This window comes from Chitinophaga sp. Hz27 (assembly GCF_042263525.1).
Lineage (GTDB): Bacteria > Bacteroidota > Bacteroidia > Chitinophagales > Chitinophagaceae > Chitinophaga.
The window spans coordinates 230,687-346,029 of record NZ_JBHKFJ010000002.1 but is presented as its reverse complement, the minus strand read 5'-3'; the positions used below and the strand labels follow the sequence as shown (position 1 = coordinate 346,029).

The following is a 115,343-nucleotide window of genomic DNA, read 5'->3' as shown; positions in this document are numbered from 1 at the left end:
TATAGATATCACCACATTTTTCCGCGATGAATAAAATAGAAGAACTACAATCGAAGATAGCAGAAGCCATGTTAGGTGGCGGTGAAGTAAGAATCGCCTCTCAGCACAAAAAAGGTAAACTGACCGCACGCGAAAGATTACAACTCCTGCTGGATGAAGGTTCCTTCGAGGAACTGGACATGCTGGTAACAAATAAAAACCGTGGCCTCACCTTCGACCAGGAGCAGTTCCTCGGCGATGGCGTTGTAACGGGGTATGGCACTATTAATGGCCGACTGGTATATGTTTTTTCCCAGGACTTCACCGTTTATGGTGGTAGCTTGTCTGAACCGCATGCGCGCAAAATATGTAAGATAATGGACCTCGCCATGGATAACGGAGCTCCGCTGATCGGCCTGAACGACAGTGGCGGCGCGCGTATCCAGGAAGGGGTAGTGAGCCTGGGGGGCTATGCAGATATCTTCTATCGCAATACCCGTGCTTCCGGCGTTATCCCACAGATCAGCGCGATTATGGGCCCCTGTGCCGGCGGTGCCGTATACTCCCCTGCCATCACGGATTTTATCATGATGGTAGAACAAACTTCCTACATGTTCGTAACCGGGCCTAACGTCGTGAAAACCGTTACCCACGAAGAAGTAACTTCTGAAGAACTTGGTGGTGCTCAAACCCATGCCAGCAAAAGCGGTGTTACTCACTTTGCCTGCGCCAACGAAGTAGAATGTATCCAAAATATTAAACAACTCCTTAGCTATATTCCGCAAAACTGCGAGCAAACTGCACCCGTATACCCATATACGTTAGGTAACGAGGTTAGGGAAAAACTGGATACCCTGATCCCAGCAAACCCTAACCAGCCTTATGATATGAAAGAAGTGATCGCGGAACTTACAGATCCGGAAAGCTTCTTTGAAGTACATAAAGATTTTGCAGAGAATATCATTGTCGGCTTTGCCCGCATCGCCGGCAGAAGCATAGGTATTGTAGCCAATCAACCTGCCCACCTGGCAGGAGTTTTGGACATCCATGCCTCTGTTAAGGGCGCACGTTTCACCCGCTTCTGCGATGCCTTTAATGTACCATTGCTGGTTTTGGTAGATGTTCCTGGCTTCCTGCCTGGCACCGACCAGGAATGGAACGGCATCATTACCAACGGCGCCAAACTCCTGTATGCTCTCAGCGAAGCGACTGTTCCCAAACTGACAGTAACCACCCGCAAGGCCTATGGAGGCGCTTATTGCGTAATGAACTCCAAACATATCGGCGCCGACCTAAATTTTGCATTCCCTCAGGCAGAAATTGCTGTGATGGGCGCAAAAGGAGCAGTGGAAATCATCTTCAAAAAAGAAATTGATGCCGCAGCAGAACCTGAAACCCGTATGAACGAACTGGTAAACGACTACACCGAGCGTTTTGCAAATCCTTACCTGGCAGCCGAAAAAGGCTATATAGATGAGGTAATTGTACCAGCTCAGACCAGAGTCAAACTCATCAAAGGTTTCAAAATGCTGGAAAATAAAGTGGTAAACATGCCAAGAAAGAAACACGGCAACATACCTTTGTAGTAAGTTTAAGGGGTTGCTCCCGTAGCAACCCCCACGACTATACTAAATGCTGGTGCTTACATGGTAAAGAAGTTTCTGAATTTTTTTGTTTATACATCTGTTTATATCACCCTCTGTGCGCTGATGATGATCTGGCAAACCAATCGCCTGCTTGACCTTCATTATGCTCAACATACCTTTTATCTTTTCGTCGCCTGTTCCACCATCTGTAGCTATAACTTTCACTGGTACCTTACTCCTGACAACCCCGAATCCAGCTCTGAACGCCTACATTGGGGCGCACGTAACCGCTGGATCATGATGGGCTTGTGCATTGTTGGCGGTATAGGCGCATTATATTACCTTTGGCAGCTCCGCGAACATTGGCTGGTACTAAGTGGCGCCGCCTTCCTCACTTTTCTTTATTCAGCACCTAAAGTGCCACATAAATCGCTCAGTTGGTTGAGCAGGATCGCTGTAGGGAAAACATTATTCCTGACCTTCGTCTGGACTTACGTAACTACCCTCCTTCCAGCCCTGATGGCAGACCATGCAACCACCACTCCGGTAGTATTGTTCACCATCCATCGTTTTGCACTGGTATACGCCATCTGTATATTATTTGATTTGCGCGACCTCGATGATGATAAGAAAGCAGGCATACGCAGCCTGATCACTTATCTGCCCCCCAAACAGCTGGATATCGTGTATTTTTCTTCCCTGGGATTGGCAGCTATCACCGCGCTTTTCTTATATCCTTATACAGACATGCCGGCCATTATCTCCATGCTCCTGGCGGTTTTAGCCACCGCAGCGATCACCAGACGCGCACAACGCGACAAAGCCGATTACATTTTTTATGTACTGCTGGATGGGTTTATGATGCTCTCTGCAGTATTACAGTTTATTTACATCCTTTTTTAGTTTTTCTCACAACGATTAGGCCTGCGGCCATTGTTGCGCCTTCGGCGAGCTCGCAAAGCAGCATAAGGTGCAAAGCAGCAAAGACCTACATTTACTTTTACCAATATATTTTAAAACGACAAAACACAATCCTTTGCTGCTTTGCACCTTATGCTGCTCTGCGTGAAAAGCGCCAAAGGCGCACTTCTGCTGGTGCTATGGCTCTTTGCATCTCTGCGAGAAAAAAAAGTTTACATTTGTTTCATCACTAAGAGGTTAACATATGTCTAAGAAACAGAAATCCATACTCACCAAGGAATCCCTCGCATTCCTGAAAGACTACCTGAACAATCCATCTCCCACCGGCTTTGAGAAAGAAGGACAGAAAATGTGGCTGAAATATATCACCCCATATATCGATGAGCATATGGTTGATCCATATGGTTCCGTAGTGGGAGTGATCAACCCTAAAGCTCCTTTCAAAGTAGTGATTGAAGCGCATGCAGATGAAATTTCCTGGTTTGTGAACTATATCTCTCCAGAAGGATTGATCTATGTAATCCGCAATGGTGGCTCAGATCAACAGATCGCACCATCCAAACGCGTAAATATCCATACAGAAAAAGGTATCGTAAAAGCAGTATTCGGATGGCCTGCTATCCATACACGCCTGCGCGGTGCTGAAGGAAAAGAACCACAACCTAAAGTAGAAAACATCTTCCTGGATTGTGGCGCACGTTCCCGCAAAGAAGTAGAAGACCTGGGTATACACGTTGGTTGTGTATGTACTTTCGAAGATGGTTTCGAAGAACTGGCTTATGATAACTTCATCTGCCGTGCTATCGATAACCGCATTGGTGGCTTCATGATCGCAGAAGTAGCCAGACTCCTGAAAGAAAAGAAACAGGAACTGCCTTTCGGTTTGTATATCGTAAATGCAGTACAGGAAGAAGTAGGATTGCGCGGTGCAGAGATGATCGCTAAACGCATTAAACCTAATGTAGCCATCATCACCGACGTTACCCACGATACCACTACGCCGATGATCAACAAAAACATCGAAGGTGAAATCAAATGCGGTGGCGGTCCTAGCATCACTTACGGTCCTGCTGTTCATAATATCCTCCGCGACCTGATCATCAAAACCGCTAAGAAAAACGATATCCCTTACCAGCTGCATGCAGTTAGCCGCAGCACCGGTACCGATACAGACGCTTTTGCGTATTCTAACGATGGTACACCATCTGCGCTGATCAGCTTACCGCTGCGCTACATGCACACTACCGTTGAAATGGTGAAGAGAGATGATATCGAAAATACTATTCAGCTGATTTATCAAACCCTGCTGAATATCACACCAAAAACAAACTTCAACTACCTGAAAGACTAATTTTTCAAGATAGCAGAAAAGGCCAGGACATCCTGGCCTTTTTTATTTACCGACGATCGGCCAGAAAATACATCCTTTTTACAATACCCAAACAATAAAGCCTCCACTGGCAACAGTATTATTCCCTAATTTTATGCTATGAGCAGGAAGGAATCAATAACAGGGTTTTATGACCGCCATGGCCAACCGTTTACAGGAGAAGGAAATTTTTTTATTTACCGCAGGGAAGAATTTGCCTGCGATATAACGCCGCTGCCCTCCAACAGACGCGACTTCTACAAGATATCTCTCATGACTTCCGGCGAAGGCACCGTAGGTTATGCAGATAAAACTATTTATATCGACAGGCCAGGCATTATGTTTACCAACCCCTGGATTCCTTACTCCTGGGAGCCTTCTACCACTGATCAAACAGGTTATTTCTGTGTGTTTACGGAAGATTTTGTAACACCGGAATTGCGCAAAGGAAGTTTGGCGGAGTCGCCATTATTCAAGGTCGGCGGCCATCACCTGTTTTACCTCGAACCTTCCAACCTGGCTTTGGTAAAACAGATTTTTGAAAGCATGATGCGAGAAGCCGCTTCCGATTATCTCAATAAAAAAGATATACTCAATAACTATGTACAACTGATCATGCACGAAGCACTTAAAGTGCAGCCTCCTGCAGAACAATACCAGGCCGGCAATGCCGCAGAACGCATCAGCAGCCTGTTTATAAACCTCCTTGATCTTCAGTTCCCCATTGATTCTCCCCAGCAAAGCATACAATTTAAAAACGCCAACGAGTTTGCCGCTCAGCTCAACATTCACACCAATCATCTCAACAGAGCTTTGAGAGAAGCAACAGGCAAAACTACCACAGAGTGGATCGCCGATCGCATTATGCAGGAAGCCAAGACATTGTTGCAACGCAGCAGCTGGGATATCTCTGCAATCGGCTATACACTTGGATTTGAGCATTCTTCCAACTTTAATATCTTCTTTAAAAAACATACCTCACTTACCCCCAACCAGTTTAGAAAAGCCATTGTTGCCAATTAATAACTTTCCGTTTGAATGGCATAATTTCCAGGTTCTTCCCTGATGCACCTTTGTCATAAATAATTGAACTATGACAAACGAATCAATGAAGAACAAAGTAGCCATCATCACTGGTGGCACCACTGGTATAGGATTAGCCACAGCAGCATTATTCCTCGAGCATGGAATGAAAGTGGCGATCGCAGGGCGCAGAGCGGAAGAAGGACAAAAAGCACTGGCACAACTCCAGCAGATTAGCCATGAAGTAGTTTTTATACAAACAGATGTAGCAGTCAGCACGCAGGTAGCACAGCTGATAGATAAGACAGTACAGCAGTTCGGCCGCCTTGATGTGATATTTAACAATGCCGGTATTGAAGGACACTTCGGTCTTATTGGTGATATCAGTGAGGAAAGCTTTGATCAGCTCATGGCTATCAACCTGAAAGGCGCATGGCTAAGCACTAAATATGCAGTAGCGCAATTCAAACGCCAGGGCGGTGGTGGTGCCATTGTGAATACCTCTTCCTGGCTGGCTCGTGGCGCTTTTGCAGGATCTGCCATCTACTCCGCGTCAAAAGCAGCACTGGACGGCATGACCAGGGCACTGGCCATAGAACTGGCACCAGACGGCATCCGCGTCAATAATGTACAACCAGGGTATATTCAGACACCTATGTTTGATAGATTTTTTGGTGGAGAAGATGCGGAACAACAGAAAGATCCACTGCGCAAACATGCACCAGCAGGCCGTTTCGGCAACCCTGAAGAAATTGCTGCCATGGTATTTTGGCTGAGTAGCCCTGCTGCCAGTTTCGTAACCGGCGAAAGCATTGCGGTGGATGGTGGCCTGTCCATCGGTGGACAAAGACTTTAACAGAAAAAGGATGGATCAGCTGTTATTCTTCGCGCGGTAGACTACCGCCTAATAGTCTGATCCATTCTATCTTTATAAAAAATATTCTACTCCCAGCTTATACCCCTTCATACCCAGGCCACAAATAGAGCCCACGCATTTAGGTGCAATCAGCGAAGTGTGTCTGAATTCTTCCCGTGCATAAACGTTACTGATATGCACTTCAATCACAGGCGTTTTAATCCCTGCAATAGCGTCCCGGATCGCCACGGAAGTATGCGTATAGCCTCCGGCGTTCAACAAAATTCCATCAGCAGAAAAGCCCACCTGATGCAGGAAATTAATGATCTCTCCCTCTACATTACTTTGGTAATAGCTAAATTTTACCTGTGGAAAAGCTGCCTTCAGCGTTTCAAAGTACTCCTCGAAAGATTCACTACCATAAATACCTGGCTCACGTTTACCTAAAAGATTAAGATTAGGACCGTTTATGATTACGATTTGCATAGCTAATTTTAAATTGGATCGTGAAGATAATTATTCAGATTAACTATTACTATCCTCACTACCCCAGCGATAGGTTTTGATGTCGATGCCGGCAAGGTCCAGTACCCTGTCTACCACCGTATCGGCTACCTCTTCGATGGTCTTGGGCACGCTGTAGAAAGAAGGCGTAGCCGGGCAGATGATACCACCGGCCAATGTTACCGCTTCCATATTACGTATATGCATCAGGTTATACGGCGTTTCTCTAACTACGCAGATCAGCTTACGGCGCTCCTTCAGTACTACGTCTGCGGCCCTGGTAATCAGATCATTGGAAATACCTGTTGCAATACGCCCTAAGGTGCCCATAGAGCATGGACATAAGATCATGGTATTGAATCGGCCGGAGCCCGATGCAAAAGGTGCGTGAAAATCCTGCTGTGTATAAAATTTAAAACCCAGGTCCCGGTAGTCGGTATTATTCAATTCCGTTTGCCATACAGTTTTGGCATTTTCCGTCATTACTACGGCCACTTCATCCAGTTGTTCACTGGCTGCTTCCAGTTTGCGGAGTAGCTGACGTGCATATATGGAGCCACTGGCGCCTGTAACAGCTACAACTATACGATGCTTCATGCCGCAAAGCTAGGGATTTATCAGATAAGCAGGGCTACAAACAAAAATCCCGGGCAGTGACGCCCGGGACCAATTTCTTAGAGCTGAATATGCTCCGTAATATCATCCATCCTTATGCCGTTGTGGCTATCATCGTATATACACTTACCATTACGGACCATTAGAATCTGAGGAGATTCATGCGGAATACCATATTTATGCTCAATGGCGTTGGAAATATTCCTGTAAGCGATCAGGTCAAGGTAATAGAAGTCAGCCCCTTCCGGTGCCACCGCTCTTTCCAGACGTGATTTGGCCATGGAGCTGATAGAACAGCGGGTACTGTGTTTAAATATTACGATTGTCCGGCTTGCAGAAGCGTCATTAATTTCCTGCAGTTGAGTTTCTGATGTTAATGGTATCCAGTTCATTTTTGAATTAGCAATGCTTAGAATGTTCTGCATTAGGCGCAGCAGCCATGCCTCTCATTGGGCAACCTAATTTCTGATGCGTAGCGCAGGAGGTTAAGAAAGCTGCAAAGATAAATAACAGTGCGGCGCAGCCCAAAATTCTTAAGTATGATTTCATGTTGGGAGATTTATTATACAGTAAAACGAAATTTCACAGGAAATATGATACGATCTCTTTTTTAATCGTCTTTTGTAACGTTATTTTGCAAAGATAAAAAATACATTATAAAAAACAACACTATATATCTGGTAGTGATTTTTATGACTCTATGACAAAAGTACATTTTATTGCGATTGGAGGAAGTGTGATGCACCAGTTAGCCATAGCTTTGAAAACTAAGGGTTATGAGGTGAGTGGAAGTGACGACGAAATCTATGAACCCGCCCTGAGCAATCTGCGTCAGGCCGGCATCCTTCCTGCGTCTATGGGTTGGGACCCCGCCCGGATTACACCAGATATAGATGCTGTTATCCTCGGTATGCATGCCAGGGACAATAACCCTGAGCTGATCCGCGCCAGGGAGCTTAATCTAAAAATTTATTCTTTCCCAGAATATATCTACCAGGAAAGCAAAAATAAAACCCGTGTAGCCGTAGGGGGTAGTCATGGTAAAACCACCACTACCGCCATGATCATGCACGTGCTGCAACATGCCGGTAAAGCGTTCGACTACCTCGTAGGCGCCAAACTGGAAGGGTTTGCACAATCGGTAAATATTACTGACGCGCCTGTAATCGTTTGTGAGGCAGATGAATATCCAGCTTCCGCTATTGAGAAGCGCCCTAAATTCCATTTCCTGCATCCGCAGATCGCAGTACTTACCGGTATTGCCTGGGACCATATCAATGTTTTCCCTACCTACGAAATTTATAAAGAGCAATTTGCCATCTTCATCAGGCAAATGGAAGCCGGTCATCTGCTTATCTACAATAGCAGTGATGAGGAACTGGCCACATTGGTAGCTGCCGAAGGCCGCCACCTGCGCCTCATCCCTTATACCATGCCTATCCATATGATCCGCGACGGCGTAACCAGGGTGTTCTTTGATGAAGGATTCACTGACCTGGAAGTTTTCGGCGGACATAACTTGATGAATATGCACGCCGCTAAACTGGTATGTAATGAACTGGGCATCAGCGACGAAGCGTTCCTGGCAGGTATCGCCACCTTCAAAGGCGCCGCTAAAAGATTAGAGCTCGTAGCCGAAAATGATCGTTCTGTTATATATCGCGACTTCGCCCATGCGCCTTCCAAAGTGAAAGCTACCGTGGAAGCGCTGAAGCAACAATATCCAGAAAGAAAAATGATCGCAGTACTGGAACTGCACACCTATAGCAGTCTCAATGCCGATTTTCTGGCGCAATATGAGGGCGCTATGGACCCTGCGGATATTGCCGGTGTATTTTATAGTAAACATGCCCTGGAAATAAAACGTATGCCCGATCTTGACCCTGAATTGGTAAAAGAACGCTTCGGAAGAAAAGATCTGCATATCTTCACCGACAGGCCCGCTTTTGAAGCATTCCTGGCAGCACAACAGTATGATAATACCAACCTGCTGCTCATGAGCTCCGGCACCTACGACGGTATTGATTTTAACGGCCTCCGTACATTACTGGGCTGATCATCTACCTAATAATAATATTTAAATAATATATAATGTCTTCTTTGACTCTTAAAAGGCCGCTGGCTGTCATAGACCTGGAAACCACCGGTACTAACGTGGCTACGGATCGTATCATTGAAATTGCTATCATTAAAGTATTTCCTGATAAAACAACACAATCAAAAGTAAAGCGTATTAATCCGGGAATGCCTATCCCTGCGGGATCTACAGCAATTCATGGTATCAGCGATGAAGATGTAAAAGATGCACCTACCTTTAAGCAGGCCGCCAATGAGCTGAAAATGTTCATGGATAACTGCGATCTGGCAGGTTATAACTCCAACCGTTTCGACATTCCGTTGTTAGTAGAAGAGTTCCTCCGCGCAGAAATGGAGTTCGATATCTCTAAACGCAAATTTGTAGACGTACAGCGTATTTTCCACCTGATGGAGAAACGTACCCTCAGTGCCGCCTATAAATTCTATTGCGATAAAGACCTGACCAATGCTCATAGCGCAGAAGCGGATGCACTGGCAACTTACGAGATCCTGGAAGCGCAATTAGGTCGCTATGAGCAGCTGAATTCAGACATCGATGCCCTGGCTACCTTTACCAAAGAAGAGGAATATGTGGATTTTGCCCGCCGGATGGTAATGCAGGGAGGACAGGAAGTTTTCAATTTCGGAAAATATAAAGGCAGACCCGTAAGAGAAGTATTAAAGGCTGAGCCTCAATACTACGACTGGATGATGAAAGCCGATTTCCCGCTTAACACCAAACAGAAGCTCTCAGAGATCTATTATAATATGATGTTAAAAAAAATGTAATCTTTCCTGATTACGTTCTAACTTGCGGCCGAATTGAATTATTTTCGCAGTCCAAAAAAACATAATCTGCTGAATTGGAAAAGCTTGTAATTATACCTACGTACAATGAAAAGGATAATATCCACAATATCATTGACGCTGTATTTTCCTTACAGCAGGATTTTCACATCCTGATTGTAGACGATGGCTCCCCGGACGGTACCGGCGCTATCGTAAAATCGCTCCAGGCGCAACATCCAGGGCAGCTCTTCTTAGAAGAACGCTCCGGTAAGCAAGGCTTGGGCACCGCCTATATCCATGGTTTTAAATGGGCGTTAGCCAAAGGCTATCGTTATATTTTCGAAATGGATGCTGACTTCTCGCATAACCCTAAAGACCTTATCCGCCTATACGACGCCTGTGCTAAAGGCGGCGCCGATGTGGCCGTAGGCTCCCGGTATGTGAAAGGCGGCAATACCGAAAACTGGCCATGGGACCGAGCTGTATTGTCCAGAGGCGCCTCCATATATGTAGGCCTCATCACCTGGATGCCAGTAAAAGACCCTACCGCCGGCTTTGTATGCTATAGCAGCGCCGTATTGGAAGCTATCAACCTGGATGAAATCCAGTTCGTAGGCTATGCCTTCCAGATCGAAATGAAGTTTACAGCATGGAAGCTGGGCTTTAAAATTGCGGAAGTTCCTATCACCTTTAAAGATCGTAAAGAAGGCTATTCTAAGATGAGTAAAGGGATCGTGAAAGAAGGTATTCTCGGTGTATTAAAAATACAATGGCAAAGTCTCTTTCGTAAATACAAAAAAAGAGTAAGCAATTAACAACGATACAACTGCAACAGTATAAACCAGAAGTTCCGCCATCGGCGGAACTTCTGGTTTTCAGGCCAAGCCGCTCATTCTGACATCACATGAAAAAAGCATTTTTACACCTACACCTTTCCGTTTTCCTCGCAGGATTCACCGGGATTCTCGGAAAACTCATTTCTCTTAATGAAGGCATGCTGGTATGGTACAGGTTACTCATTACCTGTGTTACCATGTTTTTCCTCTTTCGCCTGAGAGGCTCCCTACAACGTTTGCCCTGGAAAGATATCCTCCCCATCGGTAGCACCGGCGTTATCGTTGCTTTGCACTGGTTATTTTTCTATGGCAGTATCAAATATGCCAACGTATCTATTGGTGTAGTCTGTTTCTCGCTGACCAGCCTCTTCACCGCCATCTTCGATCCGCTGATCAATAAGCGCCGCTTCGATGGCATAGAAATGTTGCTGAGCATGCTCACGCTAGCCGGTATCCTTCTGATCTTCCACTTCGATACGCAATACAGAACAGGTATCATCCTGGGTATCATCTCCGCCATGTTTGCTGCCCTGTTCACCGTTTTCAACAAACGACTGATCAAACGCTTTGATACTATCACCATCACTTATTACGAACTGTGGACAGGCCTCATCGTCATGACCATACTGGCGCCATTCTACGTATATGCATTCCCGGTACCTTCCCTGGTGCCTCCAGCGATCGACTGGCTCTGGCTCTTCATCCTCTCCTGGGCTTGTACCATATGTATGTACTTACTGAGCATGAGCGCCTTAAAGAGGATTTCTCCCTTTACAGTCAATCTTACTTTCAACCTGGAACCAGTATATAGCATCATCCTTGCTTTTATTATCTTCCATGAAAACAAATACCTGAACCCTGCCTTCTATGGCGGACTCGCGTGTATTATTCTTTCTGTGATATTACAGATGATAAGGGTAAATTATCAGCATAAAAAAGGTGAGATGATTGCTACACATTAATCTTCTGAAATTCTTTCTTATAACAAAAAAGCTTCTGCCTGCGGCAGAAGCTTTTTGTTTATTTTTTTAGCTTCCGTTTCTGCCTGCGGCGGGAACGGAAACTGTTAAGAGCAATAGTTGTCAGGTGCTGTTACTATTGGATCTCTACATTTATTTAATCAGCCACATCACGTCATTCTGTGAGTCGGAGCCATTGTATTGCTTCTGTATAGCTGCACGGATGTTCGTTTCATTCACCGTATACTCCACTGTAGGATATTTCCACCTAACAGGGATCTTCTGTGCATTCTTATTGGCAGGGCCAATACTGAACTTAGGGATACCTGTTCGGCGATTGTTGTAGAACGCCTGTCGGCCTGAGTTCTGGAAGAAAGCTACATACTTCTGTTCCAGTATCTGCGTTAGGCCAGCAGCCGTATTACCTGCATATACGTTCCCTGGATTTGCCAGAAACGCATCTTGTGCTGCACCTGCAACATTATAAAACGCCATATTCGCTTTGATTCCTGCTACATAGTAAGCACCAGCATCACCGGAGATCCAGCCAAGATTGATTGCTTCCGCAATGCTGAAGTTTACTTCCGCAGCGCCCAGCTGAATACATGGCCCCCCCGACGGCGTAGCTTCCCAGAAATCATAATTCAACTGAGAAAACTTACCTGCAGAAGCCATTGATTTCAAGTCTGCCATGATCATCCCTACATCGCCCCCTCTGAAAGAAGTGAATTTAGTGGCATACCCCGCATCACCGCTCTTCTTGGCGGAATCGGTAGGCAAAGCCATTACAAACAATCTCGGGTCTTCTGTCCTCTTCAAAATATCTACGATAGTAGCTGCCAGATTATTGTTCAGGTCATTCTTGATGACCACACCATCTGCCGGCCATAATGGATAATTATTATCCCTGGCATTTGCATTGAACAGCAACTGGAAATTATCTGCATTACTCAGTATCAGCGGGTATTTCGCCGGATTGCCAACAATCGTTGCAAATTGCTCTTTGATCTTCAGATCCGCATTATCATCAGCACGCTTGCTTAAACTAACGAGTACGCGTAAACGAAATGAATTCACCAGTTTTTGCCATTTGGCAAGATCTCCTTTATAATAGAAATCACCATCTACTTTTACATTAGCAGTCACTAATGGAGTAAGTGCGGTATTTACGTCTTCCAGCATTTGCAAAACAGTACGATATACTTCTTTCTGATCATCATACTTAGGGGTAAAATTGCCTTCTGATCTACCTTTGATGGCATCGGTCATTGGCACATCGCCATACATTTCTGTATTGCGCACCATAAAATAGGCGGCCAGGAATTTACCTAATTCCGGATAGCCTTTATAGTTATCCGGCGATTTTGCCACTTCCATGTTTAGCTGATTGATATCACGTAAACGGTCATACGCAGAAAAACCTTCATCTGCTGTACTCCAGTCATAAGGCTGCCCATAATAGTATGAGTTATTCTGTGTCGCATATTGGTTATGCCGCTGAACGGAGGTCCATGGCTTGTCGCCAACGTTTAACAATAATCCTGTCAGCAATAATTTCGGACTCGCATCATACACGGCTGCAGGATCTTTTTGCAGCAAACTAGTTTTCTCACAGGCACAGAGATTAGCCAGAAGTGCTGCTCCTAATATATATTTCGTTATTGTAGATTTCATGATTTCAGTTTTTAGAAAGACAGGTTGATGTTGATACCATAGCTTTTTACAGCAGGTGTCTGGAAGCCTGCATCATCAGTTACGTAAGCATCCAGCTCCATATTTTTTGTATGCTCACCGGTGAAGTACAGCAGGTTACGACCTACTAGTGATACGCTGGCATTATTGAAGAAGTGGGTACGTTTCAACATCGCTGCTGGTACATTATACGTCAGGATCAGCTCACGTAGCTTCACGAAAGTAGCGCTATGAACAAGGTTTTTATCTCCAGTATAATAAGAAGTTGCCCAATCTCTCCATAATACAGGAATATCATTTGGTGCATATTTTCTGTCATCAGAAATCACATTTCCATCACGGTCAGCATTCAGCTGACCTGACACTACTTTTTGTCCATTGGTCATCACAGAACCATGCCAGTTGGAATTATCGCGGTTCTGCCAATCGAGGTAGCGGTATTTACTTGCAGATTCAGGTGCTGTACCGGATTTCCATTGGTAGTAATCTGTGAAGTTGTAGATGAGTCCACCGAAACGGCCATCAAACTGTATTCCCAGGCTGAAGTTCTTATAACGGAAAGTGTTATTCAATCCCATCTGAAATTTATTATCTACATAACCAACCTTGCTCGAGTAAGGATTAAATAAAGGCAAACCATCGTCTCCTACTAATATCTGTCCATTGGCATCACGCTGGAAGTCTTGCAGATAATATCCATCCGCACGATCACCCAATTTAATCATATCATTCCTTGTCTGGATACCATCAATTTCTTTAAGCCATTTATGATTGGTAGACCAGGTAGCCATGGCATTCCAGGTGAAATCCTTCTGTTTAATAGGTGCTCCGGTAACGGTGATCTCACCACCTTTACGGATATACGTATATGCATTGCGTTGTACAGTAGACACGCCAGAAGCCTGCGATATGCTTACATCCACGATTCCGGGGCCTTCCAGGTTTCTATAATAAGCCACATCGAAACCTAACCTGTTATTGAAGAAACCAGCTTCTGCACCTACTTCAATAGTTTTTACGCGACTAGGCAGGATATTCGGATTATACATTTTGCTGGTATAAGTTACACCTACATTATTATCCCAACGGGTACCACTGGTTGTATAGGTAGGCAGCAGCTTATAGATATCGTAATTGCTGGATGCCGACACCAGGTCGCTGGCTACGTTAGCATAGGAGCCACGTACTTTCAGCAGGGATACATAGGAAGGCATATGCATCATTTCAGACAGCATCAGGCTGAGTGAAGCAGATGGATAAAAGTAAGTATTGTGCTTCATCGGCATCGTCGAAGATTTATCGAAACGGCCTGTCAGACTGAGAAAGATCATACTACGCCAGTCTAAATCCACGAATCCGTATGCGCTGGATACTTGTCTTTTTCCGTAATCATTGGTAGGAGAATTCTGTTCTTTTGTGTTAGAGAGATCGTAAACCCCAGGTGTGATCAAACCGCCTTTGGTACTACCTGAGAGGCTGCTCACCTTTACGGTACGCAGGTTGGCCATCAATGATCCGGTGAAGCTCAGGTCTTTGGTGAATTTATCTTTGTAGGTCAACGCACCTTCGGTATTGTTTTCCCAGAAGTAGTCATAGCTTTCACTGTAGCCGCCTACTCTGCGGTATGGTTCGTAGAAATCAGCAGAGATAGGATATCTCCAACTTTGTCTGCGGTTCCAGGTACTCACGTTGGTACGGAGTTTAAAGTTCAGTTTAGGGCTGATGGTATAGAGCATTTGCAGATGACCATAGATATCGTCTTTGTTGTAGGAATGCAATGCCTCGTTGGCGATCAGCCATGGATTGTTGTAGATGGTGTATTCGCGGTTATACTGCTGCACATTTTCTTTGCCTGGCTGCCAGTAGTTACGCAGGTCATTGATATCATAATCTACGCCACCCCAAACGGTGATCAGGTAGATCATGCTGCTGGGGCCATATCCCAGGCTAGGATAGTTAGGCGTATATTGTTTGTTATAGTTGATAGCACCTTCGAAACGCAGGTTTTTACCAGCGTTTACACCGCCGCTGAAATTAATATTAGAGCTACCCAATTTGGTGTTGGGCACCTGTCCTCTTTGTCCCATCTGTGAGAAGGAGATACGCATGTCACCATTTTCATTGGCAGTGGAAATAGCCACGTTATTGGTACTGAGCAGGCCATCGCGTAGGTAGTTAGTGAGATTGTTCTTACCTCTTGCCAACCATGGAATTGGTGTCAGCGCTCCCGTTACAGGATCTTTAGGACTGTTGTACTGCGTGATCAGCTGTCCTTCGAAGCGTGGTCCCCAGATGTTATAGTCAGCATCATTAATACCGTTGCCACGCCCGTCTTTGAATGCATACTCGAAATCGTCGCCAGGGCCGTATTCGGTCTGATATTTCACGATAGAGTTATAGCCAGCCTGAAGTTGGGTGCTGGAGTTGATGTCTACGCGGAAGCCTTTAGCACCTGCAGTTCCTCGTTTTGTAGTGATGAGGAGGGCGCCGCTTTGTCCACGCTGGCCATAGAGTGCAGCAGCGTTGGCGCCTTTCAGCACGGAATAAGATTCGATATCATCCGGGCTGAGGTTCCAGGAGTCAGAGCTGATAGGCACGCCATCCACTACTATTAATACGTTGGAAAGGCCGCGGATGCGAATACCTGGGTCGCCAAACAGGTTAGGGCTCGGCGTGATGGTGAGGCCAGCCACTTTCCCAGTAAGACCGCTTACTGCATTAGGTTCGCGGGCTTTTGTCAGGTCGCTGCCTTTCAGTTCTGTAACAGAATATCCCAGGGCTTTCTTTTCTTTTTTGATACCCAATGCAGTAACTACATATTCATTGAGTTTGGCGTCGCTGGTTTTGAGTACTACGTTTATTGGATCGTTTCCACTAACAGATACTTCCTGTGTTTCGAAGCCCAGGAAAGAAACTACCAATACCGCATTAACGGGTGCGGATATATGAAAACTACCATCACCAGCGCTGACAGTGCCTTTGGTGGTACCTTTCACGAGGATGGTAACACCGGGTACCGGCTGACCGCTGGCATCTGTGATTTTACCTTTTATTTCTACCGGAGGCACGGCAGCTAATTTGGTTGCAGCGGTACTAGCGGATTGAAGTTTGATAACGACCGTTTTGTCGAGGATCGTATAGCTCAGTGGCTGATCAGCAAGACATTCAGATAATACAGCAGCCAGTTCGGCTTCTTTCATGTGAATGTTTATTCGCTTTCCTGCAGACAGCACCTTGTTGGTATAAAGGATATCATATCCTGTCTGGCGGCTGATTTCCCGGAATACCTCCTTCAGTGATGCATTATTTTTAGCCAGGGTAACCTTGCTTTGAGAATACCCCACTGCATGCACCTGCAGGGCAAAGGCCAAAATGAAAATGGTGTTCAGTTGCATTACACGGATAATTGTGTTAGGGCAAAGGCTACGCCTACGCATACCTTTGATTAGAGTGCGCAAATACATACTTTTGTAATGGTTTGAAATGTCTAGAATTCGTTCTGTCAGATGTTTTCCGGCATTTTTTCAAGCTGGCGGGGGTGCTCCAACACTCCCGCTATTTGTTATGCCATTGTTCACTTAATTGGTTACCATAAGTTGTTACTGATTTTTGGTTGATAAAATATTCGATTGATTATTTTCCTACGGTTACAGATTTACCATCAATAGTAAAGTTGGCTTCTCCGGTAAGTGTTAATAGTTTCAGCACACCGGATATGTTGACGGTTCTGCTGACAGTTCCATTCAGGCTCATATTGAGCGAATCCTTAAAAGTCACGTTTACATCATACCAGCGTTCCAGTTGCCGCATGGCAGTGTGTATATCAGTATTATTAAAATAGAAGCGATCATTTTTCCAGGCCAGCACCTCTTCAAGGTCAGCTTCCTGTAGTTGTATGTCTGACTGGGAAGCGAAGATATTTGCTTGTTGTCCGGGGTGTAATACCACTTGTTTTCCATTTGACTTCACTGCCAGAGAACCTGTTACCAGTGTGGTTTTCATACACCCCTCCTCCTGGTAAGCCATGATGTTGAAAGACGTTCCTAATACATGTACTTCTGTATTTGCTACCGATACCACAAATGGACGGTTCACATCTGGTGCAATTTCGAAATAGGCTTCTCCTGTGAGTATTACGTGGCGTTCCTTTCCGAAGGCCAGTGGAAAACGAAGTGTGGAGGCGGCATTCAGCCATACTTTGGTACCATCGGTGAGTTCCAGCGCATACTTGCCGGCTTTAGGAATGGTAATAGTATTAAATGTTTCAGCAGCATTGGTACCAGTGCCGTTGTAGGTGAGTTCTCCATTCTGTTGTTTGCGGATGCTGGTATTGCCTTGCTGTGCGAGGAGGCCATTGGCGGCGCTGTCCAGCGAAATGACGGAACCATCGGCGAGTGTGAGCATTGCCCGGTTACCTCCTGGGGCCACGTCATTTGCTACAGCAGCTGGGGTAACATGGATGGACGAATGATGACGAAGCTTCAGATATCCAGTAGTGATGGTTACCAGCAATAATACCGCAGCGGCAGCAGCCAGCCACGGGCGGTAACGTACAATACGTGGTGGCGGAGGAGAAGCCTCTTCTTCCAGTATTTCATTGAAGCGCTGCTCCCAACGAGCGGTATCGTCTTGTACAGACACGCTACTATTGGCTTCCCAATAAATACGCAGCTGTGCAATGAGATGCTCATTGTCAGGATCCTCTTCCACCCACTGCAATAGTTCATGCAGTTCTTCCCTTGTGCAGGTGTTAGACAGATATTTTTCTACAATATATTTCCACTTTGCCTCCGGCATAGTCCTGTTGTTCACTGTTTATTATGTGCGCCTATAGGTATTGACGACAGAAAAAGATGCAATAACTATTCTCTCTGAAAAAAATTTTAGCCGTTATAATCGGGAGATAAGAAAGGCTATAAATACAGTACTACCGAGATCAAGATTTTTAATAAGATATGCTTTGATGAATTGTTGCGAACTCACGATATGGTTGTTGACAGTATTTTTAGAGATATCCAGCATAGCAGCGATCTCGTCGTGGGAGAAACCTTGTTCCCTGCTAAGTACATATACCTGCTTACGTTTAGGTGGTAATAAGTCCATGGCCTCTTTTAGCTTTGCCTGGTAATCACGCAGCAACAAACGCGAATCAGCATAGGTATCGCTTACAGGTTGAATTTCTTCCCAGATGGCTTGTTCCAATGCTGGTGCTCTGGCGGCAGCACGTAAAAAATCGATCGATTTATTATAGGAAACTTTGAACAGGAAACCATTTATGTTCTCCACCCATTGCAGTAATTCCCTGTTTTGCCAGATGCGCATGAATACATCCATCACGATTTCTTCTGCCACCTCTTTAGATTTCACCATATGCAGAATGAATGCATATAACTTACTCCGATGGGTGTCAAAAAAAACCTTGAACGACTTCGCATCACCAGCAGCGATGCCCAACAGCAAATTTTCCTCTGTGTCACCGTATTTCATTTGTTTCGGGTGGCCTTTTTGCCCAAAACTAGCCAAAATACAGCTGCTTTCCATGTGGGGCCGGTACGTTCATCCAATTTTTTCTCTCCGGCAAAATTCTATTTTGTAAATTGATCGCTGCAATCTATACTAGCACTTATGAGAAAATTTGTACTGGGCACCGTCCTTTTAGGGTCAGCCCTTTCCACCTATGCACAGCAACCATCGAAAAAGCCGCTGGACCACAGCGTCTACGATGGATGGGAGTCCGCAGCAGCTAAAATCATCAGCAACGACGGCCAATGGGTAGCGTTTACCATCAATCCGCAGGAAGGTGATGGACGCCTCGTTATCCGGGATCGTAAAACCGGCAAAGACCTCGTGCTTCCTCGTGGCGTTTTACCGGTAATCACAGAAGATTCCAAATTCCTGGTTGCCAGCATCAAAGCGCCATTCAAAGAAACACGCGAAGCCAAAATCAAAAAGAAAAAACCGGCAGAAATGCCTAAAGATTCGCTGGCTGTCATCACTTTGGCCACAGGCGATATCAAAAAATTCGCTAACGTAAAATCATTTAAAACACCTGCAAAAGGTAGCGGCTTACTGGCATTCCTCGCGGAAGCCCCAGCTGCTGATACCTCTCACGGTAAACATAGTAAGCCAGCCAAGAAAGCTGATGATGACCGCGAAGACGATGACAAAGCTGGCGACAAATCTGCTGAGTCCGGTATGCTCGTTATCCGTCAGCTGCTCACCGGCGCACAGGATACCATTAAAAATGCTGGCTCCTATGTGATCAGCAAACCTGGTAATAACATGCTCGTTGCTATCAACAGCGATAAAAAAGATAGCCTTTCCCGCACTGGCTTGCTGTTATGGCATAATGCCACCAGAAAAGCAGATACCCTTAGCCGCGGCTATGGCGATTATAAACAACTGACTTTCGATGAGAAAGGCTTACAGGCTGCCTATTTCGCTACCCGCGACAGCGCTAAATCGCTACAACAGTTCTATGCCTTGTATTACTTTAAGCCAGGTATGGATAGCGCTGTTATCGCCATAGATAAAAACAATAGCGCCGTTCCTGCTAAATGGAGTATCAGTCAGCATAGCAATATTAATTTTAGTAAAGATGATCAGCGCGTATTCTTTGGTACCGCTCCTATCCTGCCTCCAAAAGATACCAACATCGTTGATTTTGAAGTGGCAAAGGTGGATATCTGGAATTATAAAGATGATTATCTGCAACCAATGCAGTTGAAAAATGCAGACAGAGAGCTGAAAAGAAGCTACGCCGCTGTATACTACCCTGCTGCAAAACGTATGGTACAACTAGGCGATAAAGACCTGGAAACTGTACTGACCACAGATAATGGCAACAGCAACTATGCACTGGGCTACACCGACAAAGGTGAACGCGTTCAAATGCAATGGATAGGCCGCACACTTAAAACGGCATATCTCATTAATGTAAACGATGGCAGCAGAAAACTGATCAAAAACAAACTCGATGGCCAGTATATGATTTCTGCCAAAGGAAAATACACTATCTGGTATGATATGCAGGAACGCAACTTGTGGTCATTCAACAATGCTACTGGTGCTGTGGTAAATATCAGCAAAGGTATTCCTGCAAAAGTCTACGACGAAGAAGATGATCATCCGGATGCACCAGATTCCTACGGCATTGCAGGCTGGATGGACCAGGATGCTGCGGTACTTGTGTACGATCGTTATGACATCTGGCAGGTAGATCCTACCGGCGTTAAAGCACCAGTGAACATTACTGCAGGTTATGGCCGTAAAAACGCTATCCGTTTCCGTATGCTGCGCCTCGATGAAGAAGAACGCTTCTTCAAAGCTGATCAAAGCTGTATACTGAGTGCATATGCAGATACAACTAAATACAATGGTTTCTTCTCCTTACAACTCCCTGGTGCAAAAGGAAAAGTAAATGCACCTAAAGAACTGGTGCTGGGCCCTAATTCTTACCTGGACCTGAGCAAGGCCAAAAATGCGGATGTTTACACCTATATTAAAGCCAGCTATGTAGCATCTCCCGATGTTTATGCCGGTCCTCAGATCGCACAGGCAGAGAAAATCAGCAGCACCAACCCTCAGCAACAACAGTACAACTGGGGTACCGCTGAACTGTATAAATGGACTACTTTCTCCGGCAAACCAGCAGAAGGTATTCTCTATAAACCAGAAAACTTCGATGCCAATAAAAAATACCCTGTTATCTTCTACTTCTATGAGAAGCTGACAGATGGCCTGTATAACTACCAGGCGCCTGCTCCAACACCATCCAGACTAAACATTTCTTTCTTTGTTAGTCGTGGTTACCTGGTGTTTGCACCGGATATCAGCTACCAGGATGGTTATCCAGGTAAGAGCGCATACGATTATATCGTGAGTGCCGCAGAAGATCTCGCGAAGAAACCTTGGGCTGATGGTAAACACATGGGCATCCAGGGCCAGAGCTGGGGCGGTTACCAGGTGGCTTACCTTGTAACACAAACCAATCTCTTTGCTGCTGCCTGGGCAGGTGCGCCTGTCGCTAATATGACCAGTGCTTATGGTGGTATCCGTTGGGAAAGTGGTATGAACAGACAGTTCCAGTATGAGCATTCTCAAAGCCGTATCGGTGCTACCCTGTGGGACAAACCTGAATTATATCTGCAAAATTCCCCACTATTCTCACTACCTAAAGTGACTACGCCAATAGCTATTATGGCTAATGACGCCGATGGTGCAGTACCTTGGTACCAGGGTATTGAAATGTTTACCGGCTTACGTCGTTTAGGCAAACCCGTTTGGATGCTGAACTATAATAATGAAGCACATAACCTGATTCAACGTCAGAACCGTAAGGATATCTCTCGTAGAGAACAGCAGTTCTTCGATCATTTCCTGAAAGGGGAAGCAGCACCGGAATGGCTGGAAAGCGGCGTTCCTGCTACAGAAAAAGGAATCAACTGGGGCTGGGACCTCGTGAAATAAGACTTTTTTTGATAACTGAAAGACAAACGGTCTGCCAGCTTAGCTGGTGGGCCGTTTTTTTTATCTGAAACAAAAAAGTAATTTATATTAAAAATTAACATATATTTACAACACCATCATAACCGGTATGATGGCCCTATGCGCGAGAAAAGTATCCTATTAACCTAAGCAATATTGTGCCTATGAACTTCCATATTTTCCAGCCGGAAGACGCTTTGCGTCCATATGTAAAACAGTATTATTATTGGGAAGATAACACCAGAGGACTGATCCAGTTACCACAGAGTTTATTTTGTCTGGGAGATCAGTATATGGTATTTATTCAACAGGGAGAAGCCACGGTGAAGCCTGCTAACCATCCTGCCTATACGTTATCGTCCAATGCAGTAATAGGCCAGTTTACCTGTGCCTGTCAGCTGCAGGTAAAAGGCCCTGTTAAAATGGTGATCGTACAGCTGAATACTTATGGCTGTTACAAACTCGTAGGACTGGACATGCCAGCCTTTGTCAACTACTATCGTAATTTAGAGTCTTGCGACAATAACCGTTGGACGCAGCTGGCAACTAAATTAGCCAGCATTTCACAACCAGATGGTATAATTCCAATATTAAATGCAGCCTATAATAATTGCCTGCAAACAGGTGCCCGTTCACTGCGTCAGGTAGATGAAATGACGGATTATCTGGTGGCACGTAAAGGAAATGTGACCATTTCCGAGCTGGCGCATATTTTCCATCTCTCCCGCCCTACTATGGAGCGTGTATTCACTGCCGTTACCGGCATTCCGCCGCAGTTATATATCCGTATGGTACGTTTCAAAACAGCGCTTCGTTCCCTGCAACAGGTTAGTTTGCCGCAGTGGCAGGCAGCTATGAGCCGGAATACTTTATATAATCAGGCCATGTTTGTAAAAGACTATCTGTTATTTAATGGGGAGATGCCTGACTATTTTGAACCTGTATCTACCACTATTGCACCGATGCATACGGGTAACCGATTACAGGTAGCGGTTGCCAGTTAGGGTGGAGATGTTTATCTTAGGAATCTAAAATAATTCGGTATGACAGTTTATCAGGAAGGAGAATTTTTGATTTCTACGGATAAAGATCGTTTAGACATCGACGTTATTCACAACTGGCTCAGTAAAGAATCATATTGGGCAAAGGATATACCTAGAGACATTGTGGAACGTGCCATTGCAGGCTCCATGTGTTTTGGCATATATCATGGCGATGCCCTGGTGGGTTTTGGCCGCCTGACTACCGACAAGGCTACCTTTGCCTACCTGATGGACGTATTCGTATTGAAAGAGTGGCGTGGCCGCGGGCTATCGAAGATGCTGATGAAAGCCATGCTGGAACATCCTGAATTACAGGGCTTACGCCGTTGGCTGCTGGTAACTTCCGATGCCCACGGACTCTATAGCCAGTTTGGGTTTACGCCTATGCCCGATCCTGGTAAGATCATGACCTTAGCCATGACGGATCCTTACGCGAAAAAATCAGCAGAATAAATATCAATTTCGCTATCTTCAGGTAATAACTGAAGACCCTATGCAATATTCAGCAAACTGGTGGCGGGAGAAACTACAATTACAGTCCCATGTAGAGGGCGGTGCGTTTCGTGAAACCTATCGTTCTGAGTGGATGCTGGACATGAGTACCCTGCCTGCTGGTGTCAAAGGTAACCGTAATGCTTCCACCTGTATTTATTTCCTATTGGAATATGGGGAGTTCTCGGCGTTTCATCGTATAGCCGCAGATGAGATCTGGCATTTTTATGATGGGCAGACGCTCACCATATATGAAATTGAGCCAGGCGGCCATCTGATAACACATAAGCTAGGCCGTGATATCGATAAGGGCGAGCAGTTACAGGTGATTATTACCGCAGGTAACTGGTTTGCATCGCGTACGGAAATTCCGGGCGGCTATGCCTTAACCGGATGTACTGTTGCCCCAGGATTCGACTTCGCCGACTTTGAGCTTGCAGAAAAAGCCCCCTTACAGGCCGCCTATCCCCAGCATGCGCAGCTTATTGACGAACTGACCAAATAATCAGCACTTTCAAGATGCCTTTCATCGTTCCATTGCCGTTATGTTATTGATAACGGTAAGGCATATACGTGACCATAATCCGCAATTTTATTAAATTACAGTATGAAGAAAATTATATATACAGTCATATTGGTACTGTTGGCGGTTTTGATTTTCTGGATAGGGCGCTTCTTTGGTAGCAAAAACGTTAGCCAGCAGGTGATCTCCAATAGCACCATTGTGAAGGAGATCGCAGAACTCAGCAGCCTGGATGTGCAAGGCTCTGCCAGCATCAAGCGCAGCAACCTTACCGATGGTGGCAGCGACTGGACGGACAATCTGAAGAAAACTTTTCTGGAAAATACCATCTGGGTAACCATTCCCTACGAAGCCAAATATGGCGTGGATATAGATGAACACAACTTCAAGGTAAACATAGAACAGAAGAAGATCATTATCGACCTGCCATCTCCAAAACTATTAAGTTATGAGCTGAAGATCGATAAGATGGAAACCGCCAACCGCAAAGGCCTTTTCCTCTTCCAGGATGATGAAACCTATACGGATGTTCAAAAGAAGCTGTACGTGGAAACACGGGCGCAGATGGAGAACAGTCCTGCCTATATTGAGCGTTCCAAAGCGAAGATCATAGGGATTATGAAAGAGTACTACACTCCTTTCCTGAAGGACCATATCCTGGAGGTGCGCTTTGCCGGCGACTCTATACGGATAGTGAATAATATGCAGATCAAGCTTGATTAATATTTTTGCGCTTTAGCCCAAACAAAGATCGCGATGCCATTGGTATCGCGATCTTTGTTTATGAGATCTGCAGTTGCCTAAATTCGCCTGCAAACAATACTAAGCAGCTATGAATTTCACTAAGCTTCGCTTAGCAATAGGCAACAATGTTTCATTGATCGGCATTACCAACCTGGTTTCAACGCTATAAACCGCAGGATTCGGAAGATCCGTAAAACGGCGTAATAGCAATGTTTTCACATATTCGCAGGTATGTAATATATCTTTTTGGTAGGTATCCAGGTAAGTCATGTGGATACCGCGGAACTTTTCGTCATGCCTTTCGAAAATGGTGAGGCGATAGTTGTAAACCAGAATATCGCGATAGGTACCATCGCAGAGGAACATATAACCTTCGCCGGTTTCCAGCGGTACCAGGCCTACGGGCGCTATCCTCAGTTTATCTTCCACGAACTCATATAGTTCCGTTCCTTCCTTAATGGTGTCATTCATCTGGCCCAAGGCATAATCGATGATGCTTTCCAGTTCCTGCATAAGGTCATCGTCAGCGATGATCTGTTCAAAGATCAGCTGCAACTTTTCAAGATTGATGGCGCTGAGACGCTTTGGAAACTGCTGCTGGAGAAACTGTTTGTTTTCCCGGAAGGCAATCAGATTGTTGTAATGGAAGATGATATCCGCGAGCTGAGGATATAGTTTCCGCTGATCAAAATACCGGTTTATGTCCTGTAGGTATGCGAGTAACGTGTATTTTTTTAGCTCAAAGTCAATGTAGCCGTCCGCAAACCATGTTTCACTTAAGGCTCCCATAACAAATAAATTTAATGGATTCTACTATTAAATTACGAAGAATTTCTGTGATTCTCTATACAAATCCCAATTATAACATGCTTTTACAATAATATTTTTAAGTGCCTCAAAATGTTGCTGGCAGGGGATTTGAATAGTCAAAACCGGGTAAAACATCAAGAAAATTCAAATATTTTTCTGGAGTAACTTTTTTATTAGACTAATTTTCCTAACTTCAGTACATTATTTTTCATTTTTTTAATTTCAGTTATCATGAACATTTACGTAGCCAACCTGCACTACAGGTTGAACGATGAAGATCTTCATCAGATTTTCAGAGAATTTGGAGAGGTTACCTCCGCTAAGGTTATCAAAGACCATGAAACAGGTCGTTCACGCGGTTTCGGTTTCGTGGAAATGCCTAATCAAGAAGAAGGCGCTAAGGCTATGGATAGTTTGAATGGAACCGAAATAGAAGGCAAACAGTTAATGGTAAACGAAGCTAGACCAAAACAACCGAATAATAATTTCAGAGGTGGTGGTAACAACCGCGGTGGCGGTGGATACGGTGGCGGTGGCCGCGATCGTCGTTACTAATCACACTTTCCGATATACATTCGGGTAAAGCTGTTAAAAAATTTAAAAAAGAGGCCGTTTCTACTTTGTAGAAACGGCCTCTTTTTTAATGCCATCTTCTTAATAAGTTGATAGCGAAACTCCTGGTCCGACAAATAAACCTTTTGACTAGCTTACCCTTGCCATCGTTCCAAAAAATGGCTAAAATCTACCTAAAACCTGCATTTTAAGTGATTTCTAAAGGCAATCATCGCATTTTTTGCCGACAGAAGGGCGCTGCATGATTACAGCGCCCTTCTGCTTTATCAACCATAAAACAAACATGGTTTCATCCAGGGTTTCACAAAATAATACCTTATGGAGCCGGTTTGTAAATCAGGTTCTTAATCGTCCCAAAGCCTTTCAATACCTTACTGTAAGTAGCACCCATGAAATCACCGGTAGAAGCAATATCAAAGAGATACACCGACCCACCACCAGCATCATTAACACCAACTACCAACCTGCCAGTATTCTTCCCATACATATTTATAGCTGCCACCGTAGTACCCGCAGGAAAAGCAAAGACCTGCCTTGACTTACCCGCAGGCACATCATGCAGGTACAAGATGTTGTCCTTTGCGTAGTAAATATGCGGTAACGCAGCTGAAACCTTGTAAGCGGAAGCGCTGCTCAATCCCGGTGCATTGATGACATTCATTACGTCCAGCGCAGTGGAATACGGGCCGTAAGACTGGAACCTATATACAAATAGGGAATCATCATTATTATTGGCAAACAGGCAATATGCAATCTCAGTTGGCTGTTTATCTGCCCATAATAAACGCTTGTTGACATTATTAAAGTCAAATGCAGCACCATTATCCGGCGGAGGAAGCACGCTCAGCTCCGGTGAATACATATCCATCACATTGAAGTGCTGATGGATAGAATCGTAATAAATGGCGCCCATCATCATAGAAGACAGATCGTAAGGCAACATATAAAAATCATTGTTTTGTGGCGCCAGGCCAAGCTTATAAGGTGCAGGCACCATCAAACTTAACTGGTATGGCTTTCCACTAACGATCATTGACTCATTCATTGAATTAGCCATATACACCTGGCAGTTGCGATCCTTTGCCGGCATCACAAAAAACCAATCGCTCATCGATCCATTCGCTAAAAAGGAAGAAGAATTGATCTGGGTACCACCATCCTTTGCCAAGGCATAAATGTACTGGGTAGCGCCTCGTTTAAACACAGAGATATTCTGCATACTTGGCGACAAAGGCACTAACGGATTCGCTTTTGAATAGATGTTATGAAAGGCAGAATCCCTGGTATCAATCAGCGAAATATCTGAAGATGCAGCACCTTTCTCCAATACGAGCCAACCTTCATTGAATGGACTGACCACCTTTACATTCAATTTAGCCCTGGTAATGATACCGGTGGTAGTATCTTTTGCATACATATCCAGGTAATAAGTGCCTGCCTGCACAGAAATCATCTTTTTCAGATCAACTGTAGAATCCAGCACATACTTATCTAACGAGGTCCCATAAGGGTATAAGACCCAGGAATACTTGACAGCGCCAGCACTCACACCATTGAGTTTAAGATTACTGGCTACACGTAATGTATCGAATTGGTACACCGTAATACTCTGGCCGTTTATATCAGTTGTGGCCTCGTTAACGGGATGTATGTCATTGTTGCTTTTGTCTTTCAGACAGCTGGCGAATAACAGAGCGCCTGTTAATGCCAGCAATATATTTCTTACTTGCATAATTCAGAATTGATGGTCATTAAAAGGTTATCTGCTTGCCATTTTCATCGAGCATAGGGCCATTTTTCTGCTCATATTCGTCCAAAGCCGTCTGGCACATACTCTGGTATACCCCAAAAATTCCATAAGGCAGCGTGGTAGGAAAATCGTATACACCAGTCACCTGGATTACAAAGCGATATTTTACATCACTGTAAGTACCGAAGAAATAAACCAGCAAGTTGTCCCAGTTGGCAGGCTTGGTTACTTTATTATTGATTTTAACAAGAAAGAAAGCAGTACCACCACCAGTACTTCCACCAGGGTAAGAATTGGCAACGCCTGGTGCAAAATCAGTATTGGTGCCTACTGCCAGCTTAATACGTACTTCATTCTTTTTTACGTTGGAAGAACGATGTACGACAATCCCCAATTTGGTGGTATAGCTGTTGGCGGCTACTTTGGTAGGTAGCAGCTCATAATCGTCAGGCGCGAGGGCATTGGTACTATCAGCCATTACATCGATTTTTGCAGTCCTGTCTTGTGTGGTGGACAATCCCATAATACGCATAGGCACCCATACAGTATCCTGTATTAGCGAATCCGGCCTCACTGCAAAAGAATAGGTAATACTATCGAAGTTGATACCACCCATCTGCCGGTAGAAATAAATCCTGGGAGTATCTGTATATGTCTGCAATTCACTTTTCTTACAGGCAGCGAAAGACACCAACAGTCCCAAAAATGTTATATAAAGAAGATTTTTTTTCATGATTGAATCATTAATGGTTACCATATTGAACTTCATCTGCAGGCAGCGGGAAGGTATAGCGGGCATCACTCATCGCAACAGTACTACCATCCACCTTAGCGGCATTGAGTCGCTTGAAGTAGTAGAATAACTGTCCTTCTGCATAAAACTCCTTCTTATACTCCTTGGTGATTTCAGTGGTAAAATTGATCGCAGAGATATTAGCTGGCAATGCGGTCAATCCTCTGTGCGTTCTTACGGCATTGAGGTAATCAACGCCTGCAGGCACTCCCGAACACTCGGCAGCGATATAGTATACTTCGCTTAACCGGATGATAGGAATCTGGTTCTTCATATAATTGCTCACCATATTATCCTGGTAATAACGCGCCGTACAATTGGTGGTAACCACTGGTGCAAACTGATTCAGGTAACGCAGATCAGAACTACCGCCAGCACTGGTTTCGAACAGTGTACCCAATGCTTTTGTGGTAATACTGTAAGTTGGTGTACTACTCACGTTAGCAGATTTGAAATAGGAATCGTTGGTTGTTTTCAGATCATAATCATACAATGCAAACAACAGCTCTCTGGCAAAAATCCTGTCTCTATCATATGTAGTGGTAGCATTTGCCGGGATTACCCATGGAAATAAACTGGTGTTATTGATTACTTCCTGTGCTGCGGCCAAAGCGCCAACCTTATCACCTGCGTATAGTCGTATACGTGCTTCCAGTCCTTTACAAGCCCAGTAGTTCAGGTGATTGCGGGTATAAGTCTGGAACTGATCATCGGCCACATCTTCGCGAATAGTTTTATCCGCAGCCAATAAGGCAGCAGCGTCTGTAAGGTCTGCCAGGCAGAGGTCCAGCACCTGTTTGATGCTGCTCATATCAGTAGCTTGTACCTTAAACTGCTTCACATACGGGATCGCCAGTTTGGATTGATCTACCGCAGGAGAAGAGCCGAACAAACGCAGCAGATCGAAGTGCATCAAAGCGCGCAGCGCAAGCGCTTCTCCCTTCACCTGGTTATAACTGTTTCCATTAAACAATCCTTTTGAAGCATCTATATTGGTGAGGATATTATTTACGTTACCAATAGCACCATACATCTCTGACCAAACAGAAGCCATACTATTAATCACATTAGGATCTGTGAAGTTGTATGTCTGAAACATATACTCTACTGCTGTAGAGGAAGCCACGGTGGTATAACGTTGTCCTAGCAGGTCAACAGGGCCCATGGTCAGTTTCCAGCCATACAAATTACTGCTACCCATAGCCAGGTATACACCTGTGAGCGCATCTTTGTACCCCTGTGAACTACTGAGCATTTCAGATTCCCTGACCTGTGTTTTAGGACTTACGTCCAGCCATTTTTTACAGCTGCTGCCTGTGATTACAACCAGAGATAAAAAGAGGAATACGAGATTATTACGTTTCATAAATTTCTTTTTAAAGGTTAGAAGGAGGCAGATATATTGAAGGAAAAATTACGTGCGAACGGATAATCCAATCCTCTTTCTATTGTAATGGAAGACCAACGTGTAAGCTCATTACCTGTCAATGCCAGTCGAACGTTGCTCATCTTCCAACGCTGTGAAATACCTTCCGGAATGGTGTATCCGAGGGTAGCAGTCGCGAAATTCAGGTAAGAGTTATTTTGCACGAAACGGCTGGTAGCGAAAGTCGCTTCGTTAGAACCAAAGGAGAAACCATTCTCAGAAACAAGGCCACGGAACATTGTAACGTCACCAGGTTTTTTCCATCTGCCATTCAATACTCTCTCATCCAACTGATAGCGCAAGTCAGCATTCTCTATTCTTGTTGCCAGGGTAGAGTTATACATCTGCTGATTCAGCTGGTAGTTGAAACCCAGTATTACAGAGAAACCTTTAATTGTGAAGTTGGCCATGATATTACCAGAGAGATCTGCAAAGCCATCACCAACAATTACCTTGTCTTTAGGACTCCACGTGTACGTAAGTGTTCCATCCTGCTTGATGAATACTTCCTTACCGGAAGCAGGATCGATGCCATTGGAGCGGACTGCCCAGATAGCGGTAGGACTATGTCCCTCAACGAACCTGCTCTGTGGTTGCTTCTGGTCGTTCTTATCATTCTTATCATTCAGTGCTTTGAGGGAATTGGAGATGTGAGAAATAATAGAGCGGTTATGCAGTCCGTTTACCATGACACTCAAATAAGTATTTTTCTTATCATCACGAAATGCGAAGCCTGTTACGCTGAAGTCCAGACCAGTATTACGCAACGCACCAACGTTTTCCTTATAGCTGCTCACACCAGTGGAAGGAGCTGTATTTACGTCCAGGATAAGGCTTTCTGTATTTTCTTTGTAGTAGTTGAAATCAAAGATGAAATAGTTATTGAAGAAAGCACCGTTGATATGATAGTTTGTTTTCAGCGTTTGCTGCCAGCTGATGTTAGGGTTTCCATAGCCCATCAGTGTAGCACCTACCATACCCTGGTAGCTTTGAGTGGTATTATATTTATAGGTAGTGATACCCAGGTTTGGCGGGAAGTTCACACTACCGGTAGAACCATAGGTAAGACCAGCTCTCAGGGCGTTCACCCATTTAAGGTCCTTGAGCAATGATTCTTTTTTGATATTCCAGGCCGCGCCCACGCTCCAGAATGGTGCTACTCTTTTATCAGCACCAAACTGGCTGGAGCCATCCAGGCTATAGGAGAGATCAGCAGAATATTTTCCATCATAGGTATAGTTGAAAGAAGCACCTGCAGAGATCAACCGGGTAATATTGGCAGTACCTCCAGGTTTGGTATTTGGCGCAAAGCCGTTACCAAACTGCAGCTGGTCCAGTCTTTCAGATGGAAAACCTGTTACTACGTAACTAGCGTCATCACTGCTTGTTTGCGCGCCGCTTACACGCGCAGTGGCAAACAGCATGCTTCTTCCTATCAGCTTACTGTAATCCAATGATACAGCTCCCTGGAAAGTGGTAAATTTAGAATTGTCTTTTGTATAGCTACCTTTCAGCGTAGGATCTATCTGGCCGTTAAAAGAACTATGCGTTGCCGGCAGAAACAGATTGGACTCATCTCCCTGACGCATAATATTTGCATTGGCTAATAAATGCAGGCTTTTATCTAATCTCCAATCGATATACAACTGCTCGTTGAAGTTGGAATATTCTGAATTATTAACGGTATGTAAACTGGCGTCATACAATGGGTTGGCAAAGTTGGTAAGTGCAATGCCATCGGTAGAGATGTATTGTTCCAGGAAACGTTTTAAATGGCCGGTACTATCATATGGTGTCCAGTACTGGTTTTGCTTGGTATAGTCCGAGAAGGTGCCATAGTTGGAATTCACGGCCTTGTTATAAGCGATGGACAATACGTTTTTAACGATCAGGTTTTTCTTGTTATAGCTGAGGTTCATTTCCAGGCGATAGTTTTTTCTACCTGAATTTTTCATTACACCAGCATTATCACTGAAAGAACCATTGATACCGTAACGGATATAATCATCGCCACCTTCGAGGTAGAGCGAGTGTGATTGTCCGAAGGCGCTGCGTAAAGGTTTGGACAGCCAGTAGGTATTTACTCCTTTTGCTACTGCCTCTTTGCGCATAGAAAGGATGCCTTGCAGGTTGTAGTAATCTGACTCACGGTTACTATTAAACTGCCCAGTGAGTTCTTCTACTGCCAGTTTATCTTTTGCGTTGAGCAGATGATATACAGATAAGTCAGGCGCTTCGAGGAATGCTGTACCACTGTAAGACAGGCGTGTTTTACCAGGCAATGGCTGTTTCGTTTCCACCACGATTACACCATTTGCAGCCCTGGAACCATACATGGCAGTAGCTGCCGCATCTTTCAATATGGAGATAGAGGCGATTCTGTTGATATCGAGATCGTATATACGTTGCAAGCTCACCTCAAAACCATCCAGTATCAGTAAAGGCTGGCTGGGGTTGGTGCTGTATGTTGCCTTGAAATCCGCACCAGACATAGTAGCACCGGTAGTTCCCTGCACCGGGAAGTTGTTCACGCCCCGGAGGTTAATCTCTGGGAGCTTATTAGGATTGCTACCATTGGCAAGGTTTTCAGGCAGACGTACAGCGGCATCAAACATTCTGATAGCACTAAAAACGTTTGTCATATTCATTTTCCTGAGATCATCCCCTTTGATGGTAGTGGCTACCCCGGTGAAGTTTTCTTTAGGACGTTTGAACATACCTGTAGATACCATGGCACCTTCCAGTTGAATCGGTTTTGGCGACAGTTGAATATCATATTTACCACTATGCGTCACCGTTACGGTGGTTACTTCATAACCGATAAGTTTCGCTACCAGCTTGGCTTTTCCAGAAGGAATCGTCAGCGTATATTCACCACTGACATCACTGGAAGTACCCAGAGAAGTTCCCATTACTGCGATGGAAACACCTGCGAGTGGTAAGCCGGTGCTTTTATCCAGGACAGCACCGTTGATACGAATTTCCTCTGCTATACCAGCATTTCGGAGGCTGGCACCATTATCTATAACACCCGCGGGTGGCCTTTCTCTTACAATAATAGTATTGTAACTGACTTCATACGTCAGTGGTAAATCAGAGAAGCAAGCATCCAGTGCTTCTTTCAGCTTTACTTCATCCAGTTTGAGATCTACAGTACCGGCAGCTTTAATTAATTGAGGGTCATAAACGAACTCAAATCCAGTTTGCTGGCGGATAGATTCAAAAACTTTTTTCAATGTCAGCCTATGGCCGGTAAGTGTAACTGATTGAGAATAGCTGGCAGCACTTACCTGTAGCAGAGCGGCTAACATTAAAACCGCTGTTAGTTTCATAATCAACAACATTTTGGTTGATGGCAACCAGGCCGGACGCCTGACTTGCTTGCATAGCATTTCTTTCATACTTTCGTACTGTTTAGGTAGTTAATTCAGCATTTTGACGGATGCTAGTGTTAATGTAAGTGCCTGAACAATCGCCGGAAGTGCTGGAACACTTCCGGTTTTGTTCATTTAAAGGCATAGCAATATCATCTCCATTAATAATGGTGGTAAATGGTGACAGAGCGATAAGCTATTGTGTTACTGTTGGTTTTTGATAATCAGTCTTTTTTTCTCTTACTTTCTGGTTGATAATTTTTTGCTGACATAAATTTTCTGGTCTCTGATCGTGAAGCGAGCCTTCCCGGCTGCTTCCAGGACGTATAATAAGTCTTCAATGTGTTGCTTTCTTTGAATGGCTCCCGTTAAGGTTATACCCGTCAAATCTTCCTCATAAACGACATCCACGTCATACCAACGGGATATCTGGCGCATAATCATTTTTATATCATTGTCTTCAAACACAAACCAGCCTTTCTTCCAGGCGATTACATTATCTGTATTTACATTGGAAATAGTCATTAATTCATTGTCTGCGCCTGCTGCCTGTTGTCCGGGTTGCAGTACCACGGATTGCTGCTGATGTTGTACTTTCACTGCACCTGTGAGCAGTGTTGTGCTGATTTTATTTTCGTCAGGATATGCGGAGATATTAAAGCTTGTACCCAAAACTGCAATATCCTGGCCGCCTGCTTCCACTTTAAACGGTAGATTGGCGTGTTGTGCTACATCAAAACAGGCTTCACCTTCCAGTATTATTTTTCTCTCTTTAATAAAATTACTTGTAAACCGTAACCTGGATGCTGCGTTTAGCCATACCCGTGAGCCATCTGGTAATATCATCGCAAATTGGCCGCCACGGGGAGTTCTGAGCTCACTGTAACTACTATTGGCATCAACATTTCCCGCATTTTCAATTTTAACCAGGCCACTATCGGCTTTTGCTACCGCCAAGCCTCTACTCGACCATTGGCTACCAGTAGCCATGGTATCCAGTTCCATGAGCCGGCCACCCGCCAGTTGCAATGTGGCTTTGTCTTTCCCTGGCAGAATAGCCACCTGCTTCGTTATAGCCTGACGAGGATATAACCACCACGCACCAGCAGCTATGACGGCTGCTAAACAGGCCGCTGCAGCATATTTCCACCAGGAAATGGTTCGGATGCTGGACTGTGAATCTATCTGCTGATTGATACGTTTGAATAGCGCTTCGTCAGCAGCACCGCTATTGGATTGCACCATGATGGATTCATATTCCAGCATGATGGCATGATACTTTTCCGCAGGTTGTTGCTGCAGCCACTGCTGTAATGTGGCAACATCCTCCGGAGTATGTTGTCCGGCTGCGATTCTTTCCAATATTGGACGATAGTTCATAGCGTGCTATAGTATAAAAACGTTTGGGATAAATGAAAGGGGACGGTTGTCAAAAAATATTTTTTAAGAAAAAATAATACACAGTAAAATGATCAGGGTAATATTGATGTCGCCATACTGCCGAATATAGCTGCGAATGAAGCTACTAGCCAGATGCAGCTGTTTTTTCACTACTGCTACAGAAACATTTTGGTTTTCGGCAATTTCAGCCCAGGACATATCACGTTGGGTACTTAGTTCAAAAATGACCCTTCTTCTTTCCGGCATTTTGCGGATGGCTTCCTGTACAAGGTTGTTATATTCCCGATACTGTTGTTCTAATTCAGGGTGGATGGCACTTTCGGGGATCTCTCCAGGCAATAGCTGTTTCTGCTGCTGGCGGAAGATGTCCAGCAGTCGGTTGCGGCCCATACGATAGAGGTAGTATTCAAACCGCTCCATTCCAACGAAAGTTTCTCTTTTAAGCCAGACCTTTACAAATATATCCTGGGTAATCTCCTCAATTAAATGGATATCTGCAGTAAACGGCAATAGGTAGCGATATAACTTTGGTTGATAATGGTAATATAAACTGGTATAGGCGCTTCTATCCCCCTCCGCTAACTGGCGAAGCAGTCCAACTTCATTGTCCATGCCGTGAATATAGCTGTTTAAGGCAGAATTTTATAATTATAGTATTAACATTTGCTGTTATTTTTCTGTAGAGAGATAGCTAGAGAGATAAGATGTTTGTTGTACACTTTTTTTTAAGAGCATGTGGCAAAAAAAATCCCGGCAGCATTATTTGCTGCCGGGATTATATTTTTCCAATAAACGTAGCTATTAAATTCCGCGTTTAGGATCGAAGTTTTCCAATTCCTGTGCTACTGCCGTTAGGAAGGTAGCACCGAGAGAACCATCTACGATTCTGTGATCGTAAGACATAGACAGGTACATCATATGTCTGATGGCGATAGAATCACCTTGTTCTGTTTCGATAACAACAGGACGTTTTTTGATAGCGCCTACTGCCAGGATAGCCACTTGTGGTTGGTTAATGATAGGTGTTCCCATCAAACTACCGAAAGTACCTACGTTGGTGAGGGTGAAGGTACCACTCTGTGTATCTTCTGGTTTCAGCTTATTGTTACGAGCAGCATTAGCCAGGCTGTTTACCTGTTTGGTGATGCCTACCAGATTGAGCTGGTCTGCACTTTTAATAACAGGAACGATCAGGTTACCGCTAGGTAAAGCGGTGGCCATGCCTACGTTGATGTCTTTTTTGATAATGATTTTATCACCATCGAGGGAGCAGTTGATCAGCGGGAATCGTTTGATACATTTCACGATAGCTTCGATAAACAGTGGAGTGAAAGTTAATTTCTCTCCTTCTCTCTTTTCGAATTCGCCTTTCATGCGATCACGCCATTTCACCATGTTGGTAACATCAGCTTCTGCGAAGCTGGTTACGTGTGGACTTACTTGTTTGCTCATCACCATGTGGTTGGCGATCAGTTTACGCATGCGGTCCATTTCGATGATTTCCACGTTGCCGCTATAGGTAGGAGAAGCAACGGTGGTGGCAACGGCTGTACGTGGGGCTGCAGCAGCGGCTGCGGCGCCTTGTGTAGCGTTGGTGACAACATTAGCCACTACTTTACCTTCTTTGAGGTCGGCAATGTATTGGAGGATGTCTTTTTTGGTGACGCGACCATCTGTACCGGATCCTTGAATTTTTTCCAGTTCTGCCAGGCTTACACCTTCCTGCTGGGCGATATTAAGCACCAGTGGTGAATAAAAGCGGGTACCGCTGCCGGAAGTAACCGGAGCTGCAGATTCATGCTGGGTAGCTACAGCAGGAGCTGCGGCAGCTGTAAATTTCGGTTCAGTAGTTACAGGGGATGCAGGAGTTACGACTGCAGCGGCGTCGGCATTGGTGTTAATGCGTGCAATGACAGTACCTACAGGGACAACATCATTTTCCTGGAATAGCAGTTCAGTGATTTCTCCTTCTGCAATAGAAGGAACTTCACTGTCTACCTTGTCGGTGGCAATTTCCAGCACGGTTTCGTCCACTTTAACGTGGTCGCCCGGCTTTTTATGCCAGCGCAGGATAGTAGCTTCCATGATGCTCTCCCCCATTTTCGGCATTACCAATTCTACAATAGCCATAAGATTGATTTTAGCTTTGATGTTAGCTTAATTAGTGCGGGACAAAAATAAGGGAATTGTATTAATTCAGACCTTCCGGTTCCAGCTCCAGAATGAGCTTCCTTAATTCGTTCATCGCATAAACGGCTGCCATCTGTGTATTTCTTTCCCTGTCGTAGCGCAGGTGATATTTTACGGTGACGCTTTTTTCCTTGCTGCCAACGGCTATCCATACGGTGCCCACGGGCTTTTCTTCTGTGCCGCCGGTAGGGCCCATGATACCAGAAATGGCGATTGCATAGTCTACCTCCAGCACGTCGAGTGCGCCGGCCAGCATTTCTCTTACTGTTTCTTCACTGACAGCTCCATAGGCCTGTAATGTAGCTGGCTTGACGCCTAAAAGCTTCATTTTCATTTCATTGGAATATGTCACTGTACTGCCTTTAAAATAGGCAGAACTACCAGAAATGGCTGTAATCCAGCTACTTATTAATCCGCCGGTGCAGCTTTCTGCAGTGCCAATCGTCTTGTTCCGTTGCAGGAGCAGCTGTCCTAATACTTCACCCATGCTCACATCCGAGTCGGTGACAGCGATATCAGTGAGGCGTTCTTTCAGTTCAGTGAAATAGAGGGCCAGCTCAGTGGCGGTACTGAGTTTGTCTTTGCCCAGGGCGGTGAGGCGCAATTTGAGCAGGCTATAGCTGGGAAGGTAAGCCAGTTTGATATGTGGTGGTAGTTTGGCTTCAAAATCTACCAGTCTTTCCGCAACGAAAGACTCTCCCATGCCTGAAGTGATCAGGGTATGGTGTACTACTGCAGGCGTACGGAAATGAGACTCCAGGCGGGGAAGCACATAATCCTCCATAATGCCTTTCATTTCATGTGGTACGCCCGGCATGGACACATATATTTTTTCGTCTTTCTCGAACCACATGCCTGGAGCGGTGCCACGTAAGTTAGGTATTACGGTGGCGGCTTCCGGCACCAGCGACTGATCTACATTTCGCTGGAGGATAGGCAGGCCGCGGCTTTCGAACATATACAGTACCCGTTGCAGCGTTTCGCGGTCCTGTACCAGACGGGTATTGAAATATTCGCAGAGCGTGGGTTTGGTGATATCATCAGCTGTGGGGCCGAGGCCACCGGTCATTAGCACAATATCGGAGAGGGCAGCTTCAGCAGCCAGTACATCCAGGATATCTTCCCGGATATCTCCAATGGCTACACGACGATGTACCCAAATGCCCATGGCATTCAGTTGCTGGGCCATCCAGGCCGAATTGGTATCGATGGTTTGTCCGATCAGCAGTTCATCGCCAATGGTAACGATACTGACAGTTATCTTATTCACTTGCTTGGGATTTTATTGAAAAAATGGTTCCAGCCGTTCTTTAAGTGCCTGTGGCAGCCCGGATTTTTGTTTGGTAACAGCATCTACAAACACTAAGGTTGTAACACCCACATTCAGCAACTCCCCTTTTTCATTATACAATTCGCTATGGAACTGGATTTTTGAACTCTTAGGAAGCTCTTTTAATATAGTCTTTACCGTTATGAGATTATCATAATAAGCGGGCCTGAAATATTTTATATTCAACTCAGCTACAGGCATCATCACGCCTTGTTCTTCCAGCTCACGGTAGGTAAAGCCCAGTTCGCGGATGGCTTCTGCCCTGCCTACTTCAAAATACAAACCATAATTTCCATAATAGAGGTAGCCCATCTGGTCTGTTTCTCCATATCTTACCCGGATCGTTGTTGTACTGATAAACATGGTCCAATCTGTTTTTATATAAATTTATGCTATCAGGTTATCTATAGATACCCTGCCAGGGCCGATGAAGAGGATAACAGTAAACGCTGCCAGAAACATTACTGGCTGCTCTATCCTTAACAAGGGCTCATGTGCATGCACCACAAAAATACTAACTGCCATGCAAATAATGAGCGGAACTGTTGCCAGCCGGGTCAGTAATCCTACGATAATGAAGATAGCACAGGCTACTTCTGCGAAAATTGTAAGCGCCAGCCAGGTAGTATGTCCGATGTGTAAAGGATCAGGAAAAGCGTTTTGTTTAGCCGCAAAATTGATTAGTAATGGCCATCCATGCAATAAAATCAATCCCCCGAAAATCACCCGCAAAATGAGCATAGAAAAGTGAACAGCACCATTCGTAAAGCTGGCAGAAAACAGTTTTCTCATAGTAGGTAAGGTTTTTGCTAATAAAAATCTTTTTCCAAGATAATGATAACATCCTTGCCGCCTATACGGAGTTATCCACATTGTGTAGAACACAGGCGAAAAAGAACAGATATAACATATATATTTGCTTCCAACCGTTCTGGCAGGCGTTATTAAGCCATAGCACCGGGCCCGAACAGCGGAACAACGAATCATAATCATCTAGTAATCGCCCGGCCGGAAAATAATTCTGCCCGGTATTCGTTTTAATCGCATATTCAAGATAATAGCAAAACATGCAGGTCATAAGAAAAATTATTGTTCCCGGACATCTGTACTTATCCCTATTCGCTTTTGCTGGAGCAGGAGTAGCAGGCATATCTTCCGCCCAGGCACAGCAAACCCGTATTTACACAGACCCGGAAAAAGCCTTTAAAGATGCACAGCAATATTTCCAACACGGAAAATATGCTGTATCCATGCAACTCTTTAAACAGACTATCGACAATATCGATTACTGGCACGAAACCAATCGTGACCTGGTAAAATCAGATGCCTACTACTATTATACTATCTGCGCACTGAAACTACAACAGGCAAACGCGGAATACCTTGCCCAGCAATATCTCAAAAACTTCAATAATAATGCCCGCGAACAAATGGTAAGCTACCAGCTGGCAAAATATTATTTCCATGAGAATAAGCTGAAAGAAGCCATTCCTTACTACGAACACGCTAATATCGATAATCTCTCCAACGAAGAAATCGCAGACGCCAAATTCGAACTGGCTTACTGTTATTTCAACGTGAAAGATTTTAAGAAAGCACAGCCCCTGTTCGCTTCCATCAAGGAAATACAAGGCAAATATTATATTCCGGCTAACTACTATTACGGCTATATCGCTTACAACAACAGGCAATACAACGAGGCACTGAAAAGCTTCCAGAAAGTAGCAGACGATCCTAAATACAGTAACGTCGTTCCTTACTATATTGCCGAAATATATTACTTCCAGGGCAAAGCAGATCAGCTGATCGCCTACGGCGAACCTCTGGTGCAGAAAGGTGGCCAATACTATGAGGCAGAACTCAAACAACTCCTCGGTAAAGCCTATTTCGAGAAGAAAGATTATAAAAAAGCACTCCCTTATCTGCAAGAATTCCAGGATAATTCAGAAGATGTAAGAAATGAGGACATCTACCAACTGTCTTACTCCTACTATCAAACTGGCAACCTGCAAAAAGCAATCAACGGCTTTAAACAACTGAGTAGTGCCAAAGATTCACTGGGACAGAATTCCATGTATCTCCTCGGCGACTGCTACCTCCGTACCGGTCAGAAAACGAATGCTAGAAACGCCTTCGCCTATTGCGCCAACAATAGTTCTAACGCTCAACAGCAGGAAATCTCCAGATTCAACTATGGTAAGCTTTCCTATGAGTTAGGCTATACAGATGTGGCACTCTCTGAGCTGAGCAGCTTCGTTAAAAAATATCCGAATTCAGAATACAATAAAGAGGCTCGCGAAATCATGGTAAACCTCTTCATGAATTCCAACAACTATAAAGAGGGGCTGGCTACCATCGAAATGATTCCTGATAAAAACCAGACCGTACTGAAAGCCTACCAGAAGGTAGCTTTCGGCCGCGCTACACAGCTCATCAACGATGGTCAGCTGGCAGAAGCCGACAGACTGCTGGATATCGCCATCAAGAATCCTTACGACAACCAGATCAAACAACTGGCTTACTTCTGGAAAGGAGAAATAGCACTACGTCAGAACAAAACAGAAGCTGCTATCTCTAACCTCAACACCTATATGGGCAGTACCGCCATCGTTTCTGGCGAAGCAAATGCTCAAACAGCCAGCTATAACCTGGGTTATAGTTTGCTAAAACAGGACCGTTTCAGCGAAGCATTGCCATGGTTCGAAACCGCACAGAAAGCCAGCGGCCCTAATGCGCAACGTATCAGCAACGACGCTACCTTACGTTCTGCCGATTGCTACTATATGCTACGTCAGTTCCCTAAAGCATTATCACTGTACGACAGGGTAATCAGTAATAATGATCCAGGCGCCGATTATGCAACCTATCAAAAAGCGATCATACTCGGATTACAAGGCAAACAAAGTGAGAAATTAGCGCTGCTGAAACAATTAGGAAATAAATTCCCTAGTAGCAATTTCAGCAATGAAACAGATATCGAAATTGCCAATACTTACCTGGCAGCAGAGAAATTCAACGAAGCCATTCCTTACCTGGAAAATGTGCTGCAGAAACAGCCTAACGGCCCTAATGCACCACGCGCATTACTCAAATTAGGCCTGTGCTATTACAATAAAGACAACGAAACCAAAGCCCTGAGCTATTATCGCCAGGTGGTAGAGAAATTCCCAGGATCACCAGAAAGCAATGAAGCACTGCAAAGTGTTAAAGCAATTTATGTAGGCCAGGGAAAAACTGATGACTACCTCGCATTCCTGAAAGCAAATGGTAAATCAGTGAGCGCATCTGCTGAAGACTCCCTTGCTTATGCTGCTGCTGAAACACGCTTTACCAGCAATGACTGCAATGGCGCTATTATCGCGTTTAACAACTACATCCGCAAATATCCTGACGGACAATTTATTCTGCCTGCCAATTTCTATAAAGCAGAATGCAGCTATAACAATAAAGACTATACGACAGCGTTACCAGCATACGAATTCGTATTGTCCCGCAACAATAGCCTCTACGCAGAACGCTCCGCGCTTCAGGCAGCAAATATTAACTATTACCAGGTTAAGAATTATGATAAAGCACGCGGCTATTACCTGCAGTTACAGGACCTGGCTACCAGCAAGGAAAACAGCCTGAATGCCACCCGTGGTTTATTACGTTCTACGTATATGCTGAAACGTTGGGACGAAGTAACCAACTACTCAGAAATGCTGCTGGCAGGAAGTAACAATAGTACCGATGATCAGATCCTCGGACATTTCTACCATGCAAAAGCATTAAAACAAAACAGTCAGTATCCAGCTGCTATCGCTGAATTCAAAACTGTCTGCAACCTGACCAAATCAGAAATCGGTGCAGAAGCACGTTACGATATTGCCGACAGCTACCTGCAACAAAACGACCTGGAAGCCGCTGAGAAAGCAGGTTTCGATGTGATCAAGAATACCGCCTCCTACGAGTACTGGGTAGCAAAAGCCTATATCCTGCTGGGTGATGTTTATTCCAAACAACAGGATTATTTCAATGCCAAAGCCACTTATCAGAGTATCGTCACCAACGCTACCATTCCGGAGCTGAAACAAGAGGCTAAAGATAAACTGGCAAAAGCCGAAGCTGACGAAAAAGCAGCAGGCAAAAAGAAGAAATAACAGATTTTCGGATTTAAGTAAACGATCGCATGAACATTCATAACATATACCGCAAACACTTTTTCTTTTTCGCTGCTATGGGGCTGGGTGCCGGATTTTTCCAACAGGCATCTGCTCAGGATTCGCTGAAACAGGAAACTATCGATATCATTTCTACTTACCAGCCACGTCTGAGAGATGCGGCCAAACTGAATCTTACCGCTTCACTCCCGGCGGTAGATACTGCCCGTCCTTCTTTGAAGTATGCGGTGCCGTCACTGAACCTGAACTTCATGTATCAGGCAGCACCACTGAAGCCACTGGCGCTGGGCAAAGACTCTCTCGACCTGCTCCAAAATAATTTTATTAAACTGGGTTATGGTAATCTCAGTACACCGCTAGTACAAGCCGGCTTCGGTAGCGGACGCCATGAAAACTATAACTACGGCCTCTTTGTAAATTATTCTTCTTCCAAAGGAAAAGATATAAAATACCAGGACTACAGCACGTTAAACGCACTGGCAGCAGGTACCTACCTGCTACCTAAATTCCAGTTCAACGCCAGCTTAGCCTATGATCGCAATACCGTTCACTACTACGGTTACGACCAAACGCTGCCGGTAGAAAAAGGCGATATAGCGCAAACCTTCAACCAGTTTACTGTTAATGTTGGCGCTAACAACAGAACGACCAACGACTGGGCTTTTAGCTTTCAGCCAAAAGTGAAGTTCATTCTCTTTAATGATTCTCATAAGAATACAGAAAATACCTTCGTCTTCAATATCCCTGTTCGTAAACAGATTTTTGAAGACATCTTCATCAAAGCTGAAGGTGTTTTTGACCTGACCACCTTTAAAGCAGATGGCGACCGCTCTTTCAATAATAATATTGTAGCGATCCATCCGGCGGTGGACATCATCAAGCCAGGATTTGTACTCCATGCCGGCGTAAATCCAACTTGGACCAATACACCAGGCATTAATAAATTCTACCTCCTGCCAGACATCGTAAACGAAACACACCTGATTCGTAAAAAATTGATCCTGAGCAGTGGCTGGATTTCTTACATGGAAAAGAATTCCTATCGTAACCTGACCAGCCGCAATCCTTTCTTCACAGGCAGTATGGCAGAAATGCAGAACACCCGTATCGAAGAAAAATATACCGGTATCAAAGGTACCTTAGGCAGTCACTTTAACTACAACACGAAATTTGCATCCGTTACCTGGTATAACCTGCCACTGTTCGTAAATGATACCCTCGACAGCAAGCATTTCATTACGCTGAACGAAGCAGAACTCCGCGCATTCCAGTTACATGCAGAAGTTGGTTATATCCAGGAAGAGAAATTACAGGGAAGAGTGAGTTTCGACTGGTACAACTATAACAAGCAACAATCACAGCCACAGCCATGGGCGCTGCCTGCATTCCAGGGTGATGTATTTGTTTCTTATATCCTCATGAAAAAACTGCACCTGAATGCTGATCTCTTCGCAATGAGCGGCGCTTACTACAGGAGTGCGAATAAAATTGATTTCGGTAAAACTGACGGAGCCTGGGATATGAACCTCGGCGCATCTTTTGATATTACTAAAAACTTCAACATCTGGTTGAACGCCAATAATATTTTCAATACCCAATACCAACGTTATTATCTCTATCCTTCTTATGGTTTTAATATTGTTGGTGGGTTGCTATTTAAATTCTAATTTAGTTGGTAATTAAGAGATTGGAACAAGAAAACCCGTTCTCTGGAAAACACACTACTCTTACGGGCAGTGTGTTTTCCAGGTACTGACCCGAAAGTAAATGGAGCAAAATGCACACCTGATCGGGCGGTTTATCTCTAATTCCATAGTAATTAGTAATAAAGCACTATGATTCTACAGCAATACATTCAGGAAGTACTCTTCAGACAAAGAGTTTGTGTTATCCCCCAGCTAGGCACCTTTACCTTACAGCATTTCCCGGCACAATACAATGTGAAAACACAGACCCTGACACCACCATGGGAACAGGTGTTGTTCAGCCAAACCTATCAGGACGATGGTTCCTGTCTGGAATGGATAGCCTTGAAAGAAAACCTGGTGCCTTCCGTAGCACAAATGAAACTGGACAAGTACCTGGAGGAGATGAAGACGGAACTAAAAACAGGTAAGCCTATGGAACTGCCTGGCATCGGCGTTTTACAGGGGGACTTTGCCGGCAACATTCATTTCTTTGCGGAAAAATTGCCTGTAACACAGGATACTATTGACCTTCAACCTATCAGACACGAAGAAGCACCCCCCGAACCCGTTGCAGCGCAAGCAACAACACCACCGGAAAAGCTGGAACCTATCATGACCGATGAAGTGGAAAACACTTTAGAAGCCATTGAAGCAGAAGGTGGCTTTAAATGGTGGTGGGCAGTAGTGCCAGTAGTTGTGATACTTGGCGGCGTGGCGGCATGGTGGTATATCACGCAGCAGCAACGTTCTGTCACCGTTAATCCAGTACCTCCCGCAGACAGCGTAGCAGCAACGGCGCCGGCAGTACAACACGATAGTACTACGGTTGCAGATTCAACAGCTACAGCAGTAGTACCGGTAACGGATACACTAAAATACGTTGCCGTTTATGCTACCTACAAGGATACGCCTAAAGATAGCACCGTTGCGTACAAAGCCTTTGAAAAACAACAATCATGGGGCAGAACGCAGGTGATCATCTATAAAGATAGCCTGTATAAACTTGCCGTACCTGTTAACAACGCAGATACTACCGGTGAAGCAGAGCGGGTAAGCAAAGAGTTCGGCGCTAAAGCCAGACTCGAAAAACACTAAAAGTTTCGGAAAACAAATAAAAAAGCCGTCTCTACAAAGTAGAAGACGGCTTTCTTTTTAAAGATCTTTTTAGCGGGTAGCAGGAAGTGCTGCCGCAACTATTTCAAGACCTTCCGCAAAAGTATGTGGAGAATAGTCAAATTCTTTTTCTGCTTTTTCGATGATAAGTCCTGTTTTTGCAGGTCTTGCAGCTGGCTGGGCCAAACTTTTTGAGCTGATCTTTTCGATCATATTAGTATCCAGGTTGAAGAAATCAGCCGTTTTAATAGCCATATCATATGGTGTCAGCGTTTCTTTTCCTGATATATTATAGATACCTGTTGCTTTTTTATCTACGATCATCTTACAGCCTTTAGCCAGATCGAGGCAGAGTGTTGGCGTACGCCACTGATCATCTACTACTTTGATCTTTTTATTTTGCTGCAGATTATTTTTCACCCAGGTAATCATGTTGCTACGCTGTGCATCAGCAACGACCCCATATACTAATACGGTGCGCACTATCGACCAGGCCAGTTTACTGTTCTGGACAATTCTTTCTGCTGCAACTTTGCTCGTACCGTAATAATTGATAGGATTTGCCAGATCTTCTTCTGTATATGGACCATTTAATCCATCGAAGATGAAGTCGGTAGAGAGAAATAAAAAGTATGCATTGATTTTTTCTGCAGCCTGCACGAGGTTGCGGGTGGCGCCTACGTTCATATCCCAGCAGGCGTCCTTATTTTTTTCACATTCATCCACTTGCGTCATAGCAGCAGTATGGATGATGATGTCGGGTTTGTATTTATCCAGTAGTTGCTGTGCAGTACCAGGTGCGCGAAGGTTCGCGGCTTCGTATATGTAGTTATCGTGCAGGGGCGATCTGTTGGGGCCCCTTCCGGTGGCTACTACGCTATAGTTCTTATCCTGCAAAAAAATCGGGAGCAAATGCTGCCCCAATAGTCCGTTACTTCCAGTTATAAGTACATTCATAAGCCATATTCATACACTGTTTTTAAAGATAAGCAATTTTCCGTTGCTGGTCATAAAAAAGAAGAGAGCACCTTAAAAGCAGAGATATATAATTAAATACCTTGCTTTTAAGATGCCCTCTCCTGCTTTATTAATTTAGGCAGATGATTAATGCGAATTATTTCATCCCCAGATTAAACATTACAAAAGACCAGATATCCGCTGCTTCATCAATCATCTTTGTAACAGATTTACCTGCGCCATGCCCTGCATTAGTATCAATGCGGATCAATGTAGGATTAGGACCTGCATTGTCGGCCTGTAAGGTAGCTGCAAATTTGAAAGAGTGTGCTGGCACTACGCGGTCGTCATGATCAGCAGTAGTAACCAGTGTTGCAGGGTAAGATACACCTGGTTTCAGGTTATGCAGCGGAGAATATTTGATCAGGTATTTATACTGGTCTGCATTATCGCTGCTACCATATTCAGTAGCCCATGCCCAACCAATGGTAAATTTCTGGAAGCGTAGCATATCCATTACACCTACCTGAGGGATCGCTACTTTAAACAGATCAGGGCGTTGCGTCATGCAGGCGCCTATCAGCAGACCACCGTTAGAACCACCGCGGATAGCCAGTTTCCCAGGATTGGTATATTTTTCTTTTACCAGGAATTCTCCTGCTCCAATCATATCATCGAAAACATTCTGTTTGCGTTCCATCATACCGGCTTTATGCCAAGCCTCCCCATATTCGCTACCACCACGAAGCGAAACAACTGCGTATATGCCTCCCTGTTCCATGAAGTACAGATTAGCCACGCTGAAAGAAGGCGTGATAGGAATATTGAAACCACCATAACCGTATAACAGCACAGGGTTGTTACCATCCAGTTTCCAGCCTTTTTTGCCAGACAGGAAGATAGGCACTTTAGTACCGTCTTTGCTGGTAAAGAAAACCTGTTTGGTTTCATATTCTTCCGGATTGAATTTTACAGCTGCTCTGTCAAAGAGTGTAGACTTACCCGTAGCGATATCATATTTATAGATAGTAGCAGGATCTACGAAAGATGAATAAGAGTAATAGAAAGATCCATCTTTTCTTTCAGCGCCGAAACCGCTGGCAGTACCGATACCTGGTAATTTTACCTGGTGGCCGTTTTTACCATCGTAATCGCATTGATAAATATAGGAAGAAGCATCTTTCAGGTAGCTGAGGAATAATTTACCCCCACCGATGCCAACATGTTGGAGGGCTTCAGGTCTTTCTGCTACAATAGTTTTCCAGTTAGCTGGTTCCGGATGTTTAGGATCGATTTCTACTAATTTATAGTTTGGTGCATCGCGGTTGATCACTACGAGAATTTTATCTCCCACATTATCAACCACATTTGGTTCATAATCGAATCCGGGAACAAGCAGGGAAAAATCTTTCTGGGCAGGGTTTTTCAGGTCTTTCACCCATATTTCACCGCCAGAAGTACCTTCCGTAGTCTGTAGGATGAGGAATCTTTCATCTTCAGTAAGGCCGCAACCAGCGTTACGCAGCGGGTGTTGCTTATCCTGGTAGATGAGTTCATCTTTTTCCTGTGGCTGTCCGATGGTGTGGTAGTAAACTTTCTGGAATTCATTTTTGCGAGAGAGTTTACTTTGTTCGTCGGGTTTGTCATAGCGGCTGTAATAGAAGCCATTGCCTCTCCAGGATATCCCTGAAAACTTCACCCATTCCAGCTTGTCGGAGAGCAGTTGTTTGGTGGCTACGTCCATTACATAACCTTCCTGCCAGTCGGAGCCAGCTTTGGAGATCAGGTAGGCGACATATTTTCCATCTTTGGAAAACTGGAGGTTTCCAAGGGCGGTGGTACCGTCAGCGGAAAGTTTGTTAGGGTCTATGAATACTTCAGCGGGGCCGCCTGGGGTGGTGGAGCGCATCAGAATGGCCTGGTTCTGAAGCCCGTCATTTTTAGAGAAGTAGTAATATTTCCCTTTTTTGGAAGGAGCAGAAGTTTTGGGATAGTTCCAAAGTTCTTCTAATCTTTTTTTAACATCATTACGGAAAGGGATTTTGGACAAATAGTCCTGTGTAATGGCGTTTTGAGCGTGGACCCATGCCTTTGTTTCGGCACTATTGTCATCTTCCAGCCAGCGATAGGGATCAGAAATTTTATTTCCGTGATATTCATCCGTAATATCGACTTTTTTAGTCTCCGGATATTTAATGTCGCTGTGATGTTGTGCCATGGCCTGTCCCGTCAAAATCGTCATACTCATAATTAACAAACTCCTATTAGTTTTTTTCAACATGCCTTTAATTTTTAAAAAAAAATTCTACTTTGTTTGATGAAAATTAAAAATTTAGGTTATTTCATGAGATAACTGTTAGAAAAACAATTGCAAAATGTTATTTTTGTGCGCCCTTAAGATATTTTTTTAGCAATTTATATGAAAAAATTGAACAACATTGCAGTCCTTACCTCAGGAGGAGATGCTCCTGGCATGAACGCAGCGGTTCGTGCAGTAGTAAGAACGGGCATTTATCATCAGCTGAATGTGTATGGCGTAATGTACGGCTACAGGGGAATGTTAACAAATGACATTTTCAAGATGGAGTCTAAATCAGTGGCCAACATTATTCAACGCGGAGGCACCATATTGAAGACAGCCCGGTGCAAAGAGTTCTATGAATATGAAGGGCGAAAAAAGGCTTACGAGAATCTGAAGAAGCACGGCATTGATGGTATCGTTGTCATAGGTGGCGACGGTTCTTTTAATGGAGCGCAGAAATTCAGCCAGGAATTTGACATTCCGTGTATAGGCTTGCCTGGTACTATTGACAAGGACATTGCTGGCACTGACTTTACCATTGGATTTGACACAGCAGTCAATACAGCGGTAGAGGCTATCGACAAGATCAGGGATACCGCGGATGCGCATGATCGCCTGTTCGTAATTGAAGTAATGGGCCGGGATGCCGGTTACATTGCTTTACACAGTGGGATTTCCACTGGCGCTGAGCACGTATTAATGCCAGAGCGCAAAACCGAGGTAAATGAAATTATTGAAGAACTGCAGGCCAACGAACGTCGTAAAAAACTCGTTAACCTGATTGTGGTAGCAGAAGGAGATGAAACCGGAGGCGCCAACGAAGTAGCCCGCAGAATTAAAGAAGCCTGTCCTCAACTGGATACCAGAGTGACCATCCTCGGTCATATCCAACGCGGTGGCTCCCCTACCTGTCAGGACAGAATCCTTGCCAGCAGGCTCGGATATGCCGCAGTAGATGCCCTCCGTGAAGGAGTTCATAATGTAATGATCGGAGTTGTAAATGACAAGATCCAGTATACACCGCTCGACAAAGCGGTTAAAGCTAAACAGGAGATCGACCCCGAATGGTTTAAGATTGTAAAAATTCTTGCGAGTTAAAAAATAAGACTTATGAGTACAAAGGATCTATCCAAATACTATCACAAGCAGATGGATAACGCTGCTGGTAGAGAGCATTCTTCCCACAAGACTAAAATAGTAGCAACTGTTGGTCCGGCTAGTGACACCTATGACAAATTATTGGAGTTAGTTAGAGCAGGCGTGAACGTTTTCCGTCTTAACTTCTCCCATGGCTCGCATGAAGACAAACTGCGAATCATCGAATACATCCGCCAGATCAACAAAACTGAACCTTACAACGTAGCCATCCTCGCTGACCTCCAGGGTCCTAAGCTGCGTGTGGGTGAAATCGAGAACAACGCATTACCACTCAAAGCCGGTGATATCCTCACTTTCGTGAATGAGAAAGTGGTGGGTAACATGGAGAAAATCTATGTATCTTATCCAGATCTTTATAAAGATCTCAGACCAGGACAAAAAATCCTCTTGGATGATGGTAAAATCGAAACTGTTGTAAAAGAACTGACACCTAACGGTGAAATCAAAGCAGAAGTGACCCTGCCTGGCGTTCTTTCTTCTAAAAAAGGTTTCAACCTGCCAGATACCAAAGTATCCCTGCCAGCACTGACAGAGAAAGATATTATTGACCTGGAATTCATCATCGACCACGAATGCGACTGGGTAGCATTGTCTTTCGTAAGAAGCGTAAAAGACCTGATAGACCTGCGCAAACGCCTGGAAGCACGCAATTCAAAAATGAAGGTTATCTCTAAAATAGAGAAACCAGAAGCTATTCAGAACTTAAAAGAAATCATCTGGGAAAGCGATGGCGTAATGATCGCTCGTGGTGACCTCGGCGTAGAACTGCCAGTAGAGCAGATCCCAATGATTCAGAAAGATATTATCCGCAAATGTATCCACCGTGCGAAACCTGTTATCGTGGCAACACAGATGATGGAAAGTATGATGGACCGTACCCGTCCTAACCGTTCAGAAATCACTGACGTAGCTAACGCGGTACTCGAAGGTGCGGATGCAGTAATGCTTTCCGGTGAAACTGCTACCGGTCAGTTCCCTGTGCTGGTTATCCAGACCATGAACAAAATCATCCAGGAAGTGGAAAAAGAAGCGATCATTTACAACCGTAACCTGATCCCTCATCGTCACTCTCCTACCTTCCTCAGCGATGCACTCTGCTACAACGCTTGTAAAATTGCTGAAGATCTCGATGCTGATGCCCTGATCGGTATGACCCAGAGCGGTTACACCGGCTTCATGCTCAGCTCTTACCGTCCACGCTCTCCACTCTATGTATTCACCAAAGAAAGAACACTGGTGAATCAGCTGAGCCTTAGCTGGGGCGTTCGCGCATTCTTCTACGAAGAAGAAGAAAGCCTCGATGATATCGTTTTCGATCAGATCAACATCCTGAAAGAAAGAGGTTTCATCAAAGCTGGTGATGTAGTTGTTAACACAGGTTCTACTCCAGTTAAACAACACCTCCCAACCAACATGCTGAAAATTACAAGAGTAGAAGAATAATCATCTACCTGTATCTCTTTAAAAAAAATTCCCGGCGTATTAATACGACCGGGAATTTTTTTTATATCTGAATGATATCATGCTAATCCCAACATCAGCAAAGGAAATGGCTTCCCCATCCCATCTAGCTCTGAGCGAGATAGTACCTTAAAACCATAATGCAGATAGAAGCCTACCGCCTGTTCATTTTGCTCATTTACATCTACCAATGTTACACCTTGTTCCCGGATAACATGCTCCAATAAAGCTTTTCCAATTCCTTCTCCCCTGTGAAAGGGATCAATAAACAACATCTCCAGCTTGTTGGCTGCTACTCCCGCAAAACCAAGTATATCACCATTCTCCGCTTTCATGCAGGACAAATTAACCGCCGGAAAAAATTCATTTAATATCAACGGTTTAAAATACTGGATATCTTCCTCCGTCAGAAAATGATGAGTAGCACGAACAGACTTTTCCCATACTTCAAGTAAAATCGGGTATTCACTCGCCTTAACCGTAGTTATTTTTCTCATGATGCCAGCTTACGTTTATTCCCAGAATAAGTTAATAGATAGATGATCAATGCGATGGTAATCAAAGCAGTACCGGCGATACAAACACCCGTCCATTGGCCAATACGCCAAACTGACAATCCGATTCCCGAACCGATGGCAGTGCCGATAAAACTAGTGGTCATAAACACCGTATTCAGTCTGTTACGGGCAGATGGGTTCAGTGCGTATACTCTTGTTTGATTGGAGACGTGAATAGATTGTAACCCCAGATCTATTGCGATAATGCCGACAACGATCCCAATGATTTCTGTTTTAAAGAAGAAGAACAGAAAATATCCAATAAACAGAAAAATGATACCATACCCAATGGCTATACGAGGATTTTTCTTATCAGCGATACGGCCAACTAATGGCGCACCTAAGGCGCCGGCGGCAGCAGCGAGGCCCATCAGGCCAATTTTATCACTTTTATAATGATAAGGCGCATCTGAGAGCAGAAATACGATAGTGGTCCAAAAAAGGCCAAACATCGCAAAGCTGCATGCATTAATGGCTGAGGCCTCTCTTAGCACCGGTTGTTCTTTTGTGAGCGTTATTAAAGACTTCATAAGATCGCCGTAGGTGCCTTTGAAGGTCGGTTCGCTTTTAGGGAAAGTGAATAGCATGAGTATAACCAGCAGCACACTAATTCCTGTTGCGATCCAGAACATACCACGCCAACCTAATTGATTGCCTACGATACCACTGAGTGTGCGAGACAAAAGGATACCTATTAAGAGTCCGCTCATCACCACGCCAATTACTCTTCCTCTGTTTTGATCAGAGCTCAAAGCCGCTGCCAGTGGTAAGATTAACTGAGGAACTACAGAAGTAAAACCTATGAGTAAGCCAGTAATTTTCAGCATGGTAATGTTCTGTGACATAGCCGATAATGCCAGTGCTATGGTGGCCGCTGAAGTCATAAGAATGATCTGGCGTTTCTTTTCCAGCATATCACCTAATGGTACGCAGAAAAGTAATCCCAGTGCATAACCCACCTGGGTGAAAAATGTTACCTGACCAGCATTGGTTTCAGATACGCCGAATTCATCGCTCATCAGTACCAGCAGGGGTTGGCTGTAATAAATATTTGCAACAATCAAACCCGTGCAGAGAGCCATTACAGTAATCGTCCATTTACTAAGCGCCATATATTCGTTTTTTGCAGTGCAAAGATAGTTCTATGCTTCGAACCTTTAGGGTCATTTAATAGTTCTGGAAACGGTAAATTTGTAATTGTTAATCGCTCACCGTAAAAAGCCGATAGTTATGTTTAATAGTATCTATCCTTACACACAGGAAATCATTGCAGAGTACCAGGAGCACACCGAGAGTGAAATTGCTACCAAGTTACTGAAGGGAGAAAAAGCCTACCGCGAATTATTACGCACCCCACTTGAAAAGCGTTGTCAATGGATGGCAGGTGTGGCCAAATCCATGCGTGATAATGTGAAGGAACACGCGACCCTGATTACCAGGGAGATGGGAAAAACGTTGAAGGAAGCTACTGCAGAAGTGCTGAAATGTGCGGCCACCATTGATTTTTATGTAGAGAATATAGGCGGTATGTTATCGCCAAGAATTATTTCTTCCGATGCTTCAAAAAGTTATGTATCTTATGAAGCGAAAGGGATTATTTTGGCAATCATGCCCTGGAATTTTCCTTACTGGCAGGTGTTTCGTTTTGCTATTCCGAACATCCTTGCAGGAAATGCCGGCATCTTAAAGCACGCCAGTAATGTGAGTGGCTGTGCACTGGCTATTGAAAAACTATTTGTAGAATCTGAATTTCCGGAAGGAACTTTTCAGAGTGTATTATTATCTTCTAAGCATATTGAACCCATTATTGCAGATCCGCGCGTACAGGGCGTAACATTGACCGGTAGCACCCCAGCTGGAAAAAGTGTGGCAGCACTGGCGGGAAAATATATTAAAAAAACAGTATTGGAGTTAGGTGGCAGTGATCCGTTTATCGTATTAAAAGATGCTGATATTCAGGAGGCTGCGAAAGTGGCTGTACAGGGCCGGATGCAAAATGCAGGACAATCTTGCATTGCAGCCAAGCGATGGATTGTAGAGCAACCGGTGGTCGCTGACTTTACGGCTGCAGTGAAAGCAATATTATCGCAGCTGAAACAGGGCGACCCTATGCTGGAATCCACGCAGATGGGGCCTATGGCACGTTTAGACCTTGCAGCGGAACTAGGAAAACAGTTACAAAGTAGCACCGCACAGGGGGCTCATTTAGAGTTGGGTGGCACCTGGGAAGGATGTAACTTTGCTCCAACACTGTTGACCGGTATAACCAGTGACATGACGGCTTTCCGTGAGGAAACGTTTGGACCACTGGCCGTAGTTATAGCAGCTGCCAACGAAGAGGATGCTATCTCACTTGCCAACGAAACCGAGTTTGGTTTGGGTTCTGCGTTGTGGACAAAGGACCTGGAAAAAGCCGCCCGGCTGGCAACACAAATCGAAAGCGGGAATGTATTCATCAACGCAATGGTACGCTCCGATGCACGACTGCCTTTTGGCGGCGTTAAACAATCGGGTTATGGCAGGGAATTATCACTGGAAGGCACACACGAATTTTTAAACGTTAAGACGGTTTATATACATTAGGCTTTTAGAACATGACCACATCTCTGAAACGCGACCGCTATACTCCCTATATCACTTTCTCCCGTAAAGAATGGGCAGAACATAGTGGTGATGCCAGATTACAACTGGCAGATTATGACCTGGAACCACTGCATGGTATGAATGAACCACTCACGCAGGAAGAAATCACCCAGGTATATTTGCCGCTGGCACATTTGCTGAATCTCTATGTTACTGCATCACAACAGTTACATAAAGCCACCAGCTCTTTCCTGAGCAGCCAGGAATCAAAAGTGCCTTATATTATTGGCATTGCCGGAAGCGTAGCCGTTGGAAAAAGCACCACTGCAAGAGTATTACAGAAGCTATTGCAAGCATGGCAGGACCATCCTAAAGTCGCACTAGTGACAACAGATGGGTTTCTCTATCCCAACAAAATATTAGAGCAGAATAATATCATGAACAGGAAAGGATTTCCAGAAAGTTATGATATAAAAAGACTGGTACATTTTCTTGCAGATGTTAAATCAGGCAAAGAACGTGTAGCTGCACCGTTATATTCTCACCTGGAGTACGATGTACTACCAGGGCAGCTCCAATGGATAGAACAACCCGATATCGTCATTGTAGAAGGTGTGAACGTATTACAGGTCAGGCCTCGCCAACAGCAGAAAGACCCTGCTATCTTCGTATCCGACTTTTTTGATTTTTCTATATATGTGGATGCTGCTGAAAAAGATATCCGTAAATGGTATATCGCCAGATTTCAGTCTTTACGCCAAACAGCTTTCCAAAACCCTGATTCATTCTTTCACCGCTATGCCAGCCTTTCCGATGGCGCTACCGTCGAATTAGCCACCCAGATATGGGAAGATATCAACAAACCCAATCTGGAGCAGAATATCGCACCAACGCGTTATCGGGCCGGACTCATACTGGAGAAAGGTAGTAACCATTTTGTTCAATCCATCAAACTCAGGAAAACCTGATTCACCATGCAACTACTTTTCCTAAGAAATGCCACATTCCTGTTGGAATGGGACAACAAGAAGTTATTAATTGATCCCATGCTGGGGCCCAAAGACAGTATGGATCCTATTGCTAACACTGCAAATGCCATCCGAAACCCTACCGTAGATCTCACGCTGAGCGATATCGCCATCCAAACGATGGTGCAGGATATCGATGCTGTATTGCTCACGCATACACATCGCGATCATTGGGACGCTGCGGCACAGGACATGATTCCTAAAGACACAACGATTATCTGTCAGCCGGAAGATGAGGAGAAAATAAAAGCTGCTGGCTTCACGGATGTTATTGCCATTATTGACAGCATTAAATGGCATCATTTTACAATCAACCGTACCAAAGGCCAGCATGGCACCGGAGACATTGGCAAGAAAATGGCGCCAGTATCTGGTTTTGTTATCTCAGATAATAAAACCAGCTTTTATATCGCCGGAGACACTATCTGGTGTAACGATGTGAAAGATGCGCTGGATCGTTATCAACCTACGCACACCGTGGTAAACGCAGGAGCAGCAAGGTTTCTACAAGGTGATCCTATTACCATGACCGCAGCAGATGTATTGGAAGTGATCAACCATCCTTCCCATACTAACGTTATCGCTATGCATATGGAATCCTTGAACCACTGTACCCTTACCAGGGAAGACCTGGCCGTTGCAGTGGCAGTGGCCGCAAAGGAATGCAATATTCCTGATCCAGGCGACTGGATAATACTAAACTAACATTAACGACTATACGTATGCAATGGCTGCCTCAACTCAGGGCAGCCATTGTTATTTCAGCTCATCTTTCCATTCTCCAAACTATGGCAGCATTATAGTCCGGCAGTCGCCTTGGGAGCAAATTGTTGCAGTACATTGCTTATTGCATTATCCAACGCAACGCCGCTTAATTCTTTGTTACGGGCCTTTGTTTCCAGCGCATTCATCACTTTATAGAATGGTTGGTTGTCTACCTGCTTTTGCAATACCACCGCAGTATTAGCGCCATAAAGCTTATCCCACTGTTGACGTACCACTGCCCAGAACTGTTTATTCTGTTCCCACCATTCCTTAGCTTGCTGGCATTTACTTTCATCTGTACGACGATAAGTGTTCAAACCTTTTTCACCTACAATAATTTTATCGCCTGTATCATCTCTCAGGATTTTTTTATTGTCCTGCCCATGAAGAGAACCAAAGGAAGTAATTTCATGATGATTGGTACGCTGCAATACATTGTAGTCACTGCGGGTAGTGTATTCCCTGCGCGGCAAAGGTGCATCACTGGTACTTTCCCAATAATGACGGCCATCAGCGTGTACCCAGGTTGCAGCACCTTCATACCGCGGTTCGTCATCCACCCCAAATACTTTCTGCGTCCACTGACCTTTTACAGCAGCAGCAGGCAAACTGGCTTTATTCCAGGTATCATTCTTACTATAAACCAGCAGCTGTTGATTCTCATATTGCCAGTCTTCCGTCCAATGCTTAATTACATCTCCACCAGCCACCAGTAAGTGTTGTAAAACGATACGGTTATTTTTCTCATCAGCAACGGTGACATACTCTACTGCATCTGTTATTTTATGATAGCCTTTCGGTTTATAGCTGCTATCACCAGGAAATGTTTCGGTATACTCAAATGTAACCTCCATGCAACCACACATATTCTTGATGGCCGACTTGTCCTGCTGCAGCTTACTTTCACTTTTCTGCGCCATCACTGAAACAGGAAGTAGAATTCCTACCAGCGCCAATTTGATAATATTATTCATGTTACTTTTTATTAGAAGTTTACGCTACCATTTGCCTGAAATACATAGCGGAATTTATAGAGCCTGGATACACTGTTCAGGTCTGGACTTGCAGGCGCATCTTTATAATAGCTCTGTATTTCAACTTTCGCATATTTTCCTGCCGGCGTTTTAATGACTAATACTTTTCCAGGTACCGGGGTAATAATATGCGTTGTTGCATTATAGCTGTACCACGTTTTCAGTGCGTATTTAGCACCAATAGAATCCGTAGAATAACCTGTTGTTGGAGCCGCGGACAAATCATTAAACACACCAGTAACGATCTGGGCTTCTGCTTTTCCCGGGCCACTTACACCTCCATTCACAATGATGGTAGTAGTTTTAAAACCTATATCCCATTTAGCAGTAGCAGAATCGGAATTGGGAATAATTTTATTATCTGCAAAACTAAACAGCGTATAATTGCCAGTATTGGCAGTATCCGCCTGAAGGTTTGCTACAGTTGTAGTTGTCAGTACCGGGGCTGGTGAATTATCCTTTTTGTCATCTTTACTGCAAGCAGTGAAAAGCAGTCCTAACGCTAATGCGCCCAATCCCAGAATTTTTTGTTGACTTGTCATAATGCTATTTAATTGTATGTAGAAATGAATAGGTAACAGCGATAGAGTATATTCTTCCAGGCATGCCTGGTATATGTTTTCCATCTGTATAATTAAAGAGGTTTTCAATAGTTCCCTGGAAGCGCAATCTCTGCTGCATAAAGCTTTTGGCAGCAGCCAGGTTTACCGTTGCATATCCAGGAACAAACTCGCTTTTTATATCGGGTATATTATTGCCATTCTCATCTTGGAAACCATATTTACTACGGTATATTACACGCATATTTGCATCGATGCCTGTCACCAGGTTTGTATACTGTAATTTCAGATTGGCGGCATGATGGGAGCGATTGAACAGTCCAAAATATTCGCGGCGTTTTAACAAACGTGTTTCGTGTGTTCGTTCATCCACGGTATAGACTTCATCATTCTTTACCTTTTTGAGCTGGTCATTATCAATAGCTTGTAAATATTGATATCCGCCCGCCACCTGCCAATATTTATTAATAACCTGGTTATAATTCAATTCACTACCATAGGTAGTAATGCTGTTCACATTCACGTAACTGTATACACTGAAGTCATTCGTTTTCTGCGCAACAGCACGGGTATCAATTAGGTTGGCAACCCTATTCATGAAAATATTTATTTTAATATTGGCGCCTTTCCAAGGTATGGTTTGCAGCCCTGCGTTGTAAGACCAAGAGCTTTCGGCATTAAGGTCTTTCAGTTTATCCAGGTCATAATTGATACTCTTTATTTCACCTGCTGCCTGCATCTGGTTGATGATTTCAGAGGCGAGCTTTGTGCCAACAACACTATACCCTACGGCAGCATTATTAAAGTGCAGGTATAACTGCCTGAAGTCTGGCGCCCTGTATCCTCTTCCAATGGACCCTAACAGTTTAATTTTCGGATTCACGGCATAGGATACAGATAACTTGGGACTCAGTTGTGATGGATATTGATTATGCGTATCAAACCTGGCGCCTAAGAGTATACTCCAGGCCTCGGTTGGTTTCCAGCTTTCCTGGGCGAAAACATAACCACTATTGAATGCCATCCGATTATCATAACGGGTAGCCTCCAACGTTTCATGAATATAGCCCCCCCCCAGTGTCAGTGCGTGTTTAGGATTCAATGTCCAATCAAGCTGATATTCGGGTTTAAGATATTGCTGTGTAAAAAAAGAAGCGTCATATACACTATTATCTTTTTCATACACCATTTTTTCATCAGTACCATACCTGGAATAATATAGTCGTAGTAACTGTGTAACCTGACTGTTTATAGTATGCCTGATATTGATTGATGCATTTGCGTCGTCCTCTTTTCCGTTATCATTAACTCTTCCTTTTGTATCCTCGAAAAAGCTTTTATACTGCTGATTAAATATTCGTCCTGATATGGTTGTTTGCCAATGCTGGCTCCAATCCTGCTGCCATTTCACTTGTCCCGTGGCCGATTTAAATGGTGATACTGATGGTGTAGACTGTCCATTTATCGTATATCCATTCGTATTATAGTAATTACCATTAACGGAAAAAACACCATCCTTAATCGGAATTTTAGTGCCGGCATCAAGCTGCAAGGTCTGGTTACTTCCATACCTCGCGGTGGCGTTTGTCTGGCCAATTCGATTTTTACTATTGGTAATTATATTAATAACGCCAGCCATTGCATCACTTCCATAAAGAGAAGAAACCGGCCCTTTAATGATCTCTATCCGTTCGATATTACTCACTACAATCCTTGACAGATCAAGTGTTCCAGCTGTCCTGCCTATCAATGGTTCTCCATCCAACAATATGAGCGTATATTCCGCTTCGAGTCCCTGCATTTGGATACCACTGCCATGGTTAGCAGTAACAAATAAACCTGTTTGTTCTGCCAGGACCTGATTCAGCAGCATAGCACCCATTTGCTGGATTTGCTCCTTCTTGATAACAGTAACGGCTATAGGCACTTTATTCAGCTGTTGCTCATTCCTGGTTGCTGTTACCACTACTTCTTGTAAAGACTTATTATCTGTAATGGTATCAGTTTGGGCAAATAGCATCCCTGGCCACCAAAGGCAGCCTATCAGGAATAAATATTTAAGCATTTCGGATCGTTAAATTTGTTCTGCGAAAGTATAACAGCAAAAGCTAAACACTATTACGCGAGAGGGAAAATCAGTTACGCGATCCGGAGATAAAAGATAGGAGTGCTATGCCATTATTACACCCATTCATTGATATGGCTGGCGTTCCCCATTGTCATTTCACGTGCAGAAATAGTAAACGTAATATTCATAGGATGTTCATTAGCGGCATCAAATACCTCCTCAAACCTTACCAGGTAACCTTCTTTAAATTCTAACGTTTTTAATTTTGCATCCGTATCACGCTTAAAAAAGGTAATGGAACCATCTTTTCTTTCAAAATTATTCACCATCCATTCAAATAAATCTGTTTTACCAGTTGATTCCACCGTTAGATTAATCCTTCCGCCTCTGGTAATAGCCGAAGGCCTCCCTGTAGGATCCGTTTCCTGGTTGAGTGCATAAGTTACATGTTGAACATTATAGTTTTCTCCATTTACAGTAAGAATTGATTTGAAAGACATAAGTGATGATTTATATGGTTAACAAAAAATACCTAATTAGAAGACCTGCTATTCAGTAGCATCATCCTGCAGTTGTCCAGATCTCTGTTTACATTATCCAGGCGTTGTTTTAGCTTGTCTTGCTCGATTTTCATATTGAGCAACGATTGCTGAGCTGTAGACAATTCTCTCAATTGCTGCTTTGCTTGTTGCAGCTCCAGGCATATCTGGATCACATCATCATACAACTGAAATGAACTAACAATTTTACCTGAAATATGCTCTCTGATACTACTCAATGCAGTTACCACCTGTTGATCGATAAAGGCAACATGCTGACCAGGATCGTTGATCTTTTGCATGCTTGATTTCACTATTGCTATTTGCTGTTGAAATGCATGTTGATATTCCCTTTCCTGGTTGATTCTCAAAATTGTCTCTCTTAAGATGTGATTTTCCACAACGGGCACTTGGTAATTGAAATAAATAGTAAATATCAGCAAAGCAGTGCAAGCAATATATAACGCTAAGAAAATAAGGTAACGTTTTATTCTTTCTGAAGTATTTAGTGGTTTTTGCATAATTAATGGATTAAAAGAAAACTAGTCGGTGAATCTCCATCGATTCTTTTTATTGATAACGTTATCTGTATCTGGCATTTCCCGCTGCAATTCTTCTTTTACAAATATTTTATTATCGGGCTTCACTCCTATATATTCCAGTTGACTAATGTTTTTAGTCAGTTTGTGTAAAATGCTTAACAGGTCTAAACCAGGCTTTAATGATCCTGCTATATCCAGGTGATAATATTCAATATTCCTGGCAGCCCAAATCATCGATTCAAATACACCAGGAGTAATATCCAACCATAGCGCGAAGTAATTGAACACCTGTTCTCTCCACTGCCCTATTCTATAGGTAGTAAGCATTTGAAAATTTCCAGTAACCTTACTTAGCATAGTAAACAAATATACTGGCCCCTGGAACCGGGTAATATGCGCTAATTCAGGCAAGAGGTAACTAATGAGATCTCCCATCCCTTTGCATATCTCCAGGATGCACGCTGCCAGGTCCTGGTTATTTTCTCTCATCCGGATATGCCGAATGATTTCATTTGCATATAACATTATCTCTGACAAATAATGATGAACATCATTGAAATAATCTATTAACAGGTGGTGCGAAGTGATATACATACACGGCGGTATATACTGCTGGTCAATAACAGGTTTTTGATGTGCTGACAATATCCTTGCTAGAACTATCTGTCCAGGCCCTACCCCGACTTGATCCATGATATTAGCAGCAATAATTTTCAAATGGATCTCAGCAATCGCTGCTGGATTTCTATATGGCAATTCTGTCGTATCAATATCACCCACCGGGATACGTTCATAAATGTGTTGCTCTACAATTACGAAGCATGTTTCGGAGCTTTCTGGCAATGGGTGATAGGTGATACCAGGCATAACAAAACCAGTTACAGGTGGCAATAGAGGTAACTGAATATGCAACCCGTCGGGTGTTATACCATTACAATGTAATAGCCGTAGTTTCCAACTGCCGTCCATATCATGTGTTAGCTCACAACTGGCCTTCGCAGGTTCCTGCGTAAGAAGGCCGAAATTCTGTTCATGCAAAGTGATCGCAGCTGCCGAAGCAACTCGCTCCAGCATTGCATTTTCCAGCAAAACAAAGTGCTGCTGTTGAATTTTCATACCATTCACCCAATTCACCAGGTGATGCCTGTACTGGTTTTGCATTATGATAAATTGCTTTTAAAGCCTACGACAGTAGATAATTGTATTCTCTTTAATTTTATTTAGGTATACGGGTAAGTCAGGATCGAGCACATTGCAATACCTAAACCATTTATGCCTGGTATAAAAAATCCATTCATCCGGGCGATTCTCTGTCTGCCATTGTAAAGGAGTTTCCGGATGCCGGTCGTTATAATCATTTATAAAATGGAAAAAGAATTCGCCTAAGCCTATTTTTCCCGGCGCTCGCGCACGCATATACGTTACTATTGGGTCATCCTTCGACTTCGTTAGCTTTAATCCAATGACCAATACGTCCCTTAAGTCTTCTTCTTTCATCTCAGGCATCGACTTCTCCACTGGATACACCCAACTGCTATAGAGTTCAATAGGGATAGACAGCCCGGCTTCCGTCATCCAGGATGCAAATAGAATTACAAATGGCCAGCATACTAAAGTGATAACCGGATAAAGAGTAATGGCGAATTCTTTCCAGTTGTAGTTAAATAGGCAAAGCGCAATCAAGTATGCAGCAGGTAACAAGGAAGAAAACAGCAATAGTTTCCACCAGCTATAAATCTTATCTCTGGTTATGTACAGTATCATACATAAATTACATCCTCCCGTTAACATCCAGGTACACTCGCTCACGATATATTGTAGCAAGGGTATTACTTGTTTATACTGCATATAAATGATACTGCCGGCCGTTAAAAAAAGTCCGCCTGCAAGAAAAGATATTACCGCTATCGTCTGGCGAATAGCGATCATCTTCAGTACCTGTACTATCAACAGGATACAAACAATACTAACAGCAATAACGGTTAACATGTCAATGGTATTTAGCTAACAAACAAATTGAAACCTAAGCGGGCAGGAAATATCCCGGATATAGGCACCGACGCCAGAATAATTTCTACTTCCCATTCTACCGGCACCTTATGCGCCAGCAACTGTTGCAGATATATTCTTTTTCGTCCCCCGTGGCACCATTCGGTAAACGCATCATTTGCAGTCAATATAACGGTGACCTTAATAATAGTTCCCGCTGCAATGAAAAAGCCTCCGACATACATATCCTCTCCTAATACTGCGTTGCCCAAGTTCGCATAGGACGGAACGAATACAGGCATCTCCAACTCAAGCGTTTCAGACACCAATTTCACATCCAGGAAGTCACTTAGCCAATCCAGCAACGCTGTAGTCCCCGGCGGCAACCTGTAAAATCCCAGCATCTTATCTAAGGTAACCCATTCATAATCCCATTCATATAGACGGAAGAAGGTCTCTTTTAACGGGTAATCATACCAATGTTGCTGGTACTCTAACACACGCTCATCTAGTGGTCCAAAATATTCTCTGAGTTGCCTTTCTCTAATTTTGTTATTGCGATACAACCGGTTAAAGTCAATCTTTCGATCATTGCTGTATTCATCAACAAAATAATGTGGTAACAAATCAAATATTCCAGGCTGGTGAATTTCTATATGCTCCTTTCCCTGCATATCTCTATGGATGGACAATTCACCTGTTACAGGCAGCTTGAAAGATGAGACAAGTCGAAAAGCAATATCCTGTTCCAAGAAACACATTACTGCTGACGCTTTCAACGATTTATCAAAAAAATATTTATCTAAAATCATCAGCCTTTACTGAGAGGATTAACAAAATAATAGAAGGCCGAAATGGAGTAAAGAAGTAAAACAAACAACACAGCAAAAATATAACTTTGATCATTCTAACAAAATATATTTTCACTTTTTTTTCAAAAATATTTTTCACTTTTTTTCGGTGGAGAAATTTTTAATCAAACAATTTCATAAACTTGTATAACGATGAAAAAGCATTAGTGTATTAAAAAGACAATAAGTCTGTAACGCTTTACCATATTACTTGTTAACCTATTCAACATGCCTGACAAACTAATTTTGTTAACTAATTTCCATACGCTTTTACTATGCGCCTTAATGTACTTTTATCCGATTCATACAAAGATGGATTGCCGTCAATTTAATATAAAAGTCAGTCATTCAAATAATAGAAACACCATAACAACCTTAGATACAATCGTATTTAAACCAGCTAGTAAATTCGACACTAACGCTGTCGTATGGCTATTCTCAGATAACAGTTCAACAGTAGGAAATACTGTACAACATAACTTTCAGATAGCAGGCAATGTCTTAATTAAAGCACTGTTTAACAACTGCATCTGCATACAACGTCTGCTGATCACTACACCTATTATCACCGTTGATACCGTTATCATACCGGACATCGAAGGAGAATCAGCCACCATTACCAATATGCCCATCAGTTTGTCGGTGCCGGTGCAAAATGGAGTTTACTATTATTGGAAAACGCCCGGGCATGACAGCATCTATAAAGGGAATGAGGTAGTCTTTACTTTCAGGCAACCCGGGGAAAAAATCATACAGCTCTATAGTAATGTAGATAGTCAACTGATTGCTATTAAAAAAATTAAAGTATATAACGCCATCTCACCAACACCTCCACAGATGGCACATATAGAAAAACAAATCACTCCTCAAAAGACCATTATAAATACTTGTATATCAGAAGAAGACTTCAGATTTCATCTATTACAAATAATGGCCAAACAAAAAAATCCAACGGACATCTTGAAATATCTGTGTAACCAGCAACATACCCCGGTTCTAATCAATGATAGTCAAACAGGCGACCTACTGGAATTCTGCCATCAGTTATATGGAAAGAAAAAAATGCAGATACAACAAATCACACTCATAAAAGGAAATAATGGCTGTATTCAAGAAGTCCGAATGAGCGTGAATAAAAAGAAGTTCATCAACTTATTCTGATTAACCATGGGAACCCAATTTATTCAACTGCCATTATCGTTAACAAAAACACAACACTTAAAATATACCAACACTTGTAATGCAATCGCCGGATTTTTGAAAACGATCATAACAACTATTCCAACGGAATTCCTTTCAGACCAACAGTTTGGATGGAACCATTCAGATCATTTATCCATAACTAATAAACAACAATATGATATTAGCAGATTGCTAGCCTCCATCCGCCAATACGAAAAAAGGTTAGATCACATAAAATTAAAACTCAGACAGGACGGCGGCATACTACATATAGAAATAGAAGCCTGGGTAATTCCATTAAAAGAGCAACATATTTTTCAATTCCAGCTCCAACTAAACTGCATTACATGACACAAGAAGAAATTTTTAATGCCATCATCAATAAGGCTAAACAAAACATGGGACATAATGACGCTCATGATATTTCCATTGACCCGGTATTCCATCTACTAGCAACGATCATCGCTAAACAGTTATCCATACTACACCAGGAGCAAAAAATCTTTCAAGCCTCCATACTCGAACAATTAGCCGGCGCCCTGATCAATAGTAATAACTATGGATCAGCACCAGCTCATGGTATAATGGCTGCCAAATTTGATAAGTTATCTGATCATTCGGAAACAATCCATTCGTATCATCAATTCATCCATCCTGAAAAGCAACATTACCTTACTCCTTGTAATACACATAAACTTATTGCCGTTAATTTAACATATATCTTAACCACAGATAAAATATATCATCAACATCAATCAGAAAAAAAACTACTATTATCAGGCATTATTAGTCGAAATACCTCTCCCACTCTATACCTAGGTCTGATTCCCAACAATGAATATCCAATATCCCTGGATGGGTTAACTATCTTTTTTACACTTTCACAGCAAGACGAAGAACAAAAGTTTCTTCAACGCCTAAAATATGTGAAATGCTTTATTGCGGATCAGGAACTGAAGATCAAACCATGGCCATCATCAGACGTCTATCACTCCCATGAAACAGTAAAGCCATCCTCCGTTTTGCAGCAAATAACAGATAAATGGTCCCAACAATTTTTAAGATTACATACTGAACACCTTTTTTCACCAGGCGCACAAGGCCTCTCAGCAGAGGCTTATACGCTACTACATCAACATCTTCAACAACCTGAAAAGTACATCTGGTTAAAGCTCGAATTCCCAGGAACTGCCTATCCTTTGATGGATGAAGTAAACTGCCATATAAATAGCTTTCCTGTGGCAAATATTTTACCAGTTACACAAACCATAAAACTATCTGAGCATCTCAATATCCATACACTAGAATGTAAAGATCATCTCTCAGAAATAGTATCCATTAAAGACCAGCAAGGTGATACCTATCGCCTGGAATTACTTAAAATACCCAAAGAATTATCCCCTGGTGAATGTACAATACTACCTGAGCATGTACATTGTTTAGATCAAAGAAGTTTACAAGCCCAGCTACATTATTTTGCAGAACAAATCACCAGTGAGTTATACAGACATAAATCTACCCATGATCATCTTACTATAAGGGCAATAGAGGAATTGGAACGTTCATTGCAACAGCTTTACAGTACACTGCAATCACCCAATGAAATCCCCGCCAGGCCTGCGCTATTTATCAATAAAAAAACGCATAGCAAGTTTTTAACGATAGAAATGTTGATAACGCAGGGAGACCAGGTATCGCTAAGTTCCCAATCACGCGTAGCTGGCCCTGCAACACTGCCGGGAAATAATTTTAGCTTAGTAACTGCCGTAATCGGAGGGAAACATCAGCCAACTCCAAATGAAAAGTTACATCTGCTGCGCAGCCAACTCATAAGCAACAACCGTATCGTTTCTGAAAACGATATTCGTTTGTTATGCAGGCATATGATTGGCACCTCGCTATCAACAGTGGACATCATTAGAAAAATAGGTTTCGGACCTAATAATCACCTAATGAAAATAATACACGTCAATATTCAACTCCACAAAGGAGCAGACGTAATTCATGAGCAACAATTGATTCATTTCCGACAAAATATTTTGTTGGCATTAAAGCAAAACTCTTGGATTACTCATCCAATACAAATCAATTTTAATTATTCAACAAACAATACAGTAAATAAGGATTAACCCCAGGGGAACTATAGTATTCCCTATATAACAAAAGCAGATCGAGCCGAAACCTTTTTCAGGTCATCTCGATCTGCTTTCTATGCTTTGTACCTACCTCGCGGCCAATATGTACCCCGGAAGTTTGGATGCTGCCATCTTCAATATCAGCGGACTTATCCCGTTTCCGCTTATGCTAAACAGAATTTTGTCACGCCTATCCAATATGGAGGCTTCTACTGTAATCATATGCCTTACCGTTTCGCCCGTCGCAATCACATCTGCACCAACATCCATTAATACAGGCATACACGAAGCATTAATTCCATAACTTGACTTGTATACCCTGATTGGTTGAAGCTCCACAGGAATATGACTTCTATTACGCACCTCAATGCTGAAATAGCAGTACCTGTTAAGTAACAATACCTTCCTCACAGATACCTGGATGCCTTTCATAGTAGTTTTAGCCAACAACTTCTTTAATCGCTGATGCATTATTTCATTGATTAACCTATTCATCATCACCGTATCAGTGTTAGCAGAAATATGGCCTTCAGGGCATTCGGGCAATAAAGGACTGACAGTACTATTACTCTCCTTACCTGCAGTTTTCCCTTCCAGTTCATACTTTAATAAGGATAAAGGCACATTCTCTTTATATTGCACGATAAAATAATAACTACTCTTTTCTGTCACCACCAATAAATTGGTGCTTCGTGACAAGCCTGTGGTAGTAAATAGCAAGTCTCGATCTTGTATGATCTGGTACTGTAATTCTTTCCCACTAGTATTCCCTGATTGCACTGTCAATATCTTATCAGCAGCATGAAGGAACGTGGCAGCCCCCTTTGTGACATAAATGGTATCCTTTGCCGATTGCTGCGCATGCAATGACACAGTTAAAACCATCTCCAATATCAGCGAGCATATTGTAATAAGCGATTTATTTTGTCTGTTCATAAGCTGTATCCCATTCATTATTGCTTATCCCTTTCTGGCCGTCCATTTTTATCAGAAATGTCTTGGCCGGGAAATATGGTTTAAGAAAAATATCCAGGTGTATACGGTCTTTCTGATGTATATCCTGCTCAAATCTCCTGATCTCGAAATCTTCAATTAATCGTTCGGGTCCAGTTATACTGTCCAGAAACTGAATGATCTGCCGTTGCAGGTCCTTTCTGGTGTTGGCGCTGAAATTCTCAAAGGCCCGCCTGTTAAGAAAATCCATCAGCACTTTGGTAACGTAGTCGAACACACGTACAACAGAATAAGTCTGTAATCCAAGATTATCTCCATTAAACAGCGTTCTGGCACTGAATGCCATCACCCGACCATACTCCTTCACAACAGGTATTAACCCCACCTGTTCCAAACAGGCTATCTCACTTTTTTTGAGTGGAAAGGATACACCTTGTACATCTACCAATGCACCGAATTTTTTACCAGCAGTCACCTGCGACATCAACGTGCTATAAATTTTCCCCGCCAAAGCCCCACTGGGCGGCACATATAAATCCTCCGTTTCTCCAAGTTCCTCGTACTTTCCCCGCCCCGTAAGCCAGTTACAGGTCATGATTGCATTGGCCCTGAACTCTTCCGCTCCTGTCAAATCCGCTGCTGTAAACATTTCCATTACATCGTCAGCAGCGTCCAGTCGCGTAAAGTCTGTTACCAGCATTACCTTCGACTCATGCGCCATCCTCGCCCACTTCTCCAATACAAGATTAGAGGATGCATATCCAGGAACCACCAGCAAACTATAATGCTGACGAAGGTCCAACCGATCGTAATGTTGCAACAACTCCTGGTGGATAACATCTGTAAACCTGGTATTGTCCAGGTCACGCAGCTGACCAGGATCGGCATTCAACAGTGTGAGATTTTTCACTGGCTGTGTTCCTGCATTGGCAAAGAATAACCCAAGGTTACGATACGACTGCTCTAATGGCCGACTCACACCCAATGCCATACACAGGTTTTCCTGTAACAAGGCTGTCTGCTCAGCCGCACGCACTTCACATAAAATACGTATATCCTCCACCGTTACACTTCTCGACAATATATCTTCCCAAACCTCCAGCACTTGCTTTAATCTTTGCCTGTCTGGCTGTAAGGCTTTAGCTCCCAGAAAAAGCTCTCTCCTGGCTTTTCTCGATGGATTCAGATTCTGCACGCCTTCAATAGCAGATTCCAGTAAATCAAAGCCTCCAAATACGGACAGCTGCTGCATGGCATGGTTATCTCCCGGCGCCACCACCGGTTTCATTTCTTCGGTTAACATAAACATTGGATTTTTATCAGTGAATTATAAAAGTGCTTTTAGCTGACTGACCGTTTGTAATAACGCCAGCCGGGCATCTGAAGAAGATAATGCCGATTGTAGGATCTTATTCGACGAAACATGCCGCAAGACTTGTAAATACAAATCACGCTCCCTCGCCATAGCCGACAGGAAACTACTCTGCGCCGTAATTCCATTCTTACCAAAATCGCTAAGGTCTCTGAATACCAGTACCTCATTGATAAATCGCCCCGAAGCATCTGTGAAAGTAACATCCACCTCCGGCTGGTAATATTCAAATACTGCCGATAAATCCTGAAGATGACTCACCAGCTCCGGTACCAATGGACTCCGGTCTGTAAGCTTCTCAATAAATAACGTTCTGTTTGGAGAAATTTCTGTGACAGATTCACTCGTTTGCGGCCTGATCTCAATGCCGCCTATTCCATAACTGGATTGCATAATAACAAGTTGGTTGGTGATTAACAAACAAATAATAATGATGTGAATATACTGCAGTATTCAATTCAAAATTCACCGAACAAAAAGAATAATTTATGAACGTGAAAAAACATTCGGCGTCCAGATACTTATACTCTCCCTCAACTCCTGCAACAACTCCAGCTGCGTGATAAAATTATAAAAATAAGCTCCTAACAATTGCTTATTATCTATCGGGTAATCATAACTAAACTCAAAAGCATCCTGCAAATTATTTATACCCACATATAATTTATTGGTGTGAAATGCAATATAAAGACTGGTCTGAGAATCTCGCTTCAACGCCGCAATCCTATTCAGCAACCTGTTGTTCATTAACTGTCTCGCCTCCACCATATCTCTTGCATATACCTCAAAATGCTCATTGAAAGACTTCTCACTTACTATCACCGGACTACCCAAATTCCACGTTTCAATAAAACCCATATCAGATGAACCACCGGAAAATACCCGCCCCTCATTTTCTGACCTGGAAACTACATATATCGGATTACTAAAAAACCTGGGCGACTCCATAATAAAAAAACTACCATAAAATACTACATCACCCGGCTGCTTCTTCGAAATCCATTGCGGAAACCAAGTAACCATTAAATCACAAACCAGAAAACTAAGATGCCCCATCTTACCCGTTACCAGGTCATTCCCATCTAATTCATACTCTCTCCTCGCAAACAATCCACTTTGTATAAACTGTTCATAAGAGATATGCGTCTCCGGCAGATAATCAAAAGAAGCATTGATATATCTCAACAACGGCCGCACAATTTTCTCCTTAAAATCTTCATGAAATTTAGACAATGGAATTAATACAAACTGACGCAACAATAAATTTCGGATCAGCATCCCTCCTCCTAGTGCCAATAGTAAACCTATGATCAGGTATCCTACACGCTGCTGATAATCCGGTACATTCGTTTCTTCCAAATGCAATGGAATTATCACAAACACGACAAATAAGGCCAAGAGAATAATACCCGCCGGCCATAACCATTTCCTGCGGCCCTGCAACATTTGCCGCTGACGCTCCAACTCCTTTAAATCAGGGAGCAGACGCTGGTATATTGGTTCAAAATATTTATCGTTAAACTGCATCGCTATTTAGTTAGATGACCAGCCAATTCCGGTAAATCTTTCAGTCAGACTTTTTCTATTACTCAGTAATGTAATTAAAGGCTGTATATGCTCCTCCTCAAGAGGCAAAATATAAGATCGATCACTGCTTAATAAAGTCACCTCTACATATACGACAGAAAATAGCCGGCCAGATATCTTTTTTAACAGCCCTGAAAAAAAATTCCCATTGTTTACCCTTATCCTCAGTATTTCAGCCCCCCCTTTTACCTCCTCCAAAAACCGCATCAGCTGCGAAGGCCGCCGGGTAGTGGTATACAACTCCACAATCAATGGACTGGAAGGCACAATCAGCAATAACGCCATCCCTGCCAGCAGCCATAGCGAGGTAATATCCACAACAAAAAAAGCGTAAATTATTACACCTACTATCGCCAATATTGCCAGTCCTTCTATTATGAAAATGCTGATCAGGATCCTTTTTATATCCCGCTGATGCATGTCAAATAGGATTAATCTCAAATCATGGATGTTACGCATATTGATTAATTTGCTGCATCCGGCCTCAATTTTTTGTAAACTATTTCATTCTAAGCCGGATGATGTTACTTATTGTCAGATATAAGCCTACCAGGGCAATCAAAGCATATAACCCCAGTAATATCCACTCACTTCCCCCACCAACTTTGTAAATGAAAATCTCTATTCTCGTCAAACTCACCGGATCATTTCCCGGATCATGAAACTGCTGGTAACGGTTATATATTAACGCTATTCCTGCCGTTGCTAGCATGAGCCCGGCTATAACCCCTCCCCATGACGGATCATCCTCCGCAGGCGTATCAGGCTTCTCTTGCTCAGGGTCTTGGTAATTATTCATACGGATTGGTTAAACAACGATACAGGACAAAACTCCTCCTCAATCAACATCCAGGCTTATCACTAAAATTAACAAAATAATTCACGGTTCGTTCACTGCCTTACAGTACTTACCAATGGCGGATATACATAATCTACCCACGCCGCCTCTGCCTCCGATGCTGTCAACTCCCCGCTGTAAACCATTATCCGGTATTTCAACGTATATGCGTGACCGTGCAACAATTGCCAGGCCTTATTTTTCGTTGGTGAAAAATTTAACATTAACTCCCCTCCCTCCGCATTCCCCTCAGGCCATACCCGCAAAGACTCAGGACTATCATAATTCTCCGGACCATTCATAATCAGGAGTCCTGCCATGCCAACAGGCGTATTCCCCGTTACCATCACCCATCGAGCCCGTGTACTATCCGCATCCCTACGCGTCTTCCCCTCAGAAGTCAACACCCGACTCGTCTTATCCGTAAAATAGGGCGTAGTCCTTAATCCCAATCCACCACCATACCTGTATTGCAACATAGTAATCCCACTGTCCGACATAGCCCGCAACTCAGACTCCATATCCCAAATCTGTTTACTATTATTATCGGTAGATACATAAGCCCGAATAGCCAACCGCTCTTTTATAGCCAGTTTAGACACACCCGGTGCAGGAAACGCAATATGGTCCTGCATCACCGTAAATCCAGCCATCAAAGCACCTGAATAACTTCGCTCCAATCCTGCATAAAATACCTTCCCCTCCTTTTTCTGTACATTCCAGAAATCGGTTTCCTTCCCCTCAAACATCGTATGGGTCCAAGGATTCCAAATACCCATATGATGCCGATGACCTGCATTGGGAAAGATATTGGTAAGCACCGCCCCATTCGGCGCCCATAATGGATGAATAAATCCACTCTTCCTGTATACCGTATCAGTGCCCGTCGGCGGCTCCGCCACGGCGGTATAATATTGCAACAACGGCCTCTTATGATCTGTTATCAACAACGCCGTATCCGACTGAATAACATTCATCGTAGTACTAACTCTTTTTGTAGATAACAAAGGCGCTGCCTTCAACAAATATTGCTGCTCGGTATTTTTAGGCAGATGATCAGGTAATTGCCAATACAAACGCTTACCCTCATCCTGAACCTGTATTTCGCCTGCCTGCCCCGGTATAGTAAGATGCCATACAACGCGTTCTCCCATAGCTGCTGGCCTGTCCACGCTAACCATAGTATTATGCCGGTCATATTTTCCTGCAGCCACCTTAACCTTCCACTCCTGTGCAGATACATTTCCCACAATGCCTACTAACATAAGAAGTATCAGTTTTTTCATATCGTAGTTTATCTGACCAAAATAATTCTTTGTTTTTCTTATTGCAAGAAGTCTGCACCGCACAATATTATTATGTAGATACCAAGAAATGTATGCAGGTTATTTTTAATACTGTATTTTTGAAGAATTAACTCGCTTAATAATGCCCACCCCTGTTATCGCCATGCAGTCTACTAAACTTATCATCACCAACAGGAACGCACTGATCTCCAAATACGGCGATCAGCACCAAACTATTCTTGATGGCCTCCAAAAAATCGTACAGTCCGATGTAACCAGGCACCTGGATACAAAAATCATTTTCCTCGACGATAGTACCCAAATGACCACTGCCAACGCCACTGCAGTCACTGACCCTACGGATGAAACCCAGGTAAAAAAAGCCATCGACCAACTCTATGCTTTTTATACACCAGGATATATCATGCTCATTGGCGCACAGGATATCATCCCTTTTCAACGGCTGAAAAACCTCGTCTCCGGCGACACCGATCCTGATGCATTTATTCCCAGCGATCTGCCTTATGCGTGTGATGCTGCCTATGATAAAAATCCAGGAACCTTTATCTCTCCATCACGTGTGGTAGGCAGGCTCCCGGATATCCCAGCCAAAACTGATCCCACTTATCTGCTGTCGCTAATTCAGGATATCCTGGATTACACGCCGCAGGACCGCAGTCAATACAATAATTATTTTTCACTCAGCAGCTTCGACTGGCAGGATTCCACACAGAAGTCGCTACTCAATATATTCGGTAACAACGCCGCCCTGACGCTTATTCCCAGCGAACAAGCCGACCCAGATGCCGCCTGGACAGATGAACAACTCATGCCTAAAATGCATTTCATCAACCTTCACGGCGCCATCAATAATCCCAGGTACTATGGCCAGCGGAAAACAGAATTCCCACCTGCCCTGAAGCCTGAAACTATTAAAGGTAAGATCATCAAAGGAACGATCGTTGCAGCCGAATGCTGCTACGGCGCCCAGCTAATCGATCCATCAAAAAATGTTTTCATGACGCCAGGCATGGCCAATAGCTACCTGGCTAACCACGCCATCGCATTCCTCGGAAGCTCCAATATCGCATACGGCCCTGCTACCGGACAAGGCCTCGCCGATCTGCTGACGCAGTTCTTCATGATCAACGTGCTCAACGGAGCCAGCACCGGCCGAGCCCTACTAGAAGCCCGACAGAAATTTCTCCATGAAATGGGACCAACGTTAGATCCCTATGAACTGAAAACCGCCGCACAGTTCAATCTCATGGGTGATCCTTCCATGCAACCTGTTATTAATGAAAAAGACCCTTCCATGGATGATAACCAATCTTTCGTCAACTCTGTCCAGAACAGAAGAGATAACATGGAAGCCAGAGGCAAGATGCTGGATACCTTCATCGCCTCTCCTGAACCAGCAGACCATCCCGCAGATACAAATGATCAACTGCAAAAATCAATGGATTCCCTGCTGAACAACAGGAACTTTCAAACAAATACACACAGAAAGTTATTTATCAACAGACATAAACATGCTGCGGTAGATACACCGTCTGTAAAATTTCATGTATTTTCGGAAGCAGCAAATGTGGATGGTCATGCTCCCAAACTCAAAGTTTTGGTGGTAAAAGAAAAAAATAATCAAATCCTAGGATATCGCGAATATGTCAGCAGATAACAAAACCGATAAGAACGCCCCTATTACAATGCGGGGCCGCCTCGCCCTGAAAACTTTCGGGCTGCATAGCAAAAGTGAACACCTGGGCGTCTACCTCGTCTCCGACCAGGGCGAATACCTTATTCGCCCCTCCGACGGAAACCCTTTTACAGACAACCCACTCATGCCAATGGCTGGCAAACAAATTTCCGCCACCGGCACCATCGTCGATTATGTTTTTCTTGTCAGCAGCTGGCACGAAATCAATGACAGTATTTAATCATCTTTTTGCTATTTTACAGGTGAATAGTGAAGACTATTGAAACCTATGAATCTAGCGGAATTTATACAATCCCTGACACGCGAAGGAAATCCCAATGTTAGCACTACCATAGCCCCGTTTGATGACAAAGACAAACAGGATGCCATTCAGATGCTGACAACTTTATATCTGCAGGATATTCCAGACATGCCTGGTAAAGCCCCCGTCTTTAACCAGGAAGCTGCGCTATGGGGCGCCATCTTTATCTACAGAACAATGCAACTCGTGCGCCTTCCTCAGCTGAATGCTACCGATATTCCCGCATTGCTCACCGATTTCAACGGTACAAAATCACCGGATGTTATCTATAGCGCAGATCTCTGTCTGCGTTATCTTCAGGATATTTACAGCCTTGCTGCTAAATCAGCCATCGCAGCGTCTTTACAGGCACACCTGCGCCTGGTAGCTGCACAGTGGCCGTTCTCCTCTACCGGTATGCCTGTCAGTGATACCACTCCCATCAACACCATCATGGAAGATAAATCATTAGCCACCGCATACGCCGACAGGATCATCGTCAGTAGAGATACGCCAAGACTAAAAATCCCGGAAGTTGCCCGTGCCGTTAAAAAAGCATTAGGCAACTACCAGGAAATTCTCTGGCCGGGATTTAACCCACCTGTTATATAATAGCTGTTAATTATCGTTTGAGCAAAGCACCCGTACCTGGCCGGTCTGCATAATGGATTCGGCCATGTTCCATAGTGATGCCCGTAGCGGTATCATCTGCTAACAGCAATGGACCATCCATATCCACATAATCGAGATATGGTAACAAATGCGCTACCGCAGATGATCCCACCGTACTTTCATTCATACTGCCTGTCATCACTTTCATGCCCAGCGCTCTTGCCGCTGCAATCATACGGCGGGCAGGAGTGATACCGCCACATTTTACCAACTTAATATTGATACCATGAAAATAACCATGACAACGAGCTACATCTGATTCCAGGATACAGCTTTCATCTGCTATTAATGGCAACACGGAATTTTCATACACCATTTTCATACCATCCCTGTCAGCAGCTGCCATCGGTTGTTCTATAAACTCAACACCCAATGCTTTTAATTCAATCGCATTACTGATCGTCTCCTCTACTCCCCAGGCACAATTGGCATCTACCCTGAAAACCGCATCTGTATGCTGTCTCAATGCTTTTATAATGGCAATATCTTCCTTGGTACCTAACTTAATTTTATAAATCGGCCATGGAAAATCCTTTAACTTCTGCACCATATTCTCTATCGTATCAATTCCAATAGTATAGTCAGTCATAGGATTATGAGAGATATCCAGCCCCCAGAGTTTATACAAAGGCTGCCCTTTTTGTTTGCCATACAAATCCCACGCAGCCAGGTCCAATGCACATAATGCAAACATATTATCACTGAATTTCGGATAAAGATCTTCCCAGAATTTTTCAGGTGTGGTAAATGGATAATGCGCGATAAAATCACGATGCTCATTGATAGCCTCCATCAACAGCGGAACGGTCATATTGTAATAAGAATTGTCGACAGTCTCTCCAAGACCACTCAGGCCTTCATGCTTCAATTCTACTACCAGTGAAGGTTGTACGTCTTTCGATTTACGAGAAATGGTAAAGGTATGTCTGAATTTCAGCTCATACGGATATAGGTGCAATTCCATCTGTTGCTGTTTCGTTTTAAATATCTTCCAGGTTGATGCTTATTCTGTAACGCCAGTAATATGAACCCACTGCCGGATCATTGATTCTTTCTTCACGAGGATTGACAGGCACAGGATAAGATTCCAATGCCAGCAGTTCCTGTAATTGAAATATACGCCACATCGCCGGAGATAGCAAGTGGAGCTTCACTATCTTTTTGAGAACATCCGCTGTACATTCCGCCGGCACTGGCCCTTTCTCACCAAGCACGTCTTTCCAATACTGCGCTGTCAACGCAGGCTGATCCTTCCACCAACCACGCAACGTTGGCATATCATGCGTAGAAGGTGTTACAACAGACAGATAAGGGATATCAGCAACAGACTGAAAAACGCTACCTGCTACTTTGGGCATATGTTGTATTTCAAGACTCAATATTCCCAGTTGCCGCATCACCACTGGCACACAGGCTGGCACCATTCCCAGATCTTCCCCACAGATCAACATGTCTGTAGCTTTGCAGATATAAGGCAGTTTACGCAAGCCTTCTTTTCTCCACCGATGTTCTTGTCTTACATAGAAATAATGATGATAGAGCTGACGTAATTTTTCTTGTGCTGCAACAGGCAACGCCTGGAAAGAAGTGGTAGACATCAGATCAAACCTTGGATGGTACACAGTTGTACCATGTCGCTCTACTTTGATAAACAAGATCTCTGTCAGCAAATGATGTAATGCTGTTTTCAATCCCTTTGGCAACGCCTGCCCTTCCACTTTTCGCTGCGTATCGAAATCTGGCCGTAAAGCATACTTGCCATGCGGTAAAGAAATCAGATAAGTTTCCTTGACTACGCTGGCATAATTACCAAAGATCTCTTCCAGCATCGCTGCTGTGATATAGGGTTTACAAAAACGATCTTCATTAAAATCAATGTCCAGGAAAATCAATTCTTCCCTACTAACGGGAACGGCTGGATGAAAATATCCCATCAGCCCTTGCACAGATTCACGCGGGATTTGCCATATCCGGAAAAAACCAAGTATATGATCAATACGAAACGCATCGAAATATACTGACATGTGCTGCAACCGCTGACGCCACCACTCAAATCCATCCGCTTCCATCGCAGCCCAGTTATAAACCGGAAATCCCCAGTTCTGCCCTTCCGAAGTAAAAGCATCCGGTGGCGCACCTGCCTGCATCTCCGTATTAAACAAATCAGGATACATCCAGGTATCCACACTATATCGGCTCACGCCAATAGGAATATCTCCTTTTAAAGCAATGCCCTTTTTGCGAATAACTGTTATGGCAGATTGTAATTGCAGATGCAGATGGTATTGTACAAAGAAGTAAAAGCGAATACCTGTAGCCACCTGCGCGTCGCTTGCCATTAATACTTTTGCGGCTCTTGCTTCATAAGTCTGTAGTTTATCCCAGCTTGTATAATCCGCAGTTTGATGTACATCCCGCAAGTAACTGAATACTGCGTATGGCAACAACCAATGCTCATTAACCGTAAACCATTGCCAGTAGCCCGCAGACAGCAAATCGTCCTGCTGCTGTATATACAGCGCCTGCATGTATTTCATCTTGAAATCCATGATAGCTTCATAATCCACTGAAGATTTTTCGTTTAGGCGAGTACGTAAGCTTTCCATTTCCTGCTGCAAAGGATGTCTATCAGGTAGTATACCTACAGCAGGTAAATGAATATATAAAGGATGAAGCGCAAAAGAAGAGATCGCAGCATAAGGATAGGAATCTTTCCATGTATAGCTGCTGATCGTATCGTTGATGGGTAATAGTTGTATCAGCTTAATGTTTCGCTCAAGCGCCCAGTCGGCAAGTAATGGCATATCAGCAAACTCGCCGGTACCAAATCCTTTTTTACTACGCAAACTGAATACCGGCACAGCAACGCCGGTACCTTTCCAATGTTGATAGTGACGTCGCACAAATCCATCATGCATGGTCACCTGCATTCCTGGCTGCGCTTCATTCAACAACTGACGATTCTCTCCCTGTTCATATTCAAGAAACTGACGACGCTCCCGATCATAAATACCATATTTATACCGGATGGGCACAGGTACATCGTGCAGGTCCATAGCAGCTGTAAACCACCCATCAGCGGCATACTGCATTATTACAGGATGCTGTGGGTTCCAGTTACCCAGGACATCACAGCTTCCAAGTATACATACGGTATGCTGTGGTTCCAATAACGGCGCTTTTACTTTAAACACATGTGTAGCACTCAGTTGCCCAGGAATTTTCACCGACGAATGCGGAAAAAACACACGGGTAAAAGGTGCTGCAGACCAGTTGTTTTCCAGTGCAGCAGCTTCATTCCAAGTATCTACAAAAAGCTGATCGTATGGTGATGCTGCCTGTATGGTTACCTGGCGTATACCGCCTTCAATTGTCGTTTCTTCCAGCTCCCTGATCAGGTAATAATATTGAAAAGTAACAGGATCATCGAGATGCAAATGAACATCCGCATACCACCAACCATTGGATAGCCAATGCAATTGCAGGGCATTTTGCGGATTATTATTTCCCAGAACGGGAATATTTCCAAGCAGATAAATGTTCTGCCCGAAATAGGTATGATAGTGTAGATAAAACCTTAGTCTGTAATACATGCGTTCCCTGCTAAGCCGCTACAAAATAAGGAAATAAGCTAAAAGCAAAAGGCATCCGGTTAAAATAACCAGATGCCTTTGTGCTTATGTTTATATTTATGTACTTACTTCACTTCTTCGAATTCAGCGTCAGTTACGCCATCACCAGCATTGCTCTGGCTCTGTTGCTGACCACCGCCGTTCGCTTCTGCACCGCCTTCAGGCTGACCCTGAGTAGCTTTGTACAGTTCTTCAGAAGCAGCTGTCCAGGCAGCATCCAGTTCAGCACTTGCTGTATCTACTGCTGCAATTTCCTGGGATTTGTGTGCTTCTTTCAGTTTAGCCAGTGCACCTTCGATAACTGATTTTTTATCAGCAGACAGTTTATCACCATATTCTTTCAGTTGTTTTTCTGTCTGGAATATCATGCTGTCAGCTTTGTTCAGCTTCTCGATTTTTTCACGAGCTTCTTTATCGGTAGCCTCGTTAGCTTTCGCTTCCGCTTTCATTTTTTCGATCTCGTCTTTATTCAGACCGCTACCTGCTTCGATCTTGATGTTCTGGGTTTTACCAGTACCTTGATCTTTCGCAGTTACGTGCAGGATACCATTCGCATCGATATCGAAGATAACTTCGATCTGAGGAACGCCACGTGGAGCAGGAGGAATAGAATCCAGGATGAAACGGCCCAGTGTTCTGTTCTGGTTCGCCATTGGTCTTTCACCTTGCAGTACGTGAATTTCTACGCTCGGCTGGTTGTCAGCGGCAGTAGAGAATTTCTCAGATTTTTTGGTAGGGATAGTAGTGTTGGACTCGATCAGTTTGGTGAATACACCACCCATTGTTTCGATACCGAGAGACAGTGGAGTAACGTCCAGTAACAGTACGTCTTTTACTTCACCTGTCAATACACCACCCTGGATTGCAGCACCTACGGCAACTACCTCATCTGGGTTTACACCACGGTTAGGTTTTTTACCGAAGAATTTCTCTACCACTTCCTGGATTTTAGGAATACGGGTAGAACCACCAACCAAGATAACTTCGTCAATTTCGGAAGTATTCAGACCAGCATCTTTCAGCGCTTTACGGCAAGGCTCCAGTGTTCTTTCCACCAGGCTGTCGCTCAGTGCTTCAAATTTAGCACGGGTCAGTTTTTTAGATAAGTGTTTAGGAACACCATCTACTGCAGTGATATATGGCAGTGTAATTTCAGTTTCAGAAGAAGAAGACAGCTCGATTTTTGCTTTCTCAGCAGCTTCTTTCAGACGTTGCCAGCTCATTGGATCTTTGTGCAGATCAACGCCTTCGTCTTTTTTGAATTCGTCAGCCAGCCAGTCCATGATAACTTTATCAAAGTCATCACCACCGAGGTGAGTATCACCGTTGGTAGATTTTACTTCAAATACACCGTCACCGAGTTCCAGAACGGAGATATCGAAGGTACCACCACCAAGGTCAAATACCGCGATTTTGCTATCCTGATGTTTTTTATCCAAACCATAAGCCAGTGCCGCAGCTGTAGGCTCATTGATAATACGGCGAACAGTGAGGCCGGCGATTTCACCTGCTTCTTTTGTTGCCTGACGCTGCGCGTCATTGAAGTATGCAGGAACAGTGATTACAGCTTCAGTTACTTCCTGACCCAGATAATCTTCTGCTGTTTTTTTCATTTTTTGCAGAATCATCGCAGAAATTTCCTGCGGTGTATATAATCTGCCATCGATATCTATACGGGTGGTATTATTATCCCCTCTTACTACTTTATAGCTCACATGTGTCAGTTCGTTCGATACTTCGTCGAAATGACGACCCATGAAACGTTTTACTGACATAATGGTGTTTACAGGATTGGTAATAGCCTGGCGCTTTGCAGGATCACCCACTTTCCTTTCTCCATTTTTCAAAAATGCCACTACTGAAGGGGTCGTTCTTCTTCCCTCATCATTGGCAATTACTACCGGTTCGTTACCTTCCATAACGGCAACGCATGAGTTGGTAGTACCTAAGTCAATGCCTATTATTTTTCCCATAGTATTAAGATTCTCCTTTAGTTGTAAGTTAAATGCGTGTGTAATGCCTGTTTGTCAATGATTATGCCAAGCGGAAAGAATATGAAATTATGTCAGTTTTATATTTTTATTAGTTGTGAAATAACTATTTAAATGAATTATCATTATTTTTACCGGACAGGCCATTGCACAGAATTATATCATTATTAGACAATTACATCGGCCCGATTGTTCATAACCTCTGCCCGCACTCACGTTACTATTATCCCCAACCAGTAAGGTTTTTTTAGCAATTACTTAATGCACATTCCCATGAAAAAATCCATGCTGTGGCAAATTGCCATTGTTTTGCTGGCATTCCTGCCAAAAGTGACGAAAGCGCAGGATGAAGCATCCACGACTACGTTCACAACTCCACAACCCGCAGCCCCACTGTTCCAGGGCATGAAAGACTACAAAAAATGGTATATCGGCGTTAATGGAGGCCTCCTAGCCCCAGTTGTCGCCACCGGCGGTAGTAACGACTTTACAAAATGGAAAGCCGACTTTGGTTATGGCGCCTATGTTCAGTACCAAATCTTTCATTTCTTTGGTCTACGCCTCGATTATCTTGGCGGTCAGCTAAAAGCTGACAACAGTAAAAATCTCGGTAACGGTCAACCACCTAACAGACCATATGAGAAATTTACTACCAGGCTAAAGTACACGGGTACCCTCAATGCCGTTTTCAACATCACCACTGTCAACTGGCTGACGCGCAAAAACATCGCAACGCTGTATGCCTCTGTGGGTGGTGGTTTGGCAGGTTATAATCCTAAACTGACATTGAATAACGGCACCACCTTCGATTATAAACCAAGTGGTACTATCAGCGAACTCGTAATACCAGTTGGCGCAGGGATCAAATTCAATCTCTCTGATCTTATTAATCTCGATCTCGGCTATACGATGTATTATACAGATGGCGATAACCTCGATGGCTTTGCCTACGGCCCTAATAAAGATAAGTTCTCCTATGGCCACGTAGGTATTGAATTCGCCCTCGGTCGCAAAGGCAAACCACAACTGCAGTTCCATAACCCTGCCAAACAGATGTATGATGAACTGCAAGCCCAGAAAACAGCTCTCCGCACCCAACTCGATGCTTCCGCAGCCACAAATGCCAGGTTGACGGCCGAAATGGATAAACTGACAAAAGATTCAGATAATGACGGTGTGTCCGATTACTTCGATAAATGCCCAGGCACCCCTGCAGGCACTAAAGTAGACGGCTCTGGATGCCCATTACCTGAACCTCCTAAAGTCGAAGAAAAAATCGTTATAACGGAAGAGGATAATCGCATTGTAAAAGAAGCCATCCAAAACCTGGAATTTGACTTCGCTAAAGCAACCATCAAACCTCACTCTTACGCTGCACTGGACCGTGTTGCTGACCTGCTCAAACGTAAAAACCTGAACCTCAAACTCGCAGGCCATACGGATAACGTAGGTTCCCTCAAACGCAATATGGAACTCTCCCGCGAAAGAGCCGAGGCTGTAAAACAATACCTCGTGAGCAAAGGCGTACTACCTAATAAAATCGAAGCAGTAGGCTACGGCCCTAGCCAGCCTATCGCCAGCAATAAAACCGCCGAAGGCCGCCAAAGAAACAGACGCGTAGAATTTACTATCTACTAATTTTTCAAGATAATTTGATCATAACGGGGAAGGACAGACGAAATCGTCTGTCCTTCCTATATTTATCCAGTATAAAATTTTTCTATACGTTTTGCCCCTCACGGCACAGTTATTGTTAACCATTATCCCTCAAATCCTAATACATCATGAAAAAAGTTATTCTGTCCGGCTTTTTAGTAGCAGCTACATTTTTTGGTGCTAAAGCACAGAGCATTAAATTCGGCGTTAAAGCTGGTCTGAACCTCGCAAAACTCACCGATATGGAAGCCGCTAAAACCAAAGCTTCCTTCTACGGTGGAGGTTTCGTAAACATTGGCCTCAACAAATCATGGGCAATCCAACCAGAGGTACTGTACTCAGGCCAAGGTGTTAAATTCAGCGATAAAGATGTTACCGAAACTATCAACACTGGCTATATCAGCGTTCCTGTAATGGTTCAATACCATATCGTTCCTAGCTTCTACGTTGAAGCTGGCCCTCAGGTAAGCATCCTCGCAAGCGCTAAAGATAAAATCAGCGGCGAAGCAACTGAAGATCTGAAAAAATTCATGAAAGGTGCTGACTTCGGCGCTGGTATTGGTTGTGGCTTCAAAATCACTGACCACTTCGGCGTAAACGCTAGATACGTATTCGGTCTGTCAGACGTATTCAAAGGCGACAATGTTGATACTAACAGCAAAAACTCTGTAGCACAAGTAGGTCTGTTCTATCAGTTCTAAGCTAAAAGCTTGAAAATTTTAAAAAGCATCTGCTGATGGCAGATGCTTTTTTATTGCCAGACATTTTTTCATATATCCGGCATAGTTATTGTTTTTTTCCTACCCTCAAAAAAACATATCATGAAAAAACTTATCCTGTCAGGTTTACTTGCCTTAGGCTCTTTACTGACAGCCCAGGCCCAAAACATTCATTTCGGTGTGAAAGGTGGTCTGAATATCGCCAAAATGACCAATTTTGATGCCTACAAGACAAGAGCTTCTTTCAATGCGGGTGCTTTTGTAAACATCGGCCTCGGCAAAGACTTCTCCATTCAACCCGAATTACTCTACTCAAGCCAAGGTACTAAAGTGAAAAGAGGTTCATGGGGTCCTATCACATTCCAGGACGGTTCCATTAAAACCGATTATATCAATATTCCTGTAATGCTCCAATATTCAATCGTTCCAAGCTTCTACGTAGAAGCCGGCCCTCAGCTCGGCATCCTGGTTGGCGCCAAATCGACAGATACTAAAAACATGAAAGACTACATGACCACCGCCGACTTCGGACTGGGCTTAGGTTGTGGCTTTAGAATCACAGACGATTTCGGTATCAACGCCAGATATATCTTCGGACTGTCCAACATCTACGACAACAACAGCATCTTCGTAAACGCAGAAACTAAAAACTCTGTTGCACAAGTTGGCCTGTTCTACCAGTTCTAATCTAGCCTTATTTAAACATATTCAGCCACGCTAACAAACAGTTAGCGTGGCTTTTTCTTTATCTAAAACGGACTTCTCGCCTTTCTGAATTATATTTGCTGCTCGCATTAACCATTTTCAGCATGAGTGTTGTACAATCAATCAGAACGGCCGCAGTGGCCGCCATTAAGTCACTTTACGATCATCAGGTATCGGAATCAGACATCTCTGTCAATATTACCAAACCTGAATTCGAAGGTGAATACACCATTGTAGTTTTCCCATTCACGAAATTCAGCCGACAAAAACCTGATGAAACCGGCGTCCGCATAGGTGAATATCTCCAGGCCAATTACCCTGACCTGATCGCAGGATTTAACGTGGTTAAAGGTTTCCTTAACCTCGTTATCAGCCAGCACTTCTGGACAACCTTCATCCAGCAACAACATACTAATTCTCACTTCGGAATAAAATCTGCCAATGGTAAAAAAATCATGGTAGAATATTCTTCCCCGAATACCAATAAACCATTACACCTCGGTCATCTCCGTAATAACTTCCTCGGTTTTTCTATTGCAGAAATCCTGAAAGCTAACGGCTACGAAGTCATTAAAGCTAACCTCGTAAACGACCGCGGTATTCATATCTGCAAATCCATGCTGGCATGGCAGGAATTCGCTCACGGCGATACCCCCGAATCTACCGGTATTAAAGGCGATCACCTCGTTGGCGACTACTACGTGAAATTCGAATCTGTCGTTAAAGAACAGGCCGAACCCATCATCGATCGTATCCTCGAACGCGACTTCCAGGACTTCAACGCCACCGAAACAGATAAACTCGAAAAGCTAGTTACCGCTCTCCATAAACCGGAAGTAAAAGATGATGAGGACAAAGTGTCCAAAATCATGGGCGATATCAAAGAAATGGCCCGCAACAAAACAGAAATTATGTTGCAAGCCAAAATCATGCTCCAGCAATGGGAAGCCGGAAACCCTGAAGTAAGAGAACTCTGGGCCACCATGAACGGATGGGTATACAAAGGCTTCGACGTTACCTATAAAAGACTGGGCATCGACTTCGATAAAATGTACTACGAAAGCCAGACCTACCTGCTGGGTAAAGACCTCGTAGAAGATGGCCTGCGCAAAGGTGTACTCTTCAAAAAAGAAGATAACTCCGTATGGATCGACCTCACCAATGATGGCCTGGACGAAAAACTCCTGCTCCGTGGCGATGGCACCTCCGTATACATGACCCAAGACCTGGGTACTGCTCGCCTGAAATACGATGATTTCCAAATGGACCAAAGCATATACGTTGTGGCAGATGAACAAAACTACCACTTCAAAGTGCTGAAACTGATCCTCGAAAAACTCGGCGAACCTGCTGCTCCAGGTATCTTCCACCTCAGTTATGGCATGGTGGAACTGCCACATGGTCGTATGAAAAGTCGTGAAGGTACCGTTGTAGACGCAGATGATATGATCGATGAAATGATCAATACTGCCGCTGCAAAAACCCAGGAAGCTGGTAAAAAACTGGCAGACTTCTCAGAAAATGAATTGGATGAATTATACGAAACCATTGGCCTTGGCGCTATGAAGTTCTTCCTCCTCCGCGTAGATCCTAAGAAAAAAATGATCTTCAACCCGGAAGAGTCAATTGAACTCAATGGTTTCACCGGTCCGTTTATTCAATATGCACATGCGCGTATTAAATCTATCCTCCGTGAAGTAGGACAGGTGCCAGATCTCAGCTCTTTTATATTTGCCGGCCAGCTGCTGCCACTGGAAAAAGAACTGATTTCCCTAAACGAACAATTCCCTGGCATTATCGCAGATGCGCACCGTGAAATGAGCCCGTCTGTAATTGCCAACTATGCCTTCCAACTAGCACAGTTGTTCAACTCATTCTATGCTGAAAAAGTAGATGGAGTACCAACCTATTCTATCCTGAAAGCAGAAAGTGAAGACAAGAAAAAATTACGCTTACAGATCATACAGATGACCGCCAACACCATCGCTAAAAGCATGCAGTTGCTGGGTATCCGTGTTCCTGAACGTATGTAAAATAAAAACGCTGCGGACCGTAACCGGTTCGCAGCGTTAGCAGCTTGCAGCCACCGTGGCCAATACTGCCGAAGAAGATGCCACAGCAATCAGTACAATGATCCAGAAGCCTGCCTTTCCCGTAATCACTGCTTTTGTTTACCTCTCCACTGTGACGAATATATTCACGCTACCGACTATACGATAACGTACTTTTCAAATTATTTTTCTGCCGCCGCGGCATCACACAAAGCCATCCCCTTTTCTTTCTCTCCTAATCCTATATAGGATTTGCCCAGCATAAATTTTACAAAGGCATCTGTTGGCTTACGTTTCAATAACTTCTCCCAATTAATAACCGCCGACGCAAAATCATTTTTACGATAAGTAACATGCGCCAGATTAAAGAGAATCGTTTCATCTTCCGGATGCCTGTCATATGCCTGCTGCAAAAAAGTCAGACTTTTATCTAACTGGCCGGCTTGCATAGCTGCCACACCAGCATTCAGCAAAAAGCCATCATCCGCTTTGAAACCCGCATCTAGTGCGTGTTGAAATGCAACCATCGACGCCGTATATCCAGCTACGTTATAATGCATCATTCCTAGCTCATACCAGCCCTGTGCATCCAGACTATCCAGCTTTAATGCTGATTGGTAATACAGTATGCTTTGCTGGTATTCTCCACGTTGTGCATACAGCTGGGCTATACGAAAAGGAATCGTTCCATTGGAAGGCTCCTCTGCTCTTGCCTCTTCTAAGGCTTCCAGCGCTTCATCATAGCGATTCAGCTGGTAATAACTCAAGCCGATCAACTTACTTACACTCACCGCTCCCAACCTTCTGGCCTTGATACAGGCAAGCAATGCTTCCTGATAATGCCTGCTTACAAAGTAAGCATCTCCCAATTCACAATAAGCTTCAGTGTATGTACTGTCTGCCGAAATAGCGGCATTAAATAGCCTGACAGCCGCCAATTGATTTCCTGCCTTTTTCATCGCAATGCCTTCCTGGCAAAGATGCTTCGCCTTATCTCTTGAAGAGGGCCAGGCAACTGCATATGCGGATAGCATAAACAGCAGACTTATAGCCAGCAGGAAGATTTTTCGACAGGATATCATATGTTGGCATTTACCTATGCCAACAAATATAAAAAATATATAATTTAAATATAAATATTATTTTTTATCGGGAGATGATGAACATTATCCTAGTTCACTTCCTGAAAACCCAAGCGGGAGGAGGTCATTAGCTCTTTCTATAACATATACCTTTCCACTACGGCCACCCAGGATAAGTCTGATGGGTTCTTGCTGACGGTTTTCAGTTTCGGCGAGTGACTGGCGACAAATACCACATGGGGAAATGGGGTGTGCACTTTCACCATTTAAATTATGATAACTGATAGCGATGGTGTCAATAGCTACATCCGGATAAACCGAAGCTGCTGCTGCCAGTGCTACGCGTTCTGCACAAAGTCCAATGGGGAAAGACGCATTTTCCTGGTTGGAGCCGACAATAATTTCGCCGTTTACAAGCCTCATTACGGCTCCAACCTGGAAATGTGAATATGGTGCGTACGCATGTTGCGTAACTTCTCTTGCTTCATTCAGCAGCCAGGCATCTGCATCGTTCAGACCAGTAATATCATCATACACAGTAAATTCAAATTGTTGCAGGTGCTTTTCCATAGCTGTCTTTATGGGTTAATTGGGGTTTTGAAATTATTTAATAGTTCTGAACAAACGGCTCCAGCGGATACCACCTTCACCATAGCTCATCCAGATCATCCATGCTTTACCAACAATATGATCTTCCGGAACAAAGCCCCAGTAGCGGGAATCCAGAGAGTTATTGCGGTTATCACCCATCATCCAGTAATAGTTAAATTTGAATGTATAGCTATCTGCAGGCTGACCATTGATGATAAATTTACCATCTTTCCTTTCGAGGGTATTACCTTCATACACACGGATTACACGATCATAGATAGCGATATTGCTTTCGTCCAATTTAACGGTAGCACCTTTCTTAGGAATGTACAGCGGGCCAAAGCTCTCTTCTGTCCATTTGTAATGTGCTGTATCATGCGGGAAAACATCGGTGTAATCAAATGCTGTATTGACTTTAGAATCTTCATATACAGCAACGCTTTTTACAATTGGACCCAGGTTCTTGATAGCAGTAGCCTGTGCTGGCGTCATATTGTATACATAAGAACCAGAATTAAAAGTAATATCCGGACCTACAATTCCTAATTCTTCCAGGCGAGCAGGATTGATCGCATCACCGGTAGTTTCTACGATATAACGGTGTTGGCTACCCGGAGGTACCGGTGCTGCCTGACCATTGATATAAACCGCGCCATGGATAATCTGCAGGGTATCTCCTGCTTGTGCCATACAACGCTTGATATAATTCTCTCTTTTATCTACCGGACGATGAATTACTTTAAACTGATTGTTTACAGCATCCCATCCTGCCTGGCGTACCATATGATAATAGCTAGGATCGATAGCATCCAGTGCTACAGTATCCCCTTCAGGAAAGTTGAATACCACTACATCATAACGTTTCACGTCTGACAAACCTGGTAAACGTCTGTATTTCCATTGTACCGCCTCAGAATATGCAGGCGTATTTCTGGTGAAAGGCATTGTATGATGCACAAAAGGCACTGCCAGCGGCGTCATCGGTATACGTGGACCATAACTGATCTTGCTTACAAAGAGGAAATCATTCACGAGCAGCGTCTTCTCCATCGATGGAGTAGGAATGGTATAGGCCTCAAAAATAAAGGTGCGGATCAGGGTAGCAGCGATAATAGCGAAAATACCAGCGTCCAGCCATTCTCTTGCCGTAGACTTCTTTTTCTTAGGCTGCTTGTCTTTGTTATTTTTCCAAAATGCCAGGTTCATTCAGTTAGGCTTGATTAAATGCTTAAAAAGGCAAATATAATATTCTGTCGTATCCTTCCAGCTTTTATCTGGGAAAAGTTTTCTTAAAAATAGATTAATATTCAGGTTCCTGTGCAGAAATTACTTTTTCAATTCAGCAGCCAGGATCTGGTTGATTTCTGCTGCTCTGTTCCAGATCATAAAATGACCGGCATTTTTCAGGACATGTGTAGGTTGTAAATATTTGATGGGGAAAGGATGATCTTTATCTCCATGGATATGCACAATATTCTCCGGCACATATTCATTCTGCCAGTTAAGAATAGTGTTGATAGCCCAGCGGGTATAGAAATAATCTTTTTTAGCAAGATATTCCTTCAATAACTGTTTTTCCTCGGGAGATTTAACATCCATGTAGTATTCTACTACCGGCCCCCTGTTTTGAAAAACGAGAAAATCAGGGAGCTTATTCAGTCCCAAACGCAATACCCAGTTGAAATAGGCAGGCTTTTCTGATTTATGCTTAATGCTGGAGATGATAATAGTTTGCACTACCGGCCGGATCTTGGCGATTTCAATACTCATGATACCTCCAAACGAAAGTCCGGCAAGGTATACCGGGCCATCAGTAGTTATGCCTTCCGCCATACGGGCGGCATAACTACTGATGGGTTCATCCTGCAAAGGAGTAATCCATGGCAGGTAATGCAACTCATAATCGTCCGGGAATTGCAACCGCGTGAATACGCGATCATCCGCTCCCAGTCCACTTATCATGTATAGATGCTTTACCGCCATACCGGAAAATATTAGGAATTGATTTTCTTCTTGTCTCTGTTAGGTACCACGAAGTCATCTACATCTTCCACAGAAATAGTTTTCCCGGAGAGGATCACCAGTCTTTCCACTACGTTTCTCAGCTCACGGATGTTACCAGACCAGTTATGTTGCTGCAAAGCTTTCATGGCGTCTTTGTCGATCTGTTTGCGTGCAATACCGTATTCAGTGCAAACAGCATCCAGGAAACTATCTACCAGTAAAGGCACATCGTCTCTGCGATCATTCAATGATGGCACATGTATGAGGATTACGCTTAAGCGATGGTAAAGGTCCAAGCGGAAGTTTTTCTCTTCTACTTCACGCAGCAAATCCTTGTTGGTAGCTGCAACTACACGCACGTCTACACTGATTTCCTTATCACCGCCTACACGAGTAATTTTACCTTCCTGCAAGGCGCGTAATACTTTTGCCTGGGCGCTAAGACTCATGTCTCCGATTTCATCGAGGAAAAGCGTACCACCACTGGCCTGTTCAAATTTACCAATGCGTTGTTTCACTGCAGAAGTAAAGGAACCTTTTTCATGACCAAACAGCTCACTTTCTATCAGTTCACTAGGAATGGCAGCACAGTTTACCTCTACCATCGGGCCACTGGCGCGATTGCTGAGTTCATGCAGCCAGCGGGCTACCAGCTCTTTACCAGCACCATTTTCACCCGTGATAAGCACGCGGGCATCTGTAGGAGCAACTTTTTCCAGTGTTTCTTTAATTTTCAGGATTGGTGCAGATTGCCCGATCATTTCAGGCACCTTGTTCACCTTACGACGTAATGTTTTGGTTTCTGTCACCAGCGTGGTTTTATCCATCGCATTACGCAAAGTAATCAGGAGGCGATTAAGGTCTGGTGGTTTGGAGATATAGTCATATGCACCTTTTTTCACCGCATCTACCGCTGTATCTATGTTTCCATGGCCGGAAACCATGATAATAGGAATATCAGGATTTACTTCCCGGGCTTTTTCCAGGAATTCCAGGCCATCCATTTTGGGCATTTTAATATCGCACAATACAGCATCGTATTGCTTTTCTTTGAACATCTTAAACCCTTCCTGTCCATCTGCCGCTTCATCTACCTTATAACCCTCATAGCTTAAAATTTCCGTCAGGGTTTTACGGATGCTTTTTTCATCGTCAATTATTAAAATGTTAGCCATAGTCAGTTTTATTGATTAATCAACAGCCGTCAAAAATACAGATTCTTCCTAATGGAGCCGTATATTAAATTGCTAAAATTATTATCCATTAAGGCTCAATGAAGAGGATTAAATTTAAATATGAACCGGCGCGATTAAATATCAGAAATAGTCTACTACCTTTGTAGATTTATATGTAATTTTATTAATAAATAAACAGGCAGGCACTGTAATTCCGATTAATATGAACGACTTTCTGGATGAACTGAATCGGCGCCACCAACAGGCGGCTGCAAACGCCTATCCCTCTACAGGCGCAGTAAATGAATTTGCAAGTAACTTACTTAACTGGCTATTCCCTGAACATACCGGCCAGGTAATGCCGGATCTGGTAATTTTAGAGGAATACGGCCACAGGCTGGAGATACAACTGGAGCATCTGTTACAGCCCATGCAGCATCAGCTTTCCGGCACTGCCAAAGAAATCAGCAGGAGTTTTATGAACCGCATTCCTGCTATGTACGAAGAACTCACCAAAGATGCGGAAGCCATTCTTCAGGGCGACCCCGCAGCAACTTGTTTATATGAGGTGATCCGCGCCTATCCTGGCTTTTATGCCGTGGCATTTTACCGCATCGCACATATTCTCCACAAACTACATATCCCTTTACTGCCCCGCATGATCACAGAACTGGCGCATGCCCGTACTGGTATTGACATTCACCCCGGAGCAGTGATAGCGCCCTGGTTCTGCATTGACCATGGCACCGGTGTTGTAATCGGGGAAACCACCGTTATCGGCCCTCATGTAAAAGTCTACCAGGGCGTTACATTAGGTGCATTGAGTGTAGATAAAGAGATGGCACATAATAAGCGTCACCCGACCATCGAAGAGCATACGATTATCTATGCCGGCGCAACGATTCTTGGTGGCGAAACTATTGTTGGCCATCATAGCATCATTGGAGGTAACGTCTGGCTGATCAAGAGCGTAGAACCGTTTTCCCGCATTTATTACAAGGCAGAACACAGATTAACAGAACTCTAATACTATACAATGGCTACAATATTAGATCTGGTGGGTAATACCCCGCTGGTGGAACTGAAAAAGATCTCCGTAAACCCTAATGTTACCATTTACGGAAAACTGGAAGGCACTAACCCTGGCGGCAGTGTTAAAGATCGCGCCGCTTATGGTATGATCAAGGGCGCGCTGGACAGAGGCGAGCTAAAGCCGGGCATGAAGCTCATTGAAGCTACTAGTGGCAATACTGGTATTGCGCTGGCGATGATCGCTAACCTGTTTGGTATTGAAATAGAAATTGTGATGCCTTCAGATGCAACACAGGAAAGGGTTTTAACGATGGAAGCCTATGGCGCCAAAGTTACCCTTACACCTAAGGAGCAATCTATGGAAGGGTCTATAGACTATGCCAACGCACAGCTGGAAAAGGGCGGATATATGATGCTGAACCAGTTTGCCAACCCTGACAACTATATGATGCACTATCGTACTACGGGTCCTGAAATCTGGCGGGACACCCAGAGTAGGGTTACGCACTTTGTTAGTGCGATGGGGACTACCGGCACTGTTATGGGCGTATCCAAGTTCCTGAAAGAAGTAAAGCCGGATGTGCAAATTGTAGGTTGTCAGCCTACCGATGGCAGCAAAATTCCTGGTATCCGAAAATGGCCGGAGGCTTATCTGCCTAAAATTTTTGACCGTAGCAGGATTGATAGAATTATGGATGTCACCGAAGCAGAAGCAAGAACAATGACCAAGCGTCTGGCACGTGAAGAAGCGGTATTTTGTGGCATGAGCAGCGGAGGCGCCGTAGCAGCGGCCGTGCGGGTTTCGCAGGAGCTGAAGAGTGGAGTGATTGTATGTATTATTTGTGATAGAGGAGATAGATACCTGAGTTCAGATTTATTTACTAAATAGATGATCCTTAAACCCCGCGGTACGGGGTGATAAAAGAAAAAGGCCTATCCTTTCGGATAGGCCTTTTTCTTTTATCAGAAGAAGTTGAGATTACTTTTTCATGTACATTACTTCTTTCACCAGTTTAACGGTACGTTCTACATCAGGCAGGTACAGTTTAACGAGGTTTGGAGCGTAGTGCATTGGCGCATCAACAGCGGTGATACGACGGATAGGAGCATCCAGGTAGTCGAAACCTTCTTTCTGGATACGGTAAGTGATTTCAGAAGAAACGCTGGCGAATGGCCATTGTTCTTCAACGATAACCAGGCGGTTAGTTTTCTTCACTGATTCGAGGATGGTAAACCAATCCAGTGGGCGGATGGTACGGAGGTCGATTACTTCCGCTTCGATACCTTCTTTTGCCAGTTCTTCAGCTGCACCCAGGGCTACTTTCATCATTTTGTTGAAAGAAACGATGGTTACATCTTTACCAGCACGTTTGATATCAGCTTTACCGATAGGGATGATGTATTCTTCTTCAGGCACTTCACCCATATCACCATACATTTGCTCACTTTCCATGAAAACAACTGGATCGTCGTCGCGGATAGCGGCTTTGAGGAGACCTTTAGCATCGTATGGGTTAGATACAGAAATTACTTTCAGGCCTGGGATATTGGCATAATAGCTTTCAAAAGCAGTAGAGTGCTGAGCACCCAGCTGACCTGCGGAACCGTTAGGTCCACGGAAAACGATAGGGCAACCAACCTGGCCACCACTCATTGCCAGCATTTTTGAAGCAGTATTGAGGATCTGGTCCAGAGCCAGTACAGCAAAGTTCCAGGTCATAAATTCAACTACCGGACGGAGACCGTTCTGTGCAGCACCTACACCGATGGCAGCGAACCCGAGTTCAGCAATTGGCGTGTCGATAACACGTTTAGGTCCAAACTCATCCAGCATTCCCTGGCTCACTTTATAAGCACCATTGTATTCGGCTACTTCCTCCCCCATTAGGAAAACCCGTTCATCACGGCGAAATTCCTCCTGCAGGGCTTCTCTTAAGGCTTGTCTGAAAGCTATCTGACGCATGCTAATCTTAATAAAGTTTGAAAGTTTAATTGCCTGATTTCATTCTAGGCAGGGCAAAAATATCGTTTGTTCATGAAAAAGCAAAGGAAAAAAAAGCAGGTAACACAAATCAAATTATTCATATATTTATATTTTTGTATTTAATTAGATTTCATACCCGACCAGATGCTAACCATCACGATCCTGAGTCTGGCCTACTTAACAGCCATTTCTTTCCGTATAAAACGTGTTAAGTTTCCTGTACTGGAGCTATTAACCTGGAATATTCATATAGTTTTCATAATACTGGCGGCACTTACCCTCCTGTTAATGATCAACGGTTATGGATTCAAAGGTGCCCAGACGGACCGTGTCATCCTAACCTTGTATGCTGCCAGCGGTTTATTCCTTTATGGCCTTTCCAAGCCGGAAATCAACGCCCGGTATTATTACCTGGCTGGATTATTCGCTTTTCCATTTGTGCTCCTTGTGGGGATTATTCTGCCATTTACCAGGATGTTCACTATTATGGTGGCGCTCTCCTTGTATGGCGACAGCGATTATCATCGGTATAAGATTGATGACGATTTTGCCTTAGAAACAAAATCTACGGGGATTCTAACGCAATATCCTGTGTATAGTATGGTGGAAGATAAATACTGGTTGTTCGAGAAAGTGACACCGGAGGTTATAAATCCTAAAGCTTTTCCAAGGGCTATCAAACTAACTAAAAGGGGCAACGATAGTGTCAGAATTCAATTCATATCGTCAAAGGGTGGTACTTTTAATCTGGATACCATCATGTCATTGAAACAAGGGTATCTGCAATAGATATAGAAGGGATGGGTGAATCGGATCAGTAAACAGGCATACGAACCAATGCTTCACTTAGCGGTTTGAAATAGCCAATGATGCATTCAGGATTCCGGATGCAAATCTGGATATGCGATTTATCCCGAAAGCCTGCCGATGGATAAAGCTCATAGCCTTCAATAAATGGACTTCTAACACAGTCAAAAGACTCATGATGAGTTTTTAAACTGTTAAGATTTACATATTCGATAACTGCACAATCCAATTCTCTCCTTAACAAATCATTACTGCTATTCAGTGTATGATTCTTAGGCATATCAATTGCATATTCATCACAAAGCTCTTTCAACTCCTGGTATCCTTCTTTAACAAGTTGAATATGCGTATCATCCGTTAGATCCAGGCAATTGCGCAAGTCGAATACGGCTCCTATTACTGCTGGATTTGCAATAGGCTGCACTGGTTTAATTTTGCCGGATGCCAATTCTTCGGAGAAGCGTTTTGCTCTGGAAAAACTATTCTCCCAGAAATAAATACCATGGCCTAACCAATCATAGTTATTCGAACTTGGCCTTAAAAATGTATGCCCATTAATAACAGCGTATGCTACCTCGGCATCACATCCATGAAATCCAATCATAGTTTTAATTGTTCAAGTGTTTAAAAATTGAAGATTTGAAATTGCGATTGACAATAGTTGAATTGATAAATCAAGAATGCATTTTTCTATTTGCGCTTCAATTGATTCAAATGCTTATAAGGCTCCGTAAAATTTGCATATTCATCCATAATGCCTGCCTCTATTAGATCCTGGAGCCCTAACTTAGGATTAACCTTATACATTTTGCCACGCTGCTGCATGTATTCCAACAATTTGCGATCTTTCTCCCGACGAGTCGCATTCCAGTCAATACTACCATTTGGTGTGACTACGACCTCAATAAATTTGGTTTTTAATTCCATTACATAAATTTTAAAGTGATGAATAATAATTGCAATTCTGATTTACTAAATAATTTAGCAATTCAAAAGTAGTATATAAAACAACATCAAAACAATTATTTTTGTTAACCATTAGTTATTATAATTCAATTATTTATATGATAATTGAGCTATCAAAATGAGAATAGAATTATCAATTTGCGGGCATAAAAAAACCTGCCCGAAATCGGGCAGGTCGTCTCTATTTTAAATATTGCTTCTAAACTTTTTCGATAATAATAGCGCTGGCACCGCCGCCACCATTACAAATACCCGCTACGCCATAACGGCCATTTTCCTGGTGCAATATAGAATTCAGCGTTACCACAATACGTGCACCACTACAGCCAATAGGATGCCCCATCGCCACAGCACCACCCCATACATTCACTTTATCCATTGGCAGTCCAAGGTCTTTGGCATTGGCAATAGGCACGCAGGAAAATGCTTCGTTTACCTCTGCAAAGTCCATGTCTGTAATGTTCAGGTTCGCTTTCTTCAAGGCATTGTTAATTGCCTTAACCGGCGTTGTTGTAAACCACTCCGGCGCCTGAGAAGCATCTGCAAAGCTGATGATCTTAGCCAGTGGCTTAACACCCAGCTCCTTCACCTTTTCACCACTCATCAGCACCACTGCTGCCGCACCATCATTGATGTTGGAGGCATTCGCTGCAGTGATGGTACCATCCTTCTGGAAGGTAGGCTTCAGCGTGGGTACTTTATCAAAAATTACTTTTTTATAATCCTCATCTTCTGCAACAGTAACAACAACTTTACCAGGAATCTCTACCGGCACTACTTCTGATTTGTAGTAGCCTTTTTCCCAGGCTGCCGCCGCACGCTTGTAGCTCTGGATAGCGTATGCATCCTGGTCTTCACGGGTAATGTGGTATTCTGTAGCACAAAGCTCTGCTGCATTACCCATATGGAAATCTTTATATGGATCCCATAAACCATCGCGGATAATACCATCAATGATATTACCATGGCCTAGTCTGTAACCAGTACGTGCTTTATCGAGATAATAAGGTATCTGGCTCATATTTTCCATACCGCCGGCTACCACAATATCGTTATCGCCCAGCAGAATGCTTTGCGCACCCAGCATAATCGCTTTCATACCGGAAGCACATACCTTGTTTACGGTAGTTGCAGGGATTGTGTCTGGCAAACCCGCACCCAGACTCGCCTGCGTTGATGGCGCCTGTCCGAGGTTAGCACTGATCACATTTCCCATATATACTTCATTCACCTGATCTCCGGCAACACCTGCTCTTTCCAGTGCAGCTTTAATTACTGTAGAACCCAGCTTGGTAGCTGAAACACCAGCTAAACCACCATTGAACGAGCCTATTGGTGTACGTACCGCAGATACTATATATACTTCTTTCATCTGATAAAAAAGATTGTTTGGCTTATGTTGATAATCTCCAAATATAACGAAAATCAAGGGGATGAAACACGCCGGTTAAAGGCTTCGAAAAACATTATGAAATTTTATGTTTTGGTGAGATTTCCGCAAAAATTTTGCTAATTTTTTAGGCGATGTACGCCCCCCTTTGTAATACTATTGAAGATTACATTTTAGATTTACCCGATTTTCTGGGATTGACAGCTTCGCTGTCAATCCGGAGCTTTCCGCGCTTCGCGCGGAAAGACTATCGCCGGCAAAATATTTTAATCTTTTTGTAGAAAAATATTTCACCTAAGTTTGTAGTTGATTTTTAGAATTCGTGATCACTCAGAACACCATACAACAGATACTCAACCGCATAGATATTGTGGATATTGTTGGTTCGTTCGTTAAGCTCAAAAAGCGTGGCGCCAATTACCTTGGTAACTGCCCTTTTCACAACGAAAAAACCCCTTCCTTCACCGTATCTCCCAGCAAAGAGATCTATAAATGCTTCGGTTGCGGCGTCAGCGGCAACGCGATCAGCTTCGTCATGGAGCATGAAAAATACTCCTATGTAGAAGCGCTGAGATGGCTCGCACAACGATATCAAATTGAAGTAGAAGAAACAGAAGTTAGCGCTGAGAGGAAACAACAGCTGCAACTGGCCGACTCCCTCTACATCATCAATGGTTTTGCCAAAGAATATTTTTCCGAAACCCTCTTCAACTCTGAAGAAGGCCAGAATGTAGGCCTCAGTTACTTTGAAGAACGCGGGTTCACGGAAGAGACTATACGTAAATTCCAGCTGGGTTACTGTCTCAATACCCGCGACGCCTTCGTAAAGGCAGCAACGGCAAAAGGCTATAACCTCGAATACCTGCAAAAAACAGGTCTGGTCACCATTCGCAATGAACAGCCCGCTGATAACTACCGCGGACGTGTTATCTTCCCCATACATAACCAATCCGGTAAAGTATTGGGATTTGGTGCACGTATCCTGGTTAAATCGGATAAGGCGCCAAAATACATCAACTCCCCTGAAAACGAGATATACGTTAAAAGTCGTGTCCTTTACGGCACCTACTTTGCGCGTCATGCCATCGATAAGCTAAACGAATGTTTGCTGGTAGAAGGTTATACGGACGTAATATCACTGCATCAGGCAGGCGTAGAAAACGTAGTGGCTTCCAGTGGTACCTCTCTTACCCAGGACCAGCTGCGTTTAATTAAAAAGTACACCAATAACCTCACCATCATCTATGATGGTGATGCCGCCGGTATAAAAGCGGCCCTGCGTGGCCTTGACATGGCCATTGAAGAAGGGCTGAACGTAAAGCTGGTACTGCTCCCGGAAAAGGAAGACCCGGATAGTTATGTACAACGCATCGGCGCCGCAGCATTCCGCGAATTCATCGAGGAAAACAAGCAGGACTTCGTACTGTTTAAGCTACAGATAAGCCTGAAAGATGCGGGCAATGATAGTAGTAAGAAGTCGCAGCTGGTAAATGAAATCGCTGAAACCATCTCCAAAATTGATAAAGCGGAAGACTTTACCAAGCAGCAGGACTATATACGCCAGTGCAGCCAGGTACTGAAAATTGATGAACAAGGCCTTATCCAGCTGGTAAATAAATTTATTCGTGAGCGTATTACCAAGCGTGAACAGCAATCACGTAATAATAACCATGCGCCGGACGACGACCTCAGCGATGAGGCAATTGCAGCCATGGAAGCCATGGCCGAAGCTGAATCTGGCTACACTGCTGAAAACCTATTCAACAAAGATGAAAAGCAGGAAAAAGAACTGGTGAAAATACTCTTACGCTTTGGTGATAAACCTTTCAGCGAAGAGTCGCAGAATACAGTGGCAGACTATGTATTTCATCTCCCCTATGATTTTGAATCACTGGTAGACAGTGAGCTGGTAAAGCGCATCCTGCGCGAATACAAACGCATATACGACGAAGGGAATATCCCTGATAAAAAATGGTTCCTGTACCATGAAGATCAGGACCTCTCTAAAAACATTGCCCTCATCATGGAAGATAGGGAAGCAGACCTCAGTTTGAACTGGAAAGAAAGGTTCGAAATTGATACTGTTTATGGGGATAATGCTTACCTAAAGGACACAATTTCTACCAGTAATTACCTGATTTTAAGAAAGATTAAGAAGATGATCGTAGAGAATCAGGAAGAAGCAGGAAGACTGAGTGATTTTGAGGAGATCAAACGTTGTATGGAGTTACACCAGCACCTGAAACAGCTCGAGAAAGAACTGACCCAGGGGCTGGGTACCGTTATCTTCAAATAGTTTATTATTATTTTTCTCCATTTCTTCTTTCCCATATCTGGAAAGCAAAAGGATATTGATTTTTTTCGTCAGCTTCGCGGCGATCTTCACTCACAAGTTTCCAGATGTTCCCATCTATCTCCGGGAAGAAAGCATCACCCTCTACAACTGCGTATACGCGTGTCAGGTAAATCCTTTCTACTATTGGCATGGCGATATCAAATATCTGGGAGCCGCCGGTAATGAAAAGTTCAGCACTATCAAAGCTTTTCGCTGTTTCCACTGCAGCCTGCAATGAATCTACTACAATAACGCCTTGTGGTTCATAATCCGGTTGCCGGGTGATCACGATATTTGGACGGTTAGGCAATGGTTTTCCCAGTGATTCAAAGGTTTTGCGGCCCATGATAATGGGTTTACCTGTAGTTGTATTTTTGAAATACTTCAGATCGTCCGGGAGTCGCCATGGCAACTGGTTGTTAATACCGATAGCGTTATTTTCTGCTGCGGCAACAATAATTGAGATGGTTTTCATAAGCGATGTTTATACTGCTACAGGAGCTTTGATAGCTGGGTGAAATTGATAATTCTGCAGTTCAAAGTCTTCAAATTTGAATGCAAAGATATCTTTCACATCAGGATTAATTTTCATTGTTGGTAATGGGAACGGTGTGCGTGTCAGCTGGAGCTGTGCCTGTTCCATATGGTTGCTGTAGAGATGTACATCACCGAAGGTATGTACGAAATCGCCAGCATCCAGGTCGCATACCTGCGCCATCATCATGGTGAGCAGTGCGTATGAAGCGATATTGAAAGGAACACCGAGGAATACATCGGCGCTGCGCTGATAGAGCTGGCAGCTGAGTTTACCACGGGTTTCGCCTTTGCTGGTATCTGGAGGTGTAACATAAAACTGGAAGAGGCAGTGACAAGGGCTTAAAGCCATATCAGGGAGGTCGCCAACGTTCCAGGCATTCACGATAATTCTGCGGGAGTCAGGGTTCTTTTTAATGGTGTGTACCGCTTCGGTAATCTGGTCGATAACTTTACCATCCCGCGCTTCCCAGCTACGCCATTGTTTGCCGTAAACAGGTCCGAGGTCGCCATTGGCATCAGCCCATTCGTCCCAGATGCTTACGCCATGTTCTTTGAGATAGGCGATGTTGGTATCTCCCCTCAGGAACCAGAGTAACTCGTAAATGATAGATTTCAGGTGCAATTTTTTGGTGGTCACTACAGGAAAGCCTTCCTGAAGGTTAAAGCGCATCTGGTAGCCAAAAACGCTGGTAGTGCCGGTGCCAGTACGATCCGACTTCACCGCACCCTGATCAATGATATGTTGTAATAATGATAAATACTGCTCCATAAGGCGGCAAGATACGAAGAAAAAAATCCTTGCATGCGGGTTAAAAATATAACGTATTTATCTCAAATAAAAAAAGTCAAGATTGTTGCATTTTTCGTAATCTTCAGAAATAATTACGGAAGTGTAACTCTAAACGTTACGCGTATACTAAGATAAATATTGTGCCCCTGTATTTTGTGTGTCAGAAGAGACCCTTCAAGAAAATAACCAGAAAAAAAGATCAGCTTAAGAGAAAAAATAATAGCACCTAAGCCCAAAACAAAGAATCGTTAGCGACCAAATTGCCAGTTTTTAAGAACCAAAATCTAAATATTTTAAAAAGATAAAAACCTGACAAATTAAGGATCATCCTGGATGATAGCTTAACCACGTATTCATCACATTTCTGAGCCGGTACTGCTGAAGCGTTACGACTATATGAAGCTATATAGTGCCACTGTATTGTATGTACCTGTACTCATCTCAACAGAAAAATAACCAGAACGACAAAATCACTTTAAGAGAACAGACCGATAGAACCTAAGCCAAGACAGAAGACCCGTTAACGACCAATTGCCAGTTTTTAGAACCAAAATCGGATAAACCATTATTAGCTAATGACCTGACCACTTTAGAACGGATCATCCCGGATGATCTCTTTATCACATATTTATCAATCTACAATTACTATGCTTCTACCTAAACTCACCCTCCTGGTGACTTTACTGGCATGTAGTACCCTGTTGTTTGCACAACAGAATATTACAGGTAAAGCACAGGATGCGGTCAACGGACACCCATTGCCGGGTGTGACTATCCGGATTCCCAACACTAATCGTGGCACCGTCACAGATGCAGACGGGAAATTCAACATCTATTCGCCAACATCCAGTACCACATTGGTTTTTACCTATACAGGGTATAAAAACCGTACGATGAACGTAGCCGCCAATAGCGGGCCGTTAGTGGTTAAAATGGAGGAGGACTTTGCCCGTCTTGATGAAATAGTGGTTACTGGTATGGCCACCACTGTTAAAAGACGAAACCTTGCCAATGCCGTAGCTACCATTTCGGCCAAAGAGCTGAGTGGTACGGCACCTGCCCAGACCTTCGACGCAGCGCTCAGCGGAAAGGTTCCCGGCGCACTCATCACCGCTAACTCAGGTGCTCCTGGTGGCGGTATCTCCGTTAAACTTCGTGGTATAACTTCCGTATTCGGAAACTCACAACCACTCTACATTGTAGACGGAGTGTTTTTCAACAACAGTAGTATTCCTGCAGGACTCAACGACGTTACAGGTGCTGCAACCGCTGGCAATCCTAACAATCAGGACAACCCTTCCAGCCGTATTGCTGACCTTAACCCTAACGATATAGAAAATATCGAGATCCTGAAAGGCGCTTCCGCAGCGGCCCTCTATGGCGCGAAAGCAGCAGCCGGTGTGGTTATCATCACTACAAAAAAAGGTAGGAGCGGAAAAACAAGTATTTCCGTTAACCAGGAAACAGGTTTTGTAAAAGTTCGTCACCTGATGGGAGTACGCGCTTTTACTGCTGAAACAGCCGCCGACCTCGCAGGCCCGGCAAGCAGCACAGATCCTGCAGTAATAGCCAGTAGAAACGCCTACAAAGCTCAGTTCCAGGCTGCACAAAGTGCCGGCAAAATTTACGATTACGAAAAAGAACTCTACGGAGAAACAGGCATGATTTCTAATACCAATATTGCCGTTAGTGGAGGCTCTGAAAAAACTACCTTCTATCTCTCCGGTAACAGAAGAAAAGAAGATGGTATCATCAAAAATACCGGCTATCTCAACAGCTCCGTACGTCTCAACGTAGATCATAAAATTTCTGATCGTGTATCCCTTAGCGTTACTACCAATTATATTAATTCATCAGCAGACAGAGGTATCACCAATAATGACAACAATGGCGTATCACTTGGTGTGGCTTTATCTTCTACACCAGGCTGGGTAGATCTTCATCCCGGCGCCAATGGCTTATACCCACGCAACCCTTTTGCAGCCAGCAATCCACTCGAAACAAGAGATAAGATGACCAATAATGAACTGACCAACCGCTTTGTGGGTGGCGGTACATTAGATGCGATCTTCCAACAGAACAGTGTTTCCACTACCAAAATATTAATACGTGGCGGGGTGGATTATTTCAACTTCAAAACTATGGCAATCTTCCCTCGAGACTTGCAGTTTGAAGCTAATGGAACATTAGGTCACAGTATCCAGGCAAACACCAACAACCTGAATACTAACCTGGCTGGTATGTTGATCAATACATTCAATCCTAATCGTAATGTTAGTCTGACCAGTACACTGGGCGCCACTTACGAAACAGGCAACTTCGATAATATCCAGGTAAGTGCTACCAATATTACCAATGGTCAGACTAACGTAGACCAAAGCGGTAATAGCACGCCATCACAGTTCCGCCAGAAATACCGCGACAATGGTATTTTCCTGCAGGAAGACCTTACCCTGATCGAAGCGCTGACACTGAGTGCCGGCGTGCGTTTCGACAGGTCTACCAACAACGGTGATTACCTGAAATATTATACATTCCCTAAAGGCGCCTTCTCCTGGAACCTTGCTAAGATGGGCTTCTGGCACTCCAGTACGGTGGATAACCTGAAGATCCGCATGGCATATGGCCAATCAGGTAACGTACCTCCTTACGGCAGTAAATTTACCAGCATGAGATCCAGCAACATTGATGCGCTGCCAGGTATCCTCACGGATAACCTCAGAGGTAATGCTGATATCAAACCTGAAAGACAAACAGAGCTAGAATCTGGTGTGGACGTGAGTTTCCTCAATGGCCGCATTAGTCTCGAAGCCACCTACTATAACAAGAAGATTTATGACATGCTGTTACGTCACGTGTTGCCAGCATCTTCCGGTTATGTAAGCGAATGGAAAAATAGTGGAGACCTGAGCAACCAGGGCGTGGAACTGGGTCTGACTGTTATCCCTGTCAATACCGCTAAAGTGAAATGGGTATCCAATATCAACTGGTGGAAGAACAAATCTAAAGTAACCAAACTTACCATTCCTCCATTTGCTATTGGTGCATTTGGTAACTCGCTCGGTACTTTCTATATGGAAGAAGGAGCGTCTGCAACGCAGATCAAAGGTATCACTGCTGATGGAAAGCTGAGTCTGATCGGAAACAGTGAGCCTAAATTCCAGATGAGTTTCTTCAACGAAGTGACTTTATGGAAAAACTTATCTCTGCGTTTCCTGATCCATTGGAAAAAAGGTGGAGACAATATCAACCTGACGCAATTGCTGACAGATCTTGGCGCTACCACAGTGGATTATGATGATGACATCAAAGGCCAGAAGGCTGGTGTATACCGTTCTGGCGCTGGTGACGCATCTATCTACGTACAGGATGCTTCGTATGTGCGTATCCGTGAAATCGGTTTGTATTACAACATACCACTGAAGGACCCTAAATACATCAAAGGATTACGGGTAGGCATTTCTGCTAACAACTTCTTCACCTGGACAAAATATGTGGGTTACGATCCGGAAGTTTCCAACTTCGGTAGTAATACCATCACCACTACACAAAGTCGTGGTAGTAACGGACTTTCCATGGGTGTGGATGTAATGCCTTACCCTGCATCAAAAAGGGCCAGTTTCCATATTGGTATTGATTTCTGATCCTTTCTGTTCAGCTAAAAATTATTCTTATGAAAAAACATCTTTTTACAATAAGACAGCTGCTCGTTGTTGGTACAATGACGTTATGCTTTGCTTGTCAGAAGGGGGAAATCAACAGCTTGAACACCCCTACTACTGGTGATATCACCAGGAACCCGAGTAAGAGTGACCTGAACAACCTGGTATCAGGTGCTGAATCAGGGATGCGACAAAACATAGCTTTTTATATGGATGATATTGGAATTATTGGCAGAGAGATCTACCATTTTTCCAGTTCAGAGCCTCGTTACACCACAGATATGTTAGGCGGTGGTACCAAGCTCCTGGACAATAACGGCTTTTACCTGACCAATCCATGGGCAGCGCGTTACCAGGTAATACGGCAGGCATACCTCATATTACAAGGTGCTAAAAACAGCACCAGTATCAGTGATGTAGAACGCAAAGGCTATACGGGTTTTGCCAAAACATTGATAGGTTACCAGTTATTACTGAACCTGACCCTGACCGATGCCAATGGTATCCGTATCCCTTCTGCAGATCCAAGTGCTATCGGGCCAGTGATCACCAGTGTACCGGCGGCGCAGGACTCTATCCTGAAATACTTACAGGACGGGGCTACAGACCTCACCGGTTCATCAGTTGTCTTTTCTTTGTCACGAGGTTTCAGTGGCTTTGCAGATGCAGCAGGATTACTGAAATTTAATAGAGCAATAGCCTCGAGAGTAGACGCTTACCGACAGAATTGGGCAGCAGTATTAACAGACCTGAACGGCTCCTTCTTAGACCTGAATGGATCTTTTACAACCGGCGTTTTCCATACCTTTTCGACCAATGGAGGCGACCAAACGAATCCCTTGTTCTTACCGCTCAACAATAACGGTGAAATCAGGGCCGCCCATCCTTCCTTCGCTACAGATATAATTACCGGCGACGATAGGATTAATAAAACGTCTGTAAGAAATGTAATCGCCAGTCAGGCAGGCTTAAGTAGCACCAGGGACGTGAATCTTTGGGCTTCGCTAAGTTCTCCGGTAACAATTATTCGTAATGAAGAATTGATATTACTGTATGCAGAGGCCAAGATTCAATTAGCACAATTTCCGGACGCTATTGTAGCATTGAACAGGATCAGATCAGGGCATAACCTACCGCCTTATGCAGGAGCGGTGACTAGTGCTGCACTGATTACAGAATTGCTGTATGAGCGTAGATATTCATTGTTTATGGAAGGACATCGCTGGATAGATTTAAGAAGATATAATCTGCTGAACACCATCCCGATAGACAGACCAGATGATGATGTATGGAGTAAGTTCCCGCTTCCACAGAGTGAAGTGAATATATAAAAAAGCCCCCGTTTTTACTTGCCATAAAAAAGGCCGTCTCTACCTGGTAGAGACGGCCTTATCATTTTCTGTATTTACAAATTAGATTCCGCGTCTTTTCATTTCCTTACGGATAAGTCCTAACTCACGACCCATTTGCCCAGCGATGGAAGTATTTTCCTGTGCGCGGCGGATCAGGTAAGGCATTACGTCTTTTACCGGGCCGTAAGGCAGGTATTTAGAAACATTATAACCAGCATGTGCGAGGTTGAAGGTGATATTATCACTCATGCCCAGCAGCTGTGAGAAGCTCACTCTTTCGGTATTATGAGGTACTTCTTTTTGGTGGAGCACTTTAGCAGCTTGCATGCAGCTGTTTTCGTTGTGCGTACCAACAAAAAGTCCGAGTTTATCAAGGTTGTTGAGGCAGAAAGCAACACCGGCATCATAATCCCTGTCTGTTGCCTCTTTACTAGGCTGTATAGGTGATGGGTAGTTGTTTTCGGCGGCACGTTTGTTTTCTTTTTCCATGTAGGCACCACGAACCAGTTTGGCGCCGAGCAGGTAATTACTTTTTACAGCGGTGTCCAGTGATTGTTTCAGGAATTCCAGTCTGTCGTGACGATACATCTGGAAGGTATTGAAGATGATAACTTTTTTCTTGTTGAAGAGCGACATCATTTCGTCGGTGAGGTCATCTACTGGCTGTTGTATCCAGGATTCTTCCGCGTCAACGAGGATGCCTACGTTATGGAGGGCAGCAGCTTCTGCGATGGTGTGTACACGTTTGCGGACACGTTCAAATTCCTGTTGTTCTTCAGCGGAAAGCGGTGTTTTTGCGTGGATTTTTTCCAGGAGGCTGAAACGGGCGAAGCCGGTGATTTTGATGGCAATGAAAGGAATATCCGGGCGGGAAGCAGCATATTTGATGGCGCGTACAAATTCAGGTACCGCATTATCATAGTTTTCCTCACCTTCCATAGCTTCCACACCATAGTCCAATGCTACGCCAACATGGTAGTTGCCCAGCTGTAATGCAGTGTGAGCAGCTTCTTCCAATGTTTCACCACCACAGAATTGTGAGAAGATGGTATTTTTGATAATTCCTTTGATAGGTAACCGCAGTTTAAATGCGATGGGAGTAAACGTGGCGCCTAATTTAACAAGCCAGGGTTTCCCTATGTTAGAGAAGAGAAAGTTGGCTTTTTTCAGGTCTTTGTCGGTCTTTGCCTCAAATGCAATAGCCGTATTATCGAATGATAAAGATAGCTGCTTTTCCATGGGCCGCAAAGTTAGGGTGGTCCGAGAATTCAAACAAAAAACATTCAACCAGGGAAATAAGTTTTTATCCGCGTATACGGAAATTGTCTATTGCTTCGCAGAAATTGGAAAAGGTGAGCTTCCCATGCTGTTTAAATTTGCGTACTTTTAGGACTTTTCCTTTGCATACAAAAATACTGGTATATGCCATTTAAAATTGATACCTGCTTTTCACGAACTTTTTTCCGAAATACCGGCGTTTTTCTCATTTTAGGCATTGTTGCGTGTAATACGCCTGCCCAAAAGGAAAATAAGTCTGCCGCCATCCGTGAATTTGAGGAGCCAGGAAGCAAGTATCAGACCTATTCTGGAGAAACCGGCACCAGGAAATATATCACCCTGCCAGATAGCTCCACTGTTATTCTCAACTCCGCCTCTACCCTGCTGGTACCAGAAAACTATCTGCAAGGCCATCGCCGGTTGTTACTGGATGGAGATGCCTGCTTTGCGGTGAAGCCCGATACATCAGCGTTTACAGTGGTTACAGACAAACTGACCACCCAGGTATTAGGCACGAGTTTCAGAGTACGTAGCTTTACCAGCCAGCAGGGCGCAACAGTTCATCTCTATACAGGAAAAATTAAGGTGAGTAAATCTTATCATTCCTCTACCGATAATCAACCAGAAATACTGGAATATGGGCAGATGATTCTCGCGAACAAGGAAATAGATTTGATGGAGAAAGAAACCTACAAACCTGAGGAAGCCAGATTATGGCTGGCGGATTCCCTTCAGGTCAACGGGCCGGCTAACATGATGTTTTGGCGCAACCTGGAAGACTGGTATGGCGTAGATATCAACATCACCGGCAATAATGCCAGCAACAGCGAGGTCCATGAACTCTTTGTAAAAGCCTCTTTGCAACAGGTACTGGATAAATTAAGTAAACAGCTACAATTCAAATACACCATTGCTGAAAATAAAGTGACGATCAAATATTGATCGTCACTAGCCTTTCTATGATGGATTGAGATATCGTTATTCGCTTCTCAAACTCTTGATAGGATTCATCATGGCGGCTTTCGCACTTTGCAGGGATACCGTCACGGCGGCAATGAACAATGTCAGTAGTATGGCCGCTGCAAATGTTCCGGCAGATAGCTCCGTATGAAAACGGAAGTCTTTCAGCCAGTTGCTCATTAGCCACCAACCTAGTGGCGCTGCAAAAGCAAATGCCAGTAAAATTAACTTCCCAAATTCTTTCCCGAACAGCCATAATATTCCAGATACATTACTTCCTAATACTTTCCTGATACCTATTTCTTTGCGTTTCTGTGCAACCATAAAGGTTACAAGGCCGTATAACCCAAGACAGGCAATGAATATAGCGATGAAGGAGAATATGCGTATGATCTGCAGCATATCAGTTTCTGTCTGGTAGAAATAACGGATGTATTGGTCCAGGAACTGATAGGAATAAACTTTGTCCGGATACATGGCTGTCCATGTTTTTTCGATCGAGGGCATGATGGCAGAGAGCTGATTGGCATTCAGTTTTACGGCATAGGCCTGATACATGCCTGGCATGGTGGTAAATGCTATTGCACCAATATCCTCATGTAAGGATCTATCATGAAAGTCCGCCACCACGCCTACTATAGGAGCGCTTATCGATTCGCCGGCAAATGCCATCGGCTTACCAATAGCTTGTTCTGGAGAGGTTAGCCCCAGCTTATGCAGCATGGTTTCGTTGATGATCATCTCCTTGCTGGAATCACTTCTAAAGAGATTTTTGCCTGCTAACAATTTAAGACCGAAAGTAGAAAGATAATGTTCATCAATACTTTTAATACTCACCCTGAAATCTTCGTCATCATCGCGGTTGTCGAAGCGTATGCTGTTGTTCCAGGCTGTCACCGAAGAAGGCGCCGCATAGCAAAGCGAAACCTGCTGTACACCTGGAATAGCGGCTAATTGATCACGAAGGGAAAACATGCTAAGGTCAGGATTTTCAGACGCTCTTGGTACCATGACGATAGCATCCTTATCGAAACCGAGATCAAATTGACGGGTATATTGCATCTGACGGGAAATGACCAGCATAGCGATGATCAGCACTAGCGATATAGAGAATTGCAGTACGATCAAGCTTCTGCGGGTATTAAAACCGCCTATTTGCTGCATGTATAGTTTTCCTTTCAAAGCAGCTACTGGCTTAAATCCAGAAAGGATAAGTCCTGGGTAGGCGCCCGCCATAAAGGTTACCACTGCTATCAGCAGCAGTAAAAATGCCGGTAATACCGGATCATGGAGTAAGTTGAGCTGAATCTGTGCATGGAATAATTCATTCACGGAAGGCATGACCAAAATGGCAATGCATATGGCAGTCAGTGTAGCCGCTACCGTTATTAAGGCGGTTTCAGCGATAAATTGCCAGAACAACTGGAATCGCTGGCTGCCTAAGGCTTTGCGGATACCTACTTCCCTTGATCTGTTGAGTGCCTGGGCGGTGGCGAGGTTGATAAAATTAATGCAGGCAGCCATCAGCAGGAATATACCAATCAGCGATAATATCCAGAGGTTCCTCTTCTCCATCACGCCACCATAGCGACTATCAAAGTGCATTTCTGCCAGCGGCTGTAATTTATAGTGATGAACGTTTTTATTGCCTGCCCTGAATTTAGGCACATAACTATCCATGTTTTTTTCTACCTCGGAAATATTTACACCTGACCGAAGGAGTGCATAACATTGAAGATCTGAGGAGATGCCGCCCCAGGCGTCGTTATGGAGGTACCATTCGTTATAAGCCTTAACGGTTGGCCAGGATACTACTACTTGTGCACGCAGGTCTGTATTGACAGGAAGGTCTTTTAGTACGCCTGTAACCCTGATGGGGAGTGTATTATCCAGGCGGAAGATTTTTCCTACCACATTTGTGGTGCCGAATAGTTTACGTGCAGTCGTTTCCGTTATAACGGCGGTATTAGGTTCCTGAAGCACATCTTTTTTATTGCCGCTAAGCAATGGAAGGTTAAATATCTGGAGGAAAGAGGGCTCTGCAAATATCAGGTCCCTTTCCTTGGATTTGGTGAGCTCCTTGGATGTTTGTACCGTTATTACCATATCCTGTGCAGATACGGTTCTGGCAATAGATTCAGCGTAGCTATAATCATTGCGAAAAGCGAGTCCTAATGCTGGAGGCACGCTGTTGCTGTAATTGATTTTATCGCGGTGTTGTTCTGTTACTATTCTGAATACCCTGTCGGAATTGGAATGGAAGTTATCAAAGCTTAGGTGATATTTCACCATAGCAAATACGATGATGCCACAGGCGATACTAACTGCTAATCCCGCTACATTCAGCATGCCATAAACCTTGTATTTTAGCAGGTTCCGGAATGCGATTTTCAAATAGTTTTTTATCATGACGATCATAGTTTGTTAAAACAGATGATTTGTTCTAACTAAATAAATGCCTGGGTAGGTATCTCACAAAATCAATACACTATAATATATTATAATAAATAATATGTTCGAATTCTGACAGCAGGTGTTCATTTCAGGACAAGATAAAAATAAGGAAGGTGTTGCTATAGTCATCAATAACAACACCTTCCTTTCAGGAGTATATGTAATATAGATTTAGCTGAGGGTTGCGCCCACACGCAGGAGCAACTCTTTTGTTTTACGAACACCATCTTCTTCAGAGAGGCGTTCGCCTTCATATTCGATACCGATATGACCGGCGTAACCGGCAGCCTTCACGATCTTCAGCATATGCGTATAATCTATGGTGGTTTCTTCGCCCTGCTCGTTGAAATCGTACGTTTTAGCGCTAACACCTTTAGCGAATGGCATCAGTTCAGTAACGCCTTCGTAGCGGTCGTATTCTTCGAGGCATTTGGTTTTGGCCCAGCCTTCAGGTGTATTACTTTCAGGTTTCGTGCGTTTGATACAGAAATTGCCGAGGTCAGGTAAAGTGCCACAATTGGGCATATTCACTGATTTCATGATGTTGCTTAACCATTTACCGTTGGAGGAATTACCGCCATGGTTTTCTACGATTACGTTGATACCATGATCTTTTCCGAAGGAGGACAATTTGGTGAGTGACTCGATCACGGCTTTAGCCACATCGTCTGCATTGCCTTCTCCTGCTGCATTTACACGGATGGCATGACAACCGAGGAATTGTGCGGCTTCTACCCATTTATAATGATTTTCTACTGCCTGTAATCTTTTCTTTGGATCGAGATCCCCCATTTCACCTTCGCCATCACACATGATCAGTACGCTTTTCACGCCATTATCATCGCAGCGTTGCTTCATCTGAGTCAGGTAGTCTTTGTCTTTTGCTTTGTCTTTAAAAAATTGGTTTACGTACTCTATTGCATGAATGTCAAATTCTTTTTTTGCACGTACAGGAAAATCCAGGTGATTCATTTTACCAGCAAACAATGCTTTGTGAAAGGACCATTCTGCCAGAGATATTTTAAAGAAGAGGTCTTTGTGTAGATCTTCATTGGCTTTTGTGCTGTCTTTCTTTTCTCCGGAATCGGTAGGGTTCCCATTGTTACAAGCGGCTAACAGTGACGGGAATATGCCCAGCCCCATGGTTGCGAGTCCCATCTGACGCAGGAAATCGCGGCGGTTGTTGGAATTACTCATATAACGTGGTTTTTCTTAAATATAATAAAATAAATGAGGTTTTTCCATTCAGTTGTATGAGTGAATATACCGCAGTTGTTCTTGCTGTTTTTCTATTTTCCACAGACAAAAAAAACGGGATACCAGGGCCTGATGGCCGCCGGTATCCCGTTTTTTTAATTATAATTAAATCCTATCGCTGAGCTGATAATCTATGGAAATAAATATATGAGACGGTGAGTATCACCATACCCGCCAGTGGTGCGAGCGCATGAACCGGATCTATAACAATGAAGTTGCCGATAAATGCAGAGATCAATGATATGCCAAATCCTACATAAGCCCATTCTTTGAAGCGTGCAGGTACCATTGGCAAGATCAGTAACAATCCACCGATAAGTTTACCGATGCCCAGTTCCACACCGAACCACTCAGGAAATCCCATGCTTTTGATTCCGTCTTTTGCCAGTTGGCTATTGAACCAAATTGCAGGTACAGAATCGAGCAATACAAACAGGGAGGTAAAAACCCAATAAAAAATTTTGTCTTTTTTTACAGTCTTGGAAGTGTTCACTAAGGTTGTCATAACTAATAGAATTAACAGTGATTAATTTCAGTTGCTGACACAAAAATAATCACTGTTAACAACATCCTCGGGTATGTATTAAGACAATAATCGGGTGAATTGCGACATCATCTTCGTAGCAATAATTCTTCTACTGCTTCTGCATAGGCGGCACCAATTGGAATAGGCATTTCTGTTATATACAGGGCATTTCTGTCGGCACGTTCTATCTTATTATTAGATACGATAAAGGAGCGATGCACACGTGTAAACAGACCACCAGGTAATGCGTCCATCGCTTCCTGCATAGAAAGTCTGGAGAGCAGTTTACGATCTTTCAGTACAAAGTTGACGTAGTTGCCGGCACTTTCGAGGTAGAGTATCTCATCCAGGATCACCTTAAATTGTTCGTAACCGCTCTTAACAAAGATATAGTCAGGTACATCCTTTGCTGGCACCGGTTTCTGCTTTAATAACCAAAGGTTATGGACTTTATTACATGCTTTGATAAACCGGATTAAAGAGAATGGCTTCAGGAGATAATCGATGGCGTCTAGTTCAAAGCTTTTAACGGCATGTTCGGAATACGCGGTGGTAAACACTACCATGGGCGGTTCCGGCATACTGCTAATAAAGTCCAGGCCGGAGATATCCGGCATTTTAATATCCAGGAAGATGAGGTCCACTTTTTCTTTACTAAGGAAATCCATTGCTTCGAAGGCGTTGGTAAAATATCCTTTCACTTCCAGGTAGGGCACCATGGCAGCATGATTTTTTATCACGGCCAGGGCTACTGGTTCATCATCTATTGCGATAGCGGTAAGTTTCATATACACATCGTTTACCTGTCTACAAGTTAGGCTATTAACGGATTTTGCCTAAGAATAATTTGCTGGCTTGTTGCCAGAATTGTTTATAGGGCTTGTTATCGCGCTGTTTCCATTCGCGCACCATTTCATCTGCCTGTTGTTTGCGGAGATGAGCGGTTTCTTCAAAAAGATAATCCAGCACTTCTTTATCTGCGGCGGTAGCTGCTTCCTGGTAATGTTCCAGTAGTTCTTTACTTTTTTCTTTTTCCAGCTGTGCGGCCATTATGCCTTGTGAAGTAGCGGCAGCCAGCTTTTCATCATACTCACCTCTGGGCATCAGCAGTTTGCTGAGCATGGGCATAATTTCTATGAGTGTGATAATGAAAACGATCAGTCGGTATCGTTGTTGCAATGGTGGATGCGCGGCTGTAAGGTCGTGCAGGGCCTCTGTTTGCGCCAGGAAACCATCGGTAAGCGTGGTGGTATAGGCGACTACTTTCAGGCTGTCGCTTGTTTTCATTTCTGACAGTTGCTTTTGCAAGATAGCCTGTTGAGGCGCCAGCTGCTTACGAAGCGCTGTCAATTCATCTTCAGCGCCCAGCCAGGCCGTTTTCTTTACGCGGGCTACTGCCTGTTCACCAATACGACCAGAGCCGCCCGTGCCATCGGTTTCTTTGATGAAGGCATCTTTGTAGCCTTTGGTATCTTCTTCTTTTTGCTTCAGCTGTTGATCGAGTCTGTCCACTTGCTGTTGCAATCCATCATGTTGTACAGCATTCTGTTTTACGAGCTGCGCTTTGAAATCGTCCAGCTTTGTTTGTTTGTTAATTTCCAATTGAGCTTTGATATCCTTGTTGAATAACATCAGCACAACTGGCTGGGAGATAAACAATCCAATGGTGATGGCCAGCACGAGGCGAAATATGACCGGCAACCATTTGTTGTTGCCATTACTGCGTGTCATGGCGGCGATCAGCGTCCGGTCTATGCTCAGTATCGCGAAGCCAAAGAACAGGGCCAATGCCAGTACGATCATATCATCGTTCACAATGGTGGAGAAAAAGTATCCCCATGCAATCGTGGCAAACATCCAGGTGACGAATACCGCAATGCCAATAATTCTGTAACGTTCCTTTTCAGTTTTACATTCCTTCAGTATCTCTCCGTCGGCTGCAGCCAGCCACCAGAGGAACCGCGTGAGGGTATCAGGTTCAGTTTCTACCTGCTGATTTTTCTCAGTATTGTTCATATATATTAATTGACTACAATTGTCAGGTGTACGAAGAAGCCAGTAGATGTTTGCCTGATACTCAGGTCATGTTTACCAGGATAAAGTAAGGCCAGTCTTTCACGTACATTAGTCAAACCTATGCCCATGCTATCTCTTTCAGGATCGTTTTCAGGGCGGGCATGCACGGTATTGTATACATCAAAGAAAACTTCTGCTTCTGTACAGCTCAATGAGATGACGATGCTGGAGCGGTTACGCAGGCTGATACCGTGTTTGAATGCATTTTCAACAAAAGGAATTAGTAACATGGGTGCGATCTCGTGACTACAATTTGTTTCGTTGATGTTCACTTCAATTTTGATATCCGGAGATTCCATTACGCGGAGGCGCTGCAGATCAATATAATTTTGAAGATAGGCGACTTCTTTTTCCAGTGATATTTTTTCGAGATGATTATCATGGAGCATGAATCTCATCATATCACCGAGCTTCTGAATACCTTCACTGGTACGAGGCGCATCTTCCTGTAAGGCGGTGCCATAAAGGGTATTCAGCGCATTAAAGAGGAAGTGCGGATTAATTTGGGTACGCAGAAAATCGAGGTTAGCGGACGATTGATTGAGGGCCACTTTCAGGCCAGTTACCTGCTTTTGGTTTAATTGGCTTTTGAAGAATAACCAACTGAGAGGCAGACCTACGATAGTACATAAAAATACACCAAGCAATGCATATGGCACAAGTGGTTCCAGGCCAAAGCTATTGCCAAATAACAGCAGTACGCCTACCATTACCACGAAGTTAATCAGCAAAATGTACAGTACCAGGTCCTGTGCGAGTTTTCTTTTGTTTTGATGACGTTCGAATTCAGGAAAAATCTTGTATTGTGT

The 115,343-nt window shown here is 43.8% G+C and carries 98 protein-coding genes (1 of these 98 cut by a window edge); 40 read left to right on the top strand and 58 right to left on the bottom strand.

Features of this window, described 5'->3' with window-relative positions:
• Positions 1 to 26: 26 nt before the first annotated feature.
• The 5 genes from ACE38W_RS05295 to ACE38W_RS05275 all read left to right on the top strand — a co-directional run bounded on the left by ACE38W_RS05295 (position 27) and on the right by ACE38W_RS05275 (position 5,734).
• Positions 27 to 1,565, top strand: a complete 1,539-nt coding sequence (locus ACE38W_RS05295; protein WP_375829281.1) for an acyl-CoA carboxylase subunit beta — start codon at positions 27 to 29, stop codon at positions 1,563 to 1,565.
• Positions 1,566 to 1,625: 60 nt separating this feature from the next.
• The gene (locus tag ACE38W_RS05290; RefSeq protein ID WP_375829280.1) at positions 1,626 to 2,468 is read left to right on the top strand and encodes a UbiA family prenyltransferase; all 843 of its coding nucleotides are present in this window, start codon (positions 1,626 to 1,628) and stop codon (positions 2,466 to 2,468) included.
• A 262-nt stretch (positions 2,469 to 2,730) separates the two neighbouring features.
• Positions 2,731 to 3,837, top strand: a complete 1,107-nt coding sequence (locus ACE38W_RS05285) for a M42 family metallopeptidase (protein WP_375829278.1) — start codon at positions 2,731 to 2,733, stop codon at positions 3,835 to 3,837.
• Positions 3,838 to 3,975: 138 nt separating this feature from the next.
• The gene (locus ACE38W_RS05280) at positions 3,976 to 4,878 is read left to right on the top strand and encodes an AraC family transcriptional regulator (RefSeq protein ID WP_375829276.1); all 903 of its coding nucleotides are present in this window, start codon (positions 3,976 to 3,978) and stop codon (positions 4,876 to 4,878) included.
• A 70-nt stretch (positions 4,879 to 4,948) separates the two neighbouring features.
• Entirely contained in the window at positions 4,949 to 5,734 is a 786-nt protein-coding gene (locus ACE38W_RS05275; RefSeq protein WP_375829275.1) for an SDR family NAD(P)-dependent oxidoreductase, read from the top strand.
• Positions 5,735 to 5,806: 72 nt separating this feature from the next.
• On the opposite strand, the gene aroQ is transcribed toward ACE38W_RS05275, so the two are convergent.
• The 4 genes from aroQ to ACE38W_RS05255 all read right to left on the bottom strand — a co-directional run bounded on the left by aroQ (position 5,807) and on the right by ACE38W_RS05255 (position 7,402).
• A complete protein-coding gene (gene aroQ, locus ACE38W_RS05270; protein ID WP_375829274.1) occupies positions 5,807 to 6,220 on the bottom strand; it encodes a type II 3-dehydroquinate dehydratase in 414 nt (137 codons plus the stop codon).
• A gap of 39 nt (positions 6,221 to 6,259) precedes the next feature.
• Positions 6,260 to 6,835 carry a UbiX family flavin prenyltransferase gene (locus ACE38W_RS05265; RefSeq protein WP_375829273.1) on the bottom strand — a complete coding sequence of 192 codons (576 nt, stop codon included), beginning with the start codon at positions 6,833 to 6,835 and terminating at the stop codon, positions 6,260 to 6,262.
• 77 nt (positions 6,836 to 6,912) lie between these two features.
• Positions 6,913 to 7,245 carry a bacillithiol system redox-active protein YtxJ gene (ytxJ, locus tag ACE38W_RS05260; RefSeq protein ID WP_375829271.1) on the bottom strand — a complete coding sequence of 111 codons (333 nt, stop codon included), beginning with the start codon at positions 7,243 to 7,245 and terminating at the stop codon, positions 6,913 to 6,915.
• A 7-nt stretch (positions 7,246 to 7,252) separates the two neighbouring features.
• A complete protein-coding gene (locus ACE38W_RS05255; protein ID WP_375829270.1) occupies positions 7,253 to 7,402 on the bottom strand; it encodes a hypothetical protein in 150 nt (49 codons plus the stop codon).
• Between the two features lie 151 nt (positions 7,403 to 7,553).
• Here ACE38W_RS05255 and murC point away from each other — a divergent pair, with 151 nt between their 5' ends.
• The 4 genes from murC to ACE38W_RS05235 all read left to right on the top strand — a co-directional run bounded on the left by murC (position 7,554) and on the right by ACE38W_RS05235 (position 11,516).
• Entirely contained in the window at positions 7,554 to 8,909 is a 1,356-nt protein-coding gene (gene murC / locus ACE38W_RS05250; RefSeq protein WP_375829268.1) for a UDP-N-acetylmuramate--L-alanine ligase, read from the top strand.
• 35 nt (positions 8,910 to 8,944) lie between these two features.
• Positions 8,945 to 9,718 carry an exonuclease domain-containing protein gene (locus ACE38W_RS05245; protein ID WP_375829266.1) on the top strand — a complete coding sequence of 258 codons (774 nt, stop codon included), beginning with the start codon at positions 8,945 to 8,947 and terminating at the stop codon, positions 9,716 to 9,718.
• Between the two features lie 74 nt (positions 9,719 to 9,792).
• Positions 9,793 to 10,533: a polyprenol monophosphomannose synthase gene (locus tag ACE38W_RS05240; protein WP_375829265.1), complete on the top strand. Its 741-nt coding sequence runs from the start codon at positions 9,793 to 9,795 to the stop codon at positions 10,531 to 10,533.
• An 89-nt stretch (positions 10,534 to 10,622) separates the two neighbouring features.
• Positions 10,623 to 11,516, top strand: a complete 894-nt coding sequence (locus tag ACE38W_RS05235) for a DMT family transporter (protein WP_375829263.1) — start codon at positions 10,623 to 10,625, stop codon at positions 11,514 to 11,516.
• Positions 11,517 to 11,666: 150 nt separating this feature from the next.
• Here the strand turns inward: ACE38W_RS05235 and ACE38W_RS05230 are convergent, their stop codons facing one another.
• The 4 genes from ACE38W_RS05230 to ACE38W_RS05215 form a co-directional block, all read right to left on the bottom strand.
• On the bottom strand, positions 11,667 to 13,187 hold the full coding sequence (locus tag ACE38W_RS05230; protein WP_375829261.1) for a SusD/RagB family nutrient-binding outer membrane lipoprotein: 1,521 nt from the start codon (positions 13,185 to 13,187) through the stop codon (positions 11,667 to 11,669).
• A gap of 11 nt (positions 13,188 to 13,198) precedes the next feature.
• The gene (locus ACE38W_RS05225) at positions 13,199 to 16,669 is read right to left on the bottom strand and encodes a SusC/RagA family TonB-linked outer membrane protein (protein WP_375829260.1); all 3,471 of its coding nucleotides are present in this window, start codon (positions 16,667 to 16,669) and stop codon (positions 13,199 to 13,201) included.
• 169 nt (positions 16,670 to 16,838) lie between these two features.
• Positions 16,839 to 18,017 carry a FecR family protein gene (locus ACE38W_RS05220; RefSeq protein ID WP_375829259.1) on the bottom strand — a complete coding sequence of 393 codons (1,179 nt, stop codon included), beginning with the start codon at positions 18,015 to 18,017 and terminating at the stop codon, positions 16,839 to 16,841.
• A 78-nt stretch (positions 18,018 to 18,095) separates the two neighbouring features.
• Positions 18,096 to 18,692: an RNA polymerase sigma factor gene (locus ACE38W_RS05215; RefSeq protein ID WP_375829258.1), complete on the bottom strand. Its 597-nt coding sequence runs from the start codon at positions 18,690 to 18,692 to the stop codon at positions 18,096 to 18,098.
• 138 nt (positions 18,693 to 18,830) lie between these two features.
• Between ACE38W_RS05215 and ACE38W_RS05210 the strand changes: the two genes are divergently transcribed.
• The 5 genes from ACE38W_RS05210 to ACE38W_RS05190 all read left to right on the top strand — a co-directional run bounded on the left by ACE38W_RS05210 (position 18,831) and on the right by ACE38W_RS05190 (position 24,473).
• Positions 18,831 to 21,674, top strand: coding sequence for an alpha/beta hydrolase family protein (locus tag ACE38W_RS05210; RefSeq protein ID WP_375829256.1), 2,844 nt, complete (start codon positions 18,831 to 18,833; stop codon positions 21,672 to 21,674).
• A gap of 182 nt (positions 21,675 to 21,856) precedes the next feature.
• Positions 21,857 to 22,696 (top strand): DUF6597 domain-containing transcriptional factor, encoded by an 840-nt coding sequence (locus ACE38W_RS05205; RefSeq protein WP_375829255.1) that lies wholly within the window; start codon positions 21,857 to 21,859, stop codon positions 22,694 to 22,696.
• Positions 22,697 to 22,735: 39 nt separating this feature from the next.
• Positions 22,736 to 23,188, top strand: a complete 453-nt coding sequence (locus ACE38W_RS05200) for a GNAT family N-acetyltransferase (RefSeq protein WP_375829253.1) — start codon at positions 22,736 to 22,738, stop codon at positions 23,186 to 23,188.
• Positions 23,189 to 23,228: 40 nt separating this feature from the next.
• Positions 23,229 to 23,732 carry a cupin domain-containing protein gene (locus ACE38W_RS05195; protein WP_375829252.1) on the top strand — a complete coding sequence of 168 codons (504 nt, stop codon included), beginning with the start codon at positions 23,229 to 23,231 and terminating at the stop codon, positions 23,730 to 23,732.
• Positions 23,733 to 23,834: 102 nt separating this feature from the next.
• Positions 23,835 to 24,473: a DUF4230 domain-containing protein gene (locus ACE38W_RS05190; protein ID WP_375829251.1), complete on the top strand. Its 639-nt coding sequence runs from the start codon at positions 23,835 to 23,837 to the stop codon at positions 24,471 to 24,473.
• A gap of 99 nt (positions 24,474 to 24,572) precedes the next feature.
• Here ACE38W_RS05190 and ACE38W_RS05185 read toward each other — a convergent pair whose 3' ends face one another.
• A complete protein-coding gene (locus ACE38W_RS05185; protein ID WP_375829250.1) occupies positions 24,573 to 25,283 on the bottom strand; it encodes a hypothetical protein in 711 nt (236 codons plus the stop codon).
• A 252-nt stretch (positions 25,284 to 25,535) separates the two neighbouring features.
• Between ACE38W_RS05185 and ACE38W_RS05180 the strand changes: the two genes are divergently transcribed.
• Positions 25,536 to 25,859 (top strand): RNA recognition motif domain-containing protein, encoded by a 324-nt coding sequence (locus ACE38W_RS05180; RefSeq protein WP_375829249.1) that lies wholly within the window; start codon positions 25,536 to 25,538, stop codon positions 25,857 to 25,859.
• A 334-nt stretch (positions 25,860 to 26,193) separates the two neighbouring features.
• Here ACE38W_RS05180 and ACE38W_RS05175 read toward each other — a convergent pair whose 3' ends face one another.
• From ACE38W_RS05175 to ACE38W_RS05130, 10 genes are all read right to left on the bottom strand, one after another.
• A complete protein-coding gene (locus ACE38W_RS05175) occupies positions 26,194 to 27,609 on the bottom strand; it encodes a PKD-like family lipoprotein (RefSeq protein ID WP_375829248.1) in 1,416 nt (471 codons plus the stop codon).
• 19 nt (positions 27,610 to 27,628) lie between these two features.
• Positions 27,629 to 28,360: a DUF4843 domain-containing protein gene (locus ACE38W_RS05170; RefSeq protein ID WP_375829247.1), complete on the bottom strand. Its 732-nt coding sequence runs from the start codon at positions 28,358 to 28,360 to the stop codon at positions 27,629 to 27,631.
• Between the two features lie 10 nt (positions 28,361 to 28,370).
• Positions 28,371 to 29,786 (bottom strand): RagB/SusD family nutrient uptake outer membrane protein, encoded by a 1,416-nt coding sequence (locus ACE38W_RS05165; protein WP_375829246.1) that lies wholly within the window; start codon positions 29,784 to 29,786, stop codon positions 28,371 to 28,373.
• Between the two features lie 17 nt (positions 29,787 to 29,803).
• Positions 29,804 to 33,178: a SusC/RagA family TonB-linked outer membrane protein gene (locus ACE38W_RS05160; protein ID WP_375829245.1), complete on the bottom strand. Its 3,375-nt coding sequence runs from the start codon at positions 33,176 to 33,178 to the stop codon at positions 29,804 to 29,806.
• Positions 33,179 to 33,460: 282 nt separating this feature from the next.
• Positions 33,461 to 34,600: a FecR domain-containing protein gene (locus ACE38W_RS05155; protein ID WP_375829244.1), complete on the bottom strand. Its 1,140-nt coding sequence runs from the start codon at positions 34,598 to 34,600 to the stop codon at positions 33,461 to 33,463.
• 63 nt (positions 34,601 to 34,663) lie between these two features.
• Positions 34,664 to 35,233, bottom strand: a complete 570-nt coding sequence (locus ACE38W_RS05150) for an RNA polymerase sigma factor (protein ID WP_375829242.1) — start codon at positions 35,231 to 35,233, stop codon at positions 34,664 to 34,666.
• 189 nt (positions 35,234 to 35,422) lie between these two features.
• A complete protein-coding gene (locus ACE38W_RS05145) occupies positions 35,423 to 36,751 on the bottom strand; it encodes a dihydrolipoamide acetyltransferase family protein (RefSeq protein WP_375829241.1) in 1,329 nt (442 codons plus the stop codon).
• Positions 36,752 to 36,812: 61 nt separating this feature from the next.
• On the bottom strand, positions 36,813 to 38,081 hold the full coding sequence (locus ACE38W_RS05140) for a CinA family nicotinamide mononucleotide deamidase-related protein (protein WP_375829240.1): 1,269 nt from the start codon (positions 38,079 to 38,081) through the stop codon (positions 36,813 to 36,815).
• A gap of 12 nt (positions 38,082 to 38,093) precedes the next feature.
• Positions 38,094 to 38,504, bottom strand: coding sequence for an acyl-CoA thioesterase (locus ACE38W_RS05135; protein WP_375829239.1), 411 nt, complete (start codon positions 38,502 to 38,504; stop codon positions 38,094 to 38,096).
• A 24-nt stretch (positions 38,505 to 38,528) separates the two neighbouring features.
• Positions 38,529 to 38,933 carry a DoxX family protein gene (locus ACE38W_RS05130; RefSeq protein WP_375829237.1) on the bottom strand — a complete coding sequence of 135 codons (405 nt, stop codon included), beginning with the start codon at positions 38,931 to 38,933 and terminating at the stop codon, positions 38,529 to 38,531.
• 275 nt (positions 38,934 to 39,208) lie between these two features.
• Here ACE38W_RS05130 and ACE38W_RS05125 point away from each other — a divergent pair, with 275 nt between their 5' ends.
• The 3 genes from ACE38W_RS05125 to ACE38W_RS05115 all read left to right on the top strand — a co-directional run bounded on the left by ACE38W_RS05125 (position 39,209) and on the right by ACE38W_RS05115 (position 45,087).
• Positions 39,209 to 42,283 carry a tetratricopeptide repeat protein gene (locus ACE38W_RS05125; protein WP_375829235.1) on the top strand — a complete coding sequence of 1,025 codons (3,075 nt, stop codon included), beginning with the start codon at positions 39,209 to 39,211 and terminating at the stop codon, positions 42,281 to 42,283.
• 29 nt (positions 42,284 to 42,312) lie between these two features.
• Positions 42,313 to 43,971 carry a hypothetical protein gene (locus tag ACE38W_RS05120; protein ID WP_375829233.1) on the top strand — a complete coding sequence of 553 codons (1,659 nt, stop codon included), beginning with the start codon at positions 42,313 to 42,315 and terminating at the stop codon, positions 43,969 to 43,971.
• 168 nt (positions 43,972 to 44,139) lie between these two features.
• Positions 44,140 to 45,087 (top strand): hypothetical protein, encoded by a 948-nt coding sequence (locus tag ACE38W_RS05115; RefSeq protein ID WP_375829231.1) that lies wholly within the window; start codon positions 44,140 to 44,142, stop codon positions 45,085 to 45,087.
• Between the two features lie 69 nt (positions 45,088 to 45,156).
• Here ACE38W_RS05115 and ACE38W_RS05110 read toward each other — a convergent pair whose 3' ends face one another.
• Together ACE38W_RS05110 and ACE38W_RS05105 are read right to left on the bottom strand one after the other, a co-directional pair.
• Positions 45,157 to 46,062, bottom strand: coding sequence for an SDR family oxidoreductase (locus ACE38W_RS05110; RefSeq protein WP_375829229.1), 906 nt, complete (start codon positions 46,060 to 46,062; stop codon positions 45,157 to 45,159).
• Positions 46,063 to 46,219: 157 nt separating this feature from the next.
• Positions 46,220 to 48,304 carry a prolyl oligopeptidase family protein gene (locus ACE38W_RS05105; RefSeq protein ID WP_375829228.1) on the bottom strand — a complete coding sequence of 695 codons (2,085 nt, stop codon included), beginning with the start codon at positions 48,302 to 48,304 and terminating at the stop codon, positions 46,220 to 46,222.
• Positions 48,305 to 48,481: 177 nt separating this feature from the next.
• Here ACE38W_RS05105 and pfkA point away from each other — a divergent pair, with 177 nt between their 5' ends.
• Together pfkA and pyk are read left to right on the top strand one after the other, a co-directional pair.
• The gene (gene pfkA, locus ACE38W_RS05100) at positions 48,482 to 49,462 is read left to right on the top strand and encodes a 6-phosphofructokinase (RefSeq protein WP_375829226.1); all 981 of its coding nucleotides are present in this window, start codon (positions 48,482 to 48,484) and stop codon (positions 49,460 to 49,462) included.
• Positions 49,463 to 49,474: 12 nt separating this feature from the next.
• The gene (gene pyk / locus ACE38W_RS05095; RefSeq protein WP_375829224.1) at positions 49,475 to 50,965 is read left to right on the top strand and encodes a pyruvate kinase; all 1,491 of its coding nucleotides are present in this window, start codon (positions 49,475 to 49,477) and stop codon (positions 50,963 to 50,965) included.
• A gap of 77 nt (positions 50,966 to 51,042) precedes the next feature.
• Here pyk and ACE38W_RS05090 read toward each other — a convergent pair whose 3' ends face one another.
• Both ACE38W_RS05090 and ACE38W_RS05085 read right to left on the bottom strand, forming a co-directional pair.
• Positions 51,043 to 51,480, bottom strand: a complete 438-nt coding sequence (locus tag ACE38W_RS05090; protein WP_375829222.1) for a GNAT family N-acetyltransferase — start codon at positions 51,478 to 51,480, stop codon at positions 51,043 to 51,045.
• A complete protein-coding gene (locus tag ACE38W_RS05085) occupies positions 51,477 to 52,652 on the bottom strand; it encodes an MFS transporter (protein ID WP_375829220.1) in 1,176 nt (391 codons plus the stop codon). The genes ACE38W_RS05090 and ACE38W_RS05085 overlap by 4 nt, the downstream gene beginning before the upstream one ends.
• A 118-nt stretch (positions 52,653 to 52,770) precedes the next feature.
• On the opposite strand from ACE38W_RS05085, the gene ACE38W_RS05080 reads away from it, so the two are divergent.
• Genes ACE38W_RS05080 through ACE38W_RS05070 form a run of 3 tightly spaced genes read left to right on the top strand, consistent with a single transcriptional unit; the run spans position 52,771 to position 55,856 of the window.
• Positions 52,771 to 54,123 (top strand): NAD-dependent succinate-semialdehyde dehydrogenase, encoded by a 1,353-nt coding sequence (locus ACE38W_RS05080; protein WP_375829218.1) that lies wholly within the window; start codon positions 52,771 to 52,773, stop codon positions 54,121 to 54,123.
• A gap of 11 nt (positions 54,124 to 54,134) precedes the next feature.
• Positions 54,135 to 55,091 carry a type I pantothenate kinase gene (gene coaA, locus ACE38W_RS05075; protein ID WP_375829216.1) on the top strand — a complete coding sequence of 319 codons (957 nt, stop codon included), beginning with the start codon at positions 54,135 to 54,137 and terminating at the stop codon, positions 55,089 to 55,091.
• Between the two features lie 6 nt (positions 55,092 to 55,097).
• The gene (locus ACE38W_RS05070) at positions 55,098 to 55,856 is read left to right on the top strand and encodes an MBL fold metallo-hydrolase (RefSeq protein ID WP_375829215.1); all 759 of its coding nucleotides are present in this window, start codon (positions 55,098 to 55,100) and stop codon (positions 55,854 to 55,856) included.
• A 92-nt stretch (positions 55,857 to 55,948) separates the two neighbouring features.
• Here ACE38W_RS05070 and ACE38W_RS05065 read toward each other — a convergent pair whose 3' ends face one another.
• The 8 genes from ACE38W_RS05065 to ACE38W_RS05030 form a co-directional block, all read right to left on the bottom strand.
• Positions 55,949 to 56,890, bottom strand: a complete 942-nt coding sequence (locus ACE38W_RS05065) for a DUF6607 family protein (RefSeq protein ID WP_375829213.1) — start codon at positions 56,888 to 56,890, stop codon at positions 55,949 to 55,951.
• A gap of 11 nt (positions 56,891 to 56,901) precedes the next feature.
• Positions 56,902 to 57,492, bottom strand: coding sequence for an HmuY family protein (locus tag ACE38W_RS05060; protein ID WP_375829212.1), 591 nt, complete (start codon positions 57,490 to 57,492; stop codon positions 56,902 to 56,904).
• A gap of 4 nt (positions 57,493 to 57,496) precedes the next feature.
• Positions 57,497 to 59,575, bottom strand: a complete 2,079-nt coding sequence (locus ACE38W_RS05055; protein ID WP_375829210.1) for a TonB-dependent receptor plug domain-containing protein — start codon at positions 59,573 to 59,575, stop codon at positions 57,497 to 57,499.
• A gap of 116 nt (positions 59,576 to 59,691) precedes the next feature.
• Positions 59,692 to 60,078 (bottom strand): type VI secretion system tube protein TssD, encoded by a 387-nt coding sequence (tssD, locus tag ACE38W_RS05050; RefSeq protein ID WP_375829209.1) that lies wholly within the window; start codon positions 60,076 to 60,078, stop codon positions 59,692 to 59,694.
• Positions 60,079 to 60,110: 32 nt separating this feature from the next.
• Positions 60,111 to 60,638 carry a type VI secretion system TssO gene (gene tssO, locus ACE38W_RS05045; protein ID WP_375829207.1) on the bottom strand — a complete coding sequence of 176 codons (528 nt, stop codon included), beginning with the start codon at positions 60,636 to 60,638 and terminating at the stop codon, positions 60,111 to 60,113.
• Between the two features lie 21 nt (positions 60,639 to 60,659).
• Complete coding sequence (locus ACE38W_RS05040; RefSeq protein ID WP_375829205.1) at positions 60,660 to 61,820, bottom strand: hypothetical protein; 1,161 nt, start codon at positions 61,818 to 61,820, stop codon at positions 60,660 to 60,662.
• A 15-nt stretch (positions 61,821 to 61,835) separates the two neighbouring features.
• On the bottom strand, positions 61,836 to 62,648 hold the full coding sequence (locus ACE38W_RS05035) for a TssN family type VI secretion system protein (RefSeq protein ID WP_375829203.1): 813 nt from the start codon (positions 62,646 to 62,648) through the stop codon (positions 61,836 to 61,838).
• Between the two features lie 11 nt (positions 62,649 to 62,659).
• A complete protein-coding gene (locus ACE38W_RS05030; protein ID WP_375829202.1) occupies positions 62,660 to 63,460 on the bottom strand; it encodes a hypothetical protein in 801 nt (266 codons plus the stop codon).
• Positions 63,461 to 63,811: 351 nt separating this feature from the next.
• Between ACE38W_RS05030 and ACE38W_RS05025 the strand changes: the two genes are divergently transcribed.
• Together ACE38W_RS05025 and ACE38W_RS05020 are read left to right on the top strand one after the other, a co-directional pair.
• Positions 63,812 to 64,660, top strand: a complete 849-nt coding sequence (locus ACE38W_RS05025; RefSeq protein WP_375829201.1) for a hypothetical protein — start codon at positions 63,812 to 63,814, stop codon at positions 64,658 to 64,660.
• A 368-nt stretch (positions 64,661 to 65,028) separates the two neighbouring features.
• Entirely contained in the window at positions 65,029 to 66,810 is a 1,782-nt protein-coding gene (locus tag ACE38W_RS05020; RefSeq protein ID WP_375829200.1) for a hypothetical protein, read from the top strand.
• Positions 66,811 to 66,903: 93 nt separating this feature from the next.
• Here ACE38W_RS05020 and ACE38W_RS05015 read toward each other — a convergent pair whose 3' ends face one another.
• From ACE38W_RS05015 to ACE38W_RS05000, 4 genes are all read right to left on the bottom strand, one after another.
• Positions 66,904 to 67,752, bottom strand: a complete 849-nt coding sequence (locus tag ACE38W_RS05015) for a hypothetical protein (RefSeq protein ID WP_375829199.1) — start codon at positions 67,750 to 67,752, stop codon at positions 66,904 to 66,906.
• Positions 67,736 to 69,073: a type VI secretion system contractile sheath protein TssC gene (locus ACE38W_RS05010; RefSeq protein WP_375829198.1), complete on the bottom strand. Its 1,338-nt coding sequence runs from the start codon at positions 69,071 to 69,073 to the stop codon at positions 67,736 to 67,738. The genes ACE38W_RS05015 and ACE38W_RS05010 overlap by 17 nt, the downstream gene beginning before the upstream one ends.
• Positions 69,074 to 69,097: 24 nt before the next feature.
• On the bottom strand, positions 69,098 to 69,535 hold the full coding sequence (locus ACE38W_RS05005) for a hypothetical protein (protein ID WP_375829196.1): 438 nt from the start codon (positions 69,533 to 69,535) through the stop codon (positions 69,098 to 69,100).
• Between the two features lie 93 nt (positions 69,536 to 69,628).
• Positions 69,629 to 70,669, bottom strand: coding sequence for a DUF3137 domain-containing protein (locus ACE38W_RS05000; RefSeq protein ID WP_375829194.1), 1,041 nt, complete (start codon positions 70,667 to 70,669; stop codon positions 69,629 to 69,631).
• Positions 70,670 to 70,877: 208 nt separating this feature from the next.
• On the opposite strand from ACE38W_RS05000, the gene ACE38W_RS04995 reads away from it, so the two are divergent.
• The gene (locus tag ACE38W_RS04995; protein ID WP_375829192.1) at positions 70,878 to 71,063 is read left to right on the top strand and encodes a hypothetical protein; all 186 of its coding nucleotides are present in this window, start codon (positions 70,878 to 70,880) and stop codon (positions 71,061 to 71,063) included.
• 165 nt (positions 71,064 to 71,228) lie between these two features.
• Here ACE38W_RS04995 and ACE38W_RS04990 read toward each other — a convergent pair whose 3' ends face one another.
• Both ACE38W_RS04990 and ACE38W_RS04985 read right to left on the bottom strand, forming a co-directional pair.
• Entirely contained in the window at positions 71,229 to 71,528 is a 300-nt protein-coding gene (locus ACE38W_RS04990; RefSeq protein ID WP_375829190.1) for a hypothetical protein, read from the bottom strand.
• A 92-nt stretch (positions 71,529 to 71,620) separates the two neighbouring features.
• On the bottom strand, positions 71,621 to 72,853 hold the full coding sequence (locus ACE38W_RS04985) for a PmoA family protein (RefSeq protein WP_375829189.1): 1,233 nt from the start codon (positions 72,851 to 72,853) through the stop codon (positions 71,621 to 71,623).
• 142 nt (positions 72,854 to 72,995) lie between these two features.
• On the opposite strand from ACE38W_RS04985, the gene ACE38W_RS04980 reads away from it, so the two are divergent.
• From ACE38W_RS04980 to ACE38W_RS04970, 3 genes are read left to right on the top strand one after another with little or no spacing between them, the layout of a single operon-like run.
• On the top strand, positions 72,996 to 74,531 hold the full coding sequence (locus ACE38W_RS04980; protein ID WP_375829188.1) for a C25 family cysteine peptidase: 1,536 nt from the start codon (positions 72,996 to 72,998) through the stop codon (positions 74,529 to 74,531).
• Complete coding sequence (locus tag ACE38W_RS04975; RefSeq protein WP_375829186.1) at positions 74,518 to 74,790, top strand: hypothetical protein; 273 nt, start codon at positions 74,518 to 74,520, stop codon at positions 74,788 to 74,790. The genes ACE38W_RS04980 and ACE38W_RS04975 overlap by 14 nt, the downstream gene beginning before the upstream one ends.
• A gap of 48 nt (positions 74,791 to 74,838) precedes the next feature.
• The gene (locus ACE38W_RS04970; protein ID WP_375829185.1) at positions 74,839 to 75,462 is read left to right on the top strand and encodes a hypothetical protein; all 624 of its coding nucleotides are present in this window, start codon (positions 74,839 to 74,841) and stop codon (positions 75,460 to 75,462) included.
• A 10-nt stretch (positions 75,463 to 75,472) separates the two neighbouring features.
• Here ACE38W_RS04970 and ACE38W_RS04965 read toward each other — a convergent pair whose 3' ends face one another.
• The 3 genes from ACE38W_RS04965 to dnaK all read right to left on the bottom strand — a co-directional run bounded on the left by ACE38W_RS04965 (position 75,473) and on the right by dnaK (position 81,127).
• A complete protein-coding gene (locus tag ACE38W_RS04965; protein WP_375829183.1) occupies positions 75,473 to 76,486 on the bottom strand; it encodes a dipeptide epimerase in 1,014 nt (337 codons plus the stop codon).
• A gap of 16 nt (positions 76,487 to 76,502) precedes the next feature.
• Positions 76,503 to 79,115, bottom strand: a complete 2,613-nt coding sequence (locus tag ACE38W_RS04960; protein ID WP_375829181.1) for a 4-alpha-glucanotransferase — start codon at positions 79,113 to 79,115, stop codon at positions 76,503 to 76,505.
• A 104-nt stretch (positions 79,116 to 79,219) separates the two neighbouring features.
• Complete coding sequence (gene dnaK, locus ACE38W_RS04955; RefSeq protein WP_375829179.1) at positions 79,220 to 81,127, bottom strand: molecular chaperone DnaK; 1,908 nt, start codon at positions 81,125 to 81,127, stop codon at positions 79,220 to 79,222.
• 291 nt (positions 81,128 to 81,418) lie between these two features.
• Between dnaK and ACE38W_RS04950 the strand changes: the two genes are divergently transcribed.
• The 4 genes from ACE38W_RS04950 (at position 81,419) to argS (ending at position 86,258) form a co-directional block, all read left to right on the top strand.
• On the top strand, positions 81,419 to 82,783 hold the full coding sequence (locus tag ACE38W_RS04950; RefSeq protein WP_375829177.1) for an OmpA family protein: 1,365 nt from the start codon (positions 81,419 to 81,421) through the stop codon (positions 82,781 to 82,783).
• Between the two features lie 146 nt (positions 82,784 to 82,929).
• The gene (locus ACE38W_RS04945) at positions 82,930 to 83,502 is read left to right on the top strand and encodes a porin family protein (protein ID WP_375829175.1); all 573 of its coding nucleotides are present in this window, start codon (positions 82,930 to 82,932) and stop codon (positions 83,500 to 83,502) included.
• 120 nt (positions 83,503 to 83,622) lie between these two features.
• The gene (locus tag ACE38W_RS04940; RefSeq protein ID WP_375829173.1) at positions 83,623 to 84,207 is read left to right on the top strand and encodes a porin family protein; all 585 of its coding nucleotides are present in this window, start codon (positions 83,623 to 83,625) and stop codon (positions 84,205 to 84,207) included.
• A gap of 122 nt (positions 84,208 to 84,329) precedes the next feature.
• Entirely contained in the window at positions 84,330 to 86,258 is a 1,929-nt protein-coding gene (gene argS / locus ACE38W_RS04935; RefSeq protein WP_375829171.1) for an arginine--tRNA ligase, read from the top strand.
• Positions 86,259 to 86,458: 200 nt separating this feature from the next.
• On the opposite strand, the gene ACE38W_RS04930 is transcribed toward argS, so the two are convergent.
• The 5 genes from ACE38W_RS04930 to ACE38W_RS04910 all read right to left on the bottom strand — a co-directional run bounded on the left by ACE38W_RS04930 (position 86,459) and on the right by ACE38W_RS04910 (position 91,128).
• The gene (locus ACE38W_RS04930; RefSeq protein ID WP_375829170.1) at positions 86,459 to 87,358 is read right to left on the bottom strand and encodes a tetratricopeptide repeat protein; all 900 of its coding nucleotides are present in this window, start codon (positions 87,356 to 87,358) and stop codon (positions 86,459 to 86,461) included.
• Positions 87,359 to 87,442: 84 nt separating this feature from the next.
• Positions 87,443 to 87,928, bottom strand: coding sequence for a cytidine deaminase (locus tag ACE38W_RS04925; protein WP_375829168.1), 486 nt, complete (start codon positions 87,926 to 87,928; stop codon positions 87,443 to 87,445).
• A 33-nt stretch (positions 87,929 to 87,961) separates the two neighbouring features.
• On the bottom strand, positions 87,962 to 89,155 hold the full coding sequence (gene lepB, locus ACE38W_RS04920; protein WP_375829166.1) for a signal peptidase I: 1,194 nt from the start codon (positions 89,153 to 89,155) through the stop codon (positions 87,962 to 87,964).
• Between the two features lie 120 nt (positions 89,156 to 89,275).
• A complete protein-coding gene (locus ACE38W_RS04915) occupies positions 89,276 to 89,932 on the bottom strand; it encodes an alpha/beta fold hydrolase (protein ID WP_375829165.1) in 657 nt (218 codons plus the stop codon).
• Between the two features lie 11 nt (positions 89,933 to 89,943).
• Positions 89,944 to 91,128: a sigma-54-dependent transcriptional regulator gene (locus tag ACE38W_RS04910; protein ID WP_375829164.1), complete on the bottom strand. Its 1,185-nt coding sequence runs from the start codon at positions 91,126 to 91,128 to the stop codon at positions 89,944 to 89,946.
• Positions 91,129 to 91,351: 223 nt separating this feature from the next.
• Here ACE38W_RS04910 and ACE38W_RS04905 point away from each other — a divergent pair, with 223 nt between their 5' ends.
• Entirely contained in the window at positions 91,352 to 92,155 is an 804-nt protein-coding gene (locus ACE38W_RS04905) for a serine O-acetyltransferase (RefSeq protein ID WP_375829163.1), read from the top strand.
• A 9-nt stretch (positions 92,156 to 92,164) separates the two neighbouring features.
• Positions 92,165 to 93,049 carry a cysteine synthase CysM gene (gene cysM, locus ACE38W_RS04900; protein ID WP_375829161.1) on the top strand — a complete coding sequence of 295 codons (885 nt, stop codon included), beginning with the start codon at positions 92,165 to 92,167 and terminating at the stop codon, positions 93,047 to 93,049.
• A gap of 90 nt (positions 93,050 to 93,139) precedes the next feature.
• Here cysM and ACE38W_RS04895 read toward each other — a convergent pair whose 3' ends face one another.
• The gene (locus tag ACE38W_RS04895; protein ID WP_375829159.1) at positions 93,140 to 94,123 is read right to left on the bottom strand and encodes a pyruvate dehydrogenase complex E1 component subunit beta; all 984 of its coding nucleotides are present in this window, start codon (positions 94,121 to 94,123) and stop codon (positions 93,140 to 93,142) included.
• Between the two features lie 165 nt (positions 94,124 to 94,288).
• On the opposite strand from ACE38W_RS04895, the gene ACE38W_RS04890 reads away from it, so the two are divergent.
• Entirely contained in the window at positions 94,289 to 94,933 is a 645-nt protein-coding gene (locus ACE38W_RS04890; RefSeq protein WP_375829158.1) for a hypothetical protein, read from the top strand.
• A gap of 25 nt (positions 94,934 to 94,958) precedes the next feature.
• On the opposite strand, the gene ACE38W_RS04885 is transcribed toward ACE38W_RS04890, so the two are convergent.
• The 3 genes from ACE38W_RS04885 to ACE38W_RS04875 all read right to left on the bottom strand — a co-directional run bounded on the left by ACE38W_RS04885 (position 94,959) and on the right by ACE38W_RS04875 (position 97,289).
• Positions 94,959 to 95,555, bottom strand: a complete 597-nt coding sequence (locus tag ACE38W_RS04885) for a hypothetical protein (RefSeq protein ID WP_375829156.1) — start codon at positions 95,553 to 95,555, stop codon at positions 94,959 to 94,961.
• Positions 95,556 to 95,641: 86 nt separating this feature from the next.
• Positions 95,642 to 95,878, bottom strand: coding sequence for a hypothetical protein (locus tag ACE38W_RS04880; RefSeq protein ID WP_375829154.1), 237 nt, complete (start codon positions 95,876 to 95,878; stop codon positions 95,642 to 95,644).
• A 238-nt stretch (positions 95,879 to 96,116) separates the two neighbouring features.
• Positions 96,117 to 97,289 (bottom strand): acetyl-CoA C-acyltransferase, encoded by a 1,173-nt coding sequence (locus ACE38W_RS04875; RefSeq protein ID WP_375829153.1) that lies wholly within the window; start codon positions 97,287 to 97,289, stop codon positions 96,117 to 96,119.
• 340 nt (positions 97,290 to 97,629) lie between these two features.
• Here ACE38W_RS04875 and dnaG point away from each other — a divergent pair, with 340 nt between their 5' ends.
• On the top strand, positions 97,630 to 99,603 hold the full coding sequence (gene dnaG, locus ACE38W_RS04870; RefSeq protein WP_375829151.1) for a DNA primase: 1,974 nt from the start codon (positions 97,630 to 97,632) through the stop codon (positions 99,601 to 99,603).
• Positions 99,604 to 99,610: 7 nt separating this feature from the next.
• Here the strand turns inward: dnaG and ACE38W_RS04865 are convergent, their stop codons facing one another.
• Both ACE38W_RS04865 and ACE38W_RS04860 read right to left on the bottom strand, forming a co-directional pair.
• Entirely contained in the window at positions 99,611 to 100,117 is a 507-nt protein-coding gene (locus ACE38W_RS04865; RefSeq protein WP_375829150.1) for a dihydrofolate reductase, read from the bottom strand.
• Positions 100,118 to 100,126: 9 nt separating this feature from the next.
• Entirely contained in the window at positions 100,127 to 100,948 is an 822-nt protein-coding gene (locus ACE38W_RS04860) for a thymidylate synthase (protein ID WP_375829148.1), read from the bottom strand.
• A gap of 668 nt (positions 100,949 to 101,616) precedes the next feature.
• On the opposite strand from ACE38W_RS04860, the gene ACE38W_RS04855 reads away from it, so the two are divergent.
• On the top strand, positions 101,617 to 104,613 hold the full coding sequence (locus ACE38W_RS04855) for a SusC/RagA family TonB-linked outer membrane protein (protein WP_375829146.1): 2,997 nt from the start codon (positions 101,617 to 101,619) through the stop codon (positions 104,611 to 104,613).
• Between the two features lie 29 nt (positions 104,614 to 104,642).
• Positions 104,643 to 105,962 carry a RagB/SusD family nutrient uptake outer membrane protein gene (locus ACE38W_RS04850; RefSeq protein WP_375829144.1) on the top strand — a complete coding sequence of 440 codons (1,320 nt, stop codon included), beginning with the start codon at positions 104,643 to 104,645 and terminating at the stop codon, positions 105,960 to 105,962.
• An 81-nt stretch (positions 105,963 to 106,043) separates the two neighbouring features.
• On the opposite strand, the gene ACE38W_RS04845 is transcribed toward ACE38W_RS04850, so the two are convergent.
• On the bottom strand, positions 106,044 to 107,222 hold the full coding sequence (locus ACE38W_RS04845) for a proline dehydrogenase family protein (RefSeq protein ID WP_375829142.1): 1,179 nt from the start codon (positions 107,220 to 107,222) through the stop codon (positions 106,044 to 106,046).
• Between the two features lie 183 nt (positions 107,223 to 107,405).
• Here ACE38W_RS04845 and ACE38W_RS04840 point away from each other — a divergent pair, with 183 nt between their 5' ends.
• Positions 107,406 to 108,203: a FecR family protein gene (locus tag ACE38W_RS04840; RefSeq protein WP_375829140.1), complete on the top strand. Its 798-nt coding sequence runs from the start codon at positions 107,406 to 107,408 to the stop codon at positions 108,201 to 108,203.
• Positions 108,204 to 108,239: 36 nt separating this feature from the next.
• Here ACE38W_RS04840 and ACE38W_RS04835 read toward each other — a convergent pair whose 3' ends face one another.
• The 6 genes from ACE38W_RS04835 to ACE38W_RS04810 all read right to left on the bottom strand — a co-directional run.
• Positions 108,240 to 110,630, bottom strand: a complete 2,391-nt coding sequence (locus tag ACE38W_RS04835; protein WP_375829138.1) for an ABC transporter permease — start codon at positions 110,628 to 110,630, stop codon at positions 108,240 to 108,242.
• A 216-nt stretch (positions 110,631 to 110,846) separates the two neighbouring features.
• Complete coding sequence (locus tag ACE38W_RS04830; protein WP_375829137.1) at positions 110,847 to 111,872, bottom strand: sugar phosphate isomerase/epimerase family protein; 1,026 nt, start codon at positions 111,870 to 111,872, stop codon at positions 110,847 to 110,849.
• A 172-nt stretch (positions 111,873 to 112,044) separates the two neighbouring features.
• Positions 112,045 to 112,437: a DoxX family protein gene (locus ACE38W_RS04825; RefSeq protein WP_375829135.1), complete on the bottom strand. Its 393-nt coding sequence runs from the start codon at positions 112,435 to 112,437 to the stop codon at positions 112,045 to 112,047.
• A 107-nt stretch (positions 112,438 to 112,544) separates the two neighbouring features.
• On the bottom strand, positions 112,545 to 113,246 hold the full coding sequence (locus tag ACE38W_RS04820) for a LytR/AlgR family response regulator transcription factor (RefSeq protein ID WP_375829133.1): 702 nt from the start codon (positions 113,244 to 113,246) through the stop codon (positions 112,545 to 112,547).
• 34 nt (positions 113,247 to 113,280) lie between these two features.
• Entirely contained in the window at positions 113,281 to 114,474 is a 1,194-nt protein-coding gene (locus ACE38W_RS04815) for a DUF4407 domain-containing protein (protein ID WP_375829131.1), read from the bottom strand.
• A gap of 5 nt (positions 114,475 to 114,479) precedes the next feature.
• Positions 114,480 to 115,343: the 3' portion of a sensor histidine kinase gene (locus ACE38W_RS04810; RefSeq protein ID WP_375829130.1), read on the bottom strand. It continues 657 nt past the right edge of the window; 864 of the gene's 1,521 nt are visible here — the last part of the coding sequence; its start codon lies beyond the right edge, outside the window; it ends in the stop codon at positions 114,480 to 114,482.

Coding starts and splice junctions, on each gene's coding strand:
- ACE38W_RS05295 (WP_375829281.1), top strand. CDS start 27: ATGAATAAAATAGAAGAACTACAATCGAAGATAGCAGAAGCCATGTTA.
- ACE38W_RS05290 (WP_375829280.1), top strand. CDS start 1,626: ATGGTAAAGAAGTTTCTGAATTTTTTTGTTTATACATCTGTTTATATC.
- ACE38W_RS05285 (WP_375829278.1), top strand. CDS start 2,731: ATGTCTAAGAAACAGAAATCCATACTCACCAAGGAATCCCTCGCATTC.
- ACE38W_RS05280 (WP_375829276.1), top strand. CDS start 3,976: ATGAGCAGGAAGGAATCAATAACAGGGTTTTATGACCGCCATGGCCAA.
- ACE38W_RS05275 (WP_375829275.1), top strand. CDS start 4,949: ATGACAAACGAATCAATGAAGAACAAAGTAGCCATCATCACTGGTGGC.
- aroQ (WP_375829274.1), bottom strand. CDS start 6,220: ATGCAAATCGTAATCATAAACGGTCCTAATCTTAATCTTTTAGGTAAA.
- ACE38W_RS05265 (WP_375829273.1), bottom strand. CDS start 6,835: ATGAAGCATCGTATAGTTGTAGCTGTTACAGGCGCCAGTGGCTCCATA.
- ytxJ (WP_375829271.1), bottom strand. CDS start 7,245: ATGAACTGGATACCATTAACATCAGAAACTCAACTGCAGGAAATTAAT.
- ACE38W_RS05255 (WP_375829270.1), bottom strand. CDS start 7,402: ATGAAATCATACTTAAGAATTTTGGGCTGCGCCGCACTGTTATTTATC.
- murC (WP_375829268.1), top strand. CDS start 7,554: ATGACAAAAGTACATTTTATTGCGATTGGAGGAAGTGTGATGCACCAG.
- ACE38W_RS05245 (WP_375829266.1), top strand. CDS start 8,945: ATGTCTTCTTTGACTCTTAAAAGGCCGCTGGCTGTCATAGACCTGGAA.
- ACE38W_RS05235 (WP_375829263.1), top strand. CDS start 10,623: ATGAAAAAAGCATTTTTACACCTACACCTTTCCGTTTTCCTCGCAGGA.
- ACE38W_RS05230 (WP_375829261.1), bottom strand. CDS start 13,187: ATGAAATCTACAATAACGAAATATATATTAGGAGCAGCACTTCTGGCT.
- ACE38W_RS05225 (WP_375829260.1), bottom strand. CDS start 16,669: ATGTATTTGCGCACTCTAATCAAAGGTATGCGTAGGCGTAGCCTTTGC.
- ACE38W_RS05215 (WP_375829258.1), bottom strand. CDS start 18,692: ATGAAATACGGTGACACAGAGGAAAATTTGCTGTTGGGCATCGCTGCT.
- ACE38W_RS05210 (WP_375829256.1), top strand. CDS start 18,831: ATGAGAAAATTTGTACTGGGCACCGTCCTTTTAGGGTCAGCCCTTTCC.
- ACE38W_RS05205 (WP_375829255.1), top strand. CDS start 21,857: ATGAACTTCCATATTTTCCAGCCGGAAGACGCTTTGCGTCCATATGTA.
- ACE38W_RS05200 (WP_375829253.1), top strand. CDS start 22,736: ATGACAGTTTATCAGGAAGGAGAATTTTTGATTTCTACGGATAAAGAT.
- ACE38W_RS05195 (WP_375829252.1), top strand. CDS start 23,229: ATGCAATATTCAGCAAACTGGTGGCGGGAGAAACTACAATTACAGTCC.
- ACE38W_RS05190 (WP_375829251.1), top strand. CDS start 23,835: ATGAAGAAAATTATATATACAGTCATATTGGTACTGTTGGCGGTTTTG.
- ACE38W_RS05185 (WP_375829250.1), bottom strand. CDS start 25,283: ATGGGAGCCTTAAGTGAAACATGGTTTGCGGACGGCTACATTGACTTT.
- ACE38W_RS05180 (WP_375829249.1), top strand. CDS start 25,536: ATGAACATTTACGTAGCCAACCTGCACTACAGGTTGAACGATGAAGAT.
- ACE38W_RS05175 (WP_375829248.1), bottom strand. CDS start 27,609: ATGCAAGTAAGAAATATATTGCTGGCATTAACAGGCGCTCTGTTATTC.
- ACE38W_RS05170 (WP_375829247.1), bottom strand. CDS start 28,360: ATGAAAAAAAATCTTCTTTATATAACATTTTTGGGACTGTTGGTGTCT.
- ACE38W_RS05165 (WP_375829246.1), bottom strand. CDS start 29,786: ATGAAACGTAATAATCTCGTATTCCTCTTTTTATCTCTGGTTGTAATC.
- ACE38W_RS05160 (WP_375829245.1), bottom strand. CDS start 33,178: ATGAAACTAACAGCGGTTTTAATGTTAGCCGCTCTGCTACAGGTAAGT.
- ACE38W_RS05155 (WP_375829244.1), bottom strand. CDS start 34,600: ATGAACTATCGTCCAATATTGGAAAGAATCGCAGCCGGACAACATACT.
- ACE38W_RS05150 (WP_375829242.1), bottom strand. CDS start 35,233: ATGGACAATGAAGTTGGACTGCTTCGCCAGTTAGCGGAGGGGGATAGA.
- ACE38W_RS05145 (WP_375829241.1), bottom strand. CDS start 36,751: ATGGCTATTGTAGAATTGGTAATGCCGAAAATGGGGGAGAGCATCATG.
- ACE38W_RS05135 (WP_375829239.1), bottom strand. CDS start 38,504: ATGTTTATCAGTACAACAACGATCCGGGTAAGATATGGAGAAACAGAC.
- ACE38W_RS05130 (WP_375829237.1), bottom strand. CDS start 38,933: ATGAGAAAACTGTTTTCTGCCAGCTTTACGAATGGTGCTGTTCACTTT.
- ACE38W_RS05125 (WP_375829235.1), top strand. CDS start 39,209: ATGCAGGTCATAAGAAAAATTATTGTTCCCGGACATCTGTACTTATCC.
- ACE38W_RS05120 (WP_375829233.1), top strand. CDS start 42,313: ATGAACATTCATAACATATACCGCAAACACTTTTTCTTTTTCGCTGCT.
- ACE38W_RS05115 (WP_375829231.1), top strand. CDS start 44,140: ATGATTCTACAGCAATACATTCAGGAAGTACTCTTCAGACAAAGAGTT.
- ACE38W_RS05110 (WP_375829229.1), bottom strand. CDS start 46,062: ATGAATGTACTTATAACTGGAAGTAACGGACTATTGGGGCAGCATTTG.
- ACE38W_RS05105 (WP_375829228.1), bottom strand. CDS start 48,304: ATGACGATTTTGACGGGACAGGCCATGGCACAACATCACAGCGACATT.
- pfkA (WP_375829226.1), top strand. CDS start 48,482: ATGAAAAAATTGAACAACATTGCAGTCCTTACCTCAGGAGGAGATGCT.
- pyk (WP_375829224.1), top strand. CDS start 49,475: ATGAGTACAAAGGATCTATCCAAATACTATCACAAGCAGATGGATAAC.
- ACE38W_RS05090 (WP_375829222.1), bottom strand. CDS start 51,480: ATGAGAAAAATAACTACGGTTAAGGCGAGTGAATACCCGATTTTACTT.
- ACE38W_RS05085 (WP_375829220.1), bottom strand. CDS start 52,652: ATGGCGCTTAGTAAATGGACGATTACTGTAATGGCTCTCTGCACGGGT.
- ACE38W_RS05080 (WP_375829218.1), top strand. CDS start 52,771: ATGTTTAATAGTATCTATCCTTACACACAGGAAATCATTGCAGAGTAC.
- coaA (WP_375829216.1), top strand. CDS start 54,135: ATGACCACATCTCTGAAACGCGACCGCTATACTCCCTATATCACTTTC.
- ACE38W_RS05070 (WP_375829215.1), top strand. CDS start 55,098: ATGCAACTACTTTTCCTAAGAAATGCCACATTCCTGTTGGAATGGGAC.
- ACE38W_RS05065 (WP_375829213.1), bottom strand. CDS start 56,890: ATGAATAATATTATCAAATTGGCGCTGGTAGGAATTCTACTTCCTGTT.
- ACE38W_RS05060 (WP_375829212.1), bottom strand. CDS start 57,492: ATGACAAGTCAACAAAAAATTCTGGGATTGGGCGCATTAGCGTTAGGA.
- ACE38W_RS05055 (WP_375829210.1), bottom strand. CDS start 59,575: ATGCTTAAATATTTATTCCTGATAGGCTGCCTTTGGTGGCCAGGGATG.
- tssD (WP_375829209.1), bottom strand. CDS start 60,078: ATGTCTTTCAAATCAATTCTTACTGTAAATGGAGAAAACTATAATGTT.
- tssO (WP_375829207.1), bottom strand. CDS start 60,638: ATGCAAAAACCACTAAATACTTCAGAAAGAATAAAACGTTACCTTATT.
- ACE38W_RS05040 (WP_375829205.1), bottom strand. CDS start 61,820: ATGCAAAACCAGTACAGGCATCACCTGGTGAATTGGGTGAATGGTATG.
- ACE38W_RS05035 (WP_375829203.1), bottom strand. CDS start 62,648: ATGTTAACCGTTATTGCTGTTAGTATTGTTTGTATCCTGTTGATAGTA.
- ACE38W_RS05030 (WP_375829202.1), bottom strand. CDS start 63,460: ATGATTTTAGATAAATATTTTTTTGATAAATCGTTGAAAGCGTCAGCA.
- ACE38W_RS05025 (WP_375829201.1), top strand. CDS start 63,812: ATGGATTGCCGTCAATTTAATATAAAAGTCAGTCATTCAAATAATAGA.
- ACE38W_RS05020 (WP_375829200.1), top strand. CDS start 65,029: ATGACACAAGAAGAAATTTTTAATGCCATCATCAATAAGGCTAAACAA.
- ACE38W_RS05015 (WP_375829199.1), bottom strand. CDS start 67,752: ATGAACAGACAAAATAAATCGCTTATTACAATATGCTCGCTGATATTG.
- ACE38W_RS05010 (WP_375829198.1), bottom strand. CDS start 69,073: ATGTTAACCGAAGAAATGAAACCGGTGGTGGCGCCGGGAGATAACCAT.
- ACE38W_RS05005 (WP_375829196.1), bottom strand. CDS start 69,535: ATGCAATCCAGTTATGGAATAGGCGGCATTGAGATCAGGCCGCAAACG.
- ACE38W_RS05000 (WP_375829194.1), bottom strand. CDS start 70,669: ATGCAGTTTAACGATAAATATTTTGAACCAATATACCAGCGTCTGCTC.
- ACE38W_RS04990 (WP_375829190.1), bottom strand. CDS start 71,528: ATGAATAATTACCAAGACCCTGAGCAAGAGAAGCCTGATACGCCTGCG.
- ACE38W_RS04985 (WP_375829189.1), bottom strand. CDS start 72,853: ATGAAAAAACTGATACTTCTTATGTTAGTAGGCATTGTGGGAAATGTA.
- ACE38W_RS04980 (WP_375829188.1), top strand. CDS start 72,996: ATGCCCACCCCTGTTATCGCCATGCAGTCTACTAAACTTATCATCACC.
- ACE38W_RS04975 (WP_375829186.1), top strand. CDS start 74,518: ATGTCAGCAGATAACAAAACCGATAAGAACGCCCCTATTACAATGCGG.
- ACE38W_RS04970 (WP_375829185.1), top strand. CDS start 74,839: ATGAATCTAGCGGAATTTATACAATCCCTGACACGCGAAGGAAATCCC.
- ACE38W_RS04965 (WP_375829183.1), bottom strand. CDS start 76,486: ATGGAATTGCACCTATATCCGTATGAGCTGAAATTCAGACATACCTTT.
- ACE38W_RS04960 (WP_375829181.1), bottom strand. CDS start 79,115: ATGTATTACAGACTAAGGTTTTATCTACACTATCATACCTATTTCGGG.
- dnaK (WP_375829179.1), bottom strand. CDS start 81,127: ATGGGAAAAATAATAGGCATTGACTTAGGTACTACCAACTCATGCGTT.
- ACE38W_RS04950 (WP_375829177.1), top strand. CDS start 81,419: ATGAAAAAATCCATGCTGTGGCAAATTGCCATTGTTTTGCTGGCATTC.
- ACE38W_RS04945 (WP_375829175.1), top strand. CDS start 82,930: ATGAAAAAAGTTATTCTGTCCGGCTTTTTAGTAGCAGCTACATTTTTT.
- ACE38W_RS04940 (WP_375829173.1), top strand. CDS start 83,623: ATGAAAAAACTTATCCTGTCAGGTTTACTTGCCTTAGGCTCTTTACTG.
- argS (WP_375829171.1), top strand. CDS start 84,330: ATGAGTGTTGTACAATCAATCAGAACGGCCGCAGTGGCCGCCATTAAG.
- ACE38W_RS04930 (WP_375829170.1), bottom strand. CDS start 87,358: ATGATATCCTGTCGAAAAATCTTCCTGCTGGCTATAAGTCTGCTGTTT.
- ACE38W_RS04925 (WP_375829168.1), bottom strand. CDS start 87,928: ATGGAAAAGCACCTGCAACAATTTGAATTTACTGTGTATGATGATATT.
- lepB (WP_375829166.1), bottom strand. CDS start 89,155: ATGAACCTGGCATTTTGGAAAAATAACAAAGACAAGCAGCCTAAGAAA.
- ACE38W_RS04915 (WP_375829165.1), bottom strand. CDS start 89,932: ATGGCGGTAAAGCATCTATACATGATAAGTGGACTGGGAGCGGATGAT.
- ACE38W_RS04910 (WP_375829164.1), bottom strand. CDS start 91,128: ATGGCTAACATTTTAATAATTGACGATGAAAAAAGCATCCGTAAAACC.
- ACE38W_RS04905 (WP_375829163.1), top strand. CDS start 91,352: ATGAACGACTTTCTGGATGAACTGAATCGGCGCCACCAACAGGCGGCT.
- cysM (WP_375829161.1), top strand. CDS start 92,165: ATGGCTACAATATTAGATCTGGTGGGTAATACCCCGCTGGTGGAACTG.
- ACE38W_RS04895 (WP_375829159.1), bottom strand. CDS start 94,123: ATGCGTCAGATAGCTTTCAGACAAGCCTTAAGAGAAGCCCTGCAGGAG.
- ACE38W_RS04890 (WP_375829158.1), top strand. CDS start 94,289: ATGCTAACCATCACGATCCTGAGTCTGGCCTACTTAACAGCCATTTCT.
- ACE38W_RS04885 (WP_375829156.1), bottom strand. CDS start 95,555: ATGATTGGATTTCATGGATGTGATGCCGAGGTAGCATACGCTGTTATT.
- ACE38W_RS04880 (WP_375829154.1), bottom strand. CDS start 95,878: ATGGAATTAAAAACCAAATTTATTGAGGTCGTAGTCACACCAAATGGT.
- ACE38W_RS04875 (WP_375829153.1), bottom strand. CDS start 97,289: ATGAAAGAAGTATATATAGTATCTGCGGTACGTACACCAATAGGCTCG.
- ACE38W_RS04865 (WP_375829150.1), bottom strand. CDS start 100,117: ATGAAAACCATCTCAATTATTGTTGCCGCAGCAGAAAATAACGCTATC.
- ACE38W_RS04860 (WP_375829148.1), bottom strand. CDS start 100,948: ATGGAGCAGTATTTATCATTATTACAACATATCATTGATCAGGGTGCG.
- ACE38W_RS04855 (WP_375829146.1), top strand. CDS start 101,617: ATGCTTCTACCTAAACTCACCCTCCTGGTGACTTTACTGGCATGTAGT.
- ACE38W_RS04850 (WP_375829144.1), top strand. CDS start 104,643: ATGAAAAAACATCTTTTTACAATAAGACAGCTGCTCGTTGTTGGTACA.
- ACE38W_RS04845 (WP_375829142.1), bottom strand. CDS start 107,222: ATGGAAAAGCAGCTATCTTTATCATTCGATAATACGGCTATTGCATTT.
- ACE38W_RS04840 (WP_375829140.1), top strand. CDS start 107,406: ATGCCATTTAAAATTGATACCTGCTTTTCACGAACTTTTTTCCGAAAT.
- ACE38W_RS04835 (WP_375829138.1), bottom strand. CDS start 110,630: ATGATAAAAAACTATTTGAAAATCGCATTCCGGAACCTGCTAAAATAC.
- ACE38W_RS04830 (WP_375829137.1), bottom strand. CDS start 111,872: ATGAGTAATTCCAACAACCGCCGCGATTTCCTGCGTCAGATGGGACTC.
- ACE38W_RS04825 (WP_375829135.1), bottom strand. CDS start 112,437: ATGACAACCTTAGTGAACACTTCCAAGACTGTAAAAAAAGACAAAATT.
- ACE38W_RS04820 (WP_375829133.1), bottom strand. CDS start 113,246: ATGAAACTTACCGCTATCGCAATAGATGATGAACCAGTAGCCCTGGCC.
- ACE38W_RS04815 (WP_375829131.1), bottom strand. CDS start 114,474: ATGAACAATACTGAGAAAAATCAGCAGGTAGAAACTGAACCTGATACC.